General features: G+C 36.6%; 111 protein-coding genes, 6 pseudogenes and 1 riboswitch. Of the genes and pseudogenes, 29 read left to right on the top strand and 88 right to left on the bottom strand.

Translation table 11 applies throughout. From position 1 onward, the window contains the following. Positions 1-699: 699 nt before the first annotated feature. Positions 700-1,506, top strand: a complete 807-nt coding sequence (pdxK, locus tag ACHABU_RS17205) for a pyridoxine/pyridoxal/pyridoxamine kinase (RefSeq protein WP_435766192.1) — start codon at positions 700-702, stop codon at positions 1,504-1,506. A 79-nt stretch (positions 1,507-1,585) separates the two neighbouring features. On the opposite strand, the gene ACHABU_RS17200 is transcribed toward pdxK, so the two are convergent. The 5 genes from ACHABU_RS17200 to ACHABU_RS17180 form a co-directional block, all read right to left on the bottom strand. Further along, complete coding sequence (locus ACHABU_RS17200; RefSeq protein WP_435766191.1) at positions 1,586-2,998, bottom strand: DHA2 family efflux MFS transporter permease subunit; 1,413 nt, start codon at positions 2,996-2,998, stop codon at positions 1,586-1,588. 441 nt (positions 2,999-3,439) lie between these two features. Further along, positions 3,440-4,165: a hypothetical protein gene (locus ACHABU_RS17195; protein WP_435766190.1), complete on the bottom strand. Its 726-nt coding sequence runs from the start codon at positions 4,163-4,165 to the stop codon at positions 3,440-3,442. A gap of 177 nt (positions 4,166-4,342) precedes the next feature. Further along, positions 4,343-4,894, bottom strand: coding sequence for an NADPH-dependent FMN reductase (locus tag ACHABU_RS17190; RefSeq protein WP_435766189.1), 552 nt, complete (start codon positions 4,892-4,894; stop codon positions 4,343-4,345). Between the two features lie 156 nt (positions 4,895-5,050). Continuing rightward, positions 5,051-5,527 carry a GNAT family N-acetyltransferase gene (locus tag ACHABU_RS17185; RefSeq protein WP_435766188.1) on the bottom strand — a complete coding sequence of 159 codons (477 nt, stop codon included), beginning with the start codon at positions 5,525-5,527 and terminating at the stop codon, positions 5,051-5,053. A gap of 439 nt (positions 5,528-5,966) precedes the next feature. Next, the gene (locus ACHABU_RS17180) at positions 5,967-6,866 is read right to left on the bottom strand and encodes a TetR/AcrR family transcriptional regulator (protein ID WP_435766187.1); all 900 of its coding nucleotides are present in this window, start codon (positions 6,864-6,866) and stop codon (positions 5,967-5,969) included. 160 nt (positions 6,867-7,026) lie between these two features. Here ACHABU_RS17180 and ACHABU_RS17175 point away from each other — a divergent pair, with 160 nt between their 5' ends. Continuing rightward, positions 7,027-8,562: a DHA2 family efflux MFS transporter permease subunit gene (locus tag ACHABU_RS17175; protein ID WP_435766186.1), complete on the top strand. Its 1,536-nt coding sequence runs from the start codon at positions 7,027-7,029 to the stop codon at positions 8,560-8,562. A 209-nt stretch (positions 8,563-8,771) separates the two neighbouring features. Here ACHABU_RS17175 and ACHABU_RS17170 read toward each other — a convergent pair whose 3' ends face one another. The 9 genes from ACHABU_RS17170 to ACHABU_RS17130 form a co-directional block, all read right to left on the bottom strand. Continuing rightward, positions 8,772-10,142: an alkaline phosphatase gene (locus ACHABU_RS17170; protein ID WP_435766185.1), complete on the bottom strand. Its 1,371-nt coding sequence runs from the start codon at positions 10,140-10,142 to the stop codon at positions 8,772-8,774. Positions 10,143-10,429: 287 nt separating this feature from the next. Continuing rightward, the gene (locus tag ACHABU_RS17165; RefSeq protein WP_435766184.1) at positions 10,430-11,464 is read right to left on the bottom strand and encodes a potassium channel family protein; all 1,035 of its coding nucleotides are present in this window, start codon (positions 11,462-11,464) and stop codon (positions 10,430-10,432) included. A gap of 69 nt (positions 11,465-11,533) precedes the next feature. Further along, complete coding sequence (locus ACHABU_RS17160; protein ID WP_435766183.1) at positions 11,534-11,728, bottom strand: hypothetical protein; 195 nt, start codon at positions 11,726-11,728, stop codon at positions 11,534-11,536. 27 nt (positions 11,729-11,755) lie between these two features. Then, positions 11,756-12,256 carry an N-acetyltransferase family protein gene (locus ACHABU_RS17155; protein ID WP_435766182.1) on the bottom strand — a complete coding sequence of 167 codons (501 nt, stop codon included), beginning with the start codon at positions 12,254-12,256 and terminating at the stop codon, positions 11,756-11,758. Between the two features lie 267 nt (positions 12,257-12,523). Next, positions 12,524-13,186 (bottom strand): SIMPL domain-containing protein, encoded by a 663-nt coding sequence (locus tag ACHABU_RS17150; RefSeq protein ID WP_435766181.1) that lies wholly within the window; start codon positions 13,184-13,186, stop codon positions 12,524-12,526. A gap of 85 nt (positions 13,187-13,271) precedes the next feature. After that, entirely contained in the window at positions 13,272-13,826 is a 555-nt protein-coding gene (locus ACHABU_RS17145) for an SLOG family protein (protein ID WP_435766180.1), read from the bottom strand. A 61-nt stretch (positions 13,827-13,887) separates the two neighbouring features. Beyond that, the gene (locus tag ACHABU_RS17140) at positions 13,888-14,430 is read right to left on the bottom strand and encodes a CotD family spore coat protein (RefSeq protein WP_435766179.1); all 543 of its coding nucleotides are present in this window, start codon (positions 14,428-14,430) and stop codon (positions 13,888-13,890) included. Positions 14,431-14,891: 461 nt separating this feature from the next. Continuing rightward, positions 14,892-15,728, bottom strand: coding sequence for an NAD(P)-dependent oxidoreductase (locus ACHABU_RS17135; RefSeq protein ID WP_435766178.1), 837 nt, complete (start codon positions 15,726-15,728; stop codon positions 14,892-14,894). A 109-nt stretch (positions 15,729-15,837) separates the two neighbouring features. Then, a complete protein-coding gene (locus ACHABU_RS17130; RefSeq protein ID WP_435766177.1) occupies positions 15,838-17,157 on the bottom strand; it encodes a GntP family permease in 1,320 nt (439 codons plus the stop codon). Positions 17,158-17,575: 418 nt separating this feature from the next. On the opposite strand from ACHABU_RS17130, the gene ACHABU_RS17125 reads away from it, so the two are divergent. Further along, complete coding sequence (locus tag ACHABU_RS17125; RefSeq protein ID WP_435766176.1) at positions 17,576-18,463, top strand: LysR family transcriptional regulator; 888 nt, start codon at positions 17,576-17,578, stop codon at positions 18,461-18,463. A 137-nt stretch (positions 18,464-18,600) separates the two neighbouring features. On the opposite strand, the gene mscL is transcribed toward ACHABU_RS17125, so the two are convergent. Beyond that, entirely contained in the window at positions 18,601-18,987 is a 387-nt protein-coding gene (gene mscL / locus ACHABU_RS17120; RefSeq protein ID WP_435766175.1) for a large conductance mechanosensitive channel protein MscL, read from the bottom strand. Positions 18,988-19,099: 112 nt separating this feature from the next. After that, positions 19,100-19,252, bottom strand: coding sequence for a small acid-soluble spore protein P (locus ACHABU_RS17115; protein ID WP_435766174.1), 153 nt, complete (start codon positions 19,250-19,252; stop codon positions 19,100-19,102). A 385-nt stretch (positions 19,253-19,637) separates the two neighbouring features. Here ACHABU_RS17115 and ACHABU_RS17110 point away from each other — a divergent pair, with 385 nt between their 5' ends. Next, positions 19,638-19,838 carry a cold-shock protein gene (locus ACHABU_RS17110; protein ID WP_087973512.1) on the top strand — a complete coding sequence of 67 codons (201 nt, stop codon included), beginning with the start codon at positions 19,638-19,640 and terminating at the stop codon, positions 19,836-19,838. Positions 19,839-19,947: 109 nt separating this feature from the next. Here ACHABU_RS17110 and ACHABU_RS17105 read toward each other — a convergent pair whose 3' ends face one another. The 3 genes from ACHABU_RS17105 to ACHABU_RS17095 all read right to left on the bottom strand — a co-directional run bounded on the left by ACHABU_RS17105 (position 19,948) and on the right by ACHABU_RS17095 (position 22,166). After that, positions 19,948-20,877 carry a manganese-dependent inorganic pyrophosphatase gene (locus ACHABU_RS17105; RefSeq protein ID WP_435766173.1) on the bottom strand — a complete coding sequence of 310 codons (930 nt, stop codon included), beginning with the start codon at positions 20,875-20,877 and terminating at the stop codon, positions 19,948-19,950. Between the two features lie 76 nt (positions 20,878-20,953). Beyond that, entirely contained in the window at positions 20,954-21,520 is a 567-nt protein-coding gene (locus ACHABU_RS17100) for a hypothetical protein (RefSeq protein ID WP_435766172.1), read from the bottom strand. Positions 21,521-21,614: 94 nt separating this feature from the next. Beyond that, positions 21,615-22,166, bottom strand: coding sequence for a hypothetical protein (locus tag ACHABU_RS17095; RefSeq protein ID WP_435766171.1), 552 nt, complete (start codon positions 22,164-22,166; stop codon positions 21,615-21,617). 119 nt (positions 22,167-22,285) lie between these two features. On the opposite strand from ACHABU_RS17095, the gene ACHABU_RS17090 reads away from it, so the two are divergent. From ACHABU_RS17090 to ACHABU_RS17080, 3 genes are all read left to right on the top strand, one after another. Then, positions 22,286-22,741: a DinB family protein gene (locus ACHABU_RS17090; RefSeq protein ID WP_435766170.1), complete on the top strand. Its 456-nt coding sequence runs from the start codon at positions 22,286-22,288 to the stop codon at positions 22,739-22,741. A 1-nt stretch (position 22,742) separates the two neighbouring features. After that, a complete protein-coding gene (locus ACHABU_RS17085; protein WP_435766169.1) occupies positions 22,743-23,861 on the top strand; it encodes an NAD(P)/FAD-dependent oxidoreductase in 1,119 nt (372 codons plus the stop codon). A gap of 88 nt (positions 23,862-23,949) precedes the next feature. Next, positions 23,950-24,096 (top strand): hypothetical protein, encoded by a 147-nt coding sequence (locus ACHABU_RS17080; protein WP_435766168.1) that lies wholly within the window; start codon positions 23,950-23,952, stop codon positions 24,094-24,096. A 15-nt stretch (positions 24,097-24,111) separates the two neighbouring features. Here the strand turns inward: ACHABU_RS17080 and ACHABU_RS17075 are convergent, their stop codons facing one another. Both ACHABU_RS17075 and ACHABU_RS17070 read right to left on the bottom strand, forming a co-directional pair. Continuing rightward, the gene (locus tag ACHABU_RS17075) at positions 24,112-24,273 is read right to left on the bottom strand and encodes a hypothetical protein (RefSeq protein ID WP_435766167.1); all 162 of its coding nucleotides are present in this window, start codon (positions 24,271-24,273) and stop codon (positions 24,112-24,114) included. Between the two features lie 203 nt (positions 24,274-24,476). Beyond that, positions 24,477-25,115, bottom strand: coding sequence for a YczE/YyaS/YitT family protein (locus ACHABU_RS17070; RefSeq protein ID WP_435766166.1), 639 nt, complete (start codon positions 25,113-25,115; stop codon positions 24,477-24,479). A 276-nt stretch (positions 25,116-25,391) separates the two neighbouring features. Here ACHABU_RS17070 and uvsE point away from each other — a divergent pair, with 276 nt between their 5' ends. After that, entirely contained in the window at positions 25,392-26,357 is a 966-nt protein-coding gene (gene uvsE, locus ACHABU_RS17065) for a UV DNA damage repair endonuclease UvsE (RefSeq protein WP_435766165.1), read from the top strand. A gap of 188 nt (positions 26,358-26,545) precedes the next feature. Here uvsE and ACHABU_RS17060 read toward each other — a convergent pair whose 3' ends face one another. From ACHABU_RS17060 to ACHABU_RS16990, 15 genes are all read right to left on the bottom strand, one after another. Beyond that, entirely contained in the window at positions 26,546-26,812 is a 267-nt protein-coding gene (locus ACHABU_RS17060; RefSeq protein ID WP_435766164.1) for a hypothetical protein, read from the bottom strand. A gap of 349 nt (positions 26,813-27,161) precedes the next feature. Then, positions 27,162-28,562 (bottom strand): MFS transporter, encoded by a 1,401-nt coding sequence (locus ACHABU_RS17055; protein WP_435766163.1) that lies wholly within the window; start codon positions 28,560-28,562, stop codon positions 27,162-27,164. Between the two features lie 564 nt (positions 28,563-29,126). Then, positions 29,127-29,711, bottom strand: a complete 585-nt coding sequence (locus tag ACHABU_RS17050) for a class II aldolase/adducin family protein (protein WP_435766162.1) — start codon at positions 29,709-29,711, stop codon at positions 29,127-29,129. Positions 29,712-29,731: 20 nt separating this feature from the next. Further along, positions 29,732-30,967: a 3-oxo-tetronate kinase gene (otnK, locus tag ACHABU_RS17045; RefSeq protein ID WP_435766161.1), complete on the bottom strand. Its 1,236-nt coding sequence runs from the start codon at positions 30,965-30,967 to the stop codon at positions 29,732-29,734. A 61-nt stretch (positions 30,968-31,028) separates the two neighbouring features. Continuing rightward, the gene (locus tag ACHABU_RS17040) at positions 31,029-31,934 is read right to left on the bottom strand and encodes an NAD(P)-dependent oxidoreductase (RefSeq protein ID WP_435766160.1); all 906 of its coding nucleotides are present in this window, start codon (positions 31,932-31,934) and stop codon (positions 31,029-31,031) included. Between the two features lie 301 nt (positions 31,935-32,235). Then, positions 32,236-32,934, bottom strand: a complete 699-nt coding sequence (locus tag ACHABU_RS17035) for an aspartate/glutamate racemase family protein (protein WP_435766159.1) — start codon at positions 32,932-32,934, stop codon at positions 32,236-32,238. A gap of 375 nt (positions 32,935-33,309) precedes the next feature. Next, on the bottom strand, positions 33,310-34,167 hold the full coding sequence (locus tag ACHABU_RS17030) for an energy-coupling factor ABC transporter ATP-binding protein (RefSeq protein WP_435766158.1): 858 nt from the start codon (positions 34,165-34,167) through the stop codon (positions 33,310-33,312). Next, positions 34,164-35,024, bottom strand: a complete 861-nt coding sequence (locus ACHABU_RS17025) for an energy-coupling factor ABC transporter ATP-binding protein (protein WP_435766157.1) — start codon at positions 35,022-35,024, stop codon at positions 34,164-34,166. Before ACHABU_RS17025 ends, ACHABU_RS17030 begins: the two co-directional genes overlap by 4 nt. After that, positions 35,021-35,770, bottom strand: coding sequence for an energy-coupling factor transporter transmembrane component T (locus tag ACHABU_RS17020; RefSeq protein ID WP_435766156.1), 750 nt, complete (start codon positions 35,768-35,770; stop codon positions 35,021-35,023). The genes ACHABU_RS17025 and ACHABU_RS17020 overlap by 4 nt, the downstream gene beginning before the upstream one ends. A 195-nt stretch (positions 35,771-35,965) precedes the next feature. Further along, the gene (locus tag ACHABU_RS17015; protein ID WP_435766155.1) at positions 35,966-36,583 is read right to left on the bottom strand and encodes an ECF transporter S component; all 618 of its coding nucleotides are present in this window, start codon (positions 36,581-36,583) and stop codon (positions 35,966-35,968) included. Continuing rightward, a complete protein-coding gene (locus ACHABU_RS17010) occupies positions 36,580-38,043 on the bottom strand; it encodes an amidohydrolase family protein (RefSeq protein WP_435766154.1) in 1,464 nt (487 codons plus the stop codon). The genes ACHABU_RS17015 and ACHABU_RS17010 overlap by 4 nt, the downstream gene beginning before the upstream one ends. A gap of 237 nt (positions 38,044-38,280) precedes the next feature. After that, a complete protein-coding gene (locus ACHABU_RS17005) occupies positions 38,281-39,243 on the bottom strand; it encodes a nucleoside hydrolase (protein WP_435766153.1) in 963 nt (320 codons plus the stop codon). A 206-nt stretch (positions 39,244-39,449) separates the two neighbouring features. After that, entirely contained in the window at positions 39,450-40,277 is an 828-nt protein-coding gene (locus ACHABU_RS17000; RefSeq protein ID WP_435766152.1) for a BtpA/SgcQ family protein, read from the bottom strand. Positions 40,278-40,525: 248 nt separating this feature from the next. Next, positions 40,526-41,326, bottom strand: a complete 801-nt coding sequence (locus ACHABU_RS16995) for an SDR family NAD(P)-dependent oxidoreductase (RefSeq protein WP_435766198.1) — start codon at positions 41,324-41,326, stop codon at positions 40,526-40,528. A 367-nt stretch (positions 41,327-41,693) separates the two neighbouring features. Beyond that, positions 41,694-42,434 carry an MBL fold metallo-hydrolase gene (locus ACHABU_RS16990; protein ID WP_435766151.1) on the bottom strand — a complete coding sequence of 247 codons (741 nt, stop codon included), beginning with the start codon at positions 42,432-42,434 and terminating at the stop codon, positions 41,694-41,696. Between the two features lie 327 nt (positions 42,435-42,761). Between ACHABU_RS16990 and ACHABU_RS16985 the strand changes: the two genes are divergently transcribed. The 3 genes and pseudogenes from ACHABU_RS16985 to ACHABU_RS16975 all read left to right on the top strand — a co-directional run. Further along, positions 42,762-43,853 carry a carbohydrate kinase gene (locus ACHABU_RS16985; RefSeq protein ID WP_435766150.1) on the top strand — a complete coding sequence of 364 codons (1,092 nt, stop codon included), beginning with the start codon at positions 42,762-42,764 and terminating at the stop codon, positions 43,851-43,853. A gap of 503 nt (positions 43,854-44,356) precedes the next feature. Beyond that, a pseudogene (locus ACHABU_RS16980) lies at positions 44,357-44,557 on the top strand (IS256 family transposase); the annotation flags it as partial. 13 nt (positions 44,558-44,570) lie between these two features. Further along, a pseudogene (locus ACHABU_RS16975) lies at positions 44,571-44,702 on the top strand (IS256 family transposase); the annotation flags it as partial. Between the two features lie 230 nt (positions 44,703-44,932). Here the strand turns inward: ACHABU_RS16975 and ACHABU_RS16970 are convergent. From ACHABU_RS16970 to ACHABU_RS16940, 7 genes are all read right to left on the bottom strand, one after another. Then, complete coding sequence (locus tag ACHABU_RS16970; RefSeq protein WP_435766149.1) at positions 44,933-45,064, bottom strand: hypothetical protein; 132 nt, start codon at positions 45,062-45,064, stop codon at positions 44,933-44,935. A 25-nt stretch (positions 45,065-45,089) separates the two neighbouring features. Then, on the bottom strand, positions 45,090-45,836 hold the full coding sequence (locus tag ACHABU_RS16965; protein WP_435766148.1) for an SDR family NAD(P)-dependent oxidoreductase: 747 nt from the start codon (positions 45,834-45,836) through the stop codon (positions 45,090-45,092). A gap of 375 nt (positions 45,837-46,211) precedes the next feature. After that, on the bottom strand, positions 46,212-46,856 hold the full coding sequence (locus ACHABU_RS16960) for an FMN-dependent NADH-azoreductase (RefSeq protein WP_435766147.1): 645 nt from the start codon (positions 46,854-46,856) through the stop codon (positions 46,212-46,214). A 188-nt stretch (positions 46,857-47,044) separates the two neighbouring features. Then, positions 47,045-47,494, bottom strand: coding sequence for a GNAT family N-acetyltransferase (locus ACHABU_RS16955; protein ID WP_435766146.1), 450 nt, complete (start codon positions 47,492-47,494; stop codon positions 47,045-47,047). Between the two features lie 161 nt (positions 47,495-47,655). Next, positions 47,656-50,067, bottom strand: a complete 2,412-nt coding sequence (locus tag ACHABU_RS16950) for a heavy metal translocating P-type ATPase (RefSeq protein WP_435766145.1) — start codon at positions 50,065-50,067, stop codon at positions 47,656-47,658. Further along, the gene (locus tag ACHABU_RS16945) at positions 50,060-50,425 is read right to left on the bottom strand and encodes an ArsR/SmtB family transcription factor (protein WP_435766144.1); all 366 of its coding nucleotides are present in this window, start codon (positions 50,423-50,425) and stop codon (positions 50,060-50,062) included. Before ACHABU_RS16945 ends, ACHABU_RS16950 begins: the two co-directional genes overlap by 8 nt. A 384-nt stretch (positions 50,426-50,809) precedes the next feature. After that, positions 50,810-51,802, bottom strand: coding sequence for an aromatic acid exporter family protein (locus ACHABU_RS16940; RefSeq protein WP_435766143.1), 993 nt, complete (start codon positions 51,800-51,802; stop codon positions 50,810-50,812). Between the two features lie 549 nt (positions 51,803-52,351). Between ACHABU_RS16940 and ACHABU_RS16935 the strand changes: the two genes are divergently transcribed. Genes ACHABU_RS16935 through ACHABU_RS16925 form a run of 3 tightly spaced genes read left to right on the top strand, consistent with a single transcriptional unit; the run spans position 52,352 to position 54,028 of the window. Continuing rightward, the gene (locus ACHABU_RS16935) at positions 52,352-52,798 is read left to right on the top strand and encodes a hypothetical protein (protein ID WP_435766142.1); all 447 of its coding nucleotides are present in this window, start codon (positions 52,352-52,354) and stop codon (positions 52,796-52,798) included. A gap of 1 nt (position 52,799) precedes the next feature. Then, complete coding sequence (locus ACHABU_RS16930) at positions 52,800-53,015, top strand: helix-turn-helix transcriptional regulator (RefSeq protein WP_435766141.1); 216 nt, start codon at positions 52,800-52,802, stop codon at positions 53,013-53,015. 38 nt (positions 53,016-53,053) lie between these two features. After that, on the top strand, positions 53,054-54,028 hold the full coding sequence (locus ACHABU_RS16925; protein WP_435766140.1) for an NAD(P)-dependent alcohol dehydrogenase: 975 nt from the start codon (positions 53,054-53,056) through the stop codon (positions 54,026-54,028). A gap of 322 nt (positions 54,029-54,350) precedes the next feature. On the opposite strand, the gene ACHABU_RS16920 is transcribed toward ACHABU_RS16925, so the two are convergent. From ACHABU_RS16920 to ACHABU_RS16905, 4 genes are all read right to left on the bottom strand, one after another. Beyond that, complete coding sequence (locus ACHABU_RS16920; RefSeq protein WP_435766139.1) at positions 54,351-55,118, bottom strand: ABC transporter ATP-binding protein; 768 nt, start codon at positions 55,116-55,118, stop codon at positions 54,351-54,353. 77 nt (positions 55,119-55,195) lie between these two features. Then, positions 55,196-57,550, bottom strand: a complete 2,355-nt coding sequence (locus tag ACHABU_RS16915) for an FtsX-like permease family protein (RefSeq protein WP_435766138.1) — start codon at positions 57,548-57,550, stop codon at positions 55,196-55,198. Between the two features lie 441 nt (positions 57,551-57,991). Beyond that, a complete protein-coding gene (locus ACHABU_RS16910; protein ID WP_435766137.1) occupies positions 57,992-58,927 on the bottom strand; it encodes an NADP-dependent oxidoreductase in 936 nt (311 codons plus the stop codon). A gap of 593 nt (positions 58,928-59,520) precedes the next feature. Continuing rightward, a complete protein-coding gene (locus tag ACHABU_RS16905) occupies positions 59,521-60,315 on the bottom strand; it encodes a GGDEF domain-containing protein (protein ID WP_435766136.1) in 795 nt (264 codons plus the stop codon). A 17-nt stretch (positions 60,316-60,332) separates the two neighbouring features. Then, positions 60,333-60,416: riboswitch (cyclic di-GMP riboswitch) on the bottom strand. 197 nt (positions 60,417-60,613) lie between these two features. Here ACHABU_RS16905 and ACHABU_RS16900 point away from each other — a divergent pair. After that, positions 60,614-60,892 (top strand): hypothetical protein, encoded by a 279-nt coding sequence (locus tag ACHABU_RS16900; RefSeq protein ID WP_435766135.1) that lies wholly within the window; start codon positions 60,614-60,616, stop codon positions 60,890-60,892. A gap of 217 nt (positions 60,893-61,109) precedes the next feature. Here ACHABU_RS16900 and ACHABU_RS16895 read toward each other — a convergent pair whose 3' ends face one another. The 4 genes from ACHABU_RS16895 to ACHABU_RS16880 form a co-directional block, all read right to left on the bottom strand. Next, positions 61,110-61,961, bottom strand: coding sequence for a creatininase family protein (locus tag ACHABU_RS16895; RefSeq protein WP_435766134.1), 852 nt, complete (start codon positions 61,959-61,961; stop codon positions 61,110-61,112). Between the two features lie 66 nt (positions 61,962-62,027). After that, a complete protein-coding gene (locus tag ACHABU_RS16890) occupies positions 62,028-63,401 on the bottom strand; it encodes an MFS transporter (protein WP_435766133.1) in 1,374 nt (457 codons plus the stop codon). A gap of 212 nt (positions 63,402-63,613) precedes the next feature. Beyond that, a complete protein-coding gene (locus ACHABU_RS16885) occupies positions 63,614-64,342 on the bottom strand; it encodes a helix-turn-helix transcriptional regulator (protein WP_435766132.1) in 729 nt (242 codons plus the stop codon). 718 nt (positions 64,343-65,060) lie between these two features. Further along, a complete protein-coding gene (locus ACHABU_RS16880) occupies positions 65,061-65,225 on the bottom strand; it encodes a winged helix-turn-helix domain-containing protein (RefSeq protein WP_435766131.1) in 165 nt (54 codons plus the stop codon). A gap of 444 nt (positions 65,226-65,669) precedes the next feature. On the opposite strand from ACHABU_RS16880, the gene ACHABU_RS16875 reads away from it, so the two are divergent. Beyond that, a complete protein-coding gene (locus tag ACHABU_RS16875) occupies positions 65,670-66,773 on the top strand; it encodes a chloride channel protein (RefSeq protein WP_435766130.1) in 1,104 nt (367 codons plus the stop codon). A 170-nt stretch (positions 66,774-66,943) separates the two neighbouring features. Next, positions 66,944-67,555 carry a DUF421 domain-containing protein gene (locus ACHABU_RS16870; protein WP_435766129.1) on the top strand — a complete coding sequence of 204 codons (612 nt, stop codon included), beginning with the start codon at positions 66,944-66,946 and terminating at the stop codon, positions 67,553-67,555. Positions 67,556-68,269: 714 nt separating this feature from the next. On the opposite strand, the gene ACHABU_RS16865 is transcribed toward ACHABU_RS16870, so the two are convergent. Beyond that, a complete protein-coding gene (locus ACHABU_RS16865) occupies positions 68,270-68,419 on the bottom strand; it encodes a sporulation histidine kinase inhibitor Sda (RefSeq protein ID WP_435766128.1) in 150 nt (49 codons plus the stop codon). A 569-nt stretch (positions 68,420-68,988) separates the two neighbouring features. Here ACHABU_RS16865 and ACHABU_RS16860 point away from each other — a divergent pair. Together ACHABU_RS16860 and ACHABU_RS16855 are read left to right on the top strand one after the other, a co-directional pair. Further along, positions 68,989-69,810 carry a helix-turn-helix domain-containing protein gene (locus ACHABU_RS16860; protein ID WP_435766127.1) on the top strand — a complete coding sequence of 274 codons (822 nt, stop codon included), beginning with the start codon at positions 68,989-68,991 and terminating at the stop codon, positions 69,808-69,810. 78 nt (positions 69,811-69,888) lie between these two features. Continuing rightward, complete coding sequence (locus tag ACHABU_RS16855) at positions 69,889-70,470, top strand: MEDS domain-containing protein (RefSeq protein WP_435766197.1); 582 nt, start codon at positions 69,889-69,891, stop codon at positions 70,468-70,470. A 210-nt stretch (positions 70,471-70,680) separates the two neighbouring features. Here ACHABU_RS16855 and ACHABU_RS16850 read toward each other — a convergent pair whose 3' ends face one another. From ACHABU_RS16850 to ACHABU_RS16840, 3 genes are all read right to left on the bottom strand, one after another. Next, complete coding sequence (locus ACHABU_RS16850; protein ID WP_379494845.1) at positions 70,681-70,815, bottom strand: YvrJ family protein; 135 nt, start codon at positions 70,813-70,815, stop codon at positions 70,681-70,683. An 81-nt stretch (positions 70,816-70,896) separates the two neighbouring features. Then, a complete protein-coding gene (locus tag ACHABU_RS16845; protein ID WP_087974096.1) occupies positions 70,897-71,112 on the bottom strand; it encodes a DUF2922 domain-containing protein in 216 nt (71 codons plus the stop codon). A gap of 37 nt (positions 71,113-71,149) precedes the next feature. Continuing rightward, entirely contained in the window at positions 71,150-71,374 is a 225-nt protein-coding gene (locus ACHABU_RS16840; protein WP_435766126.1) for a DUF1659 domain-containing protein, read from the bottom strand. A gap of 475 nt (positions 71,375-71,849) precedes the next feature. Between ACHABU_RS16840 and ACHABU_RS16835 the strand changes: the two genes are divergently transcribed. Continuing rightward, positions 71,850-72,236 carry a DoxX family membrane protein gene (locus tag ACHABU_RS16835; RefSeq protein ID WP_435766196.1) on the top strand — a complete coding sequence of 129 codons (387 nt, stop codon included), beginning with the start codon at positions 71,850-71,852 and terminating at the stop codon, positions 72,234-72,236. A 495-nt stretch (positions 72,237-72,731) separates the two neighbouring features. Here the strand turns inward: ACHABU_RS16835 and ACHABU_RS16830 are convergent. From ACHABU_RS16830 to ACHABU_RS16810, 5 genes and pseudogenes are all read right to left on the bottom strand, one after another. Further along, positions 72,732-72,965, bottom strand: a pseudogene (locus tag ACHABU_RS16830) (transposase); the annotation flags it as partial. 648 nt (positions 72,966-73,613) lie between these two features. Beyond that, a complete protein-coding gene (locus ACHABU_RS16825) occupies positions 73,614-74,294 on the bottom strand; it encodes a phosphoribosylaminoimidazolesuccinocarboxamide synthase (protein WP_435766125.1) in 681 nt (226 codons plus the stop codon). 689 nt (positions 74,295-74,983) lie between these two features. Then, positions 74,984-76,072: a class III poly(R)-hydroxyalkanoic acid synthase subunit PhaC gene (phaC, locus tag ACHABU_RS16820; protein ID WP_435766124.1), complete on the bottom strand. Its 1,089-nt coding sequence runs from the start codon at positions 76,070-76,072 to the stop codon at positions 74,984-74,986. A 29-nt stretch (positions 76,073-76,101) separates the two neighbouring features. Beyond that, entirely contained in the window at positions 76,102-76,884 is a 783-nt protein-coding gene (locus tag ACHABU_RS16815; protein WP_435766123.1) for a beta-ketoacyl-ACP reductase, read from the bottom strand. A 70-nt stretch (positions 76,885-76,954) separates the two neighbouring features. Beyond that, complete coding sequence (locus ACHABU_RS16810) at positions 76,955-77,392, bottom strand: poly(R)-hydroxyalkanoic acid synthase subunit PhaE (protein ID WP_435766122.1); 438 nt, start codon at positions 77,390-77,392, stop codon at positions 76,955-76,957. 248 nt (positions 77,393-77,640) lie between these two features. On the opposite strand from ACHABU_RS16810, the gene phaQ reads away from it, so the two are divergent. From phaQ to fabG, 3 genes are all read left to right on the top strand, one after another. Further along, positions 77,641-78,057, top strand: coding sequence for a poly-beta-hydroxybutyrate-responsive repressor (phaQ, locus tag ACHABU_RS16805; RefSeq protein ID WP_435766121.1), 417 nt, complete (start codon positions 77,641-77,643; stop codon positions 78,055-78,057). Positions 78,058-78,192: 135 nt separating this feature from the next. After that, complete coding sequence (locus ACHABU_RS16800) at positions 78,193-78,717, top strand: hypothetical protein (protein WP_435766120.1); 525 nt, start codon at positions 78,193-78,195, stop codon at positions 78,715-78,717. A 528-nt stretch (positions 78,718-79,245) separates the two neighbouring features. Then, entirely contained in the window at positions 79,246-79,986 is a 741-nt protein-coding gene (gene fabG / locus ACHABU_RS16795) for a 3-oxoacyl-[acyl-carrier-protein] reductase (protein ID WP_435766119.1), read from the top strand. Positions 79,987-80,379: 393 nt separating this feature from the next. On the opposite strand, the gene ACHABU_RS16790 is transcribed toward fabG, so the two are convergent. From ACHABU_RS16790 to ACHABU_RS16775, 4 genes are all read right to left on the bottom strand, one after another. After that, on the bottom strand, positions 80,380-81,231 hold the full coding sequence (locus tag ACHABU_RS16790) for a DegV family protein (protein WP_435766118.1): 852 nt from the start codon (positions 81,229-81,231) through the stop codon (positions 80,380-80,382). Positions 81,232-81,406: 175 nt separating this feature from the next. Beyond that, on the bottom strand, positions 81,407-82,180 hold the full coding sequence (locus tag ACHABU_RS16785; RefSeq protein ID WP_435766195.1) for a DUF817 domain-containing protein: 774 nt from the start codon (positions 82,178-82,180) through the stop codon (positions 81,407-81,409). 125 nt (positions 82,181-82,305) lie between these two features. After that, positions 82,306-82,521, bottom strand: coding sequence for a helix-turn-helix domain-containing protein (locus ACHABU_RS16780; protein ID WP_435766117.1), 216 nt, complete (start codon positions 82,519-82,521; stop codon positions 82,306-82,308). Between the two features lie 10 nt (positions 82,522-82,531). After that, positions 82,532-83,023, bottom strand: a complete 492-nt coding sequence (locus ACHABU_RS16775) for a DUF2975 domain-containing protein (RefSeq protein WP_435766116.1) — start codon at positions 83,021-83,023, stop codon at positions 82,532-82,534. Between the two features lie 455 nt (positions 83,024-83,478). On the opposite strand from ACHABU_RS16775, the gene ACHABU_RS16770 reads away from it, so the two are divergent. Together ACHABU_RS16770 and ACHABU_RS16765 are read left to right on the top strand one after the other, a co-directional pair. After that, entirely contained in the window at positions 83,479-83,817 is a 339-nt protein-coding gene (locus ACHABU_RS16770) for a transposase (protein WP_435766115.1), read from the top strand. Between the two features lie 66 nt (positions 83,818-83,883). Further along, a complete protein-coding gene (locus ACHABU_RS16765) occupies positions 83,884-84,327 on the top strand; it encodes a hypothetical protein (protein WP_435766114.1) in 444 nt (147 codons plus the stop codon). A 52-nt stretch (positions 84,328-84,379) separates the two neighbouring features. Here ACHABU_RS16765 and ACHABU_RS16760 read toward each other — a convergent pair whose 3' ends face one another. From ACHABU_RS16760 to ACHABU_RS16695, 14 genes are all read right to left on the bottom strand, one after another. Then, positions 84,380-84,556 carry a hypothetical protein gene (locus tag ACHABU_RS16760; protein WP_435766113.1) on the bottom strand — a complete coding sequence of 59 codons (177 nt, stop codon included), beginning with the start codon at positions 84,554-84,556 and terminating at the stop codon, positions 84,380-84,382. A 28-nt stretch (positions 84,557-84,584) separates the two neighbouring features. Continuing rightward, a complete protein-coding gene (locus ACHABU_RS16755) occupies positions 84,585-86,540 on the bottom strand; it encodes an aconitate hydratase (protein WP_435766112.1) in 1,956 nt (651 codons plus the stop codon). 420 nt (positions 86,541-86,960) lie between these two features. After that, positions 86,961-87,398 (bottom strand): CHRD domain-containing protein, encoded by a 438-nt coding sequence (locus ACHABU_RS16750; protein ID WP_435766111.1) that lies wholly within the window; start codon positions 87,396-87,398, stop codon positions 86,961-86,963. A 471-nt stretch (positions 87,399-87,869) separates the two neighbouring features. Continuing rightward, on the bottom strand, positions 87,870-89,714 hold the full coding sequence (locus tag ACHABU_RS16745) for a LamG-like jellyroll fold domain-containing protein (protein WP_435766110.1): 1,845 nt from the start codon (positions 89,712-89,714) through the stop codon (positions 87,870-87,872). 202 nt (positions 89,715-89,916) lie between these two features. After that, complete coding sequence (locus ACHABU_RS16740) at positions 89,917-90,465, bottom strand: 5' nucleotidase, NT5C type (RefSeq protein ID WP_435766109.1); 549 nt, start codon at positions 90,463-90,465, stop codon at positions 89,917-89,919. Between the two features lie 517 nt (positions 90,466-90,982). Further along, positions 90,983-92,365, bottom strand: a complete 1,383-nt coding sequence (locus ACHABU_RS16735; RefSeq protein WP_435766108.1) for an SLC13 family permease — start codon at positions 92,363-92,365, stop codon at positions 90,983-90,985. Between the two features lie 79 nt (positions 92,366-92,444). Next, a complete protein-coding gene (gene tcuA, locus ACHABU_RS16730) occupies positions 92,445-93,959 on the bottom strand; it encodes an FAD-dependent tricarballylate dehydrogenase TcuA (RefSeq protein ID WP_435766107.1) in 1,515 nt (504 codons plus the stop codon). A gap of 27 nt (positions 93,960-93,986) precedes the next feature. Next, entirely contained in the window at positions 93,987-95,501 is a 1,515-nt protein-coding gene (locus ACHABU_RS16725) for a tripartite tricarboxylate transporter permease (protein ID WP_435766194.1), read from the bottom strand. A gap of 16 nt (positions 95,502-95,517) precedes the next feature. Next, on the bottom strand, positions 95,518-95,967 hold the full coding sequence (locus tag ACHABU_RS16720) for a tripartite tricarboxylate transporter TctB family protein (protein WP_435766193.1): 450 nt from the start codon (positions 95,965-95,967) through the stop codon (positions 95,518-95,520). A 34-nt stretch (positions 95,968-96,001) separates the two neighbouring features. After that, positions 96,002-96,976: a tripartite tricarboxylate transporter substrate binding protein gene (locus tag ACHABU_RS16715; RefSeq protein WP_435766106.1), complete on the bottom strand. Its 975-nt coding sequence runs from the start codon at positions 96,974-96,976 to the stop codon at positions 96,002-96,004. 176 nt (positions 96,977-97,152) lie between these two features. Next, positions 97,153-97,857 carry a response regulator gene (locus ACHABU_RS16710; RefSeq protein ID WP_435766105.1) on the bottom strand — a complete coding sequence of 235 codons (705 nt, stop codon included), beginning with the start codon at positions 97,855-97,857 and terminating at the stop codon, positions 97,153-97,155. Between the two features lie 28 nt (positions 97,858-97,885). Then, positions 97,886-99,475, bottom strand: coding sequence for a sensor histidine kinase (locus ACHABU_RS16705; protein WP_435766104.1), 1,590 nt, complete (start codon positions 99,473-99,475; stop codon positions 97,886-97,888). 1,021 nt (positions 99,476-100,496) lie between these two features. After that, complete coding sequence (locus ACHABU_RS16700) at positions 100,497-100,652, bottom strand: YpzI family protein (protein ID WP_435766103.1); 156 nt, start codon at positions 100,650-100,652, stop codon at positions 100,497-100,499. Between the two features lie 261 nt (positions 100,653-100,913). After that, complete coding sequence (locus ACHABU_RS16695; RefSeq protein ID WP_435766101.1) at positions 100,914-101,297, bottom strand: cupredoxin domain-containing protein; 384 nt, start codon at positions 101,295-101,297, stop codon at positions 100,914-100,916. Positions 101,298-101,969: 672 nt separating this feature from the next. Here ACHABU_RS16695 and ACHABU_RS16690 point away from each other — a divergent pair. Both ACHABU_RS16690 and ACHABU_RS16685 read left to right on the top strand, forming a co-directional pair. After that, positions 101,970-102,719 carry a hypothetical protein gene (locus ACHABU_RS16690; protein WP_435766100.1) on the top strand — a complete coding sequence of 250 codons (750 nt, stop codon included), beginning with the start codon at positions 101,970-101,972 and terminating at the stop codon, positions 102,717-102,719. A 27-nt stretch (positions 102,720-102,746) separates the two neighbouring features. After that, positions 102,747-103,952: a helix-turn-helix domain-containing protein gene (locus ACHABU_RS16685; protein WP_435766099.1), complete on the top strand. Its 1,206-nt coding sequence runs from the start codon at positions 102,747-102,749 to the stop codon at positions 103,950-103,952. A gap of 147 nt (positions 103,953-104,099) precedes the next feature. Here the strand turns inward: ACHABU_RS16685 and ACHABU_RS16680 are convergent, their stop codons facing one another. The 5 genes from ACHABU_RS16680 to ACHABU_RS16660 form a co-directional block, all read right to left on the bottom strand. Further along, the gene (locus ACHABU_RS16680; RefSeq protein WP_435766098.1) at positions 104,100-105,215 is read right to left on the bottom strand and encodes an ABC transporter permease; all 1,116 of its coding nucleotides are present in this window, start codon (positions 105,213-105,215) and stop codon (positions 104,100-104,102) included. Continuing rightward, positions 105,212-106,477: an ABC transporter permease gene (locus ACHABU_RS16675; protein WP_435766096.1), complete on the bottom strand. Its 1,266-nt coding sequence runs from the start codon at positions 106,475-106,477 to the stop codon at positions 105,212-105,214. Before ACHABU_RS16675 ends, ACHABU_RS16680 begins: the two co-directional genes overlap by 4 nt. 12 nt (positions 106,478-106,489) lie before the next feature. Next, positions 106,490-107,422 carry an ABC transporter ATP-binding protein gene (locus tag ACHABU_RS16670; RefSeq protein ID WP_435766094.1) on the bottom strand — a complete coding sequence of 311 codons (933 nt, stop codon included), beginning with the start codon at positions 107,420-107,422 and terminating at the stop codon, positions 106,490-106,492. 103 nt (positions 107,423-107,525) lie between these two features. Then, the gene (locus tag ACHABU_RS16665) at positions 107,526-108,164 is read right to left on the bottom strand and encodes a response regulator transcription factor (protein WP_435766093.1); all 639 of its coding nucleotides are present in this window, start codon (positions 108,162-108,164) and stop codon (positions 107,526-107,528) included. Continuing rightward, positions 108,124-109,251 carry a sensor histidine kinase gene (locus tag ACHABU_RS16660; protein WP_435766091.1) on the bottom strand — a complete coding sequence of 376 codons (1,128 nt, stop codon included), beginning with the start codon at positions 109,249-109,251 and terminating at the stop codon, positions 108,124-108,126. The genes ACHABU_RS16665 and ACHABU_RS16660 overlap by 41 nt, the downstream gene beginning before the upstream one ends. Positions 109,252-109,675: 424 nt before the next feature. On the opposite strand from ACHABU_RS16660, the pseudogene ACHABU_RS16655 reads away from it, so the two are divergent. Both ACHABU_RS16655 and ACHABU_RS16650 read left to right on the top strand, forming a co-directional pair. Next, positions 109,676-109,797 (top strand): annotated as a pseudogene (locus tag ACHABU_RS16655) (ribonuclease H); the annotation flags it as partial. Between the two features lie 160 nt (positions 109,798-109,957). After that, positions 109,958-110,125 carry a hypothetical protein gene (locus ACHABU_RS16650; RefSeq protein WP_435766090.1) on the top strand — a complete coding sequence of 56 codons (168 nt, stop codon included), beginning with the start codon at positions 109,958-109,960 and terminating at the stop codon, positions 110,123-110,125. 422 nt (positions 110,126-110,547) lie between these two features. Here ACHABU_RS16650 and ACHABU_RS16645 read toward each other — a convergent pair whose 3' ends face one another. The 5 genes and pseudogenes from ACHABU_RS16645 to ACHABU_RS16625 form a co-directional block, all read right to left on the bottom strand. Beyond that, on the bottom strand, positions 110,548-110,940 hold the full coding sequence (locus tag ACHABU_RS16645; protein WP_435766089.1) for a hypothetical protein: 393 nt from the start codon (positions 110,938-110,940) through the stop codon (positions 110,548-110,550). A 111-nt stretch (positions 110,941-111,051) separates the two neighbouring features. Beyond that, positions 111,052-111,801, bottom strand: coding sequence for a DUF4386 domain-containing protein (locus tag ACHABU_RS16640; protein WP_435766088.1), 750 nt, complete (start codon positions 111,799-111,801; stop codon positions 111,052-111,054). Positions 111,802-111,926: 125 nt separating this feature from the next. Further along, positions 111,927-112,520, bottom strand: a complete 594-nt coding sequence (locus tag ACHABU_RS16635; RefSeq protein ID WP_435766087.1) for a Crp/Fnr family transcriptional regulator — start codon at positions 112,518-112,520, stop codon at positions 111,927-111,929. Positions 112,521-112,689: 169 nt separating this feature from the next. After that, positions 112,690-112,787 (bottom strand): annotated as a pseudogene (locus ACHABU_RS16630) (IS30 family transposase); the annotation flags it as partial. A gap of 170 nt (positions 112,788-112,957) precedes the next feature. Then, positions 112,958-113,878: pseudogene (locus ACHABU_RS16625) on the bottom strand (zinc-binding dehydrogenase); the annotation flags it as partial. Positions 113,879-113,972: the final 94 nt, after the last annotated feature.

The following is a 113,972-nucleotide window of genomic DNA, read 5'->3' as shown; positions in this document are numbered from 1 at the left end:
TTTTCGCGGGCGGCTGGTGAGCCCCTTCATGCTAACGCATTTCAGTGTGTCTCACCTATGCCTCTCTTCCCGTAGTCAACCATGTATCGCAAAATCAGCTATACACCACAGGGAATGAAAATTTTTTTATGTGTCTATACTAGTTCTTAATATAGTACGCCAGCTATATTTTATAAGAATTTTTAATTAGGCACTGTCTCTTTTTTTTTACAAATGAGCTGCGTCTACTTTATTATTGCCTTTTTTCCCTATTTCAGAGGTTTGTTTTCATGGTAGGAGTCTCCGTATATTTCCCAGAGCTAGTTAGAAGGTTGCTGATGATTACTACATTAACGGGGGGTATCTAAAATCGTCATACAGCCTTACCAGTCCGGGAGAGCGGCGGGCGGTGACTCCTGCGGGAACAGCACGTGTCCGAAGACCAGAAGAGTGGTTTTCTCTTCGGGGCTGAGGCCGTGCCCGCGGAAAGCATCCGCCCAGAGCGATCCCGGACGGCGAGATAGCAGTTACTTCGTAGTTTATCTCAACTCCGCAATGATTAAAAAACAATAAACATCATAAACAGCCTTATTTTCAACAGTGGAGTAAATGACGTAATAATTCAATACCTTTACATCTTCTTCTTAAACGATTATTCTTTTACTATTGAAGCGAAGTATAAGCAATTAGAGCGATGAGATATGCAAGGAGGAATTACCAATGACAATGAAAAAAACATTAACACTTGCCGGATCTGATTCGAGTGGTGGTGCGGGTATAGCAGCAGATCTTAAAACTTTTCAGGAATATGACGTCTACGGCATGACAGCCTTAACATCCATTGTAACAATGGATCCAAAGGGCTGGAGTCATCATGTGACTCCCATAGATGTTGATGTGGTTGAAAAACAGTTGGACACCATTTTATCTGTTGGCGTTGATGCAATGAAATCCGGAATGCTCGGTTCCGTGGATATCATTAAATTAGGGGCAAAGAAAATAGATGAATACAATATCGACAACTATGTACTGGATCCAGTAATGGTTTGTAAAGGCGATGATGAAGTACTGCAACCCGAAAACACGGATGCAATGCGCGATTATCTTTTGCCCCGATCATTAGTTACTACTCCAAACCTATTTGAGGCTGGACAATTAGCTCAGAATGGTCCACTTAAAACCATTGACGACATGAAAGAAGCTGCAGTTAAAATTCATGAACTTGGTGCTAAGAACGTAGTCATTAAGGGCGGAAAAGCTTTAGATCACGAAAAAGCTATCGATTTATTCTATGATGGACACGACTTCGAAATCTTGGAGAGAGATAAAATTGATACTACTTACAATCACGGAGCAGGTTGCACATTTGCAGCAGCAATTACAGCAAACTTAGCTCATGGCAAATCCGTTAAAGAATCGGTATTAGCAGCAAAAGATTTTGTTACAGCCGCAATCGCTAATGGTTGGAAATTGAATGAATATGTTGGACCAGTAATGCATGGAGCATATAATAAAGCAGCAAACTAAAGATTTTAATTAACCCCTCTATAGAAGCAGAGTACTCTGCTTCTATAGAGGGGTTTTTTATTTAAAAACGTATCTGTTTTTATCTTAAAGTAATTCTCTTACCCGTTTCTCTATCATTGAGGAAGAAACTAAGTATAAGCCCTACAATAGCTATTATCCCTGTGACAATAAATGATACATTCACGCCATGTATCATTCCTTGTATACCTTCTTCAGGAATTGCCGTTGTAGTCATTATCGTTATTGGCAATGCTGTTCCGATTGCACCGGAAACCTGACGTAATGTATTATTAACCGCTGTACCATGTGCCATTAATTCATTAGGCAGGACATTTAAACCTGCAGTAGTTACTGGCATCATCGCCATCGCTACACCCATCATTCTTAAGGCATGCACCAACGATATATAGATGAAGGACGTGTCCTTCGTCAGAAAAGCAAACATAAATGTTGTAATCACGATGAGACTTAATCCAACGATTGCCAAATACCTCGCTCCATATATATCAAACAGTTTTCCTGTTATCGGGTTCATAATCCCTTGTAACACTGCTCCTGTCAAAAGCGCAAGTCCGGACTCGAACGCAGAAAATCCTAACATGGTTTGCATATATAATGGCAGCACCACTGCTGCCCCAATCATCGCCATAAATGTAACCATACCTAAGACAGTTGAAATCGTAAATATCTTGTATTTAAACACTCTGAATTCAAGTATCGGTTGTTCCAGTTTGAACTGCCTTAAAACAAACCATAGGAGCGTCACTAAACCAACAATCATCGATATAATTACTTGTTGACTTGACCAACCTGCTGACCCAGCAATACTGAATCCATATAGTATTCCACCGAAGCCTAATGTAGATAAGATAATCGATAATACATCCAGTTTAGGGAATGTTCGCTTCGTTACATTTTTAAGTATAAAGTAAGCAATGATAATATCTATAATAGCTATTGGCAAAATCATGAAAAATAATGTTCGCCATGGAAAATTTTCTACAATATAGCCTGAAAGTGATGGGCCAATTGCTGGAGCAAAGGCTATTACTAAACCAAACATCCCCATCGCAGTTCCCCTTTTTTCAATAGGGAAAATCAACATTAAGATTGTCTGCATCAGGGGCATTATAATACCTGCACCCGCCGCCTGCAGAACTCTTCCTGATAATAAAATGGGGAAACTTGGCGCAATTGCACAGACTAATGTACCAATCGTAAATAACCCCATTGCTGTAAGAAACAAACTTCTAGTTGTAAATGTTCCAATCAAAAATGCAGTTACTGGTATCATAATTCCGTTTACTAGCATAAAAGCAGACTGCAGCCACTGGACGGTATTTGCATCCAAATTTAAATCATTCATAATATGTGGAAGCGCAGTTCCTAATAGTGTCTGGTTTAATATTGCTATAAAGGCCCCAGATATTAATACGATCATTATTGGCATTCTTTTTATTGGTTCTTCTGAATCTACACGATGATTTCCCATATTCATACCCTTCTTTCTAATCTCAGAAAAGAATTCCATATAAATAAAAATATTACGCTTCTAAAAGACTTAAATCAAGCAAAATCTTCCAATGTAATCGTTTCTTAAGATGAGAGCATTAAAGTATGTAATTAGTTTATTCCTCCATCCCTCTTTTTAAAAACAGAGGACTATTTTGGGCGGATCGCCTTCCAAATCACGACATAAGTTTACTTCTCATTATATGTGGCAATATTTCAGAGTATAGAACAACTTGGGGAGTGAACATATTGAAAAGGGGATTTTTAACCTTGTTAACTTTCTTTCTTCTGGCATAGGTGGCACCGAAAAAGAATATAAGCAGTAATCAGTCAGCTAGCCGATTTTATATAAAAACAGACCTTCTGTTCCATACGCAGAGGCCTGTTTTTTTCACCTATTTTATAAACAAAAATCTCTTTACTACTGTTCGTGCATCCCATCTTCAAACGGATAAATCTTCTGTTCCTTCGCTTCCTCGTAATGATTTGTAATTATTTCATCAAGAATTTCCTCTGAATCTTTATTATTCGTTTCCATTCCTAATTGTTCAGCAGATTTCATAACTTTCATTTCGCGAATTTCTTTCATTATGTCACGAGGGTTTTTTCCCTCGGTAGAAATGTCCCATTCTTCTGCTTTAGACTTTATATGTGTTTCCATGACTTCTTTCTTTAAATCCTTTATATCTTTCCCTTCTATTGGAATGCCTAAGTCTTCTGCCTTCTGTTTAATCATTGTTTCACGGAGTTCCTTAGCGATAGTCTTATCTTCTTTTCCTTCTGTTTCGATTCCCAATTCTTCTGCTTTATGAACGATTTTCGCATGATGAACTTCTTTTTCAAGTTCCTGTAAATCTTTACCTTCCGACGCAATTCCAAGCTTTATTGCAGCTTGTTTAATCACTTCTTCGTGCACTTCAGATGCTAAAGAATCCATCTCCTTGCCTTCTGTTTCAATCCCCAATTCCATCGCATGCAGTTTTAACAATGCATCACTTTCGAAGCGTCTCTCTTGAACGTCCCCGTTGTGAACTTCCTCCGAATTCCATCCTTGACTATCATGGAAATAAGCAGACACCAGGGAAGCCTGGGGCGAAAGAGAAAGCATGAGCACAGCTGCCATAAAAACAAATAAACTTTTTCTCATTTTAAAAACATCCTTCCTGTAGTAAAATACTTTTTTCACTCCTTAGCATCCCCGGAATGTATTAAAAAATGACTACGAGTTCTTTGATGCAAAAATCGCTTGAAAAGATAAGACAAAGACCGTCATTGTGGCATATGCCATAATGACGGTCTAAGGATATATACATTCATTTTAAAATTAGCTGTATACTTTAGCGTTTTCTGCCCAGTTAACAAAGTTAGTTACAACAGAATCAATAAATTCTACAGTTGATTCATCGTTTAAATTACCTTCTTCATCAAATTTTTCATGTACAGAACCGATGAATACTTCATTCCCTGGCAACGTTAGTGTTCCTACTCCAGGAGCATTTAATATTTGGCGAAGTTGCATCTGAGCTTTTACTGTTCCCAAAGACCCCATGGAAGCTCCGACAATCATAGCTGGTTTGCCTACCATTACGGTTTCCACTCGAGAGAACCAATCAATTGCATTCTTCAACATTCCAGAGATGGAAGCATTGTATTCAGGTGTAGCGAATAGAATACCATCACTTTCTTTGATTTTTCCTCTCAATTCTTTAACGATTGCTGGTGAATCCAATTCCTCATCCTGATTATAGAAAGGAAGTTGATTGATTGGCAAGATCTCGATGTCGACCTTTCCAGTGTATCTTTGTTTCATAAATCGAGTAAGTTTCATATTATAAGATTCTGAACGATTACTACCTACAAGTGCTACTATCTTCATTTTTTTATTCCTCCATTTTGTACTTTGATGATTGCAATACTTCTATTAATACCATAACTGAAAGCTTCACTTCAAGAAATGTGATTCGATTCACATAAAGATAGCGCTTACTTCTTTATATTCTCTTTCCTGACATAAATTAATGCGTAGCCGCAGTCAGGTGTTCCTTTTGATCATCGTTATAAAATCCGCTTCATGACTAGTGAACTCCATTTGTTTGACAAAACCAACTTTTTCATACAAAATAATTGCCCTTTGGTTAAATGTAGCTACTGTTAAGCGAATATCTTTTCCATTATGGTTTTCTTCTACAAAATGAAGAATATGCGAAAAAAATTCAAATCCTTTTCCCTTCCCTGTCAATTCAGGTTTCATTCCAAGTCCGATATCCACACAATCTTCATTGTAAACATGGAAAGAATCACCGGCAGGTACTTGAGCAGATCTTCCCGTACAGAAAAAGCCAATTAACTCATCACAGCCAGCAAGTACGGCATAGTATTTATTGCTCAATAATTCTAAGATTGCATTCGAAGTTAATATATTATTATAAAAGTCATATGGTTTTGTATACTTCCAGCACAAAGCATCGACAGCATAGTGCTGGTTCATCTTCTCAATTTGTAAAAGCATATCCATTCCCCATTTCTCTGTTGCTGTTACAAAATATAGCTATTTTACATTCTTATGTAAGTTTATTGTTTATCCATTGCTTTATTACATATTCTAGAATAATTGCGTTTCTCCTGCAATCGAAGGTTTATTAGAAAATTTGGCAAATCGGGCGAATGCCTTCGTTGTACTTATGCAAGTAAGAAAGTTTTATACTTTCTTACTTGTAAAACCAAAAAATGAAGCTGGTTTAGCCCAGCTTCATTCTTATTTATCTTCGAATGTTTTTTCCTTGCTTCCTTTTATTCAATAGCTTTCTGACAATCGGATAAACCAATGGCCCATACCTAATTAGCTTTCTTAATAAACGTCCCATTATTTCTCCTCCATTACAGCAGTACTTGATTATAGTTATATTCCCTTAAATGGGAAGTTTTTAAACAATAATTTTTCATTCCAGTCAACCTTCTCTAATCTTCTCAATCAATCTCCAGATCATGGATGAAATTCCTCTCACTTCATATTCATATTCCGTGGCTGTGGGGCTTTTTGATAACGACATCAATACACCTTCCAGCAAAAGAATTCTTGGCTTATTTCTACCCAGCTCTTCTTTTAAAAATTCAAGAAGATCCATTTTATCCGGATCCATTCTTCTTCCCCTTTCTATTTTGTTAATCAGCTTGCTCAATTGAATATTTGCCTGATTTTGGATGTCTGCTATATTTTCCCCTGAATCATTATTAAAAGCAGAGAAGGAACCCTTTTCGAAGATAACTTCACTTGATTCTTCTTGCGTGTTAATGATTGGTTTGATTCGGTTCAGCGCAAATGATATTACTTCTTCTGCTGTCAGATCTTTTTGTACCCACATCTTCCCTACGTAGAGAAAATGCTGGATAATCCCAAAGAAAATGATGGAATGATCCAGAGCATATCGCTCGGTTTCTGGACCGAAAATTTCTGTGAGCCGCTTTGCAACCCAATGTATTTCCGTTATATGATACTTAATCATAAAATTTTTTAAGTCTTCATCTTCCGTGAATGATACCGACGAAAAAAGGCCGATTAAATTATGCTTTTTATCGGTATTAAAACGTATAGCAATTTGGTCAATAAATAATTGCTCATTATCTTTTTTCTTACCAAACGCTATTTCCAATCTCTCCTGATCACTTTCTTGCCTAACATATTCCAGGATTGCCATTAAACATTCATTTTTAGAATTGAAATAATTATAAAAAGTTCCTTTCGCAATGTTGGCTTCATTTAAGATATCTTGTATGGAAGTTGTAGCAAATCCTTTTTCAATAAATAATTGATGTGCAGCATCGATGATTTTTTTCCTTTTTAGGTTCATAACTTCTCCTTATAGAACATTAGTCTACTTAAATTTTAGAATGAAAACATTAATATATCAATTATTTTCATAAAATCGTTTTACAATATTGATTTTCCTAGACTATCGGTATAATATTATAAAAGTGATTATATAGAAAAGAAAGTAGGGATCAACAATCATGGTGGAAACGAACTCGGTTCAAAAGAAACCGCCATATGGAATGATTGCAATTTTATTTATTGGGGCTTTTGTTGCAATCTTGAATGAAACATTATTAAATGTAGCTCTTCCATCCATTATGGTTGAATTTGATGTAAATGCAACAGCAGTTCAGTGGCTTTCTACTGGATATATGCTGATTAACGGGATTTTAATTCCGGCAAGTGCATTCTTTATACAGCGTTTTAAAAACAAAAGCTTGTTTATTACCGCGATGGGTCTATTTACGTTAGGTACGATCCTTGCAAGTATATCACCAACATTTGGTGTGCTCCTTTTCGCAAGAATGATTCAAGCTTCCGGCTCAGCAATTATGATGCCATTATTAATGAATGTCATGCTGACCGCTTTTCCGATTGAAAAAAGAGGGACAGCAATGGGAACATTCGGGCTTGTAATGATTGTTGCACCCGCAATCGGTCCGACCCTTTCCGGTTGGATTGTAGAACATTACAGTTGGAGAACACTCTTTGAGATAGTCATACCAATTGCGTTACTTACGCTTGTATTAGCAATATTTAAATTGAAGAATATAACTCCACAACGCGATATTAAACTGGATGTATTTTCCATCATTTTATCAAGTTTCGGGTTTGGTGGGCTTCTTTATGGCTTCAGTTCGGCTGGAGATAGAGGCTGGGACCACCCACTTGTTTATGGAACAATTATCATTGGGGTCATTTCTCTTGTCACATTAATTTTCCGTCAGTTGAAGATGGAAGATCCAATGCTTCAATTTCGAATTTTCAAGTACCCGATGTTCGCATTGTCATCTGCCATTTCTGTTGTTATTGCAATGGCAATGTTCTCAGGTATGATTCTAGTTCCCATTTATATCCAAACCGTTCGGGGAATATCTCCAATGGACTCGGGATTGCTAATGCTTCCCGGTGCATTGATTATGGGAATCATGTCTCCAATTACCGGAAGATTATTTGATAAATATGGTGCTAAAATCCTGGCAATTACCGGACTTACGATTATGATTGTCACAACCTATTTCTTCAGCCGTTTGGATATGCAGATTTCATATTTTAGTATTATGCTGTTATTCTCCATCCGCGCCTTAGGAATGTCCATGGTTATGATGCCGGTGATGACAAACGGCTTGAATCAGTTACCAATGAAAGATAATCCACATGGTACTGCGATGAATAATACATTGCAGCAGGTTTCAGGTGCAATTGGCGCGGCTCTTTTGATTACGGTGATGAATTCTCGTACGGGGGCAAGAGCAGAAGAACTCACTGCTTCTGCAATGGCTAGCATGGACTTAAACGTCACGATGTCTGACCAAGCAATGGCACAAATGCAGTCCCAAATAATGAATGAGGCAATGCTAAGTGGCATTAACTTATCATTTCTTGTTTCTACATTGATTATTGTTCTGGCACTTGTGTTGGCATTCTTCATTAAAAGAGTTGACACTTCTAGTGGAATTGTTAAGGAAGAACCTGTCGCAGATATAAAACAACCTGTAGTTCACAATAGTTAATTAAACATTGAAATCCCTTATGAAAAGCATTCTTTCATAAGGGATTTTAACTTTATTATACTTATTAGATTCGTCATCTGTAAGCACCAAGAGGTTTTAATTAAAGTATTGGGTCTATCTCTGAATAAGTATAAGTTTACTAACTTAGAAATAGAAAGGAGCTTGTCATTTTTGACAAGCTCCTCTAATTTATTATACTATAAATCGCCTTATTTCAACTTCATTGCCTCGGCGATTATTTTTGGTAAATCTGTATTGTCATAGAAGCCGACAAACGTATCTGCTTGTGGGCCATATGCATATACCGGAATATCTGCTCCCGTGTGGTTTGTGCTTGACCAACCAATAGTAGCACGATCACTGACGACTGTATTAATAGCAAAGGACGCATTATTTGCTTCCTGGATGTATTGTGTTTCTTCCTCTGTTAGGTCAAAACCAGTATAGGTATTCACTACTTCATTGACATTAGAGCGGTCTTCATTTAATTGTGCTGCCATATGGTCCCCTGTAGCTGTAACATTTTGTAGTAAAGCTGCATTCAGATCCATCTGTCCATTGGAGCCTGTCGTCATACCACCAGTATCATGGTCTCCTGCAACGACAACTAACGTATTACCATCTTCCTCGGCAAATTCAATCGCTTCCTCTACAGCTTCTTCAAATGCTGCAACATCACTCATAGCCCATGCTGCATCATTATCATGACCGGCCCAATCAATTTGACTTCCCTCGACAACAAGAAAGAATCCATCTTTATCTTCTTCAAGGACATCAATTGCACTTTCTGTCATTTCAGCAATGCTTGGTTCTTCTGTTTCACCACGGTGCAATTCTGGAGATAATGCATCCCCTGCAAAAAGACCGAGCAATTTCTCACCATTTTCAACATCAATGTCATTGACTGCTAGCAATGCATCACGAGTTTCAACAAATTCATAATCTTGCTCTGCTGCTTGTTCGATCAAATTAACCTCTTCTTGATTTCCGCCTTGTGATGCTGGTAAGAAATTATTTTTACCGCCACCAAGCATTACATCTACTTCGTTTGAAAGAAGCTGTCTAGCAATTTCGGTTTCATTATTACGACTTTCAACATGTGAAGCAAATGCTGCAGGTGTTGCATGTGAAATGGTTGAAGTAGCAACTAAACCAGAAGCTTTGCCTTCTTCTTGCGATGCTTCAAGAATCGTTTTGAGTTCATTGCCTTCTGTATCAAGACCGATCACACCATTATTCGTTTTCTCACCAGTCGCCATCGCAGTACCGGCAGCAGCAGAGTCTGTAATATCGGAATTAGCTGAATCTGTAGTAAACGCACCCTTCAAATGCTTATCCCAAATGGCCTCTTCTCCTTTATATACACGATAATTCGAGGCATAATCTGAACTGAATCCGTCTGGAATCATATAAATCACGTTTTCTACCTTTTGGTTTTCTTTCCCATTTCCATTATCTCCATTACCCTTCCCTGCCCAATCTGGTTTAGCAGCATCTACACTTCCAACGCTCAACCCAGAAAGGACCAGACCTGTACTTAAAGCAACAGCACCAATTTTACCAATCTTTTTCTTAACCATTCTAACCTCTCCTCTCAATTTCGAATCTATCATAAGCATAAATGATAGATATTGAAGGAGATTGAATAGACAGTAAATTAACTGTGAATTTTCCTCATGCGAAGTAACTACTACTTTCTGCACAGAAAAGGACAAAGGGAACTGGCAGTTCAAGGATGTTAGTTAGCCTGTAGATTTTGATATATTACCTGGAGCAATGTTATCTACAATTCAATCACTTGAAATCGAAGCACCTTCTTCTGGGGCTACTTTTTTCGCATCCGATCATTAATTATCATTCTTATCAATTAAGAAATATATTTTTTTATTTCTTCATATGTATTATTTTTACAAACAATTAATAAATTAGCGTCTTCATTAAGCTTTTCCTGTGATTTCGAAGAGATATTCAAATCGTTATCTACAGACAATAAGGTAGCTCCTTGTTTATATAGATCATTAAAAGCATCCAAATAAGTTGTCCAATCTTTATGAGGCTTAATCATAAACATATCTTCTCCATAATTTGATGAAGTGAGCTGTCTAAATACTTCACTGACACCTTTGTAAGAACCACTTTTAGCAATTAATCTGGCACTCGTATGATTCGGTGTAACGAATTCATCAATCCCACAATGGATGAAACTCGAAATATGTAGATCATTAATGATTTCAGCAATTGTATAAATTGGCGTACCTGTTTTTCTAGCATAGTCTTCTATCGCTGTTGCAATTAATAGTGTTTGACCGTCAGCGAAAGATGAATTAGGAATATTATCTGCTGAAAAAATCATGATGGAATCAGCTTTTGCGATATTTGCTTTGTTAAGAATAGTGATATCAGCTGGATCTCCGTTTACAAAATGAACTCTTTCACTGTCTAAAGGCGTTTTATCAATATCCTCAGCAACTAAAACAATATCTTTATCATCATGCATATGTAACAACTCAATTATTGTCTCCTTCGAACGTTTAGAATAATTGATAACTACGAAATGATTTTTCCCTTTATAGGTCAATTTCCCCTGCTCCTTTCTTTGCTTATATTCCACATAAACATCTATGATGTAACCGATAGCAACACCCATTAAACCAATCCCAAAAATATAAACGACAATCATAGCAAATAGTTGGCCACCGAATGTAACAGGTGAAACATCTCCATACCCAACTGTTGTCACCGTAGTCATTACCCACCATAAAGCACTAAAGTATGAAGGAAACGTTTCCGGTTCAATCAGTTGAATCATTCTGGTTGAAAATAAAATGAATGCTATTAAACCAATAAATATGGTTACTTTAGCATCCATTTTAATGGCTTTATTAATAATTCGGAAAAACATTTCTTTCCCTCCCCTTCTTCTTTCACATTATAACAGTTTTTATTGGCTCATAAAAATACAGGCGATTTTTTATGATTTATTCAGCTTTTTCAATTCCTTCATCGAATGAATCGCACCTATCAGTAAAAAAATCAAAACTGGGATCAGACCAACATAAAAGAAAGTTAAATTACTTGTAGTTACATACATAAGAAGAAAAAGGAAAGGAATAACAACAACAAAAAAAAGAGAGACCATTAACACTAACTTAGGATTACTTCTCATTTTATTCAACCTCCATTCTCTAATTACTCAGATTTCCATTCCTTCTTTTACTTTCAAAACCATCCTTACTGTCTTTAACATATGTCCATCAAAATTGTCTTCAAATTCGGATTTTACTTCAAAGCCTTTTGCATGGTAAAAAGTTGTACCGATTGTATTATTTTTCTCTACGTTCAAATGAATCTCACTCGCACCCAATCTTTCAATTCCCAACTGCAAAAGTGCTGTACCCATTCCATTGCCTTGATATTCGGGATATAAATAAATAGCTCCAAGCTCTACCGATCCATCTACAGAAACAGGAGAATAGTTAGCAAAACCAACAATCTTTCCGCCAACTTCTGAAACAAAAATAGTTGAGTGCTTTAACCGTCTTTTCATATTTACAACACTATATGCTGAATTCAGAAATTTATCCTGGATTTCCAGAGGAATAATACCTTCGTATGTTGAATGCCAACTCGTTTTCGCTACGTGTTGAACTTGGGAGATATCCCTTTTTTTCATTTTACGAATTAAATAATCCATCTTAACCATCCCTTTATAATTATTAATGAATTCTAATATTTTGTAACATTATATCATTGTTTTAATGGAAAATGGCTCTTACTTCTTATAATTTACATATAAAAAAGCATCGCTTCATTTGCAATACTTTTCTGTGATTATTTTTTAGTTTCTTTGTTTTTTCATCATGCCTTACACAAGGTACTATGGATACAAATCTCTGCTTAATACTAAGTTATTTATCGTAAAACATTAAGTCAGGGGAAATTAATACGTCCCCTGACTTATTTAATATTGAAATTTAACATCTACCTTTGCCATGATTATAATCTCTCCTGGTTCAATTGGAGTAGTAAGGCTGTCCACAGAAGCAACAAATGTTTGATAGGTGATTGGATCATCTGTTACTTCCTCCACAATTCTAATTGGTGTAGGATCCAGATTCAGTTGCATTGTTTGAGCAATCGTTTGAGCTTTTACACGGGCATCCTCGAGTGCAGATACAAGTGCTTCCTGATAAATACGTTGTCTGTCTTGAACCGTAAACTGGATATTTGAGACATGATTGACCCCATTCTCTACAGCAACATCAATGATTGTACCAGTTTGTTCAATCATGGAAACCTCAACCGTTATTTCATTTCTAACCTCATATCCCCTGAATACTTGCTGACCGTCTACATAATCATATCTTGGAAGGATATTGTAAGCAGTTGTTTGGATATTTTCCCGTGATATACCTAATGCAACAAGTGACTCTATGACCTGATTCATTGTTTGTGCATTCTCCTGCTGCGTCTGACGGAGTGATTCACCCTCCGTAACAACTCCAAGCTGAATTCTAGCAATATCCGGTTGAACGGATACAGTACCTTTACCAGTAACTGTTATCGTGCGGATTCGTTGTTGTGAATCAGGTTGCCGATAATGTGGGACATATGGATAATACATATTTTTACCGCCTTTCTTCATGCTTCTTTAAATAATATGCAAGCCTAGGCGAAAAAATTATATTTTGTTAGCATCAGGTCTTCTTTCATACCCAATAATCCGGATCTGCCATCTTTATTTCTTCGACTGCATCGTCCAAATCTGCCGGTGTAATAATAAATATAGGATAATCCTTATTCGTTGTTTTTGCTGCTTCATAAAGGAAACGGTTACTGCCAGGAAATTCATCATCCATAAGGAGAAGACAGCCATCACTTTTATCAACAAACCACTTATTTTTAGCTTTGAATTGGTAAGGACCTTTATAATCGCCTTGATAGAGTGGTTTGTAAAAATCAGCAACCATCTGAAGTTCTTCATATTTCTCCTTTAGGTTGTCCGGCCAACGGTTGTCCTGGTTTTCAAATGGTGGGAATACGCCGATTTTAATATCATAGGTTTCCTGTAGATCTAGGACAATATCTGCTGTCCACATCTCTACACCCATTTGTCCGGAAATGATTACCCATTCCATTCCCTCTTCGATAAAACCGATCAACCTTTTTTCAATCGCTGCTTTGATAAATGTAATACGAGGATCATTTTCTTTAAATATACTCAGTTCCATCGATTTATAACCAGATACAGTTAAAATTTTCATGTTTTTACCACCTTACGATAAAGAAAAGCCGGCAATTTATTTGCCAGCTCTTTTCTTTAAGTTAACACCATTTATTCGGTTTTTTCCAGTGATTAGGTCCTGCTCCGTATCCTGGTTGCATCGTTCCTGCTACGTGACTTGGATTATATCCTGGTTTCTTCCCATAACCTGGTTGCATTGCTCCTGCTACTTGATTTGGGCCATAACCTGGTTGCGTTGCTCCTGCTACTTGATTTGGACCATAACCTGGTTGCATTGCTCCTGCTACTTGACCTGGGCCATAACCTGGTTGCATTGCTCCTGCTACTTGACCTGGACCATATCCCGGTGACATTGCTCCCGCTACTTGAGCACCTGGTCCTGTAGCTGGTACATTAAACGATCCACCATACTGATCCACACTCTTCGTTACATTCTGTACAGATGTTGAATGCGGGTATACATGTTTATTTTTGACTGTATGATGATTCATAACTGTCGTATGTGAAGGATACACATGGTTAACTTCACTTTCCGAGTACTGGTTCACACAATTATGCTTTGTCGGATATACAATTGTTTTACAAGCATGACAGCGACAATGACGTCCATGACGTTGTCTCATAACTAATCCCCTTTCTGTTATAGGTTCACTTATAACCTATGTCAGTTGCCATGGGAATGTATGAGACAGGTACCTATTTTGCGAATAATTTCTAAGTAAACATCCTAATCTTGTGTAAGTAACCGTCTTTGTCAAAAGGAGAAAGTAAAAAATGCACCATCTGACATTAATTCCGTTACCTATTGCAAACATAAAAAAGAGAATTAAACTTGCTTTGATTTTAGGAGTAGTGTTGTTTATTGTTTTAATTATAATTGATTACTTCCAATATAATGAATTAACATTTTGGTAACTCCTATCAGCTTATTGAGCTAAAGGAGCAGTTAGGAGAAATAATTCAAAAAAAGCTTATTTTAGTAACTCTTAAGCTCAACAAATAAGGAAAGTATTCTGTTTTAACACAGAACACTTTCCTATTAGAGAGTTGGTATAATCAACCAAATAAGTGCTTTTATCAATTATTAGACTTTTGGTTTTTCTTTTCCCATAGAGTCAAATAATTGTGTAGATGATAAGGCATTGAATGGCATCGATACATTTTGTTTAATCCCTTGATTGTAAGAAGCGATTAAGTCTTTAAGTAGAACGGCCAAGGCAGTGTCTGCAGTCCATTCAGAAACAACATCGTTCCAATTTCTAACTACCCAACTATCACCAGTACTTACTTGTAATAGGTTTAATATTTCTTCTTGAGGTAAGTTATAATGATCCCCTAATTTAAGTCCTTCAGCCACTGCATTCATGTTAATACCTAGAACAAGGTTATTAACTAATTTTGCTACTTGGCTGTTGCCTGGTTCCTCGCCATAGTAGAATGTATTGGATCCGATTGCATCAAAGTAGTCCTTAAAAGATTCCACGATTGTCTGGGAACCGGATGTCATAATCGATAATGTTCCAGCTTGAGCACCTGAAGCACCACCGCTTACCGCAGCGCTAATTAAGCTCAAATCACTTTCTTCTTCGACTTTTTTGCCTAATTCATTCATTGTTTCAGGGTCAAGTGTACTCATGACAATAATTGTTTTATCTTTCGGCCCGGCAGATAATAGACCATTCTCACCAAAAGTAATGTCAACATTTTGAGCATAGTCACGAACCATGGAAATAATCGCATCGTCCGCTTGTTCAGCTACTTCTTTTAAGGTTTCTACCATGGTGAATCCTGCAGCTTCCGCCTTCTCGTAAACACCTTTAAAAGCATCATAACCGATTACTTCAAAACCAGCTTTCTTTAAATTAACAGCCATTGGGAAGCCCATTGTTCCTAATCCTACAAATCCAATTTTTTTACTCATGATAAATTCCTCCTATTTTGTGTTTAATTTATTACAAAAAGTACTTTAGAATAAAGTGCTTCATGTTACGTTCTAGTTGAATCATTCATAACACTTGCTACAGTTAAGCTTAAGCTATACCTAAGAGGGTCATGATAACGACAACAGCCATTGCGATCCAGTGGGTAACACTGATACTGATAAATCCTTTAGCGAAGGTGTCTTTCATCGTTAATCCCGTTAAATTATTAAATATAATCAAGAATCCAGAGTAAGGAACAATGGAAAGTGCTCCAGAACCGATGGTGATTGCACGGTGAACCGTTTCCGGATCTAATCCCATGTCCAAATAAATAGGGGCAAAATTCGCAACAGAAATACCAATCGCTCCAACAGCAGAAGCAGTAATACCGCCTATAAGGCCTGTACCAATCATTAATGAGAGTACGGGAGGTCCAGGAATGGATTGTATAGCTTGAAATACACCCTTAAACGCCGGAACACTTGTCGCAATGCTACCAAATGCAATTGTACTACCCGTTGTGATCGTTGATGATAACGATTCCGTTGCACCTTGATTTAATACCTCTCTTTGCTCTGCGATTTGTTTACGGAAAAGAATTGCACTCAATACAATCGCAACAATCAAAGCAACAATGATAATATTGTTTACCGAGCTAAATAGTAATATGATACCTAATAACACAAGGATAGGCAGTAAACTGATAATAAAGGATGGTAGCTTACGTTCTGAAATCACAGCACTACTTTCAACCTTCTCATCCACATTAAATGTCTCGTTCTTTTTCAAGCTTTTGTTCAACGATAATTTCATAAATACGAGTATAAAGACAATTGCTACGATAGAAGTGACGATTCCGATAAGCGGCGCAGCTGTTAATGTCGTTCCCAAAGCCGTTGAAGGCACAATATTGTGTAAGGAAGGTGCCCCAGGCAACATCGTCATCGTGAACGTTGACGTCCCACCAAACACCGGAATGACAACTAATTTCCACGAAATATTAAGTTTTCTAAAGAGCGGTTTAGCCATGGGAATTATTGCGAATATGACCACGAATACATTAATACCACCGTATGTAAGAATGGCAGAAATAATAAATAATGCTACTAATGCGTTGTACGGATTCTTGGTTCCTACTACCGACAATACTTTATCTGCAATGGAAATGGTTGCTCCACTTTTATCCATATATTTCGCAAGTATAGAACCCAATAAGAATATAGCGAAATTTGCTGCAATAAACCCAGCAAGTGCCGTCATATAAGAATTTTCTTGGCCAAATAAGGTCTCTAGTATAGGTACCCCGCTAAATAGCAATACGACAATCGTAGCTATCGGTGCAGCAACGATGATACTGAACTTTTTAATAATAAAGAGAATGATTGTTAATATACCTAACAATATCCCTACTATACCTAATATATCCATTCTGATTTTCCCCTTTATTCTCTTGGTGCTTTGCAATTTCACTTACTATCTTTAGTTTTAAAACAACTAGAGATCATGATCATTTATGAATCCTATTATTCCACCTCACATTCATCTACTTTATAAGTAGTAAATCGCCCAGCAAAATACTAATAATTATACGAACCTGAGTTGTTTGATCAAAAAACTCACCTATATAGTATAACTAGCCTTTAACTATAAGTAAAATGAATATAATTTATAAAAACTATTCCTTTTTTCTATAGTTCCTAAAGAGTTAGCTTCTCCTTTTACTGCGATCCGAAAGATGAGGGGTTGGGGTTATTCGAAGCCAGCCGGTGTACTATAGCTTAAATTATAGTTAAAATAGAATAATACATGATGTGTTCATGAAAGAACTCTTTAAGGAAGTGAAACAGTGGATACAAAGCAACTCTATTATTTTATACAAGTGGCAAAGCTAAAAAGCTTTACAGGAGCAGCAGAAGTCCTGCACTTATCTCAACCGACAATCAGTAAAACGGTAAGAAATCTAGAAAATGAGTTACACGTTGAACTTATTGATCGTTCGGCCAAGAAAATTGAGCTAACTGTTGCAGGAGAAATTGTATTTGAGGAAGGAAAAAAGATTTTAGGAATGCTTGATGACTTATCTTCCCTATCATTCGATATGATGAATTTGGAAAAAGGAAAGCTAAAAATAGGAATTCCCCCTCTCATTGGCTATTTGTTTTTCCCACAAATACTTAAAGGGTTTCGAGATTTATATCCCAATATTTCGATTCAATTAGCAGAAGATAATGTCATTAGAATGAAGCAAGCTGTTCATGAGGAAGTACTCGATTTGGGTATCGCTGCATTACCTGTTGAGGATGAATTTGATGTTATCCCTTTTGTTGAGGAGGAGTTTATGTTGTTTGTTCATTCATCCCATCCACTCGCAGCTAGGAAGAGTGTTTCTTTAATTGAGTTAAAAGATGAATCCTTTGTGCTTTTTCAAGATAATTCTACTCTTTACCAGCAATTTGTGCAGGAATGTATCAAAGCAGGATTTCAACCTAAAGTTTCGTATCAAAGTGTCTACTGGGATTTTATTGCAGGGATGGTGGGACAGAATCTTGGCATCTCGATTTTCCCACAATCGGTTGCAAAGAAAGTAGATCAACATCTCATTAAAACCATTCCTATCGTTAATCCCCCTATCATCTGGAAGTTGGGAATTATTTTAAAGAAAAATAAGTATGTTTCATATGCAGCTAGAGAAATGGTGTCCTATATTCGTTCCTCAATAAAACAAGACCGATAGCGTTTGGCATTAGTTATAGAAGATAACATGAAAACAGCCTCGTTCCTTATGAGCGAGGCTGTTTTATTTAGGATAACAAATTGCACCGCTTTTTCGGAGGTAACGGAACCCATTAATATGCCACGCAGCTTGTTTGCTTAATTCATTTTGTTTTTCTCTTTTAATAAATCTCTGATCTCTATCAGCAATTGTTCCTGGGCATCCAACTCTTCCACCACTTCTTCAACTGCTTCTTCTTTGCGTTTAAACTTACTTAGAAAACGAATTGCCATAAAAATTGCAAATGCAATAATTAGAAAATCAATAAGTGACTGAATAAAATTACCATATAAGACCTCTGCATTTCCTACTTGGATACTCAATTTGGTAAAATCAATACCACCTGCGATCATTCCTATTAATGGTGTGATGATGTTTTCTACAAACGATGTCACAATTGCACCAAATGCTGCACCAATTACAACAGCTACAGCTAAATCGACGATATTTCCTTTAAAAGCAAATTCTTTAAAATCATTCCACATTAACGTCATCTCCTCGCCATCAAGTATACCAAATGATATACGTTGGAGGTGAATTAATAAAAGGAGCAATAACCACAAGTGATTGTGCTCCTCCTGATAAATTAGATGAAACCTACATATCGTGATGCGGATTGTGATTTTGTCGTGAATGGTTCGCATTTTTCACTTTCTTTGAACCACTTAATGGTTCTCCATAGGATTGTGCTGGGCTTTTGGGTAAATTCACCTTTTGCTGCTGTTTTGGTCCTTTTGGTTTTCCTGACATACCGAATCCCTCCCTTCCATCTACTTAGTGTTTTCAATTTGGAAGACAAATTATTCATGATCCGGTATCCTGAATTGAAACGATTAACACATAAAATACGTTTAAAAGTGTGATTTCGTAATTCACCTGTCCTTATTTATAAATTTTTTGATAGCTAAAAATATTGATATAACAAGGTTTAAAAGTATAACAAAGGTTGTTTTGAAATTTTTTTTAAAAAAGGTGGATATTTTTTGATTGTATATGTTATACTATAATTAATTATTGATGTTCGTTAGAAATACAGGATACGAAAGTAGTAACTCTAATAGTGATTTCGTCTTGATTTGTAATCTTGAACAAAAATAGTAATAAAAAGTGCCAAATGCACATGGAGGTTTTTTCTATGAATACAGGTTCAGTAAAATGGTTTAACGCAGACAAAGGTTTCGGTTTCATCGAGGTTGAAGGTGGAGATGACGTATTCGTTCATTTCTCAGCAATCCAAGGCGAAGGTTTCAAAACTTTAGAAGAAGGTCAACAAGTAACTTTCGATATCGAAGAAGGTAACCGTGGACCACAAGCTACTAACGTTAACAAAGCGTAAGTCAAGCTTACTATAGAAAAGGACTTCCCAGAAGGGAAGTCCTTTTTACTTCGTTTATTTTTTATTTAAAAAAGCGTTCCTGCTATTTGCAGGAACGCTTTTCTTTTACCTATTTTAAAAATTCATCCGTAAGAACTGTTACGATTTGTTTTTTACGGGATACTACCCCTTTGAGAAGTGCTCTATTGTTACTGTCCAGTGTTACTCCAAAACCTGATTCCACTTTTCCTGTACCTTTACCAACTGCTAAAACTTCTGAATCATTATTTAAGATATCTGTTGCAACGAATAAAAACAGATCCAATCCATTTGCTGATACTCTTTCGGAAATTTCATTAACAAGTTCATTCTGCTGCTTATAAATTTCACTCGTATCAACCGCATTTACTTGTGCGATTTCGACTTTCGCATTTCCCATAGAAAATTCTTTCGCATCCATGGTAATTAAGTCCGTCACTGTTTTATCACTAAGATCTGCACCTGCCTGAAGCAATTTTAAGCCATATGTCTCCAGATTCACTTCTGCAATTTCTGCAAGCTCATGTGCCGCATCCACATCTTCGTCCGTACACGTTGGGGATTTCAATAATAATGAATCGGAGATAATTGCTGATAGTAGAAGACCTGCAATTTCTTTAGAAACAGCAATCCCCTTCTCTTTATACATTTTATTTATAATCGTAGCTGTACAACCAACTGGCTCTGCCCGGAAATAAAGTGGTTCTCTTGTTTCAAAGTTCGAGATCCGATGATGGTCAATAACTTCAATAATACGTGCATTCACAATATTTTCAGCACTTTGCTGAAACTCATTATGATCCACCAAAATAACATCTGCACCATCTTCAACTTTTTCAATTAACTTGGGAGAATCCACACTAAAATGGTCTAAAGCATATTGCGTTTCTTTACTAACGTTTCCCAATCGTGCAGGTTCTGCCTCTGTACCTGTCTTCGTTTTTAAATCTGCGTATGCCAATGCCGAACAGATTGTGTCTGTATCGGGATTCTTATGTCCAAAAATCAACGTTTTAACCATGTTCATTCTCCTCCTCTATGTATTATTTCTATTTATAGATTACCATACTTTTCTCCTGATGGAGTATCATTTTAACTTATTCAATATTCTTTAAGCTTTCCGTAACTTTCCACATTCTATCATAAGAAGTATAGTCATTCAATGCGATATCCAGGTCATGAAAATACCTGTGTAAATTCCGTACATCCTTAGAATTCTCCTCTTCAAGCGTGCTTTGTGCCAGTGATCGGATGGATTCCAAGTCAGCAAGTAACCGTTCATCTGTAATCTCCGGTGTCAGTTCCTCTATCGAATTGATAACCTGTTGCGATTGGTCTTTTTGTTCTTCCCAATCCAAATTATTAATTCCACCATAACCGGTTGTCTTGTTATAGAATTCATGCGTAGTTGATACAAACTGTCCTACTTTGGTATTTTCCTGTCCTACGGTAGAACGCACCTTCTCTAATTCCTCTTTTCCCTTATCTGTAATATCATTTTCATCGATCGCATCTGACGTATCCTCACCATCAAATACCGTTTCTAAATCTAGTTGAAACACATTAAAAAAGAATAAGCCCGAAGCAATAATGGTGACGGTAACCACACTAACCATTGTCCATCCAAACCATCCCATTTTCGATTTTCGCTTTTCTTTATCCAAAAAGACAACTCCTTATGTATTGTTTTAATAATCGTAGCATACCAAACTTTATATACAAACTTATGTACACCCTTCTACTACATGAGTTGTATTTTTATTTTTCATCGAGAAAAGAAAGTAGTTGTTTTTTTATTACTGGATCATGAACCTCTCTAGCGCCCACATCATTAATATCAACTATTTTTTGAAAGGATTTTAATGGTCCATTAAAATCCTGTAATGTGACGATACAGTAACCTTTCTTATGAGACGGGATTATTTCCAAAATTGCTTTATCCGAATATAGTTCATGAATCTTTACTTTTTCGGATTCAGTCAATGTCCAGTTATCTATGTGCGGTTCTTCTCTTCCCTTTTCAAGGATTACTGGTTGAAAATCTTCTGAAGCCATACGAACGGTACTAAAATTATAATTCAATGTATTTAGAAGGCGAATGACTTCCGATAAGGCGATTATGGTTACTCCACTAATCAGGTGTTGAATAAACGACATGAGAAAATAGCGCCATTCAAATTCCATCCGCTCTATTCCGTTATGATCATATTGCATCATTTGGGCATTTAATATTGCTTGAATAAATCCTAAAACAATAACCGCAATTCCAAAATAGAATAAGATTCTCCCGAGTATATTTTTCTGTTTCACGATGTATTCCCTCCTCTCTTTACTATTCTATATTCGCTTCATTTTTTCCTTCATCTACTTCTAATTACTGTTAAAATGACTTCATATCCATTATAATCAATACTACTGGAGGGATTTACATGTCAAGAAAACTATTTAATTTAACAAGAACTTCCTTAATTACATTTGTAAAAGAGTTGGATGAGGAAACTGTCGATATTACGTCCACCTATTTCAATAATACCATTCGCTGGCATATTGGACATGTCCTTGCAACGAATGAAAAATTTTTATTTATGTATCCAAAAAAATCAACCAACATTCCAGCAGACTATGCTGACCTTTTTGGTTCAGGTACGAAACCTGCTGATTGGACTACAGAGCCACCACAGCTTGACGTACTTATAAGTGCGTTGGAAGAACAACAGAATCGCATCAATGAATTTAGTGATTTATTCTGGAAATCAAATGTGTCCTTTAAAGTACCGTTCGGAAGTATCGAAACGCATCGAGATCTTTTAATCATGCTTGCATACCATGAAGCAGAACATCTTGGGAAAATGAAGGCGATGCAGCAAGTGGTGAAAAGTCAGTAATATGAATAAGAAATATATTATCATCGGTGCTGGCATATTGGGTGCAAGCACCGCCTACCACCTCTCTAAAAAAGGCGCAGAAGTCCTGATTATTGATCGTAAAGAAGAAGGACAGGCAACGGATGCTGCTGCAGGTATTGTTTGTCCATGGTTGTCACAACGCAGAAATAAGGCATGGTATCGATTAGCTAGAAACGGTGCACGAATATACCATGAATTGATAGAGGACTTGGCAAAAGTAGGCGAGACAGATACTGGATACTCCCGTGTAGGGGCGATCAGCATACATACCGATGAGTTTAAGCTTATAGCCATGCGGGATCGTGCTATAAAACGGCGGGAGGATGCGCCTGAAATTGGCGAGGTCATCCTACAGAACACGGCACAAACGAAATCCATGTTTCCCCTTTTATCTGACGAATATCGTTCTTTATATGTTAGTGGCGCTGCCAGAGTGGATGGACGTAAATTGCGAAACGCACTACTTCGCGCAGCCAAAAAACGTGGAGCTCAAGTAATCGAGGGAGATGCCACTCTCTTATATGAAGAAACGAACATTACCGGTGTAACAGTTCAAGATAAAGAGTACCATGCAGACGGTGTAATTGCTGCTACTGGTGCATGGATGAATGAGCTTATGCAGCCATTGGGAATAGCGTTTGATGTCACACCCCAGCGGGCACAAATCATGCATTTGCAAATTCCAGACATGGATACGTCGCAGTGGCCAGTTGTTATGCCGCCAGCTGACCAATATATGCTTGCATTTGATAACAATCGAATTGTAATTGGAGCAACACATGAAAATGATGTAGGTTTTGATTACCGGGTTACTGCAGGAGGCTTACATGAAGTATTATCGAAAGCAATCGCGGTCGCTCCTGGTTTAAGTAATAGTACGGTGTTGGAAACAAGGGTGGGATTCCGTCCATTTACACCAGGATTTTTGCCTGTAATAGGGCGTCTCCCCGGCTATAATGGTTTGCTGCTCGCCAATGGGCTTGGCTCATCTGGGTTAACCATGGGACCTTACATTGGTTTGCAATTAGCGAAACTTGCAGTTGGAGAAGCGCTTGATCTTGATCTAGACGATTATGATGTTGCAGGTGCAGTAAAATAGGATGAACATGAAGTTCATTCTATTTTCATTTACAGTTTCATATGTTTTTTGATAATCTATTTGTAGGAAATGAAAGAGGTGGATAGACTTGAATGGCAAGGCAGTTATTCTAATAATTATCATCGGTACGCTGGTGGCACTTTTATTAACCTGGTTCTGGATGCAGAATGTCATTGAAGATTATGATGTCGACCGTAAAGCACTAACAGACAGGATCGAATATCTTATTTCATGATGAAAACCGGGGAGTTTAATTATTCCTTGGCTTTTTTTCATAACGTAAAACGCCATTTTTCATAAACTGTTTTCGCAAAAATACAATTCTTACTTTGTCTGTTGCAATACGATGAAGAATATCCTCCGCTTCATTCCTTTTACTTTCTACTGATCTGTTTTCTGACACTAATTTCATCGTTCGTCACTCCCAAATAATTTTATTAATAAGCATTCTAGCATACTAACAAAATTACTGCAGAAGACAAAAATCAATAATAGCTATTAAAACAACCTGAAAAATAGAATTTTCCCCATAGTAAAATTATCTTTTCCACTAAAAATACTGCTTTATTTTGTATTTTTGGGTAAAAAAAATAGACAAGCAATGCCTGTCTATTTTCATGCGCCACGTTCGCTCGTTCGCTTATTCGTATAATCCTTTCGAAGCACATACTTGCCAAATCTCAAATATGTAAATTGAAAGATCGGACTTTGTATGAAAGTGAAAATGAATGTAAAGACGAATACCGGCCCACCAATAAGTAGACCAAGAAGAAGGACAAGACTCTCTGTAATAATCCGTACCCTTCCAACAGGCGCACCTAATTTATCAGCGAGCGAAAGCATAAATCCATCCCTTGGCCCTGACCCAACTCCAGCAGCATTATACATGCCCCCACCAAAGCCCATAACAATAATTCCTAGAATCATTAAAGGAATATCCACCCATGAATTGGTCGCAACCGGAAGAAAATCCAGCCACATATAGAAATCCACAAATGCTCCGACCATAAGTGCATTAGCAAATGTACCTATTTTAATATATCTTTTATCGAAAAACCACGAAACGATAATTAACAAGAACGAAATAATAATATTCCAGGATCCAATGGATAAACCAAATTTCTCAAAAAATGCGACATTCAAAACATCCCACGGGTGAATCCCTAAATGCTGCATATTTATCGTCATCGTAATACCCATACTGAAGATCATGATACCTACCATATAAAAAGACCAGCGAAACTTATAATTCAATCGTAACAACCTCTTTCTCGATATTCGTAACCAACTTGGCCAAAGCCTAGTTGGTTGATTTCCCGCCAATAATTGACACTATCTTTCGTTTTATTGCTACTGATAATTATAACATAGGCAACTGATTGCGGGGTCCACTGGGGGGCCACGGGGACAGGTTCATCGGTCCAGTAATTGAATTAAAAACTATTTGGGATAAGAAACCTGTTCCCCGCGGTCCAGAATTCGGTATGTATAAGAGGATGGTTGCAGAATATAACGGATGAGGTGAAATAAATGACGATTGTACGTCTTGGTTATGTCGCAATGAGTATGGAACTTAAAAATGCATCCCCGTCGCAAAAAATGACGTTTACCCAATTCAATAAAATTGCTAATCGAGAAGCAGCCATTCATAAATTAGAACGTATTGCACTATCGAATTTGCACAATACACTCAGACTGTTAAAACATAATGCAGGGTCTGGTATTCATTTTTACCGGCTAACCTCTCATCTTATTCCTTTAGCAAACCATGAGGAGCTGCTTGATTGGAATTATATGAAGCCTTTAAAAGAATCGCTTCGTGAAATTGGAGACTTCGCAAAAAATCAGAAGATAAGAATTGATTTTCACCCAGACCATTTTGTTCTGATTAATTCAAAAGAGAAGCATATCTTGAAAAATTCAATACGTACGTTAAAGCTACATTACTTATTATTAAAGGGAATGGGAATACACCCAACTCACCGCTGTGTCATGCATGTTGGTGGCAATTATAAAGATACCGAAATGTCACTGGAACGTTTTGTTGACAATTGGATGGACGTCCCAAAAGTGATCCAAAAAATGATCATGCTTGAAAACGATGATAAATCGTTTACTTTAAAAGACACGCTTTATTTATGTGAAAAACTAGATATTCCCCTCGTTTTCGATTACCATCATCATCTTGCTCATCACCAAGATCCAAATTGGGAAATCAACTGGGATAAAGTTGTTCAGACATGGAAACATTCTCCGCTCCCATTAAAAATGCATATATCCAGTCCAAAGAGTGATGAAGCATTTCGTCATCATTCCGATTATATAGACATTGATATGTTTTTTAGATTTCTTAAAGGAATAAACGGTAGTGTTCCACAAATTGACTGTATGATTGAGGCGAAGAGAAAAGATGAGGCTCTATTTAAATTAATGGATGAAGTAAGAGAAAGGAACGATATTGAAATTATTGATGGCTCTTCTTTTTATTTAAAGTAAGGAAAGAAGGAATAAATTGTGGTACTGTGTCAGCCCCCTATTTTTCTATAGCGTTAATACTTTAATTCACTGAGGGGCAACATCTTTCCTAAACATTGAGAAGGAAACCCTCTGTGCTTGTGGTTTTCCCTCTTAGTAATTAGATTTTTATCTTGAATTCAAAAATTTGATAATAGAACTTTTCAATATTATAAATGATCTTTGCCAATAACAATTTCATACCAGCAAAAATATTCATTAATTTTAATAATTATTGCAACCATTAATTTCATAATCACTAAATAATTGTTAAAATTTATATGTTTATTGTTCCAGCCTAGCCTACCGTGAGTATGTTTATTTCTCAATTGAGGACCATTTTGGAACTTAACATTATTTAAATAATAATCAAATAAATCTCGTTCGCTTTTATAGAATAAAGATGATTTAAAATTAACTAGTTCTTCTTGGATCATCACATTAATCTCTGATTGTATGTTACTCGGCATCCTATAAAAACTAACATATTTATCGAATAACAATTCCGTATTTGGTGGATCGCTTATTAACACCTGTCTTATAAGCGAGGCATAATCTAGAATTAACGTTTTTTGATAAAAAATTTGTCTAATTGAAAAGTACTTGTTTTCTAAAAATCTAGCGAATGTATCTTCATCTAATTTGTCAGTTAATTTAAACTTACTGAATAGGGTTAAAAAATCTTCCTTGTAATTTCTTTCTAGATTTTATATTGTTCATTCACATTATGTTTGTCCTGTAAAGCGTTCACTAAGTAAGTTCGGGCTGTTTCAAAGCGACAAGAGGTTAAATTTTCTGTCCTTGATTTGGTGTAATAAAAAAACTTATTATGAACGCTAGTATGGTGAATCCTATAGATATCCACAAACCGGTGATATACCCGCTAATAGTACCCTGGCTAACAAAGGTAGCCACGACTGTAATACCTACACTTGCCCCGATACTAAATGCAGCTCCGTTAAATGCTGGCAAGGCCGAGGGTGCATCATTTGGTGATAGTAAAACCCCCAACCCATTTATAGTAGTTAGTAATAATCCGTTATAGGTTATACCTAAAACGGCCACAGAAGCAAACACAATCCACTGGCTTTGTGTAAATAACGAGATTACAATAAGAACAGCAATGGTGGCAACGAGCCCGATGCGCAACAATCTAATCCAGCCCCATTTCCCTGCAAGCCAACCGGATATAGGTGCACTGAACACACCAATAAAAGCAGGTGGCAAAAGAAACAATAGCCCCGTCATAGTAGCGCTTAGTCCAAAACCAACTTCGTGATCCTGGCTGAGCATAACTATAGTGAAGAAAATAACAGCAAAAGGACCGCACAGTGTTAGAAATGTAGTAACAATTAACGGCCACACCTGACGAGAACGAAGATGTTGCACCGCTATTAAAGGGGTTGAACTCTTCTTCTCGATTAACCAGAAGGCGATCATTGAAACAACTATTCCTGTAAGGTAAATTAACGTAACTAGTGAAAACCAACCAACCGAGGAACCTGTGTCAATAAAAAACGTCATAAAGATTAACGTAATCGAAATTGCCACTGCACCCCACCAGTCCATCCTACCAGTAACTTTAGTACTTCTGCCTTTGGGAATAGAATATATGACACCTATTAAACTAATCAGAACAAAAATAAAAATAACACCGAAAATCGACCGAAAACCGAAATTGTCACTAAGGAAGCCACCAGCATAAGCATCAATACCACCAATCCCTCCATTCGCAGCCGTGATGATGCCAAGCACAGTTCCAAATTGTTTTGCACTAATGTTTTCCCTTAAAGTTACGTAACAAAGTTGGAAAGATGCGCCTGCGACACCTTGAAGAACTCGTCCTATCAACAGGACTGTGAAAGTTGGGGCTAACATACATATAAGAGTTCCCACTCCCATTGAGATTAGGAGAATAAAAAGAGCGGGACGTCGACCAATAAAATCACTCCACCGGGCTAACACAACACTGACAACAGATGCAGTAAGTAAGACCAAAGATGAAACTTGCGAAACTTTATCAACACTAACATGCAAAGTATTTGCGATGTTAGGAAGCGCAGGGTTAACCATAGTTAAAGACAGTTGATAACTCAATACGCAGAAAAAAAGGGTAACTACCAAACCTACGATACCGCTTTTTTGGTCAGGTTCGTTAATTTTTTGTTTTTCCACCAAAGCTTCCATAAGGATAACCCCCTTTATCTATCATTTTTTGAATTTAATGGGACTGGACCTATTTTTAAAGTACCCGCTAGACAGGACTTTGTCACTTTAAAACCGAGACAGAATCCCTATTCCCTAGACTAATAGGACTTCTAACCTTAAAGAACAATTCTGGAGCATAGTTTTTACTACTATATTCACGGAAGTGGTCATCCTCTTATAGATACCGTATCACCAACATTTTCATATTCACTGAAATCACCTTTCGATAGCGCCTTCATCATTTTGAAAAACTCAGCATTATCAGCTCTTAGTCACCGAGGATTATGTTTGAAAATTACAGAGTGGTGCAGATACTGAAAGGCACTCCATAGGAAGAGAGGATTGATGACTAAACAATAATCAATAGATTATTGAGGGTAATAACTAGCTTAAGTGTGGTTAGAAAAGCAACAAAAGAGGTCTAGGATTAACTGTTAATTAGTGCATGGCCGCTACCAATCAAAAAGCAGGGGTACATTCACTGAAAATCCAAACAACTATAAACTATATATTTTTCAAAATCACGCTAGAATAATCATAGAGTTACAGTCTATTTCGTAACTCCCATGCAATTTGTGCACTTTCTTCCATTTCTTCCAAAGCAAAAAATGCATTCATCAAATCTTTCCCCGGTACAACTGGACCATGATTACTTAAAAGCCAACCATCACTATAGGCTACTCGATTATCAAATACATCAAAAAGTTCCTGGCTTCCTGGTTGTTCGTATGGAATTAAACCAACCATTCCCAACTGCATTTTTAAATATGGAGTGTGATTAGGAATACAATCAACTTCATTTAACCCAGGTACACAACTCCATAGTACGCTGTATGTACTATGCACATGAATTACCGCACCCACTTCTGGTTTATTTTTGAATACTGATAAATGCAATGGTAATTCCTTACTCGGTTTTAATTTATCATGCCGGTTTCCTTCCATATCTACAATAGCGAAATCGCTTCGTTTCAACCTCCCAAAACATGTGCCACTGGCAGTAATATAAACCTTGTCTTTATGTAAAAAACTTAAATTCGCAACACTTCCAGTAGCTTTTCCACGTTCGAACAAGCTATGGGCAATCCACATAGCATCATCAAGCTTGTTTTCTAATGTTTTATCCATAGTCTTATCCCTCCCTTCCATTATATTGAAGATAATGCTCGAATAAAAAAGTCAGATTCTCCAAAATTCCCACTTTTAAGTACGATTCGTGTTTGGATATCGTGTGTAGGAATCATAATAGGAACTCCCGGGGCAATACTCTCCCCAATATGATATCCGGAGTAGCCGAGCCTTTTCGTAACTGCTCCGCTCGTTTCTCCCCCGGCAACAATTATTCGATTATATCCGGAATTCACAGCCCGTTCGGCCAAGTCAGCAGTTGCATTTTCCAATTTTTCAGCAACTGATTCGATACCTTGCTCCTGAATTTTTTTAACGTTTTTCGGTGTATCACTGCTATATACTAAAATAGACTTACCTTTGTTTTCTTTAATTACATTCCATATATTCTCTACCGAATCTTCGCCTGATAATAATTTATTCGGGTCCATAAAATAACTTTCACCACCAGATAGTTGATATTCTAAAATCTGGTTTCGGGTTGCTTCACTGCAACTTCCTGCTAATATTAACGCCGGGGATTTGGACTTTCCAGATATACCAGTTTGCACACTTTCATTGTGCATTTTAGCCAATGGTTCCGCTAAACCACTACCACCAGTAATCAGCTTCAAATCCCCAAACAACTGTATAATTTTTTCCGCATCTTTATCTTTATCATGGTCAGGTACGAGATAAAAATGTGAAGCATCTGTTTCTTTTGTAACATTTTCGATATAGTTCTCTAATTCTTCTTTGTTAATGGATCTAGATAATTTCATACTAGGGAACGTACTTTGTGTACCCATTAACTCCACGATATCACTATCCCACATCGGTGTAAGTGGGTGATTTTTCATTGGACTTTCATGTAATGGAACACCATTTACATATAGATTCCCACTTTTTACTGTTCGCCCATTGACCGGAAGCGCTGGACATAAAATTGTATAAGGAACATCAAGTACCTTCATTACAGCATCGCAGATTGGTCCGATATTCCCTTCAGGTGTAGAATCGAATGTTGAACAATATTTTACATAAAATTGTTGTGCACCTTTTTTTTTCAACCAGCTTATTGCTTCAAGAGAATCTTTGACTGCTGTTTTTGTTTCCTGAGTACGGGTTTTTAAGGCAATGACACATACATCCGCTTTTGGATCCTCATTAGCTTCTGGTACTCCATTGTACAAAACTGTACTAAGTCCTCCTTTTACAAAAAAAGAAGCTATGTCACTACCACCAGTAAAATCGTCTGCAATGCAACCAAAACGCACGATGATTGTCCTCCTAATATATTAGATTATTTATAATTTCTTCATAGAAACTAGTAAACTTTTATTCGTAACCTTCTTTACGAACCTTTACATCTAACAAATCTTCATAGAAGCGAATCATTGCATGTTTATAGAAATCACGCTGTCCACCTCGTAATGCAAGTTGATAAGATTGCATTGTCCCATTCAACGTTGGTAGTGGAATCTCTTCTTTCACTAATACTTCATACATACTCTCCATATCTTTATATGCTCTCTCCAATGACATTCCATGTTCAAAGTTTCCTTCCAATACTTTAGGAACTAACGCTTTTGAAGCAAAACTTGAACCAGTTGCCGTCATTAATACGTCTCCAAGTTTTTCGGGATCCAGGCCAAGCTTAACACCAACAGGCATAAGTTCCGAAAAGCTTGCAACACAGATGTTCAGTGCACAGTTATTAATCATTTTCGTGAGCTGGCCAGCACCATTACCGCCCATGTAAATAACCTGCGATCCCATCCTATCTAGCATAGGCTTTATAATATTAAATATTTCTTCTTTACCACCACACATGATACTAAGTGTTCCATCGAGACTCTTTTTTTCTTGACCTGAAATCGGACAATCCAGAAAATCTATTCCTTTCGATTGACATTCTTCTGCAATTTCTGTGGCCCCTATATAACTAATTGTGCTAAAGTCAACAATAACTTGTCCTGGTTTCAAATGTTTGAGAAGCCCGTTTTCTCCTAATACAACCTCTCTTACAATCTCCAAATTTGGTAGGCAAAGAAATATATAATCACTATCTGTTGTATCTTCAATGTTTGTAGTTGTGTTAAACCCCTTTTCTTTAAACTGGTTCAATGGTCCGGGGTGTGCATCACATGCAAGAAACTCGTACTCATCTTCTTGCTCACCTTTTGCAAGGTTTAATCCCATTCCCAATCCCATTACGCCTAAACCAATATAACTTAATTTCATTATAAATTCCTCCTTTGATATTGTTGTGTAAAATTTTTAACAGAGATACTTTATAAAAATATTTACTCTATCTAATTCATAAATAAAGAATTTTAAATTCTTTATTTTTACTCTTGTATTATATTTAATACCGCTTTAACGCTTCGTTCGGACTTGTTAATACCGGAAGACCTAATGATGCTACTTCCTTCTCAGCGGATGCTTGGTAATCTGGGCAAGTATGATTACATCGCAACCTCTTTAATTTTTAGCTGCTAGACGGTTCAGACGATTATGTTCTGTTTCATTTCCAGCTTTTAATTCAGTCATTGCTTGTGTATTGTAGGATTTTAACTTCTTTACTTTTTTGCTCTTGTATTATATTCAATACCGTTTTAACCGCTTCGTTCGGGCTTGTTAATACCGGAAGACCTAATGATGCTACTTCCTTCTCAGCGGATGCTTGTGTAATTTGGGCAAGTATGATTACATCGCAACCTCTTTTTTTCAATTTTTCAGCTGCTAGACGGTTCAGACGATTATGTTCTATTTCATTACCAGCTTTTAATTCAGTCATTGCCTGTGTATCGACTTGTGTATCAATCTCTATTTTTTTACCTAACTCTTTTGCAAGTTTTTCGAGTTGATTTTTCGTAGCTGGTGCTGTTGGTGCATTCGTGGCAACGATACCTATTTTGTAATAGTTATTAATGGCTTTTTCTAACATAGGGTAGTCAACTGCTAAAATTGGTACTTTTACAAATGGCTTTATAGAATCTACAATAGGTGTCAGTACAGTACATGCAACGATAATCACATCCACCCCTGCTTCTTGCGCTGTATTAGTAATATTGAAAAAATCTCGATGTGTTTTATCATCTATACCTCTAATTTGATTTGCATAATACTGAATATTTTCATCAACGAAATTTAGAACAGTTACGTCTGGTGCTAAACTTTTGAATACTGCGTTTAAAGGTGGTACAGCGTTACAGGTCGCATGAATAATACCAATTTTCATATCTATTCTCCTCATATCTTTTAGTAGTAAGCTAGTTTCATAAAATCTACCTAATTAATCTGTACAGCCAGCTTTATCCAGGAATTCTGCCTTCCACCTGGTGATGAACTGAGGGATGACCCCATATTCTGAGAGGCTCTCTTCAGCAGAGATTCTTCCCTGAGCACTTATAAACTTGATTTTATTTTTCCAATACCCTGAGGACAGTTTACTTGGCGTTTATGTTACAACACCGATAATAGTTGTTATTTTCAGGAACTTTAATATTATCTAATATCTTTACTTTGTCCTCATGCATTCATAAGTACACATAATTCATCACCTAAGATTTCAATGATTATTATGGAGGAAACCGTCTTGGCGTCCTGCATTCCATCAAATGTTAGCAACATCCCTTATTAGAGTATTTCCAGATTGATCCTCTGTAACTTTATATTTTTTCAAGATGTCAATCATTTGATCAATATCTAATATTCTGTCTTTGAAGTTTAGTGTATTACTTAATCTACTGATATGGGGCTGTTTTAGCATCGCTTCTTTTAAAATGTCAAAATCCCAAAATACTTCTTGCTTATTACTATCCGAGATTACTCTCTTATTTGCCATCACTATGACACGTTCAAAATTCTGAACGACAAACTCCATATCATGTGTTATTGTAATAATGGTTTTCCCTTCTTGAACTAATGAATCCATTATGAAACCCAACTTTTTAATTGCTATAGAATCTTGACCAGCTGTTGGCTCATCTAAGATAATAGTCTCTGTACCCATTGCAATCACCGAGGCAATTGTGACAAATTTTTTCAAGGAATAAGGCAAATGATACGGATGTATATCTAAAAAAGGCACAATTCCTGTCAATTCTGCGGCTTTCATTACATTTTCATCAATTTCCTTCTCCGAAAATCCAAGGTTTTTAGGACCAAAACTTATTTCGCTTTTTACATTATCATGAAAAATTTGATCATCAGGATTTTGAAACACATATCCTACCTTTCTAGATATCTGCGCTGTTGTATAATCTTTTGTATTTAATCCATCAATAATGACATCACCTTGTGTCGGCTTTAATAATCCATTCATCATTTTCACTGTAGTTGTTTTACCGGCTCCATTTTGTCCAATTATGGCTACCAATTCACCTTTTTCAAAAGACATGCTGACATTTTCAACAGCTGTAAAACCATTAGGATAACTATAAGTAACGTTATTTAAAGTTAAAAAACTCATGGTTTCACCCCTTGTAATATAAATTTTTTTATCGTTTCAATAGAGTCCTTTTCAGTAATTGGAATTCTATCCGTATTCATATTGTGTTTACGCATTTCTATGTTTAATTGTGTATACTGAGTTAACTCCATACCATATTGCTCTGCATTTTCGTCAGATAGCACCTCTTCGGTTCTTCCTTGTTTCATAATCTGTCCATCCTGAAGAACAATAACAAAGTCTGCATACTCAGCAATTAACTCCATTTTATGCTCTACTAAAATAATTGTTTTCCCCTTTTTCTTCATAATATCTATTGCTTTAAATATTTCCTCTGTACCCTGTGGATCCAATTGTGATGTCGGTTCATCAATAACTAGAATATCTGGCTCCATAACCAAGATAGATGCTAGAGCCACTCTTTGTTTTTGTCCGCCTGAGAGTTCATTCGGATTTTTGTGTTGCATATACTCAATGCCAAACAACTTAATTATGTCTTGAACTTTCTCTTTAATAATACTAACTTCAACACCTAAGTTCTCAAGTCCAAAAGCAATCTCATTAAAAACAGTTTCTTTTACGCCACTTATTTGAGTAAAAGGATTCTGGAAGACAAAACCCACCTTTTGCGCAAGTTCACTTGGATCCCAAGTACGAATATCTTTACCGTCTATCAACACTTCACCACTTAAATCTCCCTTATGAAAATGTGGAATAAATCCTCGAATTACGTTACAAAGTGTGGTCTTTCCCCCACCATTGATACCAACTAAGGCATACAGCTTTCCGCTCTCAATATCAAGATTGATATGATGCAAAACCTCATCGCTACCAGTAGGGTATTGGTATGATAGATTTCTTATCTTTATTCCACTCATAAGGAAAACCTCCAAATTATGATAGAAACTAATAAAATCAATAGTATAGCCCTAACGAATTTATCACTCTTAGTCTTTTCCAATTGTTGTAAACTTGTCTTTTTGGTCTGAGCAGTAAAAGCCCTTGACTCTAATGTTATAGCTTTTTCCTCTGTGCTTGAAAATGACGATAAAATCAAAGGAGTTAATGCAGGTATAAAGGCTTTCATTCGTACCCTAAGCTTACCTTCTGTTTCCACACCGCGAGATTTTTGTGCATCCATAATTCTTATCATATCCTGTCTCATCTCAGGAATAATATTAAATGAAGAGACAAGCACAAAGGTTGCTTTTGGCGAAACTCCTAATATTTCTATAGAACGAGCTAGATCATTTATTTTTGTAATCTGGAAAAATAAAATTAATACTGATCCTATTGCCACAATTTTGGACGTTAATTGTAAACTGAAAATAATTCCTTCTTCTTTAATTGAGAATGTACCCCATGACCATAATATTGTATCTCCCGGATAGAAGAATGATTGTAAAAGAAAAATCATTATAACTATAGGAAACAATCCCTTGAAAACAAAGTTTGCAAAGAACTTTGCTTTACCAGCTAACATAGCAATGAATAAGCAGACCAAGGGGATCAAATATGAATATAAATATCCTGGTAAAAGAAACGGAATTATGCATACAAATAGTGTGCAAAAAAGTTTCGTAGTTGGATATAGATTTAGAATAAAGGATCTGAGTTTTTCCATAGGTGTACCTCCCTTTATATTTTTTGGACTGGAGGGGGAAATTGGATGACAATATCCTCAATCACTAATTGCTATAATATATGTGGATAAAACTCTCCCCCTCGCACATTTTAAATCCACACATCAATTTTCCCTACTTCAATTTTTTTTAAATAGGCTTAATTTTTTTGACCTATAATGCATTAATATATTCTTTCAACCTACCTTCTTGTTATTCTTGTTATTCTTGTTATTAATATATAAATATCCATAGTTTTGTTTAGAAAGGTATTGTTCTGACATCTTTCGAACTACAAAATAAGCAATAAATATGGAAAGTATTTTGTCAAAACTTTCGACGAATATTTTTTGAGTAACGACGGCAGTCCATATTTCACGCCCCGAAGCTAAAATAACGGCAGTGAAAGCATCTGATCCAGTTCCGGATGCTCCTCCAAATACCATAATAGTTATCGGCGTCGCAATTAGTATCGCAACAATAGCCACGATAAAACCAGTAACCGTAACTTTCCAAATTTTTGTTGTCATACCCTTCTTAGCTAGGAGACCTACTACAATCCCTGAAGCCATGGAAACCGGCATAAACGCTAACTGTGTAGGATCAAATACCCCAAAAAACAGTTTTGAAATCCCTCCTGTTGCCGCTCCAACCCATGGGCCAGCTAACATCGCGACAATCATTGTGCCTATTTGATTTAAGAAGATAGGTACCTTCAACAAATGGACCAATTCTCCAGCAACTACATTTACTGCAACACCAATGGGAATAAGCAAAATTGCCATAAGGGTAAAATCCTTTTTTATACCTTTCATACCTTTCCCTCCTCTAAATTATGATGGAATTTATAATACATTTTGGAAAAATGTGGTTCGCATTCCTCGGCCAACTGAAGGCTAGATTGACTTTTTTCAATAAGGGAGTCATATTTATCTTTAACTGATTGTAAAATCTCCTTTTCATCAAATGATATTATTTTGCGATTTTTAAGAACCCATTCTCCCCTGACCATTACTGATTCTACCGAATTTCCGCTCTCATAATAAACAATCTGAGATATAATATCTGCATCTACAGCAAAGGTAGGTGATTTCCTGGTTAATAAAACTATATCCGCTTCATAACCTTGTTTAATTTTCCCACGCTGTTTCTCTTCGCCTAGTAAATAGGCACCGCCAATTGTAGCCATTTTAAAAACATCTATAGGCTTCAGCCATTCTTTGAAATTGGATTGTTCCTGTCGACTATGCATAACTGCTAATCTCATTGCTTCAAACAGGTTATGAGTAATTCCACAATTGGAGGAGTCCGTTCCCAAAGCCAAGTTAATCCCGGCATGTAAATATAATGAAATATCTGCTCTCCCACTTCCAAGCATCATATTACTAACAGGATTATGAATAAGGGAAACGCCATGCTTTGCTAAAATATCCACCTCATCATCTTCAAGCCAGATAGAATGGGCCGCGGACAACTGTCTTGAAAGCAATTGCTGTTCCTGTAGTCTGCCTATTATTCCACCAGGAAACTTAACATCCCCTATATCCTTTTGAATTCTCGTTTCCAAGAGATGTGTATGAATAAATGCCCCTTCTTGTTCACTTAAATGCTTGCATAATGCAAGCATTTCCTTCGAACATCGCTGTGGCGCATTTGGTCCCAATAAAATTTTGATTTTATCATTTTTTTGATGCCAATTGTTAAGAAGAGACGTATAGAGCGCTTTCATTTCTTTGACTGTAACTGGAGAAATATCATCAAGTTTTCTCTTTAAACTTAGGGGTAATTCAACAGGGAGAAAATGATGATCTGGTATATCGTGCATCATTGGTGCAAATCCGACTCTAATAGATGAATCTTCATACGCTTTCAAAGCAGCTTCTGATCTTTTAACATGAGGAAAATGGTCAATACAACTGGTAACACCACTTTTAATCATGTCTATTACACCTAATAGCACTGCATTATATATATCATCATCATCAAGAGAATGTCCATATGCCGTTGTATACAGCGACCATATTTCTAACGGTAAATGGCTGGTAGTCCCTTTTAACATATTTGAATAGGAATGATAATGGGCGTTTGTCATACCAGGCATTACTATCATTTCGGATCCATCGATTGTTTCCTTGGCACGAATTGGTGGTTCACTCCCGGGATAATGTGGGATAACCTCTTTTATGATTCCATTATCCACCAAAACACTGCCTTGAATAGTACCTACTTTATCATCCATTGTGATAATAGTCGCATTTTTAATTAGTATTGACATCACGCCACCCCTTTATCGACTAAATATATTAATAGAAAAGAGACGACTAAAAATACTGTTTTCCATTCTTTTCTTTAATTGATTCCGAATCGCCTGTATTTTATCATCCTGTTTAGTTCCAAAAGGATAAAGTTTTCTGTTTAAATTTCACTAGGGGCATCTAGCCTCTGTGGAACAAGATGAAAGATTCACGCTTTGAATACCAAAAGTCGCATTCTGGTTCTTTTTCTGGTGGGCCTATCGAGCTAGAGCTTTGAATGTAGAAATCCGATCGGCAAAACGGTTTGCCACTCTCTCCCCATCAACTCCCATAAGAATCGAGGTATTGGGGTCGGGATTACCCCACTGTCCCGTAAATTCTGTTACGGTCTGACCCGATGTCAGCAAACCCGACGTCTCAATTGACACAAAAGCCGGCTGCACCTCAAAGAGTTCAGGCCAAAGTGCATAAGCTACGGCAGGGACGTCGTTGTAAAAAACGCCTGACTCCGCTTCTTCGACTTGTAGCGAGGTGATGTATGCCTTCCGACGGAATTTGGTAGCTCCTAGAAGGAAATCTCCGGGGCGAGTACTCGATGCCTTAATACGATCAAGGTTTTCGTTCGAAATCTTCACCTTTGAACAAACATCGAGACCCACCTGAACGATTGGCGCCCCCGACTCGTACACCACGCGTGCGGCTTCCGGATCATTGGCTATATTAGCTGACGCCACAGGGGTAACATTTCCACCAACACGGACTGCGCCGCCCATGACAATAATTCTTTTCACCTTCTGTGCGAGACCTGGGTCGATGGATAGTGCGAGCGCCACGTTGGTTACAGGTCCTAATGCTATAATGGTGATTTCGTTAGGTGCCTCGTTACAACGCCTCAAGATCTCCAATGCAGCATTTTTCTTCGACTCTGAAACAGTAGGCTTAGGGCGCTCAACGCCACCAAGGCCGTTGTCTCCATGAATGTGTTTGGCAAAGTTTGGTTGACGTACAAGGGGTTTGCCAGCCCCTCGGTAGACGGGAATATCAGTTCTTTCAGCCACTTCAAGTAAAGAAAGAGCATTGTATGTCGAAGTTTCCACCTCTATATTCCCAAATACTGTCGTCAAAGCTTCGATATGGATTTCCGGGGACGTGAGCGCAAGGTAGATTGCTGCAAGATCGTCAGTACCAGGATCAGTGTCAATAATTACTCGTTCCACCATATTAATTTCCCCCTATATAAGTAAATTTATTGTCGGTTCTACAAAATATAAAAGCATCATCATGATACACAAAAAAAACCACAAATGCCACCAAATTAAATATTTTTAGATATTTAATTTCATTGTTCTTTTAATACCAGCTCTTCTTTTAGTAAAGGTTTTAACTTATATAAGGGGGCAAAATTAGCCCCTTATATAAATCTTGTTTAAACTGTGACTTTGTTGCTATTTTGTCTTTCCCTGTCCACCCCTTCACAGAAGCGACGCGTTTTATCCTCATCAACTGGATTTGTCATTATATCGTCAATCTTGGAACCATATCCAAAAACTGCCCCATCAGCATATTTAAGAAGATTTGCGGTCTCGACTTTCATTCCACTTCCAATAATGATAGGCACATCAGGTACTGCTTCTCTAACTGCCTTTAAGTTTTCTACTGTGGGAGGATCTGCCGACTCCTCTCCGGCCAAGATTAGTGCGTCAGCCATCCCACGATAAGCTGTATCTCGTGCCAAAACCCCCAAAGGTCGAGGCGCTATTGGAGCAGCATGTTTTGTTTGAATATCTGCGAAGACCTTGACATGTTCCAGACCAAGATGTTTTCGATACCTCATTACTAAGTGTGCTTCAGCGTTGATAAATCCTTGGTCAGTTATATACGCATCAGTAAGGATATTAAGCCTAATAAACTCTGCTCCAACCACCCCAGCTACCGCTAATGCAGCTTTCCAAGAATTTCTTAGTATATTAATACCCATAGGGAGATCGACTTCCTTACGAATTTCGTGAGCTATCATTGTCAGCGATGCCACAGTTTCAGGTTCCATCGTATCAGGGTAAAAAGGATAGTCATTGAAGTTTTCTATTATAACGGCATTGGCCCCACTCTTTTTTAGACTTCGTGCATCCCGTAGAGCAGATTCCAAAACTTTATCTAGATTCCCATTGTAAAGAGGTGAACCAGGTAGTGCTTCTAAATGAACCATACCTAATACTGGTTTTTCTACACCAAAAACATCATTTAATACTGTCAAAATAAACTCCTCCTTATTATTCGTTGACTTGTTGTCATACAATTCACATCACTATCATCTAATCGATAACCTTTGGCTACCCCTTGGAATCCGCCCAACTTAGCAATAAGGTTCAGTAGTTCGCAAGGTCGTATTAATTTTCGTGGAGTTTCCCCGCTAGCCAGCCGAAGCTTTAATCGTTAGAACAGTGCGCTCGGTAGGGAGCATCACCTATGTTCTTACGAAATAGATCCCATCAATAACATGGCTTATACATGATTCCTAATCTTTTTTTCAAACTGATTGATGGGCAGTGCAACATCCGCATCCAAAATGGGTGGTCGGAGTTGCGCTGTGAGTCCCCCATCAACGACTAGGACTTGACCCGTGATATATGAAGCTTCCTGTGAAGCTAAGAAGCGAACGGAATGAGCCACATCTTGAGGAATACCGAGCCTTCCAAGTGGGATGAGATCTTCAGGTGAGGACTCTCCCCCGACAGCAGTTCGGTTTTCAACCAAGAAGACACCCGGCATCACAGCATTAACCCTAATTTGTCGCGGAGCAAGGTCGAGTGCCATTGCTCGAGTAGCAGCCTCAATCGCACCTTTAGTTGTGTCATAAGCAACACGATTTCGATGTGCCCGTGTAGCCCCTCCAGAGCTCATATTGATGATGGATCCTCCATCACCTTGGTGAACCATGGCTTTGGCAGCAAACTGACTGCAGAGATAAAGTCCACGAAGATGCACGTTCATAAGGTTATCCCACATATCGGGGTCTGTTTCGAGAAAGTGTCGTTCCGAGTGTGGTCCGTGGGCGATTCCCGCATTGTTAACCAGCACGTCAATACCGCCTTGGAAATTATGTGCTTGCTCAAAAAGGCTTTCTACATCTTCTTTTGACGAGACATCCGTATATACGAAAAGGCCTTCTCCCCCCGCGTCGGCGATTTCACGTACACATCGCTCGCCGGCGTCGGCGTCAACGTCCGCGATGACTACCGAAGCACCTATTTCGGCGAAGCCTAGGGCAATACCTCTGCCGAGTCCTTTTGCACCACCAGTCACGATAACTCGTTTCCGTAGTATATCACTCAATATATTCACACTCCATTTGATTTCATTTATTAATGTGTTTGGTAAAGTAATCTCTAATCTAATTGTGGCTGCTAATCTACGAATTCACGAGTTTTTATGTAAGCCTTTTCAATATCCCTGTTAGAAAATTTCAATAGTCAAATTTTCTGGGGTTTTTAATTCCCCTTGAATATAAGGCTTAGTCAATTCAAACTCAGTTTCTCTTTCATTTGGATACAGCGAAAGTCCACTTGTTCTTTCAATCTATTATTTAAATTGATTTACACCATTTGTCTCACCCCCCTTATATCCTTATACACTGGTTATTCTAGTTTCCATATACAATGAATATTGTTCCCTACTCCAATGTTATAGTAGTGTAATCGTCCACCGTATCAGAAAACCAACATTGTAAATCAGCTTCCCTTTTATGGAGATAGAATGGCTTCTCGTTAATAAGTTTCATGGGGATATCGTGTCCAGGTACCAAAATACTGCCTGTCTTTCTATTCCACAAACTCCATAAGTAATCAATTGAATTTTGACTTTCTGACAAATTTAACGTCATGTCTACATTGCCTGATAAAAGTTCACTCCTATTTTTAGCTGCATCCCCACTAAATAACAAATCATGTTCACCATTATCTACACTGTATGCCATGTGACCTGGTGTATGGCCTTTAGTTTGATGAGCAACAATACCAGGAACAACTTCTTCAAGATGGTCGACTAACCTTATTTGAGGAGAACGATTTAATTCCTTAACATACAGTTCAGGTACGTCCGATTCTCCGATTGGTTCATTTAGTGCCCAATTCATATCCACTCGACTCACTACAATGGTTGCGTTAGGAAACAAAGTCCAATTTACACAATGATCCCAATGCGTATGGGTCAATAAAACCATTGTTATGTCATTTGGAGATAAGCCTTTGTCATGTAGTCTTCTTAATAAAGGTTTCCTAACACCAAAACTGCCTACATCAACAATAATATTTTGGTCATTTTGAGACAACAAGGCTATCGTACTCCATCCAAGTCCTCCGTGAGTTGGGGACTTTCCGGGAAATCCTTGGACAAATATGTTGTAGTCAAACATTACTAACCCTCCTTTCACCTTAGCACTAAAAAATTCACACCTTGAAATACAGTCAAAAGAAATTTAAATGCATTTCATGAGGTTTCGATTAATTAGCACTCTTAATATTAATTGTTTTCTGAATAAATTAAATTCATTGTTTTTTCTTATTATATCAAAAAATAATTAAATTACAACACTTTTATAAACATTTGTTTTTAAAATAATAAAATGTTTATAAAGGTGTTGCTTGGTATGGTACAATCTATTGCAATATAGTGTGATAATATTTAAGGTAGTTGTTCTCGCTGGCTATTGGAAATTTTTAAATAAGGAAGTGGATATCACATGGATAAGGGAAAGCAAATTATAGACCTGATTCGGCTAAATCCATTTATTTCACAGCAGGAATTGGCGAATAAGGTTGGGTTATCAAGGCCGGCAGTCGCTAATTATATAGCGAATTTGACAAAACGCGGCCTGATTCAGGGACGCGCCTACATCTTGCAAGAGGAATCATCGATTATTTGTATCGGCGGAGCCAACATCGACCGCAAAGCACGTACAAGCCAAAAGGTTCGTTTTTATTCATCAAATCCGGTAATAGTTACAGAAGTTTGTGGTGGTGTAGCACGTAATTTTGCGGAAAATTTAAGCCAGCTCGGCATTAGTACATCACTTATAACATCTGTTGCTGACGATAAAGAAGGATTCTGGCTATTGAATGAAACAAAAAGTCAAGGGGTAGATGTTAGTCAAGTATCGGTGTTCCCAACCGAACGAACTGGCACATACACCACCTTACTGGATATTACTGGAAAGAGTGTTGTCTCTATGGCCGATATGAATATCTATGATCAATTAAAACCTGCCGTGTTGGAAGAAAAATGGTCGCAAATTATTGCGGCAAAAGCTGTTTTTCTGGACACGAACTTACCAGAAGAAAGTATCGAATACATGATAAAACGACTGAAAGATCAAAAAACGCCAATATTCATTGATCCAGTATCACCTGCCAAAGCCCGAAAACTGCCATATTGTCTAGAAGGTGTCGTATTGTTAAACCCTACAAGGGAAGAGGCAGAGGTGCTTTCAGAAATGACCATTGCCACTATTGATGATTGTCAGGAAGCTTGTGAACGAATAGTTAAACGTGGTGTGCAAAATGTTATTATTACTTTAGAAGATGAGGGAATTTATTATTTTTCCGGAAAAGAATTCGGACATCTTTCTCTGTATCGAACAGATGTAGTTGACGATACGTTAGCTAAAGATGCGTTTGCTTCCTGTGTCATTTACGAATTGACGAATGATGAACCGTTGCTGAACGCATGCAAATTTGGGCTTGCCGGTTCTTATTTAACATTAAAAACAGGAAAATCCAATTCCTCCTATTTGGAACCAGATAAAATTCATGAGATAGTGAAGGAATTTTCTTAGAATGAGGAGTAGATTCCTGCTTGGTGATACAATACCGGGGCAGGAAAGGTGAGAATCAGGCTGTGGCAGCGGCACGACTTGTTTCAGAAGTGCAAATAATAGCGTATATAACGATTAATAGTATAAAGATATGAAAATAAATATTGGTTAGATTGATTTATTACAATTTATAATATAAATATTCAAATGAGTGAATTAGAATTTATAAGGGATAGTAAAGCCCGTGATATAAAATACCGTGATGCTACAATAGGCGGTGACCATAAAACAAAGAAAATAACAGGGTAGAATGCATAGTCAAAAATCAACATGGAGAATCCTATATCGGTGAAGATGCATTTACATACATAAAAAAATACTCTGGCATTGATATTAAAAAATTTCTGAATGGAAATCGGGAGTGTTAAACTAAACTGTGTAAGTAAGAGAGCGCACGGATCTTACTTCGCAGTTTAGTTTTTTTATTGGTAGAATAAAAATATAACGATTGGGAGGTTGTTCTACTGGCTAAATCAAAGCGAAATCAAAAATCAGCTGTATTAGCGAGCCAAATTCTAGAAAACTACCAATCAGAGACTGTAGAAGACATGCAGAATGCACTCAAAGATATAATTGGGCCTATGTTTGAAACCATGTTGAAGGGTGAAATGAATAATCTTTTAGGCTATGATTCGAACGATAAAGAGGAAAAAGAGACAGAAAACGTGGTTATGGAAGTCCATCCGTAAAGTAATGTACACCAAGAATGCGGTTGAGAGCATCCACGCCAGCTTCAGAAAGGTAACTAAAAAAGGAACATTCCCCAAGGAGAACGCCCTTTTGAAATTAGTATTTTTACGTGTGAAAGACCAACAATAACATAATATTACTAACATTATTCAAAAAGGAAGTCAATCAAATTATGATTCCCTTGTTTTACTCTCGCACCAGTTAATGAAAATATATAATGCACTTTCTGCTATTGCAACTGCCTTTCCATCTCCGTCGAGGATAATATTATGAAGACCTACATACGGTAATTCCTCATTATCCAATTCATATAATGTATAATTGGATGCTGTTGCTGTTTTTGTTCCGTCTCACACTAATTTTGCAAGTTCATCAGCCATTTCTTTTGAATCACCAAATGCCCAAGCTTCATATTCTTTCGGTGCGTTGGGATTATTTTTTCGATAATCATCCCACATTTTAATAATCGAATCATTATTCATATAGATCAACCTACTTTAATTTTATTTACTCATCTGAAGTACCTAGTGTCATTCCACCGTCTACAACAATTTCTGTACCCGTACAGTACGAGCTTTCATCTGATGCAAGGAACGCTACAGCTCGAGCAATTTCAATTGGTTGTCCAATACGTCCTAAAGGTACTGAATCGTAGTAAGCAGGAACCTGTTTGCCTTCAGTAGCCATTGCTGTTTCGACGCCACCTGGATGTACCATATTTACTCGAATTCCTTTTGGTCCTAATTCTATAGCTGCAGCTTTGGACATTGCAACCACAGATGCTTTTGTCGCAGCATAGATAGAGGATTGGCTAATTGGAGCAAATGCAGAAATCGATACATTGTTAATTATGGAACCTTTTTGCTGCTTTTCCATTTGTGGAATAACTGCTTGCATCCCCATAAAAACACCAAGTTGATTGATATTAATAAGCTGTTGATAATCATCTAAGGTTGTCTCTGTAAATGGTTTCCGTATTAGAGCTCCAGCATTATTCACTAACACATCAAGCTTACCAAATTTATTTATGACCTCATCAACCGCTGATTTCCACTCTAATTCTTTTGTGACATCTAACTGAACTGGAATAGCTTGGTCTTCTCCAATCATCCCAGCCACTACTTTAGCCTCATCATAATTTCGAGCACCAATCGCTACTCTAGCCCCCAAAGTGGCGAGGTGCTGAGCAATAGCTTTTCCCTGTCCTCGATTAGCCCCAGTGACAAGAATCACATGGTTGTTTAAACACGACATATCTTCACTCCTTTTTTTAATCATCATAAAGCTCTGATTTCACCATAATATCAGCCTAAATAAAGCATATGCTTACATTGTACCTCAAACGAATACGGAACCACTTATCTCATCTGCTGTTGTATTCCCACAATTTCAAAACTGAAAGAGAATGAAAAAATAAGTATAAAACCGATATTTAGCTCTTATAATAAATAAAAAATCCATTTTGAACAATAGATTGATCAAAATGGATTCATATTCAGGAACTTGAAAGTAGTTTTCATTAGTCTTTACATATTGATAAAGAAATAACTGTCGGTACATCTAATTCTGCATCTGCTTAAGTGAAAATCCATACACTTTCCAACTCATAAATAAAGAGAAAGTTTAAAATTAAGCAGTAACAGCAATTTCTAATAGACGATTTGCTGAAGCTTTCACTTCTTCCATACCTGCAGTAATGATTTCTTGTGCTTTATCAGGCATCGCATTGTGACCTTCGATGATCACCTCATCGATAATTTCCATACCGAATACTCCACCGAATACGTTGCGCATGTAGTTAACAGCCATTTCCATTGGAGCTGCTTCTGGTACGGAGTAAACTCCGCCACGAGCGTTAAGGAACATAGCTTTTTTATCGGTCATTAATTGAATCATGTTGCCTTCAGCATCATATTTAAATGCAAATCCTGCAGCATATACATAATCGATGAACGTTTGTAATTTAGCTGGGATGGTTAAGTTCCATAATGGGAATGCGAATACGACTACATCTGCAGCTGTGATTGCATCCATTGCTTTTTGTTTTGCAGCTAAAAGGCGTGATTCCACGTCAGTTAAATCTCCACCATTTTGTACTTTTCCGAAAGCGTTAAAGGCATCTTGACCGAAGTAAGGTGTGTCTTCTTCATACACATCGTAAGTTGTTACGTTTACGTCTTTACCTTCTAATTCTGCTATAAACGTTTCGTACATTTTGCTAGAGATAGCTTCTGTTGAAGGGCGGTTATTTGCTTTTACTACTAAAATATTCATACTTAAAGAACTCTCCTCTTATAACTATTTGCTTTATCTTTGCCAACTTATTATAAATGAATAAAATGAATTTTGTAAGTACGCACTTAAAAGTGGCATAGTATACAAAAAGATACTATTGGAAAAAAACGATCATTTAGATGGCCGCCTTATTGAACTCTTACACCATTTCATTGATTAACGAGAAATTAAAATTTCTTTTCAAAGGATGTTACGGATAACTGTTCACTTACTATGACTTCTTTAATCTTTTGAAAACCATTCTTATTATAAAAACTAACTGCTGGGATATTTTTGGACGCTGTTCCTACTTTTATTGTTCCAACCACGAACTTACTTTCAATGTAATTTAAAAGCATCTGCGCAATCCCTTTTTTAAAATAGTTTGGGTGTACGATTAACCTATATATATCTATTTCATCATTTTCTACTTTTATCGATATTGCCCCGCATAGTTCGTCCTCTAAATAATATCCAAAGAAATTTTCTCCGCATTGCTGCAATTTATCAATTGAATCTTTTAATGGGGGTATTTTATAAGAACCAATTATTTCAGCCTCTACCATGTATGATGGTATTTGAATGTTAAAAACTTGCTCAGCGTTTTTTCTGTTACTGATATCGATTTTTTTAATCAATTTAATCCCTCATTCAATTTTTTCTTGTTCCACAAACATGCCTGCCATACCGACGATCTCCTTATTGTGTTACTTCTCGTTTTTTCACTCTCTTCCACGGTCTAGCTAATTGGAAAAATCCCAAGAGTTAGAATGTAGCTCTAACTCTTGGGATAAGTGTCCTATTCTTTTACTCTCATCAGTCGCAAACTATTTAATGCTACCAAAATAGTAGCTCCCATATCTGAAAGAATAGCAATCCAAAGCGTTAACCAGCCTGGTATAACTAATAGTAAAGCAATTAATTTAATTCCAATAGCAAACGTGATGTTAGCTTTGATTATATTTAAAGATTTTCGACTGAGTCTCACAGCGAATGGAAGTTTGCTTAAATCATCTCCCATTAAGGCAATATCAGCCGTTTCAATTGCAGAGTCCGTACCAGCACTGCCCATTGCAATTCCAACAGTGGATGCTGCCAAAGCTGGAGCATCATTCACCCCATCGCCAATCATGGCTACATTCCCATACTCTTCTTTCATTTTTTTAATATAGTCTAATTTATCCTGTGGCATTAATTCCGATTGAATATCAGAAACACCTACATGTGCACCGATTGCACCTGCAGTACCTTTATTATCACCTGTCAGCATAATCGTTTTCTGGATTCCTAACTGGTGAAGTTTTTGAATCACATCTTTACTTGTTTCACGGACTTCATCTGCTACGGCAATAACGGCAAGGATATTTTGTTCCGTCCCAATAATCATGGCAGTTTTTCCTTCGTTTTGGAGGGTTTTTACTTTACCTTCGAACTCTTGGCTAAAATCGGAAACATGTAATTCCTTAAAAAGCCTTGGACTACCTATATAATAGGTCGTTCCGTTTACATTCCCTTCTATACCTCTGCCCGTAATAGAAGAGAATTCTTCCACTCGTACATCCAAATAGGAGATATTCTCTTGCTCTGCCTTCTTCATAATGGCTGAAGCAAGGGGATGTTGTGAACGATACTCTAAAGCTGTAACGATGGATAACAGCTCTTTTTCTTCCACCTGGTCATTTAGTACTTGAAAGTCTGTTACCATCGGCATCCCTTTTGTCAGTGTACCCGTCTTATCAAATGCGATTGCCTTGATGGCACCCAATTCTTCCAGATAGACACCGCCTTTGATCAATACACCTTTTTTCGCGGCATTCCCAATTGCCGAAACAATCGAAATTGGAGTAGAAATAACTAATGCACAAGGACAACCAACTACAAGTACTGCTAATCCTTGGTAAACCCATGTATCCCAACTTCCACCAAAGAATAAAGGTGGAACGACTGCAACCAAGGCTGCAATAACCATAATGATTGGAGTGTAATATTTTGCAAACTTATCTACGAATGCTTGGGCTGGAGCACGCTCCCCTTGTGCTTCCTCAACAAGATGAATAATCTTGGCGATGGTTGTGTCTTCTACATATTTAGTTATTTTTACTTCTAACAGACCCTCTTCGTTAAGCGTACCTGCAAATACTTCATCATCTACTGTTTTGGCAACAGGGACTGATTCTCCTGTTATAGCTGCCTGATTGACAGCCGACAAGCCATTCACAACTAGCCCATCCATGGCAATTTTTTGTCCTGGTTTGACAATCATAATATCGCCTACAACAATTTCATCTACATGGATCATTATTTCCTGACCATTTCGTCTAACAAGTGCTTCTTTTGGGGCGATATCCATCAATGAACGAATGGACTGTCTTGCTCTGTCCATAGAGAAACGTTCAAGTGCTTCACTGATTGCAAAGAGAATGACAACAATGGAAGCCTCTGCCCATTCACCGATGAGTGCGGCTCCAATAACGGCAACTGTCATAAGCGTTTTCATGTCAAAATCAAAGTGTATCAGGTTTTGAAAACCAATTTTAAATAGTGAAAATCCTCCAATGACAATCGATGCTACAAATAACAAGGATGTTACAAGGTTATCTTCTCCATTCACAAATTGAGAAAGGTAACCAAAGACAATTAGTAATGAGGCAAATAATAATGTACTGTGTTTTTTATAAAATGGCAGCTTTTCTTTTGTTTGAGCATTTTTGTCCTCTTTGGCTTCTTGTATCGATTGATTCGCCAGTTTTTCAGGGATTACGTTAAGATTTTCGAAGGCACCTGCTTTTTCAAGTTCTTCCACTGATGCACTTCCATAAACATCAATTTTTGAAGCTCCAAAGTTTACTTTGGCATCTTGAACTCCTGATATTTGATTTACATTTTTTTCAAACTTTCCAGCGCAGTTTGCACAGGAAAATCCCTCAACACGGTAAACATTTTTATCTTCCATTACAACAGGTTCGACCCGTCTTCTAGTTTTCTCTGGTGCCACTTTAAGATTCTCAAAAGCACCAGCCTTTTCCAGCTCTTCAATGCTTGCACTGCCGAAGACATCAATTTTGGAAGCACCGAAATTGACTTTCGCATCCTGGACCCCTTGTATTTGTTTTACGTTCTTCTCAAATTTTCCAGCACAGTTTGCGCAGGAGAAACCTTCTACACGATAAACATGTTTATCTTCTGGTAAGTTTTTTGTTGTACTATCCAAGTTTCATTACCTCCTTCTGATGTTCGAAGGCTGTTTGAATGAGGTGCTTAACATGCTCATCATCTAATGAATAATAGACCAACTTACCTTCTTTTCGGTATTTTGCTATGCCTAGATGATTCAATAATCTTAAATGGTGAGATGCCGTAGCATTTGAAGATTCTATAATATTTGCCACATCACAAACACATAACTCTCCTTCTAAAGACAGGACATAAGCAATTTTAACCCTTGTATCATCTGACAGAGCCTTAAAAACTTTAGCTACTTCCATTGGATTCTGTTTCGCTAGGTCATTTTTAGCTCGATTTACTTTCTCTTCGTTAATACAGGTAACTTCACAAATATCTTTAGCCATTATGATCCTCCTTTTATTCAAATGCTTATTTGTATATTGTAATTACTTATAATATATTCCAGTTTAAACAAATGGTCACATGATTGTTTGAATATATAACAAATTTTTTAAAAATGTAATACATCAGACTAAAAGTATCATTTACCTAAAATATTGATAAATCGAAAATCTAGTTGTAGGCGCATTATTATTCAAATGTTCTTTTGAATAATAATTTCACTTCTTATGGTACGACTTAATAAATAAATAGTCAAATGATTGTTTGAATGATTTATATCAATATAACAATAAAAAAGGTTAGTTTCTAATGTTTAGAAACTAACCTTTTTGGAGATTTTAACCATCAAGGAAAAATACCTCTCCACACGGTCCACTTGCAAAGGATTACCTTAGCGTCGTAGGAGACCGATCCTTTATTCCCTTTTTAGCAAAAAGCTTCTTTTTTATCTTTAAGTAATTTTCTATTTCATAGATTAAATAAAATAAATTCGCTCTTATTTCGAATTCGTCTCTCGTTGTTGGCAGTTCCGTTACACGAATTTCTGCTTTACATTCTTCTAACTTTTCCAAGGAAATCTCCGTTGTATCTTTTGCATGGACATTTTCACTTAAATACGCTAAGAAGTTTGCAAACATTTCCTTCTGTTCAACATGAATTTCGAATGAAGACACATTAGCGACAACTTGTGTCATTTGTTGTAGTCGTTCCAGTTGGTTCTCTCGCATTTCCAGATAATAATAATCTTTATTTTGTTTTCTTAGTAGATGATTTTCTACATCTTGAATGGCAACGCTCTTGGACTCATTAATGATCTCTCCTGCCTCGAGTATCTCTTTCCCGTCCCACTCTCGCTCTCTATCTCTTAAAAACGCAGAGAATTCGTAGAGAATAATTGAAAATTTTTGTTCAATATGCTTTTTATGTGTTTCAATATCTTTCTTAAAATTAGGCATGAAACTGTTAACGATTAAAGCAATACCCATTCCTATGACGATAATATAAAACTCATTTAAAAAGATTTCCCCGTTGACATCTTTTACCGTATAAATATGTAAAACGACTACCATACTCGTGATAAAACCACCCTGGATATGTAGTTTTACAAGGATTGGTACAAACAGTACAATAAAAATGGAAAATACGAATGGATTATAACCAAATAGTTCAAAAATCAAACCACCTAGAAACATAGATAAAATAGAGGCGAAAAACTTTTTTTGAATCGTATGTAATGTCTTTTTCTTCGTCTTCTCAATACACATGATGACGATAATAGCCGCAAATGTAGCAAATCCCAAATTCATTAAACTCGCAATCCAAATTGCCAGCCCTGCTCCTATAGCAGTTTTCAGTGTCCGCTGCCCCATACCAACCATACCAGCACCATCCATCTTATGTTTTTATTATTAATCGTTGCATATTTCTATGTAAACTGCAAGGCGCGCAGTTAACCTAAAATTATGAGGTCCACGGGGACAGGTTCCTTGGCCCATACTTAACCTAAATACTTTGGAACAAGGAACCTCTTCCAACTGTCACATGAATGATCAAAATGAAGTAAATAAAAAGGAACGGTATTATTAACCGTTCCTGAAACTTACCTCGGAAGCCACTCCCCATATCGCTTCATACTAACATTTTCCGTATATTCATCCAAATCCCTCAATTGTTTCACAACAGTAGCCACATTTAATCCTTCAACAATTTCATTGATTGTGCAATACCAGATTTAGCATAGGCTTTACGTCCATCGCCGTTTTCAGTAGTGGTGTATATAAGTGGTATGAAGGTCCATGGTTCCTGTCCCCATGGACCTACCCATGGACCTACCCATGGACCTAATGTAAAATATACTTGACTTCATGTAAGTTTCATTTTACAATATGTATATAAAAGTTAACTTTTAAAAATCAGGGAGGGAAAAGATGACTTATCAAGTGAAAAAGCATATTGTTTCATTGGTAAGCACCATTATTATTTTCGGGTTGTATAGTATGTTCGTATTTCAAGCGTATCAGGAAAAAATGATGGATTCGGCAGAGTTGTTCGTATTTTTTGCTACAGCGATTGTCATTTTAATTCCAATTAGCATCGTGGTAACCATTATTATTGATATTTTGTTTAATATCATTAATAGAATGGCTGCAAACGAGAAAGAGCCAGCTTTTGCCGATGAACTTGATAAACTGATTGAATTAAAGGCTATGAGGAATGGGCATTATATTTTCATCATTGGGTTTGTGGTCGCGATGTTAGCAGTTGTGTTAGGATCGCCACCAACGATGATGTTTGTGATTCTTTATATATCTGGATTTATCTCGGATGTCTTCGAGAAGATCACATCAATATATCTTTATTTGAGAGGGATTTAATATGCAGAAATGTCATATTCACAATAATATACGAAGCTTACGGTTTAATCATAATGAAATTACCCAGCAACAGTTAGCAGACGAGGTGGGTGTGACACGTCAGACGATTTTATCCCTTGAAAAAGGAAATTATTCACCATCTTTGGAATTAGCTTTTCGTATTGCTCGTCACTTTGATTTAGCGATTGAAGAAGTCTTTACGTTTGAAGAAAAATAATCGGTTATAATTAAAATTTTCCTATTGGGGGAATATGGATGAAAGCAATTGTTCAGGCTCAGTATGGTTCACCGGAAGTGCTTCAGTTAAAAGATGTAGAAAAACCAACACCATTAGCGAATCAAGTGCTTGTTAACGTACGCGCTTCATCGTTAAACAAAGGAAATGTAGTCTTACTGCGAGGCAAACCATTTCTAGTACGTTTAGCATTTGGTTTAACAAAGCCCAAATTCACAGTGCCAGGTGGCGATGTGGCTGGAGTTATTGAGGCAATTGGTAAGGATGTTCAGAAATTCAAGGTTGGGGATGAAGTATTTGCTGATTTGTCGGCAAGTGGCTGGGGTGCTTTTGCTGAATATGTATCGGTTCCAGAGAATGAAGTGGTCGTGAAACCAGCAAACCTCTCCTTTGAAGAAGCCGCAGCCGTTCCGATGGCAGGATTAACGGCATTACAGGGGCTAAAGAAAGGAAACATCAAGCGAGGAGACAAAGTCCTTATTAACGGAGCGTCAGGCGGTGTTGGAACGTTCGCCGTACAAATTGCCAAAGCCTATGGTGCCTTTGTTACTGCGATATGTAGTACAAGAAATGTAGATTTGGTGCATTCACTAGGGGCTGATGAGGTCATTGATTACACCGGGGAGGATATTACCGATCACGAAGAGCAGTATGACTTAATTATTGCGGTGAACGGCTATTATCCACTATCTGTCTATAAACGTGCGTTACGTCCGAATGGAAGATACGTGATGATTGGAGGATCTGATAATCAGTTAAACAAAGCGATGCTTTTTGCACTTTTTGCACCATTGCACTCGATGGCAGGGAAGAAGAAAATGACAAATCTGATGCAGAAGGCTAGTCAAGCAGATTTAGAGGAGTTAAGAAAGCTGATTGAAGTGGAAAAGGTAAAACCGATAATTGATGCGAGCTATAAGCTTAGTGATATTCAAAATGCTTTTCACTATTTGGAAGAAGGGCATGCGATGGGCAAGGTTGTTATTTCGGTGTGAAATACGTCTTTGGGAGGGTTGCTGGCACTCCCCATAGCTTCTTTTGAAATGACATTAACAGTATGCCTCATTGTGAAAGGGGTTAATGAAAAAATACTTCCTACTGTAGAAGCTACATGAACAGACTCTTCATTGAACTTAACTTATGTATTAATTGAGAAGGAAAATGGTGAGTATCTAAATAATACAAAAGATAGAGGTGTAAATCACATGATGATTTGCACCTCTATTTTATAATAGTATTTATTTAGTCCTATTCCTATAATTTCGAGAACCCTCATAATTTTCCCACTTGAAATTCATGTCGAATGCCACTAAAAGATTAGAACCCATTTTCCACTAACCATTTCATCAAGATTTCTTCTCTTACCTTTATGTCGCGATCCTGCTCGTCGTATTTACGCATTTTCTTCTGTGCCACAATATCCCCATCTACCATAAATAATACTCTTTCCGTTTTTGCTGCCACCTTTGCATCATGCGTAACAATCATGATTGTTGTGCCTTGTTTATTAATCTCTGCAAGAATGGACATTACCTCTCCTGATGCCTTGGAATCCAATGCTCCGGTCGGTTCGTCGCCAAATATGATATCCGGATCATTGATCAATGCTCTACAGATGGCGACTCTCTGCAGCTGACCGCCAGAAGCTTGCGTGATATTATGATCCGCAAGCTTTTCAATATCAATCATTTCCAACAATTTTTTTGCTTTTTGATGTACCGCATCTTTATCCGCATCTTTTGATACAAGCGCAGGAAACATTACATTGTCTATTAGTGAGAGATTCTTTAAAAGATTAATATCCTGAAAGATAAATCCCATGTGACTCAGCCGAATCTTCGCCAGTTCTTCTTCTTTTAGTGTGCTGATTTCACTGCCTTTAAATTTCACACTGCCAGAAGTCATTCGATCCATGCCGCTCACATTATACAGAAGTGTTGATTTCCCGCTTCCGGATGGTCCCATGACCGATACGAATTCCCCTTCTTCAATTTCCAGGTTGACATCTTTTAAAATATGAAGCTCATGATTTTTTACTAATTCTACTTTTTTGTTCATACTTCTTGCTTCTAAGATATTGCTCAAAAATATCCCTCCAATCGCATCTATTTATTCATTGTCTATATCTGAAGAGCCACCTGTCCAGACTTTTTCAGCAAGTTCTAACTCTTTAAATCAACAGATAAATCATCTTTGACTGATACCCTGCAACATACAGATATCGTAAAACCAACTACTGTAATTAGCGCTAATGGACATAGTAGCCATGTCTGCCATGCAACATTCACTAATTCAATTTTTGCTACTCCCATACTGGACATGGCCATACTGATAAGAAACTCTCCTAAATAATTCGAAACCAGCACGCCAAGTATGATTCCCATTACAAGGACCATCACCGTTCCTGCCATATATTGATTACTAATTTGCTTTGAAGTTAATCCCAAACTCCGCATAATGGCAATCTGAGACACATCCTTTGTTAATAACATTCGAAGGAATAATGCCGTAATTAATACAGCAATGATTAATGCAATGGCAATTCCGCCTATTACAATCGTGCTCATCCTATCAATGATATTTCCAAGCGTCTGCTTTGTATATTCTTTGATGTCATTTACCTGGGCAGAATCTAAAGATTTCTGATATTCGTCCATTTTCTCTTGAAGATCAACGCTCCCAGCGACATCCATGTACAAAATATACCAGAGTACCGCATCTTCATTTACTCCAAGACTAGTATCCGCCTTTGCTGTTTTGCCGCCATTTGTAATATCTTGATAAATACCGCTTACTGTCAACGTCAATTCTTGCCCGTCAGCCTTTACGGTTACTTCATCTCCAACTTTCTTGTTTAATGCGTCTTCCTGCGCATTGGCAAAGGAAAGTGAGATTTCTCCTTCGTCCTCCGGTGCTCTCCCTTCTAAATAATTTAATGGAAATACGGAAAAATCTCCGGTTTCAATATTCATATAATCCCAGGCATTTTCTGCATTTTTGACTTGGTAGGAACTGGTAATGTAAGCCGCATACTTTTCAATATCTGAATCATACTGCAGTTCTTCCTGCAGCTTCTGAAAGTCTTCAGTAATCGTATCTGTCCTCCTGAGATCGATTCTCATGTCGGATTTACCGATTCCCATATAGGTGGAAAATTCCGGTGAATGCATCGTGTTATACATATTTAATGGAAGAATTATAATAAACGTACATACGGCAAAAATAAATAGCAGCAATCTGTATAATTTAAAGCGCATCCCTACATCCCTAAGTCCCATATAGATATTGCTGCTGAAAAACTTATTCTTCACAAGCGGATAACGGTATTTTTGGTTCTTTCCACGTTCGTTAAAATCTCTCCGCAATGCTTCGACGGCAGAAATTTTATCAATTCGTTTCAGTACCTTCTTGCAGTACATAACAATCATGAAATAGATAAGGAATGGAGCAATAAGTGATAATATATATTTTAAGTTTCCGGATAAATCTGATGATAGATAAAGTCTCATATTCCCGTTAAACAGATCGATTACTGCAAAGGAAATCAGATAACCGATGATACCGGCTGCTACTGCCAGGACTCTGTATTTGTTAAGATATACCTTCTTGATATCTTTTCTGGATATTCCGATTGCTTTCATTACACCGATTTCTCTTAAATCTTCATCAATCGTTGCCAGAAAAGTCAGTCTGATACAGAGCGAAGCGATAATAATCAGCAGAACACTAATCAGTATAATGACCATTGCAACGGTCGCATCGGACATGGCATTAAACAACCGGAATACCTTTCCTCCAATTAAAGGACCGTTTGCTGGAAGATCTGCTTCGATATAGGCCGTCTGAAGTCCTTGAGGATCCGCGTTTTCATTCAGTTTGAATTCAATCAGATATTCCAGCTCCCCTGCCTTTATTGAAAGCATGTCATCATAGTCCGCTGGATGAATCACAAACCGTTTTGATGAGGTAAGCGAAGCGTTCATTTCATAATCTCTTGCATAATCTGAGATGACAAACTCTTTCTCATACCCTCCGCTGTTCACCGTAATTACATCACCTATTTTGAGGTTATAAAGTTCCATGAAATAGATGGGAACAGCAACGAAACCTTCCTTTACATCCAGCTTCTCATTATCCAGATCCAGGATAAAATCAAATTTCTTATTCTGAACAACAAATGAAATATCCTGTATCGTTCCAGCCATCGATTGATTATTGCCAAAATGAATATGACGTCCATCCATATTCAGAAGAACCATCGTCTCCTGCATTGCTATGTTCTCTCGTTGCTCTTCAGTAAATTGATCGATTGCTTCTTGGTCATATTCACCGGAATGCATCTGCGTAATATCAGCAGGTACTGCACTTTCCTCAAGATCAGACAGTGACTGCATCAGATTGGCAATGATATTTGTTCCACTAGCTGCCAAAATAACTGCTAAAGTTATAAAGACAAATACGGATATTGTTGAAATTTTATTCCTGAGAAGATCGTTCTTTACCATTTTAAAAAACAAACTTTTACCTCCTTTCTTCATCGATAATTTTACATGCTGGTTTCTTAACAGACTGACCTGAATGATTATTGAACTTACTAAAGTAATCATATAAATTAGTATCTATTAGGTAAACCTGCTTGAGTCTAATTATTTACTAAGCCCTCAGCCCTATTTTTCTAATATTATAAAATATATAAATAGAAATGGATCAAGAGGAAGTGGATAAGTAAAAATTGCTTCAACTGCAACTGACAATCAAGAGTTAATGAAAAATGATGTCGGCCCCTAATTGCTAAAAACTAATTGGGACAAGAAACCTGTCCCCACGGTCCACATGAGGAAGATGACTAACCTGTGCTCCAATAAATGGTTAAAAAAATTGCTGGTGATTTCTCACCATAAAAAATACCCGATAATGATGGTTAGTCATTATTGGGTATTTTTTGGACTTTACACCGATTATTTAACTTTTATTACAATTTTCCCTTTGGCATGATGTGTCTCACTTAATTCATGTGCTTTTTGTAACGCTTCTGCTGAAAAATCAAATACACTACCCACTTGAGGCTTAAGTATTCTTTTCTCAAGTAATTCGCCTATTTCACCTAGCTGTTTACCATTTGGCGTTAACCAATAGGAGCTTGCTGTTACTTGATGCTTTTCTATTAATGCTGGATCGGGTTGTCCGGCAATAGTTACTAGTCTGCCACCAGGCTTTAATATTTGGAAGCTTTTATTTAAAATGTCGCCGCCCATTGTATCAATGACTACATCATAATCACTTAATTCTTCTTCAAATTGTTGTATGCGGTAATTAATGAATTCATCTGCACCTAGCTCTTTTACATATGCTTCATTTTTTTCACTCGCTGTTGTAGCGACATAGGCACCCAAATGTTTTGCCATTTGAATGGCCAAACTTCCTACACCACCAGCTCCAGCATGGATGAGTACTTTATCTCCTTGCTTGACTTTTGTATTATCCACTAAACACTGCCAAGCGGTTAAACCTGCTAATGGAATAGAGGCAGCTTCTTCAAATGTCAGGTTGCTAGGCTTTTTCGCAAGCAATTCCTCATCCACAGTCGTAAATTCCGCATAAGTACCTTCAGCGGTAGTATCCGGTCGTGCAAAAACTTCATCCCCGACCTGAAAATACGTCACTTCACTTCCAACTTCAACGATCTTACCAGCAACATCCCAGCCAAGGATAATTGGGAATGTCCAATCAAGCATCTGCTTTAAGTAACCCGCACGAAGCTTCCAATCAATCGGATTAATGGAAGTTGCATAAACCTCAACAAGTACTTGGTTTGCTTTTATTTCTGGTTTCGGTAGCTCCTGCTCCACCAACACATTTTTACTACCATATTCATTGATGACAACTGCACGCATGAATAGCACTCCCTTTTACGAAATATATTTGCAAGCTCTAGTATTAGTTTCTTCCTAAGAAGTCATTCCTTCTCTCCAGAGCTTGATAAAAACTCTAACATAAGATTTTCACTTCCATGTATCTAATTGATACACAATATATCTTAGCTTCTAATAACTTGAAATCAAAATAAATTGCTTAGAAGGTGGTAGATTATGGATCAAATCACCTTCTCTTTAATAGGGTAGCGTCAGGAAAATGCGGATTTACACAACGTTAAGCAGATTACAACATAGAAATCGGTTCCTAACACGATAGGAACCGATTTTTTGATTTGTGTTAAGCTAATGCACCAGTTAGTGATTACTCAGCTTCTTTTAAGAAAGAAAATATACTTAACTAATCCGATTGCCTAAAAAGTACCATAGGGATGCTTTCAATCATTTACTAGTAACAATATCTCTTCATAAGGACCATACACTTCTATTTCGTACTCTTCTTGAAGCAAAGTACACCGTTAGTACAAAATAGAGGTTTACTTTAAAATAATAAGCTCCAATATTTAATATCAATTAAAAATTGCTATCTGATTTCTACCGTTTTCTTTTGCTTTTTATAACGCATTATCGGTCTTTTCGATAAACGTTTCTACTTCCTCTCCACTGTAAGAAGATACTCCAATGCTGATTGTAAAATGGATGCGTTCGTTGTTATAAGTAAAATCCGATTTTTCTATAGACTCACGTATACGTTCTGCTAGGATTAGTCCTTCTTCAGCGTCGGTGTTTGGCATAATAACTGCGAATTCTTCCCCTCCAAAACGAACAAAAGCATCTGAGTTTCTTACATTACTTCCAATCATATTTGAAATATGCTTAAGTGCTTCGTCCCCACATTGATGACCGTAATGATCATTAACTTTCTTGAAATGGTCTATATCTAACAACAAAAAAATTAGAGGATTGTTATTCTTTTTACTAAAAGGAATCGTTTTTTCCATAAAAAAATCAAAATACCTTCGATTATAAATTCCAGTTAACGCATCGGTAATAGTCAATTCTTCCACTTCTTTTAACAAGTTGGAAGATTTAATTATGAAATACCCAACAAATACAGTGACGGACCAATTAATCATTGAACCAAAGATAAGTTCGATCATCAGATTTGTCTCGATGCTAGTTCTCTGCGTAACCTCTGTTGTGAACTTCAAAGCAGTGTAAAAGATGCTAGCTCCTATAATTACTTTCCATTTCGGATACATATAAACTATCATGATAGTCGGAATTAGAAAGAGATTCCAAGTCCTAGGATAATGTCTATTCGCTTCATCCGTTAAAATCGTGTCTATGACAACAGGGGAAAACGTAAATAAAATAATTATTAAGTAGTAAAAACCTTTTCTTTTCAATTTCTTTCGTTACTCCTTTCGGTAATCCAGCCATCGTTGCTTAATGCTTTAGATCTGTGATTTTGCGTCATTACCTTTCGATAATTTTGCCTTTTTCAATAGAGTTGCTAAGTAAATAAGTATACAACATTAGATGCGATGCTTCCAAGGTTTTACTAAATAATCTGATTTTCATCTGTATCCATTGTCTAATATTGAACTACTACACATTAGTCAAAGAGCTTCTCTACTTATTGTAGAAACGCACCAGTTTGATGAATAAGGTCTTATACGTTGTCATAAAGTATCAGTAACAGCATTGCTAAGGAGAGTAGGCAAATGGTTAGATTTTAAAAGTAAAAAAGTTGTCTTAGTAACTTTGATTAGTGGATTAGTTCTATTCCTAATCGTTAATTTTAATGGAAAGTCGTTGGATGAAGATAATAAAAGTAATGGAGGAAGCAATCTTACATTTGAACAGCAAATTAAAAATTTTGGAGAAAAACAAACGAGTAAAGTCCCCAAAGATTACACACCAGAAGAAGCAATGGAGAATGGCGATATCACTCCAACTAACAGGCAACATCCTTACAAATAAGAAAAAACGTGTTTCAATTAATCAGTTGTCATTGCTTTTTAGCAATCCTCCTATTTCGTGCATTTTCTTATAATAAAACGCACACTAAATTGCGCAATCATTTGTAACAAAAAATGACTACCAAATCAGCATACAATTTGATAGTCACTTTCACTTATATTTTTAATGTTTGCGCTAGGTAACGGAACCCGTTCGTATTATTTACGGTCCCTGAAACTTACCTCGGAAGCCACTCCCCATATCGCTTCATACTAACATTTTGCGTATATTCATCCAATTCCCTCAATTGCTTCACAACAGTAACCATATCTAACCCCTCAACAATTTCATTGATCGCTGCGACACCAGATTTGGCATAGCCTTCACGTTCATCTGCCGTTTTCAATAATGGTGTATATAAGTGGTCGGAAGCATGGTCAAAATAATAGCCAACCGCACCGGATTGTAGTGCATATTTTCCAAGGGGCGATGCTGGATGGTCCGCATTTGCTTTCATTACTTTTTCCACATCATAGCTAACAGATTTGGACTCTGGTACGTTAAGTGGAACATCTTCCAATCTACCTAAGATGTCATAGGCACCTATCGCCATATCATTGAATTTCTCAAAGAAGTTAAACGATAAGTCTTTCACGGTTCCAATCGTCACCATTAAGTCCATATAAAGAATAGGTGCTTTGGTACGGTCAAAAAAGTCGCGGATCATTGGACCAACTGTTAAATATGCTGGTCCATGTAAAGTAACATAAACTTGTCTTCTGAATCCTTGATGAAGTAGTGACTGTGCAATTCTATCTAAGTATGCTGCACCGTCTTTTGTTGTCATTTGTACTGTTCCACGTCCAGTAGGAGTTGCTCCTGCAAAGAAATATGGGAGATTATGAAGAACCAGTCCATCCGCAGCCTCCGCCATTTTCAATGCAAACGCTTCTGCCAAAACCGTTTCTGAATCTAGTGGCAATGCACCATGTGTTTCTGTTACGCCGACTGGAATAAAGATAAGATCATTTTTATCTAGATACGCTTCTACTTCCCCGTTTGTTAGTTTCGATAAAAATCTTGTACGCATGTTTATCTCTCCTATCTATTTATTGCTATAGGAATTCTACTAATAGATTCCTATAGAGTAAATGAATTATGATGATTTTCTTCTTAATTCTAGCTCCTCATACATCGCATTTGTCTTCTTACCGTTTAAGTTAAAGATGAACAATAGACCAATCAACATGAGTGTAAACGCGATAATTGGCAAGCCATTGTACATACGAAGAACACCTTCTGCCACTTCTTGTGATTGCGAAGTAGATCCAGTAGCATATCCTACCCAACCAAGGGAATAACTACCTAATGCAGATCCAACCCCCATACCGACTTTACGGGAAAAGGAATAAATCGAATAAAGCGTTCCGTCATATCGTTTTCCAGTTTGCATTTCTGTATAATCCAAAGCATCTGCTACAAGTGCCCAAACAATCATAACAAAAACACTATTCGCTAGCATGCCGATATTATAAACCGTAATATAAAGATAAACGTTTTCAATTGTTAACAAGGTTAGGAATGCCATTGCAATGATACTAAAAGTAGATGTTGCAATCACTAGATTACGCTTTCCAAATAATTTCACTAATTTTGGTAGGAAAAGGAACAAAATTAACATAATCCCTATTTGTACAAAGGAGTTAATCGTAAAGGCACTTGGACTACCGAAGTACTCTGCAAATACAATTGGGGCTAATTGGGTTACCCCATTGATAACAATTAACGAACCAACAGAAGCAACCATCATCCCGACTAATTGTCTATTTTTCAATGCTGCTGTTAAAGCATCTTTAAATTTATAGTCTATTTTCTTACCAACTGGATTGTCATCTCTTACACGTTCCGTTGAAAGCTTCACCAGACCTGTGTAAGCAAGCAATGAACAAACCGCAAAGACAATCGAGATAATAAAGAATGCATCTGGAATAATTGCACCATTACTATCATAGATAAACATTGGTACGAAAGAAAGTGCCCCAATTCCAACAATCAATCCACCAACCGCACGTGCACGCGATAATTTTGTACGTTCAATTGGATCTTGCGTAATAACCGCTGCAAGTGACCCATAAGGAATCGAATCCGCAGTATAAGCGATGCCGTAAAATAAGTACACAAAGACTACCCAAACATGAGTCGCCGCTGTACCCCAACTTGATACATCTGCAAACGCCAACAATACTGCTGCAGCTAAGAACCATTTGGATATACTAATATATGGTAAGAACTTGTCCCCACTTTTTCCGATTTTCCATCGGTCTGGAATGCTTCCCATAATAACATCGGTGAACGCGTCAAAGATTCTGGAAACTAAAAATAAGGTCCCCATGAAGTATGGGCTTACTCCTAATACGGAGGTTACAAATAATAGAAAGAAACCTCCGATATATAAATTAACAAAGCTACCTCCAATATCTCCTAAAGCATAGCCAAACTGGTCTCGCACACCAAACTTTCTCTGTTTCATCTTGAACCCTCCCGTTAATAGTTAATTTTTCTATCTAGGCGTGTTTATTACTTTGTTTTGTATATAAAGTAATAAATAATTGATATGAAAGCGCTTAAAACCTATAAGACTATTATATTGTAAATGCTTACATTAGTTTTAATCTAAAATCACCTGTTTTTATACTAATATTGCATTTTATATATGAAAAGGAAATCAAGACGCAAAACAAACTATTCCTCCAAACTGTTTAAATGTGCTTTCCTGAAGGTTTTTGGCGTAACTCCTTCTTCTTTCTTAAATATCTTAGAAAAATACTGAGGGTTATTAAATCCAACCATGATGGCAATATCTGTCATCGAAAGATTTGAATGAATAAGAAGTTCTTTTGCTTCTTTTATTCGCTTTTGATTACGCCAATGGCTAATCGTAGTCCCCTTCTCTTTCTTAAACGCACGCATAAGGTGGGATGGGTGGACGTGTAAATCATGCGCCATCTCTTCTATCAAAAACTCTTCAGCAAAGTTGGTTTCTATATAATGAATAGCTTTATCCGCAATACTAGGATTTGTGATTTTGTCGTAACGAATGGAGGGATCTGCATATTCATCAATCATGTTCAGATGAATCGTATCAAGTTTAGAAATTTGCTCGGTATGCTCAATCATTATTGCATACTTTTCCGAGATAAAGTGGGATTGCGCAGCGTTGAGTCCCCCTTTTTCAGCACTATAACTATAAAGGGAATTATGTGACAGCAGGAAATTCTTATAAGAACGAAGCATGTTCCCAGGTACGCGTTTAAAAATATTCAAGGAATCCTCTTTCAAGACCTTCAATATTTCCTGCTTATAGTAGTCCATTTGCTTTGTATTGCAAGTTAGGATTGCTTGAAGAAATGCTTCTCTACTTTGATGATCTTGTTCAATTCTTTGATTCATGGGGCTGCTATTCACTTCCATAGATGGATTCTCCCTGCTATATCGTTGTTTAAATAAAACGATTTTTAATTCTCTATATTCATATTATAGTTAAGAAACTAAAAAAAGAAATGATTCCCGATCATTATGAGGCATCATTTCTCTTTAGATAAAGGGTAAAGGTATTCATCAGAGCTCTCTTTATACTGATTGTAAAAAATAATGATCGCCATTTAAAGATTCCAAACTTTAATAATCTTTGTAATCCCTCCTCTTAGCTATTATTGTGACTGGTATACTTAGTAGTTTCTTCAAAGAAATCAATATCTAATTTCTTAGTGACAAATACCTCTTCATTTGTTACCCCCACATCTACATCATATTTAAGTCAATTGTTGGCCATCAATTAAAATAACTCATTTATCAATTGAACCTGCATACTCATTCATATGCGTGCATTGAAAATTTCGCTGTTGTTATATATTCCATTTGAAGCATATTATGGTTCTCAATAATAAGCTCTAATGGTGTCTGTTGATCATCCTCAGTTGGTTGTTTTATTATTGTCGTTTCATTATTTTTTTTATTAATGAATTGATTAAAGCTATCATAACGTGTTAAAAAACTTCTGTTGATGTAGTTCACTTTTGGATCATTTAATATGTTTAAACCTTCATTTGTGATGTAAATACCGCTCTTCTTACTACTTTAATAAGTCCGACTTTATTTAGGTAAGTTCTCGTTCACCCTATCCTATTTACTAACACAATTTGTTTTCCAATTGCAATGTTTCTTCAATTTCTTCTTCCATTAATTTGAAATAAACCGCAAGTTCTTTATACAAATCTTTTAGTCGATGTTCCTTTCCGTCTTTTAAAATTTGAAGAAAAGGATACATAAAATCTTGAAAACCTGAAATAGCCATAAAACCGCCCCTAACTGTTTTTATATCATTTGCTTGCTTTAGAATGTTTAGTAGTAGGTCTACGGGGACAGATTCATCGTCCCGTAGACCTAAAAACTGATTGGGACAAGGAACCTGTCCCCCACGGTCCTCTTGAATGGGTTCACTTTCATAATTGGCTATTCAATCTTTATTTTAATAATTTTAATACGATAGGCAACAATAGAATTGATTTTCCCTAAAGAAAGAAAAGAGGTGAATTGGTGAATGTTGTTAAAGTATAAAAACTTTTTTTCAGTTCTAGTTCTATGGATTATCCTTGGAAGCATAATTGGTATAGTTGTCGGCTCGACAACCAATTTTCTTTTAGAGACAAACGATTTTCTAGGAGATGATATACGATCAAAAAGAGATTGGCTTATCTTCTTTCTCCCCTTTGGAGGAATTATCATAGGATACATATATATGAACTACGGAAAGGTATTTTTGAATAATACGTTGAATGACACTGCTGAACTAAATAATTTGGTAATAGATTCAGTTCATGGAAAAAAAGAGGTTCCGCGGAGAATGGGACCTATCGTCTATTTCGCAACTTTTGTTACAGTCCTTTTTGGAGGTTCAACTGGAAGAGAAGGTGCAGCTGTCCAAATGGGAGGAAGTGTAGCTGCAACGGTCAATAAATTTTTTAAGGTAAGCAGATTAGACAAGAAAATTTTTATAATGAGCGGTATAAGTGCAGGTTTTGGTGCTGCCTTTGGAGCACCTATAACAGGTGCTGTTTTTGGGATGGAGATGACTGCTTTAGGAAAGCTGAAATTTGAAGCACTTGTTCCTTGTCTTACGGCAAGCTTTGTTGGTCACTATGTAACTACAGCAGCTTGGGGACATAAACACGAAGAATTTATCATACAAACCGTACCGGAAATATCTATTAGTACATTTATAATAGTCATTCTTCTATCAGTCATTTTTAGCCTAATAAGTGTTTTATACTGTCAGTTGAGACATGGGATAGAAAAATTCTCTGAGAAAGTTTTCAAAAAAAACCATATGAAAAGAGCATTTTTTGGAGGTATTATCATTGTAGCATTAACTTTAATCGTTGGTTCACAGGATTACAATGGCCGAGGATTACAGATGTTAGAACAATCTTTTATAGAAGACGTTCCAACCTTTGCTTTCCTGGCCAAGCTAATATTTACAGCAGTAACGCTTGGTACCGGCTTTGTTGGCGGTGAAGCTATACCTTTATTTTTCATTGGAGCAACATTAGGCAATACCTTACACACATTCATCGATTTACCTATGTCATTTCTCGCTGCATTAGGATTAATCGCTGTTTTTAGTGGAGGGGCTAATACCCCTATAGCAGCTTTTCTGCTGGCAATGGAGATGTTCGATGGAAAAGGGTTAGAGTACTTTTTTGTTGCTTGTTTAGTCAGCTATCTGTTCTCAGGACATCATGGACTATGGCCTTCTCAAAAAATATATGAGCCGAAGAGCAGGTTATATAATATTCTTCGCGCGGAAACTATTGAAAACGTTGAAAAAAAGAAAAAACGTTAGAAAATTAGACGTAAACAGCAAAATGCTGCCGTTTTATTGCTCTAGTTATATAAAGACACTTCACTAAAGAATAAATTAAATGTTTTCATCCACAATAAACAATAGATATTAAACCAGACAGAGGCAACTGTAAATATATTTTTAGCAACATTTGAAAAGAGGAGATATTTTTGGATTTACACTTCATATGGAAAGCTATTGTCGTTGTGATCGGAGGCGTTCTGATTTTACGGTTAGCTGGAAGAAAATCAATCTCACAGCTTACTGTTGCTCAGACTGTCATGATGATAGCTGTTGGGTCATTAATTATTCAACCTGTTGGCGATAGGAACATTTGGATTACAATGTTGATTACATTTTTAATGGTAGCTACACTTCTCTTTATTGAATATATCGTTTTGAAATCGAATGCGTTTGAAACTTTAATTTATGGGAAAGGACTTGTAGTAGTTGAAAATGGCCAAATTAATGAAAGCAATTTAAAGAAGTTGCGGTTAACAGTTGATATGCTAGAAGTACGAATGAGACAACAAAACATTCAGCATTTTACTGATTTACAATGGGCTACAATAGAAGCGAACGGTCAATTAGGATATATGTTAAAATCTGATAAACAATACGCTACTAAAGAGGATATTCAAATGCTGAGATCGCTGATTGAATCAAATCAATCGAACCCTCCAAATGAAACATCAAAAACTGAAACAAGTGTGTCAGATAACATATTTACTGAGGTTAAAAATAGAAAGCATAAAGAAAAACCTAAAGAGAATTTGGATTAACAGTAATGATAAAGGATTCCAACGAAGCATGATGATTTACGTTCTTGATCAAGGAACATTCTTTAGAAGAATTACTAGTTCGGCTGCATCTTTCCTCTGGAGACAAACAAGAAAACGGAATCTCTTGTTTTCCTTTGGGTGCCTGTGGTCAAGCCCCAAAAAAATAGACATTTTTAAAATACGACAAATCAACTAAGTTTCTTATAATTCAGAACGTATTGCTTTGGAGAGATGAATCCGAGTTTAGCTTGAATTCGTCTCTCATTGTAATATCGAATATTGCTGTAAATCCTTCCGATAAGATAATCTTGTAATATCCGGATAATAAAGTGGCTATTCTACTTTCAACTGTGAGAAAAAACTTTCTATAACCGTGTTATCCCAACAGTTTGCTTAGCGGGACATACGTGGTGTGAATTTATATCTCTGGTTAAACTGTGATAAACAAGATCTCTGAAGTAAAACGCTGGTAAACAGAATTATTCGTGTAACTAACATATACTAAGAAATGTGCGAGAGTCTGGACATAATTTCAAAATCAGTTGTATCAACCAATTCAGTTAATTCGGATATCGACATTACTTTGCAAGCCATGGTAAAAAAATATAAATAGTAGGTTATATTTCATTTATTCCATTATCATGATTGTTTCGATCGAATGCAGAAAACGAAACGAATTTTCCCTTTCTAAATAAAAATTGAGGCTTACTAGAATTATTTGAAGCTAACTTCATTCAAATCGTAAGGATCAATCTTCCTTCTAATCAGTTCCTCTTTTAATAATTCTAAGAAATCCTTATCTAACTTCTGTTCTTTTGCTTTTTTATATGCATCGATTAACATACGATTGCTTAAGTACTGCATTTTTTATTTCTCCCATCCTCTCAGTTGCGAAGCTTGCCTCAAAAGATTCCTGAAATTGTTAACCCGTATACAAATCATCTTCTGAATAGTAGTGTTAAATCTACCTTTTGTATTTTTTCTTAATGATTAGTGCATCTAATTGAAGTTACACTATTCTACCTATACTACATTCACAAAATCAAGATGCATTTAAAAATGTGTCGAATAGACACAAATGCGTAAAACTGTATTGTATTTAAAAGTTAAGTCTTTACCCAGACTATTTCCTTATTTTAGAATACTAGTTGATAAGGTTTTACTTTAATCCTCCCATTCTGCCATAGTATATTGAATGAGATAAGATTCACCATATTACTTGATTTTGTGGCTGATTTCATGCTTGCTATAATAAAATAGTCTATCTTTTAGATTGTAACCTTGTTGAAAAATAAAAAAGTTCTTATTATCCATTATTTAACACAATGAACCAAATTACAGTTGACAATATCTATGTTTTAATCAATAAATATCCTTTAAAAGATAGGAAACTTTATCGAACAGGAAATATGAATAGTTAGTGAGGTCAAGCTATGAAGAGAAAGTGGTTGATCCAATATCGCAAGTCTAAGAATTTAACTCAAGAACATGTTGCATCAGCTGCTTTTATTGATAGAGCATATTATTCACTAGTTGAAAACGGCAAACGTAATCCAGGATTAAGTGTTGCTCATAACATTGGAAGTGTATTAAATTTTGACCCGATGATGTTTTTTCAAGAGCATCTTCAGGACAATAATTCATCTCAAAATACCAATTTAAGTTTTGAAATATCCGAAAAACTCAAACGTATGGAACGTGGGGAGATATTATACCTGTATAATAGTTTAGAAATGCATGATCACCATATTATTACGTTCTTTTTAAACGGGATAGAAAAAGGGAGTAAATGTTTAATTATAGATAATAAAAATAAATTCAACCAGATTAAGCGAAGGCTAGAGAAATTATTTGCGGAGAGTGAACTAGAAGATCATATTTATTTTATCAGTAAAGAAGAGCTTCATTCCTATTATCCGAAAGATGTAGCTAATAAATTTAAAATTTTACAAAAGGAATTTAGAACTATTAAGTCTATACGAATTTGGTTCTCAGATAGTCAAAAGCATCCAAATGAGTGGCTATTAGATCTTAAAAAGTATTTTAATATAAAGGATATAAAGCAAAGTGATAAGGATATTTTATTTATCCATACCTACAATGCTTCGGTAATTTCAGCAGGAGAGCATATACAAATGATGAGAGGATATCCATATCTTATGACGGATACAGAAATAGTACGGTCTCCATTTTATAATGGTAGTAATAAAATCTCATACATATTACCTTCATTATTTATTCAAGATAATATGTAAGTAAAGGACTTTTTGATGATTACTATTGTTCTAGAAAATAGACTAACAACATGGAAGGAAGTGGCTACATTGACAAAAATGATTCCTTTGACTAAATTTTTAGAGGTTTCCAGTGCATCACACATTTTATATGTTTTTGAAGATAAGCGTTACTATATTGAGAATCTGATATCTTATATTAAAGCAGGGATTGAAAGAGACCATCACCTTCTCATCATAGAGAATCCCACTATTTACAATGAAGCAGAACGGATGATATCAGAATTATTTTCAAATGAACAACAAAAGCGTATTCACTATGTCGATAATCGTTCATTTTATGGTTACCACAGAGATTTTCACGTTCACAGTATTGTTGAACATTTTGATAAAATATTAGAACCATTTTTTAAAGATAACAACATTATTCGTACCTGGGCACATGTTGAATGGAAGAAGCAGGATGGAATATCAAGCAAAATTGAGGAATTTGAAAATTTGGCAGATTGTTCCGTTGATGAAATGGGTATTATGTCGGTGTGTGCATACACAGCCTCAGATATCACTGCATCTCTTCAAAATACTTTGATGCGAAGCCATGAATACCTTATGACAGATAAAGAGTTTGTTCGTTCCACCTTTTATGGTATTCCTCTCCATAATAAACCTTTTATGTCCTAATTTTTTTGAGATTCTTCGCCATTTTAATTTAATAGTTTTTCTTAGTATCGACAGCCTTATCAAAACTTAAAACTAAATACTAAACCAATTCCCTAACGTTTAATACTTTGAAGCAATTGGGACTAGCACTTGAAACCCTTGTCGATATTTCTCAGGAAATGAAATATTTGAAAAAGAGCTTTGGATTCCACACCTTAGCTCTCTTTTCAATCATTTCATTTTTCCTGGCAACGCATGAATCGATTCAATCAATTGATTCAGCTTTCCCTCGACACGGTGAAGCAAGTAAAATGTAACCGCGATTGGAAAGCCGACTTCAGTCATGAATGGTATCCAGGTTTCCATGTGAATTCCCTCCTTACCAAAACATGACCAGAGGCAATGCCACTAGTCATGTTTTTCTATAATGAAGCCCCATAATCTTAATTAACCTAATTCAATATCTTCCACAATACGCTCAACCAAACGAGCGCTCTTCTTCGCAATTAGATCGCCGCCAGTTGAAGTAAATGCATTCTGTGCAATGATCTCATCCATCGCTGCATGTATCGAAGCGACATTGACAGGTTCAATAGGCTTGTCCAATGAATACGTAACAATTTTGCCATCCTGATTCGTAAACTTCATTTCTAATTTTTTCATGGTTACAACTCCTTTCTATTTAATAGATTTCAAATTACTACGCCTCTCGAATATCCGCCGTGTCCTTACGATTAATGTTGTAAAGCGGACGCTCCTGGAGTTCTACTAGAGCTGTTGCAACTGCATATAGTTGATCTGCTGTTGCATCTGTTTTTACATTGTTGAAGCTTTTGGACTTAAAAATAGGTGAACCAGATTGGGAATCAATCCCATCTTGAAGTACCAACTGCAATGTGGATTTTGTGATATCTGCTACTGCCATGTTTTCTCACCTCCCTTTCACAATTACAATCGAAGTGAAATTGGATGAGGGGGTGTGAAGTAGAGAATCTTTTCAAATTATTTATTTCCACTTTAATTGGATATATTTCAGAAAATTGATGCATATCCTCCACCACTACTTTAATACTTTAAAGCGACGGGAGCTGGCACTAACCAAAACGAAATTTCCCCAACAAATGGAATCGTGCTGTCACTAAAATTTAATTGTAAATTAACTCCAATTGGATGGATCCACCTTTAGTTGGGTAATTACTTTTTTGGCTCTATTGGAAAACAGACTAAAACTGAAAATTATGAATCTATTTATATAACGCTAGCTATATTTGTGATACTATTTATTATGATAGGTAGTACTAACTAATGTTCAAGAGGTGAAAAGATGGTTGAAGTAAAAAGAGGAAAACGAGGAAAATCCGCTTTCTAGATGGTTATTCTCTAACACGAACTCGGCATGGATTTGGCTTATTTTACGATTTTACATAGGCTATACTTGGTTAACAGCAGGGTTTGGTAAAGTGACGAATGATGCTTGTACAGGGAAAAATGCTGGGGCAGCACTCGGAGGCTATATGTCTGGAGTAATGGAAACAGCTGCAGATGGTGTTGTTGCCGGCTGGTACGCCACATTTTTAGAAAGTGTAATTATTCCTAATGCTGTTATATTCTCTTATATGGTTGCTTGGGGAGAATTATTGATTGGACTTGGTTTAATCGTTGGATTATTAACTGGTATTGCTGCGTTTTTTGGTGCACTTATGAATATGTCGTTTTTACTCGCAGGAACAGTTAGTTCGAACCCTGTCATGTTAGTAGTTTTAGGTTGGAAAGTTGGTAATGTCTAATCCTCTTTCATCATAGCAAAGAAATACGTCATCAACATTCGTCATCAACATTGAGTTTGATCAACGTTTCGCAAAGCAATCGTTTTTACACCCAAATTCCCAAGAATAAAGAGTTATTCCTTTCGTTACTCTTCAACTATCTAAAAATATTTTCTAAAAACCTCCTGCCTTCGTCTTCCACTTAATTGAGTATAAATTCGTGTTGGTCAAGCTTTTAAAAGGGTGAGGATAAGACCATTAGGGCAGTCCCCCACTGCTTTATAAATTAAAGTGTGGGGGACTGCACCTGAAGCTGTTGTCGATATTTCCCAGGAAATGAAAAATATATTACCGCTACTTGTCTAAATTTGGTGAAGCCTTGAGCTTACTAGTTAAAATGAGTCCAATTTCCGGGGACATGGTCCATGGGTGGTCCATGGGGACAGGAAACGTGGACCATTTTTAATTCTGGAATATTGAAGAAGGTTGAGATTACATTTTTATAGTTTTAAATGATTATTCCACTAGCTCAGAATAAGTAATCGTAGAAGTTGATGCACATAAAGTTGCTAAACGGCTAAACCATTCACCTTTGAATTTTCTTCGATTAAATCGATTACAAAATTCATCTAAATAGGATTGGAGATGCTTTGAATCCAGCCCGTGAAATGTACCAGCAACAAACGCTTTTGCATTCGAAAGAACGGTATGCAACCAGTGTAAATGATCTGGAGTTTCTTTGGCATTATAGACTTGATACTCTTGCTTAAAACCAGCTTCATCTAGAGGAAAAACACTACTCTGCAAACGAAATCAATACCCAAATATACGAAGCAATCATCACAAAAAAATATGAAAAAGTGAAAACAATCTTGCAAGACTATACAGCATACAATCGAGAACGGTTCATTACGAATGGAAGATTGTAAGGAAAGGGACAGACACATTTGTCCAAATACAAGAAAGCGCAACCACTCCTTGCTCTGATTGCTAACACTTAACTCTGTTAGTCTAATGATAAATTACATTTCCTCAAATTAAATTTAAAGCACCAAAAATTGGTGCTGGCACTTGAATTCTTGGTCCTTCAGTTTTAGCAATGGCCCGGGGTTCCTGTCCCCATGGGTCCACAACCACATCTAAAAACCTCTACCCATTTTTTGGCAGAGGTTTTCTAGATATAGAATTATACATTCACATAATCGGAAGCGATCTTTTTACATTGTTTCATTTTCTCTTCAATAGTAGCTTTTACGCTGATAGCTAGTGATATTCTATGTGCGGATGGAACCAATAAAGCTTATTTTGGGGCAACACAAAAATGGAATCACTAGCCCATTAAGCTTTTTAGAGCTGGCCCGGGGTTCCTGTCCCCATGGTCCTGTATTACTGTCGGGGCTAGCCCAATAGTAGTTTTTCTAGGTCCAGTGGTTGAACATATTCCCCATCTTTATAAACTCTCATATTCCCACCAGATATTTCATCAATTAAGATAATTTGATTATCGGCATTTCTACCAAATTCCAACTTTATATCATACAGTTCCATTCCCTTTTTTTCCAACTCATCTTTCACAATATGGGAAATCTCTTTCGTAAGATTCTTTAGAATGGAATACTCTTCTTTTGGTAAAATTCCTAGCATATGCAATGCATCACTGCCGATTGGTGGATCCTGCCGTTCGTCATCTTTTAAAGTTACTTCAACAAATGCATCCAGTCGTTGGCCCTCTTCTGCATATTTTCCATATCTTCTCAAGAAGCTCCCTACCGCACGGAAACGGCAAATTACTTCTAAGCCTTGGCCAAATACTGTTGCCGGCACCACTTTCATTTCTTGTTTCTCGACATCTGCATCAACAAAATGTGTTGGTATATTTTGCTCTTTTAACTTCTCAAAGAAAAACTGAGTTAGTTTTAATCCAGCTTTGCCGGCACCTTCAATGGAAAGCCCAACTGTATTTGCACCTGGATCAAATACACCGTCTTCACCGGTCACATCATCCTTAAATTTTAATAAATAGTTTCCATCTTCTAATTCATATACATTTTTTGTTTTACCAGAATATAAAAGCTTCATTTCATGCACCTCTTGGAAGAATTTATTAGAAAGACTTTCACCCATAGTATATCAGCCTATGAGTTAAATTTATACTTGGGAAATTATTAAAAATTCACCTCGTGTAAAAAAGTATTTACAATCTATTCAGTTATTATTACATATTCTATTAGGACTGTCACTGGTATTTTTCGAATTATTTATATTTATCACATTCGCTTTAAACCCATTCCTTACTATTAGGATTGTGTCCTTTCAAGCTCACCTTTAACTTCATCTTCTAAGTTCCCGGGTAATCTCACCAAATACTAGATCCCTTCGATCACGTTGAGTTACAGCAGGTGCAATTAATTGGAGATAGTCGATGATTATAAATTGATTTTCTATTGGTTATTCGTGTATTTGTTTCTTTATTTCAGCACGAATTTCGGCAATCGTGTTGAAAGGGTCAGTGACCCTTTTTACCTGGTTTCATTTTCTCTTCAATAGTAGCTTTTACGCTGATAGCTTAGAAGTGGTGTTATATGTGCGGATGGAACCAATAAGGCTGATTTTTGGGCAACACAAAAATGGAATCACTAGCCCATTAAGCTTTCTAGAGCTGGCCCGGGGTTCCTGTCCCCATGGTCCTTTTAGTCGCCATGCCTGGCGCACAAGATAAAACAATCCCCTGTAAGAACATACAGGGGATTGTTAATGTAACCTTACTTTTACTGCGAATGTTCAGTTAGCCATTCTTCGATTAAAGGGTAGGTGCGTTTGACAGCACCTTTGCCCACGGTCACGGAGACATGGCCAGCAGATACAAGTTTAAATGTTTTATCTTCACTTGTAATCTTATCCATTAATTTCTCGGTCTGTTTAGGAATGGCAATGTGATCGCGATCTGCTGCAATGTTTAAAACGTTTGCTTTAATGTTGCTTAATTTAACTTGTTGCCCTCGAATATATAATTCATCGTTAATTAACTTATTTTTTTGGTAAAATTCACCGATCCATTGTCTATATGCTTCCCCAGGGAATGGTACGCCGTCATTTACCCACTTCTGCAGAAGGCTCCAGTTTTCAACAAAATCTTTATCATCTGCTCGATCGGCGAGTGCAACATAGGGGCCGACATAATTGGCGAGGGGCTTTAATAATTTATTCCCAAAGTCGATGGTATCCGCTGGAATGTTTCCCAAAGTATCGACCATAAGATCTAAATTAAAATATCGTTCGTCCACCCAATTTGTAAATAACCCTGCATCACTAAAATCAAACGGACTCGTCAGAAATATAGCATTACGGATAGGCAAGTTAGGATGAAGTGCCATGAATATTGATGTCAATGTTCCACCAATACAATAGCCAAGTAAGGTGATTTCATCCGCTTCGGACGTACGAAGCACCTTTTTGACTGCACGAGGGATATACTCTAGCACATAGTCATCTAATTTCATATGTCGGTCTTCATGGCCTGGGGTTCCCCAATCTAATAAGTAAACATCATGGCCTTTATCTGTTAAGTATTCTATTAAACTGCTTCCGGGTGTTAAATCTAGAATATACGGTTTATTAATTAATGCATAAATCATTAAAATCGGTACTTTGTTTGTCTTTTTTTTGGTTGACTGATACCTGTATAGCTTTGCCTTATTTTTTGTCCAGATAACTTCTTTCGGTGTTTGACCTACTAACGGCTCCGGTTCTTTCGTTAGGACATCCATTACCCGTTTAAAACGTTTATGTTCTTTTTGATAGTCCTCAGGCATTGATTTTATGAATGTTTCCATAGTCTTGGTACTAGTAAAATCCATTAACCATCCTCCTCATAATCCACCTTTAGTTACATGTATGCTCCACCATTTATATTAATACATTGGCCTGTAATATAACTGTTATTAAGTAAAAAAAGCACAGCATCGGCAATTTCAGATGTTGTTCCTAAGCGTTGCATCGGAATTTTAGAAATGATTTTTTCTTTTGCCTTTTCTGGTATTTGCTGAACCATTTCAGTTGCAACATATCCAGGGCAAACCGCATTTACTGTTACTCCGTTTCTTGCTGTTTCTAAAGCAAGAGATTTTGTGAAACCAATCATTCCAGCTTTAGAGGCAGAGTAATTCGTTTGTCCAAATCCACCAGCTTGACCGATTATCGAACTAATATTGATAATACGACCGTATTCTTGTTCAATCATCAGATTGATTGCTGCTGAAGTTGTATGATAAATACTATTTAAGTTTACATCAATGACCTCGGTCCATTCTTTTTCGCTAAGCTTTCGAAAGGTACGATCTCTTGTAATTCCAGCATTATTAATAAGTATGTCTACTTTACCAAAGTATTCTTGTGTTTTTTCCACCAAGGAAAGGGACTCTTCATAGTTAGATACGTCCGCTTGAATAGAAATTGCCGTTCCACCAAATTCTTCAATTTCATAAATTACTTCATCCGCAGCCTCTTTGCTGGAATTGTAGTTAACCACAACCTCAGCACCCCTTTTTGCCATTTCTTTAGCAATAGTTGAGCCAATACCACGAGAACCCCCTGTTATAATTGCTACTTTTCCTACTAAGCTTGAAGTGTCGCTCTTTTTTTGAGCCGATTCATTTAAAATAATTGACATTATAATTCCCTCCGGTTTTCTTAATTTCAGAATATTTTAGTAGTTAAGTAGGACTTTCAACAGAAGATGATTAATTATCCTTTGAAGTAGTAGTTGTAGAAGATGGATTATTATCATTTGCCAAGGCCTCTATGACTTGATTCATCTTCTTATCTAACCTAGAGATACTAGTTTTTAATTTATTTATTTCTGAAGATACTGTCTCATTCAATAGTTTGTCATCAATTTTTTCATCAAGACTCTCTACTTTTTCCTCTAAATTAATAATAAGTGATGCGACACTTGAAATTTCTTCACGTGTAGGCACATTGATTTGCTTTAAATAACTATCAGTTGTACTTTGAATCAATTGTTGATATTGAAGGAACCCGTTTTGTACTTGTCCCAACAATTCAGCATATTCCTCCTTTTTTAGTGTTTCATTAATCACTTCACTCAAATTTGATTCTGTTTGTTCATACATACTTTTCCATAAAGAAAATGGGTCTAACATACTCTGGTTTGTCATCAGCCTAACTCCTAACATTATTTTTTATAACTGTATACATACATGGTAAAGCAAATTGGGCTGGTTTTGGTAAAAAGAAGTTCGTAAATTAACTACAATTTTCAACAAAATCAGATAATTATAGCGTATTTTTTAAAAGGAAATGCTAATTTTTTGATGATTTATGTCGATGAATAAAAGTTGACTTTATTTACCTATAGGTGTAAATTACATATATAGACTATTAATTGAATTTAGAAGGTGATAGTATGACCACCAGTCGTAATGGCAAAGATAAAACGAAAAAAGAGCATGGAACCAGTGCACCAAAAAATCTTATTATTCCAGTGCTTTTGTTGCATTTAAAGGATTGGAATGCACATGGATATGAATTAATGCAAAAACTCACCCTATTTGGATTTCAGTCTGTAGATCATGGAAACTTCTATCGTATCCTCCGACAACTTGAAAAGGATGAGTTAGTCATTTCTGAATGGGATACGACATCATCAGGACCTGCAAAACGAATTTATTCCATTACCTCAGAGGGTGAAAAATACTTAGACCTCTGGGCAAATTCACTAGGGCAATATCAGAAGATGCTTGATCAATTCTTTAGCATCTACAGTAATTTTTTCAACCCACCCAGAAGCACATCGAAGAAAGTTGATAAGAAAGATGAATAGAGGAAACTTCAAAGACCAGTCACCAAAACAATTTTAGTAACATAATCAATGTTTTGACATTGTTTATGTTGTTGATAATACCAAGGTCAGAATTAGGCTGAGGTAAAAATAAATTTATTCTATGGAGGGTTTTAGATGGTGGCAAAGAAGGAAAGTAACAAGACTACAAATGGAAATGTAATGGACTTTTTTTTAAACGATTGGTGGAACCAATTTACCTCTTTTGAAAAAATGGAACAACAATCCATTCAGGGCATTGAAAGTCAAAAAGAATGGATTGACGGAACACGTGAACAATTATGTCAGCTTGAAGAGAATTCAAAAAAACTGACAACGGAGTGGAAAACCAGTGCTCAAAGTTTATTTGAAAACAGTAATAATCAGGAACTTAGTGGGCAAGATTACCAAGAATGGTTAAATAAGGTTGAAGAAATTGGACATAAGTCGCAAACAATTGCTTTTCTTCCTGGAAAGACTTCTCTTGAAATTCTATCAAAATCAACTGCTCAATTTGAAGGCACATTTGTCAAAACGGTGGAACAAAACCAAAAAATACGTGATGAAACGACGAAAGCATTTGATGGTGTATTTGAACAAATGAAACAAACACAAAAGAGTATGTTTCAATTTTTTGATTTCAAACCAGGCATTGCAAAATAACTAGATGAATGAATAGGGAAGGACTCAAGAGCAGAAGAAGAAATCTTTCATTGTTTTTGGGTTTTTCTTTCTTTTCACTTTTTTATAATATCTTTCTAGACCGAAACTTTTTAGTATTGATAAATTTTGTAAACGTTTTCCACTATGAAGAAGTACCTATATTCTTGTTCATTTTTTTGTTTTGGCTATTTTCGTTGCTTTTTAGCGGGCACGGCCTCAGCCTCCTCGAGAAAACCACTCTGCGAGGTCTTCGGACACGCGCTATTCCTGTTGTGTCAACGGTCCTCCGCTCCAATCAACTGCCATAATAGTGGGGATTCATGTTTTAACCAATAAAGTGATCACTATCGTTCCATTATTGGACATCACATTTCCGTAGCGGTATATTACGTCGCATTATATTCTATTCTCTCAAAAGCAACATCTTTACGAATACAGCCGTTGTTTTTATAAGTGGTTGAGGTTGATAATGGATCATATGTTACTTTTTATCTGGGTAAATAACTTATTAGTAAAGGGGAAATGAAAATGAGATTAAAAGGAAAAGTCGCGATTGTTACAGGTGCAGCTAGCGGGATAGGGGAAGCGACTGCAAAGAAATTCGCCTTGGAAGGTGCAAAACTTGTTTTAGTGGACTTGAAAAAGACGGATATTGACCAGAAGTTAGCAGAGATAAAGAAGCTCGGCGGTGAGTGCATTGGAATTGAAGCTGATGTGACAGATCGAGAAAAAGTAGAACAATTATTTAATACAGCGGTTGCTCAATATGGTCGAATCGATATCGTTATCAATAATGCAGGAATTACAAATGATGCAAAGTTAGTAAAAATGACAGAACAGCAATGGGACAGTGTTATTGATGTAAACTTAAAGGGCGTATTTAATGTTGCACAGGCTGCTGCCAAGGTCATGATTGAACAAAAAAGTGGTGTGATTTTAAATGCCTCTTCCATTGTTGGCATCTATGGCAATTTTGGCCAAACAAATTACGCTGCATCTAAATGGGGTGTAAACGGGATGACTAAGTCATGGGCAAAAGAATTAGGAAAGTATAACATTCGTGTAAATGCAATTGCTCCCGGGTTTATTTCCACTCCAATGGTAGAGAAAATGCCTGACAAAGCGAAAGAAATGATGAAGAGTAAATCGGTATTAAATCGAATGGGGAAACCTGAGGACATAGCCAATGGTTATACATTTCTGGCCTCAGATGAAGCTCAATATATTACGGGTGCAATTTTAAGTATTGATGGCGGGACGGTTATCTAATCCTGATTGTTTGAGACTTACATGGAAACTCGAGGTAAATGCCACTGGGCTTTATTTAGTCAATTTAAATCCTACATTGTAAAAATTAGAATCTATTCTACAACATTTTTTCCGCTAGTATAATCCTCAATCTATCCACCTTGACAGGCATGTGGTCGTTGGTACGAAGCCCAATCGGAGTCCGTAGTAAAAAACGCTGAACCTCTTGTCTACCAAGATGTTTAGCGTTTTTGTTATATGATCTATCATAACTTATAATTGATTATTTTGGTTATTCGTTCCCATTTGTTGTTGTGAGTTATCGGTTCCTTCTTGAAATGGGTTCGTTAGATCTTGGATATTTTGGTTATTTGCCATATTAGAGCTGGCCCAGGGTTCCTGTCCCCATGGTCCTCATCTTTCCAATCCAGCAATTCCGAATCCACCTGGACCAGCGTGGGTAGAGATCATCGCACCAGCTTGCATCCATTTGATATTTTCAAATCCATGTTCTTTTGCGATTTTGGTCATTCTCTCCTTAATACTTTCATCAAGACCGATGGAGTATATTAAATAAATATATTCTTTATTTATATCGTATTGATTTAAATACTCATGTATTAGTTTTTCTGAAACCATGCTCATTTTCCCACGGTATTTTTTGGTAGAAACAAGTTTTCCATCTATTAATTCAATACGAGGCTTAATTTTTAACAGTGCACCTCCTAGATAAGCAAGATTACTGACCCTTCCACCCGCTTTTAAGAATTCTAAACTACCTGGAACAAAAGCTAGCTTCGATTTCGGAACAATGGATTCAATTTTTTCTACTAAGTTTTCAGGTTCAATCGTAGGTTCTCTCTCCAATAAGTCTACTGCATACATCACAATTGCAGCTAATCCTCCTGTTACGTTTAACGCATCAATGAGGTAAATATCATTCAACTCTTCCGTTGCAATCATTGCATTTTGAAAAGAAGAAGATGCCTTCGAAGTATATCCAATATGTATAATGACACAACCCGGATTGTTCGTTTTTATCTTCTTGAAGAACTGCTCATATTCATGGACATTCGTTGCGGTTGTAGAAGGATTTTTTTTCGTTCGCTCATGGAATTCATATATTTCTTCTACCGGCAACGAACCGTCTAAATAGTCTTTTCCATCCATAATAACGTGCATCGGCACCACTTGAACCGCATGTTTCTCAGCCACTTCAAGTGTTAAATCTGCTCCACTCTCGGTTGTTAAAATAATTCTACTCATTTATCTAACCCCTTTCGTTTCCGCATTATGCATCATAACTCATTCGAATACCTAATTTAACTATATATTAAATTTAGACTCTTGTCAGAATTATTCTCAAAACGAAAAATTGGTACCAGTCCCCCACCGCTTCACAGTATTAAGGCGATGGAGGACTGGCACTAAATTCTTAGCTCTATCCTCGTGAAAATTTCCCTTCCTTTACCTGCTTTAAAGTCGCTACGATAAGGAAGCTAACAATTACTAATAAAACCCATGAACTCACCTTTCCTAGATGAACGAGACTCCATGCATCCGTTTGGTTTGGATATTCCCAAGCACCAAATAATGTAGCAATATTTTCGGCTATCCATATAAAAAACCCAATGAGTATGAAAGAAAGTACGACTGGCATACGATAACGCGTTCCATTCACCTCATATGCAACCCATGATTTCCAAAAGACAATCATAACAAATGCAGCTAAGCCCCAACGAACATCCATCCAAAAATGGTGGGTGAAAAAATTGAAATAAATCGCAGCTGCCAACGGTACCACCACTAAGAATGGTGGCCACTTAACTAGATGAACCTTTAATCTCCTCCACGCTTGGCAAAGAAAACTTGCTACACTTGCGTACATGAATCCACTATACAAAGGGACTTCAAAGATTTTGAAATATCCTTCCTCCGGATAAGACCAGGATCCCATATGTACTTTAAAAATCTCAAGAGCTAATCCAATGAGATGGAACAATGTGATAACCTTGAGTTCATCCCGCGTTTCAAGCCCTGAACGCACCATCCACCACTGCATGAGAAGGAATAGAATGAGTAACCAGTCATACCGTGGGAGGAATGGAAGAGGTATTATTTGCGTAATTGCCAAAGAGGCAAATATAAAAACAGAAAACAAACAAGACAAGGCCTGCTCCCAACCAAAATGAACAAGTTGTTTCATTGCTCTTATCATTTTCGTCTGAAACGTTTTTTTCCGAGAAACGTTTCGTATGGTTAGATCTTTCAAAAGTAACTCCCCTTTTATGAATTTTGATTCATTGAAAATGAGTGACTAATCTATCTCTTCTATTAACCTTAAGTTTCTTCGTCACGTTTGTATTCTAAAATATCTCCCGGTTGGCAATCTAGTGCCCCGCAAACTGCATCTAAAGTTGAAAGTCTAATTGCTTTTGCCTTTCCATTTTTCAATATAGAAAGATTGGACATCGTGATTCCCACTTTCTCTGATAATTCCGTAACACTCATTTTCCTTTTCGCCAACATCACATCAATATTTATTATAATCGCCATTGTTTTCACCTCAGACCGTTAAATCATTTTCTAATTTTATATGAATCGCTTTTTGTAAAAGTCTTTGGAGAACGGCAGCAAAGACTGCAATTATCATGGAAGCGCCAATAATGACCATTCCAATTAAAAGGAGACCCGGTGCGTCATCCCACTCCGCTACAATATAGAACATTGGTAGGACTACAACATACAAGCCACTAATTGTGATAGCACAGTTCTTAATTTTCTTTAGTGATTTTACAGAAACTTGAGAGAAAGCTTGGTTCTTGTCAATATAACTTAATAGTTTTAACGTTTGATACAATGCAAAATAAAACGGTATCGTCGCTATATACATAACAATTAAAATACCAAGTACGATATAACCTAACTGAGCGCCATTTGATGCTTGGGCAATCGCTTCATTCGCTATCTGTGGTAATAAAAATATACATAGAGCAAGAATCGGAATACCAATAAAGATAACAGCTATTTTTAAAAATAATGTTGAAACTTGTTTCATAGAAAATCCACCTCATTTATTCATTATAAATTGATTTTAACAAAGTTTTTATCGTTTTACAATAAAAAGTTATTGATTATGAGTATATTATTGTTGTTTGGTCCAGGGGGACAGGAAACCTGGGCCATTTTTATTTTGTAATTCTGAAAGACTGAAGAAGTTTGATATTAAATTTTTTATAATACTATAAAAATGGTATTTTTCAGCTTTGTAAGGATCGTTATTTAATTATAAATATGAATAATGGGGTTGTATTACCATTTTACAGAATAAAGTAAATTGAAAACTACATTTCTATAGGAATATATGTTCTTGATTTATTTTGAAATCTCTTTTATATTATTGGTGAAATGCGAATGGTTGATGGATTGTGAATTGAATTTAATTAAAGAGAAAAAGCCAGAGGGAGAATGTATAAATGTATATCAGTTAAAATCGATGAAGAGGTGATTCATATGGCTAGAAAACCGAGAAAGAAAAGTTATAGTGGAATCTATCACATTATGTTAAGAGGAGTTAATCGACAAACGATATTTGAGGACGATGAAGATAAGTCCAGACTATTGAAGACGATAGAGCGATTTAAAGAGAAAGATAAATTCTTGGTATACAGTTATTGTTTGATGGACAATCATATTCACTTATTAATAAAAGAGAAGGAAGAGACTGTTTCAACGTTTATTCAAAAAATCAGCGCAAGTTATGTTTATTGGTATAACAATAAATATGAACGTTGTGGTCATTTATTTTTAGAAAACTTGGCATCCGCCGAGCCTTTTCGGCGAATGCCTTAGTTGCACTTATGCAAGTAAGAAAGTTTATACTTTCTTACTTGCCAAGAAAGATTTAAAAGTGAAAATGTGGAAACGATTCCCTACTTTATAACCGTTCTTCGCTATATCCACCAAAATCCTGTGAAAGCAGGATTAGCAACTCATGTTTTAGACTGTAGATGGACGAGTGTACATGAGTATATCACCAAACCCCGCTTCATAGATATTGACTTTGGTCTTGAATTATTTTCCCCGAACAGACCGATAGCCATCCAGCTATTCACCGAATATATGCAGCAATCAAATGATGATAAATGTTTGGATGATTATATAAACGTAAGATTGCCTGATAACGAAATTAGAAGTTATCTAGTTGCGTTAGGAGTTCCAAACAGTAGCCTGTTGCAACAAATGGAAAGGAACGAGCGAAATGAAATTCTTGTTAAACTAAAAACTTTACAAGGAGTATCTCATAGACAAATTGCTAGAGTAACGGGAATATCCAAAAGCGTGATCACACGAGCGCATTAAGTTTTATGATGGCCCGGGGTTCCTGTCCCCGCGGTTCCCTCCCACGGTCCCTCTAATCTAACAATCGATTATTTTCGTCAACATTAATCCGATTGGTAGGTTCTGGATTATCACCAGGAAAGAAATCACCATCTCCCCCACAAACACTACATTTATATTGCCAGCCTTCGTCATCTGCTAGCATACCTGTTCCTTCACAGGCTTTGCATCTATTGTTTCTTTCAATCATATTATCTCACCTCGTATTAAAATGTTTGTTATGCTAAGTTATTCTGACGATTTTTCACCCAATTAATTAAACCACCCATTAAAATGATGTCTTTTTGTCTCTCAGATAGGTTATGGACCACATTAATTTGGTGACCTTTACCCTTTACGGTAATAGTTAATTCATTGCTCTGTTCAATTTTACTTCGTATGTTGTTGAGCTCAAGGATATCGCCCTGTTCCAATTTGTCATAGTCTGCCTCATTGACAAAGGTGACTGGTAAAATTCCGAAGTTCACAAGGTTTTGCAAGTGAATTCGGGCAAAGTCTTTAACTAGTGCGACGCGTAAGCCTAGGTATCTTGGTGCAAGTGCGGCGTGTTCTCTGCTTGATCCTTGACCATAGTTAAAACCTCCTACAACCGCATGTCCCCCATGGTTTACACTATCCTTCCCTCGTTGATAATACGTCTCATCGATAATCTCAAATGTAAATTTACTGATTTCTGGTAAATTGCTCCGATATGGAAGCACGCGAGCACCACCAGCCAATATTTCGTCAGTTGAAATATTGTCACCCATTTTTAATAATATGGGAAGTTCCAGATTGTCTGGAAGATGATCCATTTCCGGGATTGATGCAATATTAGGTCCTTTCTGTATTTCAACCTTTCGAGCCTCTTCAGGTGACAGCGGCTCATCTAACAGTTTTTTGTCAATTGTTGGCTTTTTTGGTGTCTTCACCTTAGGATAATTAATTCCAAGTGTGCGTGGATCGGTAATGACTCCTTTTAACGCGGAAGCGGCTGCTGTTTCGGGACTGCTTAAAAATACACTATCTTCCTTTGTACCAGAACGGCCTGGAAAATTTCTTGGTGTTGTACGCAGACTGTTTCGCCCTGTTGCGGGAGCTTGCCCCATACCGATACAGCCATTACAACCAGCCTGGTGAAGACGCGCACCTGCTTGAATCAACTTGGCGATATGTCCTTCCTGCACTAGATCTGTTAACATTTGTCGGGATGTTGGATTAATATCAAAGGAAACGCCATTGGCCACCTGGAGCCCATCTACAATTTCCGCTGCAATAGCTAAATCGCGGAAACTAGGATTAGCCGATGACCCAATATATGATTGATAAATAGGTTCCCCAGCAATTTCTGTTACTGAAACGACATTTCCTGGACTGGAGGGCATAGCCACAAGCGGTTCAAGTTCGGAAAGATTGATCTCATCATGAATATCATAAGTTGCATCTTTGTCAGCTTCTAACTCAATCCAATCATCTTCACGGTCTTGCTCTTTTAAATACCGATGAATCTCTTTATCAGCTGGAAAAACGGTTCCTGTTGCTCCAAGCTCTGCACCCATGTTGGCAATCACATGACGATCCATCGCACTAAGGTTTTTTAAGCCAGGTCCATAATATTCGATAACCCGACCAACACCGCCTTTTACATCATAACGACGCAGCAATTCAAAAATAACATCTTTAGCACTTACCCAGTCTGGTAGTTTCCCGATTAATTTAACTCCCCAAACCTTTGGCATTTTAACATAAAACGGTTCACCGGCAATTGCCATCGCAACATCAATGCCACCTGCCCCCATTGCCAACATGCCCATACAACCATTAGCACATGTATGGCTGTCCGATCCTAGTAGTGTTTTCCCAGGCTTAGCTAAACGCTGCATATGAACAGGATGGCTGACTCCGTTCCCAGGTCGACTGTAGTATAAGCCAAATCTGCGTGAAGCACTTTGTAAAAACAAGTGATCATCAGGGTTCTTACTGTCGACCTGGATCAGGTTATGATCGACATATTGGGCCGAAGCCTCTGTTTTCGCCTGGTCTAAACCCATTGCCTCTAGCTCTAACATCACCATCGTTCCAGTTGCGTCTTGAGTCAAAGTTTGGTCAATCTTGATTCCAATTTCCTCACCTACAACCATGTTCCCAGAAACAAGATGATCTAGAATGAGTTTTTGTGTCACATTAAAAGCCATTTATGTACCTCCTGCTCCGTTTTTGTTAGTTTGGCTAGTAGCTGAAAAATATATGCAAATAATGAATAGACTTAAGTAAAATTCCGGTCCACGGGGTCACTGTCCACGGGGTCAGGTTCATCGTCCCATAATTTAAACTAAAAACTAATTGGGTCAAGGCACCTGTCCCCACCGTCCTCACGCCATTATTTTCACCAACGATTGTCAAAATATTTACCATTTATTGCCACTGGTTACCAAGGGGAAACGTTAAGAAAGTATAAATATAAAATGCCTAATCCCTCCTTATTTTTAACGAGGAATTAGGCTTTCATCTAAAAAATAGCGCCCTATTGTGGAAAATCAAAAACTATTAAAATATAGCAAATCCTGCGCCTGTCTTTCACCCATTAAGAGGTAGGGAACAGGCACAATAGACACTTAGTATCTTTTGTGAATGGGAATAATTTGCCCTCTAATTTCCCCACCAGGATTTTGTTCGGTATGAGCATTAACATACGTCAATCCTTTTCGCATCAGTATTAGTAAGTCATTGACATTTCTTACACCTTCGTCATTAGGGACGATGTCCTTATCTTTAATAACTCCCGTAACTACTCCTCGGCGAGTGGTTATCCCATTTTGATCTTCTAAAGTTGCTAGGTCAGCTCCAAAAAGAAAAGCGAGAACAGGTCCATTTTCACCGCGGGCACCAAAGTGAATATGCGCTTGAATGAAATTTCTAATATTGTTGACTTCTAGCTCAAATTCAATTTTTGAATAATCCTTATCAGCTAGAAATTTAGTAACTCCAAATGCATCTGTCTTTACTGGAGGTACTTCGTTTATCCCTCTTAACTTAGCGATAAATTTCTCCATAAATTTCACCTCCTTATTATACGATATGTAAATCGATTTAACTTTGTATAGGTAAGAGGATTAAGGGCTAAAAAAAAGCAAATGATAGAGGTTATAAAATTCAAGTAAAAGTGGTTTTATTTTCATTTTATGGGTTAAAGCCGAAGCTATGGTCCATGGGTATGGTCCATGGGGACAGGAAACCTGGGCCATTTTGATTTTGTAATTCTGAAAGACTGAAGAAGATTGAGATTACGTTTTTATAAAACTATAATAATGGTATTTTTCAGAACACGGGCGCATTAAGTGTTACGATGGCCCGGAGTTCCTGTCCCCATGATCCAAGAACGGTATGAATCCATTTATCTAACTAGTTGCCTTCTGAGAACAAAACTCAACTAAAAAACAAGCATTACTAGGTTAGCAATGCTTGTTTTTAGTAGAGCTATTCGTCATAATCTTACAAAATTCGGGAAGTAACAGGCACCTATCCTACTGAACCGGGGCTGTTACAAAATCAAATCGTTCTTCAAAGTTAAAATCAATTTCAAACTGGTCATTGTCAGACGTTAAATAGCTTACGTCAAAATACGTACGCTTTGGTTTTGGTAGTTTCTCTACCCATGGAGAAAAGGTTTTAAAGTTAATTTTGTTCAATTGCTCATCAAACTCAGCGAAACGTAACCAGCCGTTACCTCCTGCAATGCTGGATTGATAGTCTACAAGTAATTGAATGACTTCATTTCCTTCTGCATTTTCCTTCACACGGTGAAGTGCTCCATGGTGGTGTCCGCTTACTGTCATAAATACTTGGTTATGCTCATTGATTAGTTCATCCCAAATCAGATTTCCACGTGTCGTATCCGCTGTATAGATTCCGTCTCCCGAAACTGCAAGGATTTCGTGAGACACCAATATAGTAGGAAGATTGGAATGACTATTTAACACTTGTTCTGCCCAAGCGATATCTTCTTGAACGTGCTTCATATCAACCATTAGAAATAAGTAATTATAATCACCTGCTGGAACAATACCATAGGAGCTATATCCAGACGGAGAACTTCCTTTAAAATAATCGTTTTCCAAAAAGCGGCTTTCCCCATAGTAATCTAGATACGGGTCCTCGGAACCATAGTCATGGTTACCCGCTGTAACCATGTATGGGACACGGTGATTGTCAAGCAAGCTTACCCCTGTATCGGATGCAATCCATTCCTCAGATACGTTGCTTCGATCTACCATATCACCTACAAAGGCAGTCATGGAGATATTTTCACGATTTGCACTGTTTGCAATCCACTTCATCTGTTCATAAAAAATTTCAGGCTTGTAACGAACTGTTTTTTGTGGGTCCGGAACAAAAACGAAATTATAATTATCTTTGTCCGTTAATAATGGAATCTTTTCATTTGTTCCATATTCAACATGTCCATCCTCGGGATTATCCACTAACCAATGATCCTGATCAAGTGCACCATCTGTCATTCTAATTTCTTGAATTTTCCCGGCAAATAACGTATCCAACTCATTTGCCCATTCTGAGGCCCCAACATTCCAGCCTTTACCCTCAACTGCGTCCATGCCAATCATTACTTCCTCCGTATTACGGAAATCCATCACTCCATTAACAAATAACTTTGATTGGCTTCCGTCGTTCACAATTGCCACATGATACCAATCTTCCTTACTATCGAGTGCAAACGACCAATTCGTCTGATTATAGGTTAAATTGGTTGGATGGCTTGTCCATTGCAATTCTTTAAGATTTGAAACAGATAGTGTAGAAAGTACTTCTTTTTCACCCTCTGTTTTATTCAGATCTGCACCTTGGCCCTGCCGTGTCAGTATTCCCATCCATGAGTGTTTATCAGGTGCAAAATTCTCAGGCATTTTCATAATGACCTCGATTGTAAATCCATCTTCAAATTTTTCCGAATTAATAGGCGCCTCATCTGCAGTTCTGAAATAACGCCCAACTGGTGCTTGTTTATAGTTTCCAAACTCTATACTTTGAACAGCATCGTCATTGGCATAATCATCCTCGGACCATTTCACCATATTTTTTGTTTCCTCTGAAGATGTATCCCCAACTGTTTCAAGGATTAGATTATTCTCATTGCCACTCGCATCTTCTATGACAAGGTCCCCAGTTTCAATTGTTCCTGACTGCACATAATCCTTTGAAAGCTTCCAATGTGCAAGAACCTGTCCAGTCTCACTTGTTTGAGTAGACTTTTTTGGTGAAGCATCAATCATTTGTATAGGCAGTAACGTTGTTAGTAATAAGGTAATCATTGAAATTGCTGAAAATGTTTTTAATCTCTTTTTTTCTGACATTATTCTTCCTCCTTTAACATGATCTACAATATTAGGATAAAGGATTGATGTGAATAGAGTATTAAAAGATAGCTAATTTTGTGTGAAAAATACACATACAAAATAACTATATCTTTTTACTTAGCAAACAGAAAAAAATCTCACTATACACCTAGTACACTCTCTCTATATCTAGCTGTGAATACAGGGATGACAGGCACCCCTATACCACTTGAAGACTAGTAAATAGTTCTAAAACTTCCTGCCAATTATCCACTTGCATATGGTTGGTTTCCATGTTTTCATTATGATTTGCTTTAAATAGAATACCTTTGCCTGTAAACGCATCTAACTGACTAACTGTATCATCAATCAGATAATCTGCATGGACCACTTTCTTGTCCCCACAAAAAATAAAATACCGGGCATCCAGAAATGGAAAGTGCTCTATTAACCATTCATATTTATCATGAAATGAATTCGGCACTTCCATAGCAGCCGTAGCTATATAGATATCGTAGTGCTCAGAAAGTTCCTTAACCGCCTGCACTGCTGAATCAATAACTTCTAAATCACGGAAAAATCCTGGCGAGTTAATCGCTTTTCTCAATTCGATTGCCTGTTCCGCATTTAATAGCTTCCACATTTTGTTTCCTTTTACTTCCGCTTCAGTCAGTGAAAGATGGCATACTTCATTGACCGTTTTTAATAACTTTTTAAAGGTGTCTGCAAGGACCTCATCCATATCAATTGCAATACTCTTTCTATCCATTAACTTAATCCCCTCTCATATTAGTATAATGAAGCAAGAGAACCGTCCCCTTGCTTCCCAAGTATAACTTGTTGCCAAGTTTAGATTGTAAACGTACTTTAATCTTAGTGTTAAAAAAATATAATATTGATTTGTGTAATATGCAGAGAGAACCGTTCCCGACTTGCTTTCATCATGGGTAACGTTATCCAGGATAGAGATATTCCCACTGATGCTTCTGTTGCTATTGAATTTAAAATTCCTAATATATCAAAACGAGTTAATTTTCTTGTAGCTGATAATAATGTAAATCAGGATCATGTAGTCATTATAGAATTTAAGCATGGTCAGAGGTAGAAAAAATCGTGTGTAATTGGCACCTGATTATTATAAATTTCATAGGAAAAACGTAAGAATCATATCATTTTTAACCTATTTTATTTACTTTGTTTTATTGTAAATTGGTGCCAGTCCCCCATCGCTTTAATACTGTAAAGCGATGGGGTCGGCACTTAAATCCTAGGGCGTCTTCTAAATATTACACGATAAACCTCCAACAGCACATCGCAAAAAATAGGACAATGATTATCCAGACAACACCTGCGAAACTACCGATTCTTAATAAATCCCTTTCTGTAAAATATTGATAAGAATAAGCTATTAAATGGACTGGTGATTGCGTGATTAATAGAAATCCGGGAACACCTATTAAAAATACGGACATTGCAATCAGCAATGGTGATAAATCAGGAAGTGATTGTCCCATTGTAATTGCTAACGGCAATACAATCGTTAAAAACCCAAGTACATTTACAAAAATGATACGTAATAATGCAACGATTACTAATAAAATAAAAAGAACCATGATCGATGATTCCATCTTAATAGTGTTCATTAAAAATTGAGCAATCATATCAATTGTGCCTGTCCTAATTAACATTTGAGAAACCATAATCGTAGCTGCAAAGAATAACACAATATCCCAATTAACGGATTCCCGTGCCTTTTCCCATTTCCAAACTCCTATCCTCGGCGTAAAGGTTAATGTCGCTCCTAGTAGTCCAATTAAGGGAATAGAAAGATGATGTATTGGTTGAGTACTCCATAATATAATGGTTAAACCAATAATAAACATGACTTTCATTTCAGGAATACTTATTTTCCCTAGCTCCTTTATCCGCTCATCTATTAACCCCATGATAATATGACGATCAATATTTTCAGGTGGATAAATATATAAGAATAGAAGCCACAGAATAATTGTAAACAATATAATTGGTGGGGCAAAGTAAATAATCCAGGTGATATAATTCAAATCAGTTGATAACTCCCCGAGAATTCCATATGTATAGATGGTGGAACTCGCGCCAGTTGCTACAAACGACCCAGACATAGCTGATAGGTAAGAAACACCAATAAATAATGCCTTTCCGAGATTATGAACCCCTTTTATTTCTTTCAAATTTTGCAGGAGACGATCAAATACGGACACGACTAGACTTGCCTTTCCCACATTTGATGGAATCATCAAAGATAAAACAAACATTAAAAAGTAGGAAATAAGAATAAGTCCCTTTCCCGATCCTTTCGATAGCTTTAACACACTTAATGACACTCTACTAGCTAGTCCCGTATTGATAAATGCATGCGATATAAAGAAAGTAGAGAACATTAACCAGACAATATCTGAAGCTATATAGGATAAGGTCTCCTCATAATTAAAAAAATGAAAAGATAATAATAACATTAATATAATCGAACTATGTGCAAGCGGAAATATCCTACCAATCCATAAAGTTTGAATAATGACCAATGTTGCAAGTGCTTTGATTTTAATATCTGCTTCAAAAAGAAAATCTGGTAGAAATAGAGCATATAAAATAAATGCGATAGTTATTAGGATTTTGTTTTTCAATTTCATTACCCCTTTATGCGAAAAGGAAGCATTATTTCATAGAAAAAGCCACCATGATAGGTGACTTTTCTATGAAGTTATTTAATTATGAGCTAATTTCTTCCTTGTTTTGGACATATTTACCTGCTGACGTACCAGCAAGTTTACCGAATACTGCACCTGATATTAGTCCAGAACCACCTGGGTAGTTACCGTAGAAAATACCACCAATCATTTCTCCTGCGGCAAAAAGACCACTAATTGGCTTATTATCCATGTCTAGCACCCTTCCTTCTTTATCTGTGTGAACTCCACCAAAGGAGAAGGTAATACCACATGTTACAGGAAATGCATAAAACGGCCCTTCCTCAATTTTCACAGCCCAGTTCGTCTTCGGTGGGGTAATTCCTTCTGTATTCTTACCATCTTTAATCGAAGGATTAAATTTACCTTCTTGAACAGCCTCATTGTATTCTTTGATGGTTTGAAGAAATTGCTCTTTTTCTACAGGCAATTTTCCTACTAATTCTTCTAAAGTATCAGCTTGAACACATGTAGCTTCTTCCAAATTATATTCTTCTCTTAGTAATGGTCTTGTATTCGTATCATAGATTTGATATGCCACATTGTCCTTTTGTTTTAGTATTTCCTTGCCATATTTCGCATAAGTATAATTTCTTAAATCTGCTCCCTCATCAACAAAACGTTTTCCTTCTTTATTTAACATAATGCTTAATGGATAGGAATGCTTTTTAAAGATATCTCCTGGTTTATTAAAGTCACCAACTTTTGGAACATTATAATCGGTACCAATGGAGTGACATCCAGACCATTCCCCATATTTTTGCGCTCCAACAGATAGGGCCATCTCTATTCCATCACCAGTATTGTACTCAGTTCCTCGTACTCTAGCTTCTGCCCATTCTTCCCCAATATATTTCTTCCGCATTTCTTTATTTGCCTCAAAACTACCGTTTGCCAGTACGACACTAGAACAATTGATTTTTACTTTTTCGCCTGTTTGTTCCACAACAACTCCAGTAATTTTATCGTTTTCCTTCACTAATTCAATGGCTCTTGTATCATAAACGATATCAATTCCAAGTTCATTTGAACGCTGGAGTAAATATCCCATAAGCCCGATTCCTTTTTTCTTTGTCTTAAGTGGTAGTCCACCCCAGAACACTCGCTTATCATCATTCACAAAAGATTGGTTCCCTTTATTTAACTCGAACTCTACCCCTTGCTCTCTCATCCAAAGAATCGTTTCTAGTGATTTTCCAACCAGTTGATTTGCTAATTCAGGGTCACTTTTTCCTTCTGTTACTCGCATCATATCATCATAAAAATCTTCTGTATCATATTCCGGCATAATCGTATTTTCTGCCTCTTTATCCGTAATTTCTGGAATGATCTGTCTAATATTTTTCAAGTGTCCATATGCTGTCCGGATTGCTCCGTCTGTGAAATAGGAGTTTCCACCACTCTTTTCCTTTGGTGCCCGTTCAACTACAAGTACATTGGCACCTTGTAATTTTGCTGCAATTGCTGAACATAAGGCAGCATTACCTGCCCCTACTACAACTGTGTCATAACTGGACCCAACTAATTTATTACTCATCTTTTAATCTCCTTTATTCCGTTATTTTTATATCACATCTTCCGTATTTTCTTGTTGGTTTTTACTCATTCTCCTTTTCTGTATCGCACTCATGATAAGTGGATAACATAAAGAAAGGATGGTTAAGACAACCAAGCTAATGGCAACAGGTGAGCTGAAGAACACTCCCAAACTACCATTTGAAGACAAAACAGCCATTCTAAAGTTTTGTTCCATATCCGCTCCAACGATAACAGCTAAAACTAAAGGTGCTAGCGGAAAATCCATTATTTTCAACACTAAGCCGACAATTCCAAAAATGAGAAGAATGTAGAAATCAATGGTGCTATAACCAAGTGTATAGGTTCCAATAAAACCTAATACTAAAATAATTGGATATAATACTTTAGCTGGTGTATCTAGGATTTTAACTAGTAGTCCTACTAAAGCAATGTTAATAATTACTAACGCTATGTTTCCAATAAACATACTATTAATAAATGTCCAAACTAACTCAGGGTCATTTTCAAATAACATTGGGCCTGGTCGAATACCTAACATAATTAAAGCACCAAGCATAACTGCTGTTGTACCTGATCCAGGAATCCCCATTGTTAATAATGGAATCATAGCTCCGACTGAAGCGGCATTATTAGAAGACTCTGGAGCTGCCAATCCTTCAACTGCTCCTTCACCGAATTCTTTAGGTTTTTTAGAAAGTTGTTTTTCCGTTGAATAGCTGATCATCGAAGCAATGGATCCTCCGGCACCTGGCAACACTCCGATAATAAATCCAATTGGACCCTGCCTGAGAATAGGCCACTTTGAGCGCTTCCACTGTTCCTTCGTAAACCATAACTTGCCGATCTTCTTTTTTTCTTTTCTTTCGTTATCTATTGTTAAGAAGTTATACAATACTTCTCCTATCGCATAAACCCCAATAATTATAATAAGGAAATCAATCCCCTCACTTAGGTGAGGGATATCGAGGGTGAAACGGTATACACCACTTTGCGTGTCAATTCCTATCGTACCGATTAATAGCCCAATAAGCATTGCGATGAAACCTTTCACCATTCTTCCTAGAGATAATGAAACAATAGCTGATAACGTAAGTAACATTAATAGGAAATATTCCGCTGGACCAAACCTAAGCGCAAAACTTGCCAAAGGTTTTGCCAGTAAAATAAAACCAAATACAGCCATAATCCCTCCAATAAATGATGCAACTGCAGATATCGCCAGGGCTTGTCCCGCTTGACCCTTTTTGGCCATAGGATATCCATCAAATGTAGCAGCTATTGCAGAACCATCCCCTGGTGTATTCAATAAAATAGAGCTTCTGGATGCACCATACATAGAACCGTAATAAATTGCTCCCATCAAAATTAATGCACTAACTGGATCCATCCCAAAGGTTAGCGGGATTAATACGGCAACCGCAGTGGCAGGACCTAGCCCAGGTAGCATTCCTACAATGGTACCTAAGAACCCCCCAAGAATTATCCATAATATATTTATCGGCTCCATGGCCGTTAATAGCCCTTCAGTAAATGCTCCCATCATGCTTGCTCACCTCCTATGGTAGACTAACTCCTAGTAATTCACTAAAGGAATACCATGAAGCATATGAAAATACTAAACTAACGATAATATTCACTTTCCATTTTTTCACGCCATTAATTACAAAGAGTAATGCTCCAAGAAATAAAATCGTAGAAAATAAAAACCCAATTCTATCAAAAATAATGGTATATCCTATCCCTAAAACAGTCGTCCATCCAACTAATTTAAGAACTCTCCCAGAAAAAAGCTGTCTTATTTTCTCATTATCTTTATCTAAGTGTTTTAGTTCTTGAAAGAAGTAGATGATACCGAAAATCAATAATAAGATACTGATTCCCATTGGAAAATAAATCGGTCCATTGGGATTACCTAAATTTGCTTTAGGAAGATTAATTGTTCCTATAAAAAAAACAATGCCTATTACAATCAAAAAAATTGGTACACTTAACTTAAATGCCTTCATTTGAAACACACCCTTCCTCCTTTAGATTCAGGACTTATTTCACAAGTCCTGAATCATTTACTAAACTTTGATACAACACTTGTTGCTCATCAAGAAAGGTCTTTGTTTCTTTGCTATTTTTATAAAATTCTTCCCAGTCGTTATTTTCAAGTAATTGTTTCCATTCTTCAGATTGAACCATTTCACTTAATTTTTCATCCCAATAGGCAATTTCTTCTTCACTCATATCCTTAGGACCCATGATTCCTCTCCAGTGCGGGAATTCCATATCAATCCCTTGTTCTTTATATGTTGGTACATCTTGTAAATCATCTAACCTCTCTGCTGAAGAAATCGCTAAAATTCGGAATTTACCAGCTAAGTGTTGTTCTTTTACCTCAGATAAGGATGTCGTAACAACATCAACATGATTTCCCATAAGTGCAGTCACTACATCACCGCCACCTTCATAAACGAGGAAATCCACTTGTTTTGGATCCACCCCATTTTCACGTACCGCCTGAACAAAGGACAAGTGATCATCATTACCAAGAGCAGGACCAACCCCTACTTTAATGGACTTCGGATCTTCTTTAAGTTGTTTCATTAAATCTTCTAACGTTTCATATTCTGAATTAGCTGGTACCACTAGTGACTGCCACTCAGTTGCTAGAGTTGCTAATGGTGTAAAATCGTTATAGGTTAGTTCACTTGTTCCTAGAAGATTATTTGTTAGTAATAAACTTGAGTTAACTGCTAGATAATGGGCATCTTTTGGCTGTAAATATTGCCAGCCAACTTCACCACCACCACCAGGTTTATTGATTACGTTAATATTCGTATCAACTAGATCATTATCGGATAATATCTTTTGAACCGAACGAGCAGTTAAATCCCATCCACCACCAGGAGATGCGGGAGCAATTATTTCAATATTTTCTGAAGGAAACTCGTTTTCTCCAGATGCAGAATTAGAACATGCTCCAAGGATTAACCCCAAAAATAATAATATAAATAAAAACTTCTTCATAAATAACCCCACCTCTTCATTTTTTTAAAAAACACTAAATTGAGTGTATTCACATATTAACCTTTGAAACCCAAAATTGTAAACGTTTCCAAAATATTATTCTTTAAAAACTTAAAAAATGTTTTGTTCATTTAGTTCACAGAATTTCCATAAAAAAAAGGTCAAGCATAAGTTGCTTAGACCCATTCACTTTCCTGTTTTTCCTTTTCCATTTGCAGGTAATATGTTCTTACCGGTCGACCGACAATCCCATAAACACTATCTGTTCTTAAATAACCTATCCCTACAAGATATTCTAAATAACGTCTTGCGGTTGTTCGAGAACTTCCCATCTTCTCTCCTACTTTCTCAGAAGTTATCCCGTCTGGAAAGGACTGTAATAAATCCATTACCTTACGAAGCGTGACAGAGTCTATTCCTGATGGAAGGCTTTCTTGGGAAACCTTCGATTGATTGGATTTAAAGATAGACTCTAATAAATGTTGATTGACTTCTTTTGCTCCTTGAAATAATTGCCTTTTCTTTTTATATTGATCCATCGTTTCTTTAAACTTCTTTATATCAACTGGTTTTATTAAATATTGGAAAATTCCATATTCTAATGATTTTTCTAAAAAGAATTTGTCTGTGGATGCGGTAATCATGATGACGTCAATCCCAGGATGCCTTTCTCTAATTTCTTGCAATAACTCTGTTCCTAGTCTATCAGGCATATAAATATCCATTAACAATAAATCTACCGATTGCTCATCTAATAATTTGAGTGTTTCAGAAGCATTGATCGCACTCCAAGTAACACGCATCCCTGCTATCTTTTCTATATATGCTTCATGTATTTTTGCAACCCGAAAATCATCTTCAACTATCGCAACTTTAATCATTTATTCTCATCTCCCTACAAGAAATTCTCTAGGTTTCATCCTTTGGTAGAAAAACGGTGAACCGTGTTCCCTCACTAGAGTTCTCAACTTCAATAAATCCTCCAAGTAGGTCCAGTTCGTGTTTAACATTCGATAAACCATACCCTCTATTCATTCCCTTTCCTGATGAGCCCTTTTCAAAAAGATCTGATATAATCTCACTTTCAATTCCCTTCCCATTATCTGAAACTTCAAATATGATATCGTTTCCAATATCGGTAGTAAAGAATGTAACTTTTCCTTCCGTAACATCAGCAACTGCTTCAAAGGCATTATCAATTAAATTACTAATAATAATAAGCAATGGAACCAATTCAAATTTATTTGGTAATTTTTCTAATGAGGAATTGGAATCAATAATAAATTCCACCTTTTGCTCAGAAGCCTTTGCCAATTTACCTAATAGAATAGCTTGAATTTTCTCATCTTGAATATGATTAAAAATAATACCTGAGTTTAATTCCTGTAATTTGGTAATCTCTTGAATAAAATCCATAGCATCTTTATATTTACCCAGTTGTAGTAAGCCTAGCAAAACATATAGTTTATTGGTAAATTCATGTGTCTGAGCCCGTAAATCTTCTGAATACTGTTTCACCTCTGAGATAGTATTAATCATATTTTTAATATCTGTCTTATCTCTAAAACTAGTAACTGTTCCGATTTGATCTTTTCCCTCTATAATGGGCATCGTATTGACGATAACCGTTTTTCCATTATATTGAATTTCTACATCATTCATCTGCTTTGGTGACATAATAATAGCGGTAATTTCCGAGTTGTGGAACACTTCTGTTAATGGTTTCCCTTTCATTTTACCTTTTATACCTAATATTTGTTTGGCAGTATTGTTCATCATGGCAATATTGAAAGTCGAATCTATTGCAATAATTCCTTCCTTAATAGATTGCAAAATAGCATTTCTTTGTTTGTATATTGAAGCGATTTCAATTGGTTCTAATCCTAACGTATCTTTTCTTATACTATTGGTCAGAATCACACCACCAAATATTCCTATCGCTAATACAATAAGTGATACGATTAAGATACTTTTTATATCCAATAATACCCTTTTGATAATTTCATCTTTATCAAAAACAACTAATACGGCACCTTCTATTTTACTATATGATCCATAATCAATAGAAATTGGAGCTATTCCTAATAAGAATGTTTTATCTTGAACACTTGCATTTCTTACATAAGAATTCCCAAAAAGCAATGCTTGATAAGATAGCTCTTCATTAATTAATTCATTTGAAATATTATTAAGCGCATTAGAATATAACAATTCATTTTTATTTTCTAGTATTATATCTGTTGCGCCAGCTTCTTCAGCTACATTTTCAAAAATATATTTGCCTTCGCTATCTATATTTGAAACTACCGCTTCCTGTATACTGGGCATGTAGGATAAGGTTCTTGCTGCATAAAGAGCACTATTTTCTGCATTGCTTATCTCTTCTTTATACGCCATAACGATATATGTAACAGTCATTATAGTAATTATAAGTAATACTAAAGATAAGATTAACCCTAAAATCTTCACTTGTAATGACATCTTAGATAAGTGTTTCATCTTCTCCTCCACTGAATTCTAAACCATATTCATAAATCACAAACATTTATAAAGATCTGTATTTTCTATTATATCACATGTTTTTCACTAAAAATTAAACTGTTTACTTCTTGAAAAACCCAGAAAATGAAATGCAAAAGTTGATCTATATCAACCTACTATATCAAGTACCACAAAAAGTTTGGCAAGGACGATTTGAATGCTCTGATAAAGTGGATTATTCAAACCGATAATAGCTCACCCATCCTGATTGTTAGATACGTCAAGCGCATTTAGACCGGGAGCGGGCAATCCTAAAGATTTCACAATAGCAAGCCAGTGTGTCAGTCCCCACACTTTATATTAAGTCCTCTTGTCATCTAAAAAGCTTTGCTTTTTAGATACCTTCACAACCACAATCGAAACGACATTGCATTTGGTGTCATAAAAACATTAAAACTTTATCCCACCCAAATATATCTCCTCTTTCATCTCATTTCGATTTTAATTTCATTCAATTGCCAGTTTTAAAATATCACGCATTCGCATACTCCCTCACCCTGCTTGCTACCTCCCCACCTCCTTCTCCACATTCACATTCTTATCCTCGTTCTGCTCTCTCTTCGATTTCACCCTATGCTTCCCCTCAGTAAATTGGTGGTTTGTCAATGGAATCGGCATACACTATACTGTTACTAATTAGAACAAAGATTAATAAAATAAGTGTTTTTCTCATATACAATCCTCCACATAGATAGTAGGATTATTATTTGGCAAGTTAAATTCACTATACGGAATCTTAAACTATATGGTGCTTTAATGGAATAAACGAATCTGAAAAAAGTCGAATACTTTAGAAATATGATTTTTTTAGGTTGTAATTCACTTAGTGTACAAATTTTCAAATAAATGTTGGTAGAAATACTTAACATGCAAATATTGATTAAAATAGATGTAAGATAGCAATAATAGCCGTCTGAATAGACGGCTATTATTATTAAATTTCACAGCAACATAAGAACTCACCGATGATTCGTCTTAGCTATTTACGTCCCTTGCTCTGCATGTTTGCTTCTTCTGGATTTGACATTGTGGTTTCGGTTTTCCCTTTGTAGCGAAGACCTGACTGACGAAGAGATTCCTCACCACTACTTTGTTTTTGCTTCTTTTCCTGACGGTCTTTTCCCAAATGTATCACCTCCTCATGTTAAGTTGATGCATTTCGGAAGTAATTACTCAGATTGTGTCTCTTTTGGAATTACTTTAGTAAATGGTGCTCATGTTAATAAGAGCTTATTAACACCGCCCAAACATATGCAAGGATTTATTCATAATCGTGCATGTTTAGGCGGTTTTTGTATGCAAAAAATTTACTGTCATTTCATACATAAATTAAATGTCAATTACACCTATTTTCTTTGCTTCTTAACAAAAAGTAAGGTCCACCTGATTTCACTTCTTATTCTACGATTACTTCTCCAACCATCCCTTCTTTTACATGGTACCGACATATCAGTTCGTATGTACCAGTCTCTTCCGGTTTTACGGTGATGGTTTTCTGTTCTCCTGGCTGGAGTTCGACGTCAATTCCAAGCTTTTCCACGGTGAAGGTATGTTCCTTCTGACCTACATTTTTCAGTAGCAGCTCTGTCGTTTCTCCATTGGGAATCGTAATCGTATCTGGGTTAAAGTAATCATCGTGCAGCTCGACAACCATCTCTTCTTTGGTATCCATCATAGGCCCTAATTCGGCTTCGGTTGCAGCAACCACATGTAGTGGTCCTAAAATGGACATACCAAGAATCATTACAAGTAATCCTGCTAACCAATTTTTTACAGACATTGGCAATCCCTCCTTTCATTAAACTATCTTCTTCCATTTACTTTAAATTATCACGATACATTTATTTTAGGTGAACCAAGATGAATTAGATGCTTAATAAATGGAACGATAAAAAGTCATATTCCCTGCCGATAGTGGATAATATTTGAATAAATGAGACAGGAAAACGATCAGTAACCTTATTTCAAGCACTTGCTGATCGTTTTATTATAGTTATTTTACTGTCCAGCGGTATCCTGTCTCGGTATAATAATTCTTGCCATTTGCATCCCTCACCAGGATATTGATCGAATATGTTCCATTGGTTCCTGCATGATAGATTTCCCTTAATAACTATTGTCTACTATTAACAAGTCGATTAATTGGTCGCGAATGGTGTCATTGAAACAGGTTACAAGAGGTCCTGTGTCTGGTTGATATTTCTTATATACTATCCACATGGCGTATGGCGTATTTCCCTTCCATATAAAATCCCCTAAACTAATCATGTATTCCTAAATCACTACATCTGGTAATAACTAGCTACGTTAAGAGTTCCAAACAGTAGCCTGCGTTACTATAAAAAAACAAATATTTTTCACTAAAACTTTAAAAAAAAATACAAAAAATCATATATTTTCCACTCTAATTATTGTAAAATGATACCAAGAAAAGTTTTAAGGGGTGGTAGGTTTGGACCAATACAGATTTAATCCGAATGATAGTGAGACGATTGTTAATGCTATTGTTGAGGGGTACCGAGATTACATCGAACATCGTAAAGATCGTCACGATAAAATGATTATTAGCTCTGCTTTCGCATGGACGAAAGGAAATTTTATAGAAAGTAAGATAGCAGAAATCAGCCGCGATCTAAATATATCTTATAAAAGATCCAAAGCTGGACTAACATGGGATTACTTGCAATTCATTCATGGTGAGACCAAGAAGCTTTTCCTAATTAAGAATGCAGCATATTTTAATCCAAATTGTTTTTCACAAGCATTATTGCCTAATAAAAATAAGAGCAAAGGTCGTCGCAGAACCTACCTCCATGAACTTTCTAAAATCAACCATGACCTTGAATTTTTTAAATCCGATGCTCAAAAAAATCAATACTCAAATGAACAAAGTGTGCAACTATCGCTATTCGTCCTGGGAGAACAAATAAAAGAGGAACTTCATCAAATTCAATCTTCTTATGATGAATTCCATATTCTTACCTACAAAATTGATGATGCATTTCAAATTTCTGAGATTATACATTATTTACCTAACCCAGCGAATAATATAGCGTATAAAATAGAGGACCTCTCAGAATTTATTTCTGGTTCAGAGTTAACTAGTGAGGAACGTGAAGTGATTGCACCAGAACAGGACAGTGGTATAATTGATCCTGCAGCTTTCGATATTGGTATCTTCGAGGATGAAGAAAGTAATTAGACCTTTATTCAGATAAGGGGGAGCGTAATGTTTATTGGTGAAAATTTAACTAATCTTCGTATCATGCATGGATATTCACGCAAACAGCTCTCTGAAATGTTACATGTAACAGAACAGGCAGTCTGGCAATATGAAAATAACTACACATCACCAAAATTACAAATTGTAAATGATTTAAAATCTATTTTTAATGTAAAAAGTAAATACTTTTATAAGAAAGATGTTCTAAAACTTTACTCTGTACCAGGAAATATACCAGTTATGAATATTGCATATCGTTCTAAAGTGATGAATGTCATTTCAAAAACGCAATCAGAAGCAAAGCACATCGAGTATTTAGATAGCTTTGTTAACTATGTAACGGCTAATTTAACACTACCGACACAAAAAATTATCCAATTAAGAGAAGAAGTAATTAATTACTTAAATAACTCTCACGATGAAAGAAAACTTCAAATAAACAAAATAGCCAAATTAACACGACTAAAATTAGGTCTTAGTAATGACACAAATGATGATCTAATGTTTTTAATTGAAAAAAATGGTGTTTTCATTTTTGAAAAACCGATGGATGAAGAAATTGATGCTTACAGTTTGTGGACGAATAAAGATCGTCCTTTCATTATCTTAGGTAATTTAAAGCGTTCAGCTGTACGCAGAAATTTTGATATAGCACACGAGCTTGGCCATTTGCTACTTCATTATAAAGTAGAATTTACTAATTTAAATCGAAAAGAACATAAAGCAATGGAGGAGGAAGCCAATCTCTTTGCTGGAGCCTTCCTTTTACCTGAAGAATCATTTTTAGAAGATATAAATACGCTTGCTTATGTTACAAATCCTGATGCATATATTGATTTAAAAAAGAAATGGAAAACATCTTTGCAAGTATTAGGTTATAGGGCTGCTAATTTAGGTGTATTAGATTCTAAAAAACACCGTAATTTTTATGCATCTCTCCATCGAAAAGGTTATTTAAAAAGAGAACCATTAGATGAAATTCTACCAATACAAAAGCCACAAAAAGTTAAATCAATTATCGATTTAGTTGCTAAAAAAGGACTAACCGATATACACAAAATGATTGAAAAGGATTGGATGGTAGAGATTAGTTTCTTTCATCGACTCACAGGTATTCATATAAGCTTTTTTAATGATTACATTGTTAGGAAACAAGACTTTGAACTGGTTAATGTAAATGAATTTCCATCTAGTATAGGAGGAAAGAATTAATAAGTTTAAGGTTAATTCATTTTATCTTATGGAATTATATGAGGGTGGTTCTGTTTTATCTTTTTTCCTTTAATTACAACCATATATCTAAACCTCTACCCATTTTTGGGCAGAGGCTTTCTAGATGAGAGGGTCCATGGATAATTCTTACACATGTCTTCGTTCCATTAAATGAATACCTACACCCATAAATATTACTCCCATTAGCAATAAGATACTAATCGGCATAAGCAGCTGATCAAGCGGTGTGTTGTAAATGACAAGTCCATTTAGTGCTTCCATCCCGTACGTTAATGGATTTATTTTTGATAGAGCTAACAGGAATTCCGATTGAACAATCTCAATTGGCCAGAAAGCACCGCCAATCATCGCCATACTCACGGATACAATTGGTAATGCTGCATTAAATTGCTGCGTATTTTTCACAATGGCTGTAAGGAAAATCGCTAAAGAAACAATCGCAAAGACATATGGAATCATTAGCAGCAGTATTTGCAGGAATTTGCCCTGAAAATCCATTCCAACAATATAACGGAATACGGTGAATATGATTACGACCTGTAAATATCCTTCGAAAAAGCTGTAAATTAAATTCGCAATATACATTTCCCACTTTTTCATTGTAGAAAGTATCATTCGATCCCAGACGCCAGCCTTTTTATCAATTAAAATTGGCAGTACATTATAGCAGATGGTATAAATAACAAAAAACAGTGTAAAGCCAAATAGTGAATGTAAACCGCTATCATATAAAAATGTCTCTGAACTATGGAAGCTTTGATTGGTTATTTCAAAAACAGGTTCTTCCTTTGCTTGTTGAAATGCTGCTAGCAATTCTTCTTTCTCTTCTACTGTTTGGGCGTCAGATACCGTAAGTAAATTTGCTGCTTGAATTTTATCTGTATAAATTGCTGCCACTGTTTGCTCAATTAATTGCACATTTGAAGAATCTGCGCCAACTATCATTTCGTATCCATCTTCTTCAATCCTCACACCGGCTTCTGCATTCCCACGACGAATCGTTTCTTCAAGCTCCTCTTTTTCCATCCACTTAAAGTTATATACTTCATTTTCCGCCAGTGCTGTGCCAATCGTATCTGTCTGTAATGCTTCATCGCCGTAAACTGGAACAGTGACTTTCTCATTACTTGCACCAAAGTTCCCGATAATGAGTGCAAAGATAATCGACATTCCTGTAAATAAAGCAAACAAACAAGGATTGCGGATGAAGCTTGTAAATCTAGCTAGTATAATTCCACTCATGCTGCAGCACCTCTTTTCGGAAAGGTGAGCACACCTATAATAATTGCTGCGAGAGCAAAACAACTGATAAAGATTAAATGATTTGTATTATCCATTATCGTTTCTCCACGAATGATACTTAAATATGCTGACATTGTAGCGCCATTTGGTGTTAAGTCACCAAGTCTTTGTATCAATGCGGAGTTTTCACCAATTGGAAAGAAGCTTCCGCCTAGAAAAGCAAAAATCGTAACAACGACGCCAGAGAAAAAACTGATGATCCGCTCTGAATGGATACGATAACTTATCGCTGTAAGTAATGTTGTGAGTCCACCTACTGCTAGTGCAAAAAAGAATGTAATGATGAAAAAGGCAGCAAAATCTGGCCACGTCACATCAAATACAAGGTACGCAAAGGCAAAAACAACTAGCGATTGGAAAAATGCAAAGAGCATTCCTGTTAATAAAACACTGATAAGATAAACCCATCTAGTAATATCCGCAAGAATCATTCGATCAAAAATATTGTCTTGTTTTTCCCTAAATGCGATGTTGGCAATTGTTGGCGCCATAAAAAGCACGTTCATCACGACCATCCCAATCGTATAATATGCTTTCGAATTGACCGGGTTATGCTGATTAATCGAAGAAACCTCCTGCTTAAAATCCGTTGAAAGTAACTTTAATTGCTCTGGATCAATGCCATTACGACCAAGAAAACTGCCTACCGTATATTCTTCCTGATAGGCTGTGACAATTTGTTCCACCATATTGCCAGCAATTTCTGCCCCTTCATTATGATAAACAGTAATTTCTGGAGTCCTACCTTCATCAAGAAAAAACTGACTTAGTAATTCATAGGTGAAGCCTTCTGGAAATTCGATAATTGCCGCGTAAGAGTCATCCTCTGTAACCTCTGTCAATTTATTTGGACTTACTTTCTCAAGTATAATCAATTCTTCTAATTCTTCATTTTGTAAAACATCGATTAATGTTGCAGCAGGTTGAACGGTAGTTGCCGTACTACTTAATTCTTCAATCACTTCTTCTGGAAGATCACTATATTCAAGTTCTGCTATAAATTGTGCCACTTGCTCTGACTCTGCTTCATTCTCTATCACTGCTAGTTTAAATTGCAGATCCATTTCGCCACCATCCATGAAAGTGCCTAAAGCTGTCCCGAGAATCGCAATTAACAAAATCGGTAAACCTAAAAGCAGAAGGAGCTCCATCGGGTTTCGCAGCAATAATAATGCTTGTTTTTTTATCATTTGCAAAATCATTTCCGAGTCCCCCTAATCTCTTAATGCTCTTCCAGTTAAATGAAGAAACACATCTTCAAGTGTGACATTTTTCACATCAACTGCATTCAAACTCACATTCGTCTCTTCTGCAAGCTTTGCAAGTTTCGTAAAAACATTAACCTCACGAGAAACAACGAAAGTAATTTCCTTTTCTTCCACATTCATCTGATGAATAACAGGATTTACCTTTAACTTTTCTATAAATGCTTCATTCCAATGATCTGCTTTTAATGAAATTGTATTTTCTGAAGATAGTATTCGTTTAATTTCATCCTTCGTTCCAGAAGCAATGAGACTCCCTTTATCCATAATGTAAATGCGGTCACATAGAAATTCGACCTCTTCCATATAGTGACTCGTGTAAAGGACAGTCATCTGGCGTTCTTGATTCAGTCGCTTGACCGTTTGTAAAATATAATGACGTGACTGTGGATCAATCCCAACGGTTGGCTCATCCATAACAAGTATTTCTGGATCATGAAGCATGGCAACTCCAATATTGAGTCGTCTTTTCATACCACCTGAAAATGTTTTAACAATGTCTTTCCTTCTATCACTTAAACCAATTTGTTCCAAGACCTCTTGAACTTTCATATTTAATTTTTCACCTTTTAAACGATAGATTCTTCCAAAGAACTTCATGTTTTCTTCTGCTGTTAAATCTTCGTATAGAGCGATTTCCTGTGGTACAATGCCAATAATTTTCCGTAAAGCCACTGGATTTTTAATGATGCTTTTTTGCTGATATTTCACATCTCCGCTAGTTGGTTCTACGAGTGATGATAATATGGAAATTGCGGTTGATTTCCCTGCACCATTCGGGCCAAGCAGGCCAACAATTTCACCTTTTTCAATAAACATATTCATACTTTTTACAGCTGCATTCTGTTTAAACTTTTTCGAAATATCGATAAGCTCGAGCATGTGACCACCTCCTTAAGCTTAGTTTATACGGGATTCAGAAAATTAGGAACTGTCTCAGGTCACGAACTTAACATGACCTCCGTCACTTTTTGGATTCAATTAGTTATGTAATATCATGCTTCACCGCATAGATGGCAAGCTGTGTGCGATCACGTAAATCCATTTTCTGCAGAATGGTTGTAATATGATTTTTTACCGTACCTACAGATAAATATAATTCACTAGCAATTTCTTTATTTGTCTTTCCTTCACCGACAAGCTTTGTAATCATTACTTCTCTTTTTGTCAGTTCAACCGCAAGTACGGGTGTTGGTTTATCTGCTTTTTGCAACAGTCGTGGCATTACTTTCGCTGCGACTTCATCATCAAGTGTCAGCCCACCCTTCATTGCACTATAAACGGCTTCAATTATTTTATTCGGCTCTGAAGTTTTTAATAGAAAGGCACTTGCCCCTTGTTTTAAAGCTTGATATGCATATTCATCATCATTAAAGGTTGTTAAAATAAGGATTTTTATGTCTGGAAATTGCTCGCGAATGATTCTAGTTGCATCAATCCCATTCATTTTCGGCATACGAACATCCATCATAATCACGTCAAAAGGATTCTTCTTCACAATTTCTAATGCTTCTAAACCATTGGATGCCTCATGAGTAACAATTATCTTCTCGCCTTGTTCCAGAATTACCTTCAATCCCTGTCTAACAATCGCTTGGTCTTCTACTAAAAGCACGCGCCACATATGAACCCTCCTCTTTCGGAATTATCCCTGAAATAATAAACTGATCCTCTGATTGATTGATGCTTAATTGTCCATTCATTTCTTCCACACGCTCACGCATATTTTTCAAACCAAACCCAATAACAAAAGGCTTCGGATCACGTAATGGATTTGTTATTTCAAAATAGATATCCCCTATTGCAGATTTTCCTAATGTTATATGGGCATCTCGCGTTTCTCCATGACGCATAATATTCGTTAGTGCCTCTTGAATCACACGATAAAGGACAACGCTCATCTTATTTGTTACAGGAATAGACAACACACCCTGCTTTATCGTGAATTGAACTAATAAATGACTCTCCGATTCTAGCTTGCGTATAAGGTGAACGACTGTTGTAATCCCTTCACTTTCCTTTGCTTTTAGTGCTTTAACTGCTATTCTCGTGTCCGCAAGACTATCTTTCGCAATCTGTTTCAATTCATCATATGCATTGCTTTGCTCTTGTATCGATAACACTTCTAATCTCATAATTAACGCCGTAAGACGATGTCCGACAGAATCATGAATATCCCTGGCAATTCTAGTTCTTTCCTCTAAACGTGCATTGTCCTCTGCTGCAAGATGCAGTCGCTTTAATGTACGATATTCTCCAAGCAGCTGCTCATAAATCTCATATTGTTCGCGACGTTCATTTAAGCTCTGATTTAATGCAAATGCTAAAAAGGCTATAAAAACATAAAAGACTATATTTTCGATAGTTAAAAAATCCCTCAGATTGCTTAGAAAAAGAAGGAGAAAAACCACTTCAGTAAGTAGGATGATAAGCTTTTTCTTTTTTAGGCGGAAGCTTGCATCTATTACAATATATAAAAGAAGAAGAATTGTAAGTGAAATTTCCTCTACGAAAAATAATCCATGCATTCCCGTTAATAAGAGTAATCCACTATATTTCCACAACAAAGCTTTCGGTATGGTCAGTAAAAAATAAATACCGAAAGCAATTGCAAAGATTATAATACTAATAGGTATCCGTACGCTCTCGGTTAATATATTGAATGCCCAAAGGAAGCTAAATAGGCTTATACGCAACCAAAAAATCTTCATACACTAATCCCGCTTTCTTTTTATCAAAATTTTCGATTTTCTTTTATTATAACGTATTAATGACAGATTGGAATATTATGTAATGGACTCTCTACCCCTCGAGGCTCTTGTTAGAACTTCCTCAAATACGTAAACCTTAAACACAAAGGAAAAGCCATTGCAGCTGGATGTGCAATGACTCTGTTTCTTTGTCTCAAAATTGGTGCCTGTCCCCCACCGCTTAAAATTGGTGCCTGTCCCCCATCGCTTTACAGTATTAAAGCGGTTTGGGGACTGACACTTGAAGTCCTAAATAATTCTTCTTACTAGAAGTACATTATAGTAATTGAAAAGTGAGAAACCGCGGAAATATCCAATAGCGTGATTACACGAGCGCATTAAGTTTTAGCGTTGGCCCGGGGTTCCTGTCCCCATGGTCCTCCCTGAAATATGGGATTTAATTGACCGTGCCCACCACTGGCTTCACCATCATACATATGAGAATAAAGTCCTTAAATGGGAAACGAAAAAATGGGGTGAAATAAAAGCTGTTATGGACGGAAGTAAATAGGTGCCTCCATTTCACGAGTTTGGGAACATGGTGTCAGTCCCCCGCTGAATTAAATATTAAAGTAACGGGGACCCTATTTCTCCTGGCTCGTCATAAACAAACAAAATACATAACTGGCGTTTCTCTTGTAAAGAATAATCTCAGGAGGGATCTATTATGAAAAGAAAACTAAGTAAAACAGAAGAGGCAAATATCAAGTTAGACAAAGCTTTTTATGGAGAAAATCACGATGAACCAGAACTAGCCCCATTCGTAAACAATAATAATATTGCTTTGGTACTCAAAAGTAATAAGAATAATGATAAAGCGAATGAAGATATTTAACTATGAGTGAACCACTAAATTCCAACCGATCTTAATAGGTAGCGTATTTCACCTGAGGAACCAGAAGCACTGGGAATCACTAGGAAAAAACATTTAAGTTAATTTACGAATTACAAAATAGAATTCTCGTAATAGCGGACAAGTCACCTGTCCGAGACCACTGAATAAAGGCTACTTTTTCAGTGGTCTCTGCCTGTCTCTTCGTCCCTCTTGACAAGTCAGAGCTCCTCGCAAAATATATAAAGAGGAGCTCTGACTTGATATTTATATTTTATGTTAAAGTTGCATTTAAATTTTAATGTCCTTAAATCTAACTACTTATCAAAAGTATATTTAGTACTGGCACCATGACCGATAGCTACTACACCCACAGATTTTAGTTCTTTAATTAAACGTTGTACCTGTTTACTTAATAAAGTAATTTAGTTTTTAGCAACTTTCGGTTTACTTTCTAGTAAACCTTTAAAACTTTCGTGATAGAACCATACTAAGATTCCTTCCAATACCGTTACTAATAGGGCTAATGCAAGCAAATTGCAATCTACAAATAGATGAAAGGCTAATATATTGACGATGATGCTTGCTAAAACAATTAATGTAAGTGGAACAAACCGGCGAATTAATAATAAGATTCCAGCTATGATTTCTACTCCTTTTTCTAATGCCAAGAAATAACCTGCTCCTAAAAACTCCATTGCTGCTGGACTGGTCGGAGCAAATGCTTCAAAGCCAAATAACACAATGTATCCATTTAAGCCTGCTCCTAAAAAAATGATTCCTAATAACAATTCAGCGATTCGAATCCATACATTCATGTATATTCCCCCCATATATAAGGTAATACTTGCAAGAATCATAGTGTTAATCCCACGATTCTAACTTTATCGGACCTTTCAAGCAAATGGATAGACCGCTATCACAGCCAATTACTGGATATTCATCTGTTTCTTTGTAAAACCGGCATCCCTAACTAATGGAACTTTACCACCTTTGAACAGCAGCCAAATACCAAACCCCAACTCACCTAGAACCATGGGGATTGTCAGGACCACTTCCAGTACAGAAGTGAAAGCATTCAATTGTGGAAGAAAAGTGTAACAAACATGAATGATCATATACGCAAAGGAGGCAATCAACAATAAGATACTAATAGGTTTAGGGATGTTTTTTGATCGAAAAGTCAAATATCCGACCATCATTAAATGTCCACCAAAAATAATCAAACCAATCGACCAAATCATCTTAAACGCTTCAAGGAATACATTCGCCAATACAGGAAGATCGTTAGTCGAAAAAAAAGAACCTGTACTGTTCGCAAGGATGATCACAATGACCAAATTCAGTATTGCTACTCCCAAAATCCCCGCATACGTTAAACGAAGCCATGAAGCTAACAATGACAGATTTTTATGAAGTGGTTTCAGAAAGATATAGAAACTCCAGGCGACGACAATATCACATATAAGGATGATGAGCCAACCTAGGATTCCAGCAGTAAAAAGCCCATTAGAAGAGAGAATGTTTTGGAATGTGGCGTTCATATCATCTTGAATTACAAGACTCTCAAGAACAAGGCCATAGGAAAAAGCTGAAGCAAGTGCCATGATGATAATGGCTATTCCACCGGTCACAGCAGCGTTTCGTTGATCAGACTGTTCTATTTCTAAATAAGTCATACAATAGCTCCTTTTTTTATTTTTACTTTTATTGTAGAAGCTAGATGATGAAGTGTCATTGACTTAAGTTAAGATTCAGAATTTTTTGATAAAGAGAGAAAATTTGATCCATTGAAAAGTGGCTATCAACTACCTAAATACTCATTGTTGATTCGTTTTTTGATTCTACTTAATGACTCCGGTGTCATGCCAAGATAGCTTGCCAATTGATGTTGAGGAACCCGGTTAACGAGATGAGGGCGTTTCTTTAAAATCGTTTTATAACGTTCTTCAGGTGTAGCATGGATAAATGCAGAGAATTCACCCTGTGCTTCTCCTAGATAAATCTCCATCATTTTCCTTGTCATGGTTTCCAATTGGGGGTACTTGCGATACATATCTTTTTCATTATCGAGATTACCAACAATCAAAATACAATCTTCCAGACAAATTAAAGAATAGTTGGATGCTTGATCTTGTTCTTGAAAATTAAAACTCAAAATGGCTTGTTCTTCCGTGTAAAAATTGGATGTGATCTCTTTCCCTGATTCATCTACATAATACTCTCTAACACACCCCTTCAAAGCGAAATAACATTTGGACGTAGGCACATCACCTTGTTTAATTAGATAAAACCCCTTCTGGTACTCCTCCAATACAACAGCTTCAGCTATTTCCTGCTGTTCTATTTCACTAAGCGAGGTAAATGCAGTCATATACTTCAACAGTATTTCCTTCATCTTATTTCCACTTCTCTTTTAAATGGTTGTTTTTTCAATTTATTTCATCCCCTAAATTAACCGTCAGTAAGTTTATATGATTCGAGCAACGTACAAATCCACAATCCTGCAGTCTCACATCCTATTTTTACTACATTATAAGTCATTTATAACAAATAATTATGATTTGTCAAATTAAGCGAGACAGCATATCTTTTCCCACATGTTCTGTGAAACACTCAATTGGTGTCTGATATTTAATGATTTTCTTGGGATGTGATTTCTTCGACAAAAATTGGTGCCAGTCCCCCACCGCTTTACAGTATTAAAGCGATAGGGGACTGGCACTTGAATTCCTAAATATTTCTTCCTACTAGATAGTACATTATAGTAATAGAAAAGTGAGAAACCACCTAGTAACAGATCTGCTACTAGGTGGTTTCTATTAAAAATCAAATTTACTTTTCGCCACTTAATTCGACTAATATTTTTGCTTGTGATTTATCGTTTGTTAAAGCTTCAAAGCCTTTTTCAACAATATCATCTAATTGAATTTGGCTTGTAATAATGCCTTGTGGTTTTAATTGTCCAGTACCCATCAAATCTACTGTTTGTTGGAAGGATGTCGGCGTATATGCAATGGATGATGTAATTTTCACACCCGTATTTGTAAGTTGAATTGGATTCCATTCTATCGGTCTAGCAAAAATAGATACAATAACTGCCGTTCCTCGTGCTCTCGTTGCATCGATAGATTGAGTGAATGTTGGTCCCACTCCAGCAACTTCAAAAGAAACATCAACACCTTCTGGAACGATTTCTCTGATTGCTTGAACTGGATCTTGTTCTCCAGAATTAATGATATGTGTTGCTCCTAATTCTTTTGCTTTATCTAATCGAGTTTGTGATAAGTCTAAAACAATAATCTTACTAGCGCCTGCAGCTTTTGCAGCAATCGCAGTTAACAATCCGATTGGTCCCGCACCGAATATCGCAACTGTATCACCAAATTGTAAGGATCCTTCTTTAACTGCCTGAACTGCTACTGCAGATGGTTCAACCAATGCACCATCTTGTAATGTTAATGAATCAGGAAGGAGGTATACATTCTCCTCGGGTACGTTAGCATATTTAGTAAATCCACCATCACCATGTAAGCCAATAAAACTAAATCCGTCATAAGCATCTACATCTTCCAGTTTATTCCCAAACGTTAAAGTAGGATTAATAGAAACTCGATCTCCAACTTTATATTTAGTCACACTAGAACCTACTTCTTCAACAACACCTGCAAATTCATGTCCCATTGTTAAAGGAGCAACTTCCCCTGTTAATTCTTTATTTTCGGTAGGTACAAACACTGGTCCTTCTTGATATTCGAGGATTCAGTTCCTTTCCCCACTACAGTAAAGCGTTAACGTGCTGGGGGACTGACCCATTGGCCTTGCATCAATGGAACCATAGTCCAAATGA

Origin of the sequence: Oceanobacillus sp. CF4.6, from assembly GCF_051262635.1 — a bacterium.
In the GTDB taxonomy this organism is placed as follows: domain Bacteria; phylum Bacillota; class Bacilli; order Bacillales; family Amphibacillaceae; genus Oceanobacillus.
The sequence above is the reverse complement of the archived record's forward strand: the minus strand, read 5'-3'. Positions and strand labels throughout refer to the sequence as shown.

Excerpts from the sequence above, each read along its gene's own strand:
- pdxK (WP_435766192.1), top strand. The coding sequence starts at position 700 with ATGACAATGAAAAAAACATTAACACTTGCCGGATCTGATTCGAGTGGT.
- ACHABU_RS17200 (WP_435766191.1), bottom strand. The coding sequence starts at position 2,998 with ATGGGAAATCATCGTGTAGATTCAGAAGAACCAATAAAAAGAATGCCA.
- ACHABU_RS17195 (WP_435766190.1), bottom strand. The coding sequence starts at position 4,165 with ATGAGAAAAAGTTTATTTGTTTTTATGGCAGCTGTGCTCATGCTTTCT.
- ACHABU_RS17190 (WP_435766189.1), bottom strand. The coding sequence starts at position 4,894 with ATGAAGATAGTAGCACTTGTAGGTAGTAATCGTTCAGAATCTTATAAT.
- ACHABU_RS17185 (WP_435766188.1), bottom strand. The coding sequence starts at position 5,527 with ATGCTTTTACAAATTGAGAAGATGAACCAGCACTATGCTGTCGATGCT.
- ACHABU_RS17180 (WP_435766187.1), bottom strand. The coding sequence starts at position 6,866 with ATGAACCTAAAAAGGAAAAAAATCATCGATGCTGCACATCAATTATTT.
- ACHABU_RS17175 (WP_435766186.1), top strand. The coding sequence starts at position 7,027 with ATGGTGGAAACGAACTCGGTTCAAAAGAAACCGCCATATGGAATGATT.
- ACHABU_RS17170 (WP_435766185.1), bottom strand. The coding sequence starts at position 10,142 with ATGGTTAAGAAAAAGATTGGTAAAATTGGTGCTGTTGCTTTAAGTACA.
- ACHABU_RS17165 (WP_435766184.1), bottom strand. The coding sequence starts at position 11,464 with ATGTTTTTCCGAATTATTAATAAAGCCATTAAAATGGATGCTAAAGTA.
- ACHABU_RS17160 (WP_435766183.1), bottom strand. The coding sequence starts at position 11,728 with ATGAGAAGTAATCCTAAGTTAGTGTTAATGGTCTCTCTTTTTTTTGTT.
- ACHABU_RS17155 (WP_435766182.1), bottom strand. The coding sequence starts at position 12,256 with ATGGATTATTTAATTCGTAAAATGAAAAAAAGGGATATCTCCCAAGTT.
- ACHABU_RS17150 (WP_435766181.1), bottom strand. The coding sequence starts at position 13,186 with ATGTATTATCCATATGTCCCACATTATCGGCAACCTGATTCACAACAA.
- ACHABU_RS17145 (WP_435766180.1), bottom strand. The coding sequence starts at position 13,826 with ATGAAAATTTTAACTGTATCTGGTTATAAATCGATGGAACTGAGTATA.
- ACHABU_RS17140 (WP_435766179.1), bottom strand. The coding sequence starts at position 14,430 with ATGAGACAACGTCATGGACGTCATTGTCGCTGTCATGCTTGTAAAACA.
- ACHABU_RS17135 (WP_435766178.1), bottom strand. The coding sequence starts at position 15,728 with ATGAGTAAAAAAATTGGATTTGTAGGATTAGGAACAATGGGCTTCCCA.
- ACHABU_RS17130 (WP_435766177.1), bottom strand. The coding sequence starts at position 17,157 with ATGGATATATTAGGTATAGTAGGGATATTGTTAGGTATATTAACAATC.
- mscL (WP_435766175.1), bottom strand. The coding sequence starts at position 18,987 with ATGTGGAATGATTTTAAAGAATTTGCTTTTAAAGGAAATATCGTCGAT.
- ACHABU_RS17115 (WP_435766174.1), bottom strand. The coding sequence starts at position 19,252 with ATGTCAGGAAAACCAAAAGGACCAAAACAGCAGCAAAAGGTGAATTTA.
- ACHABU_RS17110 (WP_087973512.1), top strand. The coding sequence starts at position 19,638 with ATGAATACAGGTTCAGTAAAATGGTTTAACGCAGACAAAGGTTTCGGT.
- ACHABU_RS17105 (WP_435766173.1), bottom strand. The coding sequence starts at position 20,877 with ATGGTTAAAACGTTGATTTTTGGACATAAGAATCCCGATACAGACACA.
- ACHABU_RS17090 (WP_435766170.1), top strand. The coding sequence starts at position 22,286 with ATGTCAAGAAAACTATTTAATTTAACAAGAACTTCCTTAATTACATTT.
- ACHABU_RS17085 (WP_435766169.1), top strand. The coding sequence starts at position 22,743 with ATGAATAAGAAATATATTATCATCGGTGCTGGCATATTGGGTGCAAGC.
- ACHABU_RS17075 (WP_435766167.1), bottom strand. The coding sequence starts at position 24,273 with ATGAAATTAGTGTCAGAAAACAGATCAGTAGAAAGTAAAAGGAATGAA.
- uvsE (WP_435766165.1), top strand. The coding sequence starts at position 25,392 with ATGACGATTGTACGTCTTGGTTATGTCGCAATGAGTATGGAACTTAAA.
- ACHABU_RS17060 (WP_435766164.1), bottom strand. The coding sequence starts at position 26,812 with ATGATCCAAGAAGAACTAGTTAATTTTAAATCATCTTTATTCTATAAA.
- ACHABU_RS17055 (WP_435766163.1), bottom strand. The coding sequence starts at position 28,562 with ATGGAAGCTTTGGTGGAAAAACAAAAAATTAACGAACCTGACCAAAAA.
- ACHABU_RS17050 (WP_435766162.1), bottom strand. The coding sequence starts at position 29,711 with ATGGATAAAACATTAGAAAACAAGCTTGATGATGCTATGTGGATTGCC.
- ACHABU_RS17040 (WP_435766160.1), bottom strand. The coding sequence starts at position 31,934 with ATGAAATTAAGTTATATTGGTTTAGGCGTAATGGGATTGGGAATGGGA.
- ACHABU_RS17035 (WP_435766159.1), bottom strand. The coding sequence starts at position 32,934 with ATGAAAATTGGTATTATTCATGCGACCTGTAACGCTGTACCACCTTTA.
- ACHABU_RS17030 (WP_435766158.1), bottom strand. The coding sequence starts at position 34,167 with ATGAGTTTTTTAACTTTAAATAACGTTACTTATAGTTATCCTAATGGT.
- ACHABU_RS17025 (WP_435766157.1), bottom strand. The coding sequence starts at position 35,024 with ATGAGTGGAATAAAGATAAGAAATCTATCATACCAATACCCTACTGGT.
- ACHABU_RS17020 (WP_435766156.1), bottom strand. The coding sequence starts at position 35,770 with ATGGAAAAACTCAGATCCTTTATTCTAAATCTATATCCAACTACGAAA.
- ACHABU_RS17015 (WP_435766155.1), bottom strand. The coding sequence starts at position 36,583 with ATGAAAGGTATAAAAAAGGATTTTACCCTTATGGCAATTTTGCTTATT.
- ACHABU_RS17010 (WP_435766154.1), bottom strand. The coding sequence starts at position 38,043 with ATGTCAATACTAATTAAAAATGCGACTATTATCACAATGGATGATAAA.
- ACHABU_RS17005 (WP_435766153.1), bottom strand. The coding sequence starts at position 39,243 with ATGGTGGAACGAGTAATTATTGACACTGATCCTGGTACTGACGATCTT.
- ACHABU_RS16990 (WP_435766151.1), bottom strand. The coding sequence starts at position 42,434 with ATGTTTGACTACAACATATTTGTCCAAGGATTTCCCGGAAAGTCCCCA.
- ACHABU_RS16985 (WP_435766150.1), top strand. The coding sequence starts at position 42,762 with ATGGATAAGGGAAAGCAAATTATAGACCTGATTCGGCTAAATCCATTT.
- ACHABU_RS16970 (WP_435766149.1), bottom strand. The coding sequence starts at position 45,064 with ATGAATAATGATTCGATTATTAAAATGTGGGATGATTATCGAAAAAAT.
- ACHABU_RS16965 (WP_435766148.1), bottom strand. The coding sequence starts at position 45,836 with ATGTCGTGTTTAAACAACCATGTGATTCTTGTCACTGGGGCTAATCGA.
- ACHABU_RS16960 (WP_435766147.1), bottom strand. The coding sequence starts at position 46,856 with ATGAATATTTTAGTAGTAAAAGCAAATAACCGCCCTTCAACAGAAGCT.
- ACHABU_RS16945 (WP_435766144.1), bottom strand. The coding sequence starts at position 50,425 with ATGGCTAAAGATATTTGTGAAGTTACCTGTATTAACGAAGAGAAAGTA.
- ACHABU_RS16940 (WP_435766143.1), bottom strand. The coding sequence starts at position 51,802 with ATGGTTGGTATGGGGCAGCGGACACTGAAAACTGCTATAGGAGCAGGG.
- ACHABU_RS16935 (WP_435766142.1), top strand. The coding sequence starts at position 52,352 with ATGACTTATCAAGTGAAAAAGCATATTGTTTCATTGGTAAGCACCATT.
- ACHABU_RS16930 (WP_435766141.1), top strand. The coding sequence starts at position 52,800 with ATGCAGAAATGTCATATTCACAATAATATACGAAGCTTACGGTTTAAT.
- ACHABU_RS16925 (WP_435766140.1), top strand. The coding sequence starts at position 53,054 with ATGAAAGCAATTGTTCAGGCTCAGTATGGTTCACCGGAAGTGCTTCAG.
- ACHABU_RS16910 (WP_435766137.1), bottom strand. The coding sequence starts at position 58,927 with ATGCGTGCAGTTGTCATCAATGAATATGGTAGTAAAAATGTGTTGGTG.
- ACHABU_RS16895 (WP_435766134.1), bottom strand. The coding sequence starts at position 61,961 with ATGCGTACAAGATTTTTATCGAAACTAACAAACGGGGAAGTAGAAGCG.
- ACHABU_RS16890 (WP_435766133.1), bottom strand. The coding sequence starts at position 63,401 with ATGAAACAGAGAAAGTTTGGTGTGCGAGACCAGTTTGGCTATGCTTTA.
- ACHABU_RS16885 (WP_435766132.1), bottom strand. The coding sequence starts at position 64,342 with ATGGAAGTGAATAGCAGCCCCATGAATCAAAGAATTGAACAAGATCAT.
- ACHABU_RS16880 (WP_435766131.1), bottom strand. The coding sequence starts at position 65,225 with ATGGCTATTTCAGGTTTTCAAGATTTTATGTATCCTTTTCTTCAAATT.
- ACHABU_RS16875 (WP_435766130.1), top strand. The coding sequence starts at position 65,670 with ATGAACTACGGAAAGGTATTTTTGAATAATACGTTGAATGACACTGCT.
- ACHABU_RS16865 (WP_435766128.1), bottom strand. The coding sequence starts at position 68,419 with ATGCAGTACTTAAGCAATCGTATGTTAATCGATGCATATAAAAAAGCA.
- ACHABU_RS16860 (WP_435766127.1), top strand. The coding sequence starts at position 68,989 with ATGAAGAGAAAGTGGTTGATCCAATATCGCAAGTCTAAGAATTTAACT.
- ACHABU_RS16855 (WP_435766197.1), top strand. The coding sequence starts at position 69,889 with ATGATTCCTTTGACTAAATTTTTAGAGGTTTCCAGTGCATCACACATT.
- ACHABU_RS16850 (WP_379494845.1), bottom strand. The coding sequence starts at position 70,815 with ATGGAAACCTGGATACCATTCATGACTGAAGTCGGCTTTCCAATCGCG.
- ACHABU_RS16845 (WP_087974096.1), bottom strand. The coding sequence starts at position 71,112 with ATGAAAAAATTAGAAATGAAGTTTACGAATCAGGATGGCAAAATTGTT.
- ACHABU_RS16840 (WP_435766126.1), bottom strand. The coding sequence starts at position 71,374 with ATGGCAGTAGCAGATATCACAAAATCCACATTGCAGTTGGTACTTCAA.
- ACHABU_RS16825 (WP_435766125.1), bottom strand. The coding sequence starts at position 74,294 with ATGAAGCTTTTATATTCTGGTAAAACAAAAAATGTATATGAATTAGAA.
- phaC (WP_435766124.1), bottom strand. The coding sequence starts at position 76,072 with ATGGATTTTACTAGTACCAAGACTATGGAAACATTCATAAAATCAATG.
- ACHABU_RS16815 (WP_435766123.1), bottom strand. The coding sequence starts at position 76,884 with ATGTCAATTATTTTAAATGAATCGGCTCAAAAAAAGAGCGACACTTCA.
- ACHABU_RS16810 (WP_435766122.1), bottom strand. The coding sequence starts at position 77,392 with ATGACAAACCAGAGTATGTTAGACCCATTTTCTTTATGGAAAAGTATG.
- phaQ (WP_435766121.1), top strand. The coding sequence starts at position 77,641 with ATGACCACCAGTCGTAATGGCAAAGATAAAACGAAAAAAGAGCATGGA.
- ACHABU_RS16800 (WP_435766120.1), top strand. The coding sequence starts at position 78,193 with ATGGTGGCAAAGAAGGAAAGTAACAAGACTACAAATGGAAATGTAATG.
- fabG (WP_435766119.1), top strand. The coding sequence starts at position 79,246 with ATGAGATTAAAAGGAAAAGTCGCGATTGTTACAGGTGCAGCTAGCGGG.
- ACHABU_RS16790 (WP_435766118.1), bottom strand. The coding sequence starts at position 81,231 with ATGAGTAGAATTATTTTAACAACCGAGAGTGGAGCAGATTTAACACTT.
- ACHABU_RS16780 (WP_435766117.1), bottom strand. The coding sequence starts at position 82,521 with ATGGCGATTATAATAAATATTGATGTGATGTTGGCGAAAAGGAAAATG.
- ACHABU_RS16775 (WP_435766116.1), bottom strand. The coding sequence starts at position 83,023 with ATGAAACAAGTTTCAACATTATTTTTAAAAATAGCTGTTATCTTTATT.
- ACHABU_RS16770 (WP_435766115.1), top strand. The coding sequence starts at position 83,479 with ATGGCTAGAAAACCGAGAAAGAAAAGTTATAGTGGAATCTATCACATT.
- ACHABU_RS16760 (WP_435766113.1), bottom strand. The coding sequence starts at position 84,556 with ATGATTGAAAGAAACAATAGATGCAAAGCCTGTGAAGGAACAGGTATG.
- ACHABU_RS16755 (WP_435766112.1), bottom strand. The coding sequence starts at position 86,540 with ATGGCTTTTAATGTGACACAAAAACTCATTCTAGATCATCTTGTTTCT.
- ACHABU_RS16750 (WP_435766111.1), bottom strand. The coding sequence starts at position 87,398 with ATGGAGAAATTTATCGCTAAGTTAAGAGGGATAAACGAAGTACCTCCA.
- ACHABU_RS16745 (WP_435766110.1), bottom strand. The coding sequence starts at position 89,714 with ATGTCAGAAAAAAAGAGATTAAAAACATTTTCAGCAATTTCAATGATT.
- ACHABU_RS16740 (WP_435766109.1), bottom strand. The coding sequence starts at position 90,465 with ATGGATAGAAAGAGTATTGCAATTGATATGGATGAGGTCCTTGCAGAC.
- ACHABU_RS16735 (WP_435766108.1), bottom strand. The coding sequence starts at position 92,365 with ATGAAATTGAAAAACAAAATCCTAATAACTATCGCATTTATTTTATAT.
- tcuA (WP_435766107.1), bottom strand. The coding sequence starts at position 93,959 with ATGAGTAATAAATTAGTTGGGTCCAGTTATGACACAGTTGTAGTAGGG.
- ACHABU_RS16725 (WP_435766194.1), bottom strand. The coding sequence starts at position 95,501 with ATGGGAGCATTTACTGAAGGGCTATTAACGGCCATGGAGCCGATAAAT.
- ACHABU_RS16720 (WP_435766193.1), bottom strand. The coding sequence starts at position 95,967 with ATGAAGGCATTTAAGTTAAGTGTACCAATTTTTTTGATTGTAATAGGC.
- ACHABU_RS16715 (WP_435766106.1), bottom strand. The coding sequence starts at position 96,976 with ATGAAGAAGTTTTTATTTATATTATTATTTTTGGGGTTAATCCTTGGA.
- ACHABU_RS16710 (WP_435766105.1), bottom strand. The coding sequence starts at position 97,857 with ATGATTAAAGTTGCGATAGTTGAAGATGATTTTCGGGTTGCAAAAATA.
- ACHABU_RS16705 (WP_435766104.1), bottom strand. The coding sequence starts at position 99,475 with ATGAAACACTTATCTAAGATGTCATTACAAGTGAAGATTTTAGGGTTA.
- ACHABU_RS16695 (WP_435766101.1), bottom strand. The coding sequence starts at position 101,297 with ATGTCTGTAAAAAATTGGTTAGCAGGATTACTTGTAATGATTCTTGGT.
- ACHABU_RS16685 (WP_435766099.1), top strand. The coding sequence starts at position 102,747 with ATGTTTATTGGTGAAAATTTAACTAATCTTCGTATCATGCATGGATAT.
- ACHABU_RS16680 (WP_435766098.1), bottom strand. The coding sequence starts at position 105,215 with ATGAGTGGAATTATACTAGCTAGATTTACAAGCTTCATCCGCAATCCT.
- ACHABU_RS16675 (WP_435766096.1), bottom strand. The coding sequence starts at position 106,477 with ATGATTTTGCAAATGATAAAAAAACAAGCATTATTATTGCTGCGAAAC.
- ACHABU_RS16670 (WP_435766094.1), bottom strand. The coding sequence starts at position 107,422 with ATGCTCGAGCTTATCGATATTTCGAAAAAGTTTAAACAGAATGCAGCT.
- ACHABU_RS16665 (WP_435766093.1), bottom strand. The coding sequence starts at position 108,164 with ATGTGGCGCGTGCTTTTAGTAGAAGACCAAGCGATTGTTAGACAGGGA.
- ACHABU_RS16660 (WP_435766091.1), bottom strand. The coding sequence starts at position 109,251 with ATGAAGATTTTTTGGTTGCGTATAAGCCTATTTAGCTTCCTTTGGGCA.
- ACHABU_RS16650 (WP_435766090.1), top strand. The coding sequence starts at position 109,958 with ATGAAAAGAAAACTAAGTAAAACAGAAGAGGCAAATATCAAGTTAGAC.
- ACHABU_RS16645 (WP_435766089.1), bottom strand. The coding sequence starts at position 110,940 with ATGAATGTATGGATTCGAATCGCTGAATTGTTATTAGGAATCATTTTT.
- ACHABU_RS16640 (WP_435766088.1), bottom strand. The coding sequence starts at position 111,801 with ATGACTTATTTAGAAATAGAACAGTCTGATCAACGAAACGCTGCTGTG.
- ACHABU_RS16635 (WP_435766087.1), bottom strand. The coding sequence starts at position 112,520 with ATGAAGGAAATACTGTTGAAGTATATGACTGCATTTACCTCGCTTAGT.